Source organism: Streptomyces actinomycinicus (genome assembly GCF_016741775.1).
Lineage (GTDB): Bacteria > Actinomycetota > Actinomycetes > Streptomycetales > Streptomycetaceae > Streptomyces > Streptomyces actinomycinicus.
In genome coordinates, this window is record NZ_JAERRK010000004.1 from 55,189 (window position 1) to 170,531 (window position 115,343).

At 72.5% G+C, this 115,343-nt stretch carries 82 protein-coding genes, 2 tRNA genes and 2 pseudogenes (2 of these 86 only partly in view); 47 read left to right on the forward strand and 39 right to left on the reverse strand.

Annotation, left to right across the window (positions count from 1 at the left end; all coding sequences use genetic code 11):
• The 4 genes from JK359_RS09925 to JK359_RS09940 all read left to right on the forward strand — a co-directional run.
• A protein-coding gene (locus JK359_RS09925; protein ID WP_201834685.1) for a phosphatase PAP2 family protein crosses the window boundary here: on the forward strand, positions 1-723 show its 3' portion. 633 nt of this gene lie to the left of the window's left edge; 723 of the gene's 1,356 nt are visible here — the last part of the coding sequence; its start codon lies beyond the left edge, outside the window; the stop codon is at positions 721-723.
• Between the two features lie 116 nt (positions 724-839).
• Positions 840-914 (forward strand) — tRNA-Trp (locus tag JK359_RS09930).
• Positions 915-1,276: 362 nt separating this feature from the next.
• Entirely contained in the window at positions 1,277-2,110 is an 834-nt protein-coding gene (locus tag JK359_RS09935) for a PIG-L family deacetylase (RefSeq protein ID WP_201834095.1), read from the forward strand.
• Positions 2,111-2,253: 143 nt separating this feature from the next.
• Positions 2,254-2,931 carry a LysE family translocator gene (locus JK359_RS09940; protein ID WP_201834097.1) on the forward strand — a complete coding sequence of 226 codons (678 nt, stop codon included), beginning with the start codon at positions 2,254-2,256 and terminating at the stop codon, positions 2,929-2,931.
• Between the two features lie 140 nt (positions 2,932-3,071).
• On the opposite strand, the gene JK359_RS09945 is transcribed toward JK359_RS09940, so the two are convergent.
• Positions 3,072-3,449: an ACT domain-containing protein gene (locus JK359_RS09945; RefSeq protein ID WP_201834099.1), complete on the reverse strand. Its 378-nt coding sequence runs from the start codon at positions 3,447-3,449 to the stop codon at positions 3,072-3,074.
• Positions 3,450-3,548: 99 nt separating this feature from the next.
• Here JK359_RS09945 and JK359_RS09950 point away from each other — a divergent pair, with 99 nt between their 5' ends.
• The gene (locus JK359_RS09950; protein WP_201834101.1) at positions 3,549-4,088 is read left to right on the forward strand and encodes a 2'-5' RNA ligase family protein; all 540 of its coding nucleotides are present in this window, start codon (positions 3,549-3,551) and stop codon (positions 4,086-4,088) included.
• 97 nt (positions 4,089-4,185) lie between these two features.
• On the opposite strand, the gene JK359_RS09955 is transcribed toward JK359_RS09950, so the two are convergent.
• A complete protein-coding gene (locus JK359_RS09955; protein ID WP_201834103.1) occupies positions 4,186-4,722 on the reverse strand; it encodes a cupin domain-containing protein in 537 nt (178 codons plus the stop codon).
• A gap of 232 nt (positions 4,723-4,954) precedes the next feature.
• The gene (locus tag JK359_RS09960) at positions 4,955-6,355 is read right to left on the reverse strand and encodes an MFS transporter (protein WP_201834105.1); all 1,401 of its coding nucleotides are present in this window, start codon (positions 6,353-6,355) and stop codon (positions 4,955-4,957) included.
• Between the two features lie 91 nt (positions 6,356-6,446).
• On the opposite strand from JK359_RS09960, the gene JK359_RS09965 reads away from it, so the two are divergent.
• Together JK359_RS09965 and JK359_RS09970 are read left to right on the forward strand one after the other, a co-directional pair.
• Entirely contained in the window at positions 6,447-7,376 is a 930-nt protein-coding gene (locus JK359_RS09965) for a LysR family transcriptional regulator (RefSeq protein ID WP_201834107.1), read from the forward strand.
• Positions 7,377-7,484: 108 nt separating this feature from the next.
• Positions 7,485-8,732: a cytochrome P450 family protein gene (locus tag JK359_RS09970; protein ID WP_201834109.1), complete on the forward strand. Its 1,248-nt coding sequence runs from the start codon at positions 7,485-7,487 to the stop codon at positions 8,730-8,732.
• A 188-nt stretch (positions 8,733-8,920) separates the two neighbouring features.
• On the opposite strand, the gene JK359_RS09975 is transcribed toward JK359_RS09970, so the two are convergent.
• The 3 genes from JK359_RS09975 to JK359_RS09985 form a co-directional block, all read right to left on the reverse strand.
• Positions 8,921-9,283 (reverse strand): hypothetical protein, encoded by a 363-nt coding sequence (locus JK359_RS09975; RefSeq protein ID WP_201834688.1) that lies wholly within the window; start codon positions 9,281-9,283, stop codon positions 8,921-8,923.
• Between the two features lie 351 nt (positions 9,284-9,634).
• On the reverse strand, positions 9,635-10,306 hold the full coding sequence (locus tag JK359_RS09980) for a VOC family protein (RefSeq protein WP_201834110.1): 672 nt from the start codon (positions 10,304-10,306) through the stop codon (positions 9,635-9,637).
• A 101-nt stretch (positions 10,307-10,407) separates the two neighbouring features.
• Positions 10,408-11,313 (reverse strand): arginase family protein, encoded by a 906-nt coding sequence (locus JK359_RS09985; protein ID WP_201834112.1) that lies wholly within the window; start codon positions 11,311-11,313, stop codon positions 10,408-10,410.
• A gap of 337 nt (positions 11,314-11,650) precedes the next feature.
• On the opposite strand from JK359_RS09985, the gene JK359_RS09990 reads away from it, so the two are divergent.
• Together JK359_RS09990 and JK359_RS09995 are read left to right on the forward strand one after the other, a co-directional pair.
• A complete protein-coding gene (locus tag JK359_RS09990) occupies positions 11,651-12,448 on the forward strand; it encodes an AraC family transcriptional regulator (protein WP_201834114.1) in 798 nt (265 codons plus the stop codon).
• A gap of 194 nt (positions 12,449-12,642) precedes the next feature.
• Positions 12,643-13,455, forward strand: a complete 813-nt coding sequence (locus JK359_RS09995; RefSeq protein ID WP_201834116.1) for an SDR family NAD(P)-dependent oxidoreductase — start codon at positions 12,643-12,645, stop codon at positions 13,453-13,455.
• Positions 13,456-13,486: 31 nt separating this feature from the next.
• Here JK359_RS09995 and JK359_RS10000 read toward each other — a convergent pair whose 3' ends face one another.
• Together JK359_RS10000 and JK359_RS10005 are read right to left on the reverse strand one after the other, a co-directional pair.
• The gene (locus JK359_RS10000) at positions 13,487-14,164 is read right to left on the reverse strand and encodes a hypothetical protein (RefSeq protein WP_201834118.1); all 678 of its coding nucleotides are present in this window, start codon (positions 14,162-14,164) and stop codon (positions 13,487-13,489) included.
• Between the two features lie 234 nt (positions 14,165-14,398).
• Positions 14,399-14,890 (reverse strand): lamin tail domain-containing protein, encoded by a 492-nt coding sequence (locus JK359_RS10005; protein WP_201834120.1) that lies wholly within the window; start codon positions 14,888-14,890, stop codon positions 14,399-14,401.
• Between the two features lie 412 nt (positions 14,891-15,302).
• Between JK359_RS10005 and JK359_RS10010 the strand changes: the two genes are divergently transcribed.
• Positions 15,303-15,887 carry a DUF6434 domain-containing protein gene (locus tag JK359_RS10010; protein ID WP_201834122.1) on the forward strand — a complete coding sequence of 195 codons (585 nt, stop codon included), beginning with the start codon at positions 15,303-15,305 and terminating at the stop codon, positions 15,885-15,887.
• A gap of 263 nt (positions 15,888-16,150) precedes the next feature.
• Here the strand turns inward: JK359_RS10010 and JK359_RS10015 are convergent, their stop codons facing one another.
• The 4 genes from JK359_RS10015 to JK359_RS10030 all read right to left on the reverse strand — a co-directional run bounded on the left by JK359_RS10015 (position 16,151) and on the right by JK359_RS10030 (position 19,975).
• The gene (locus JK359_RS10015; RefSeq protein ID WP_201834124.1) at positions 16,151-16,804 is read right to left on the reverse strand and encodes an amino acid kinase family protein; all 654 of its coding nucleotides are present in this window, start codon (positions 16,802-16,804) and stop codon (positions 16,151-16,153) included.
• 92 nt (positions 16,805-16,896) lie between these two features.
• On the reverse strand, positions 16,897-18,603 hold the full coding sequence (locus tag JK359_RS10020) for a carbamoyltransferase N-terminal domain-containing protein (RefSeq protein ID WP_201834125.1): 1,707 nt from the start codon (positions 18,601-18,603) through the stop codon (positions 16,897-16,899).
• 42 nt (positions 18,604-18,645) lie between these two features.
• Positions 18,646-19,176 carry a GNAT family N-acetyltransferase gene (locus JK359_RS10025; RefSeq protein ID WP_201834127.1) on the reverse strand — a complete coding sequence of 177 codons (531 nt, stop codon included), beginning with the start codon at positions 19,174-19,176 and terminating at the stop codon, positions 18,646-18,648.
• Positions 19,166-19,975 (reverse strand): SDR family NAD(P)-dependent oxidoreductase, encoded by an 810-nt coding sequence (locus JK359_RS10030; RefSeq protein ID WP_201834129.1) that lies wholly within the window; start codon positions 19,973-19,975, stop codon positions 19,166-19,168. Before JK359_RS10030 ends, JK359_RS10025 begins: the two co-directional genes overlap by 11 nt.
• A gap of 522 nt (positions 19,976-20,497) precedes the next feature.
• On the opposite strand from JK359_RS10030, the gene JK359_RS10035 reads away from it, so the two are divergent.
• From JK359_RS10035 to JK359_RS10065, 7 genes are all read left to right on the forward strand, one after another.
• Complete coding sequence (locus JK359_RS10035; protein ID WP_307788036.1) at positions 20,498-22,111, forward strand: MBL fold metallo-hydrolase; 1,614 nt, start codon at positions 20,498-20,500, stop codon at positions 22,109-22,111.
• Between the two features lie 20 nt (positions 22,112-22,131).
• Positions 22,132-22,926: a thioesterase II family protein gene (locus JK359_RS10040; RefSeq protein WP_201834133.1), complete on the forward strand. Its 795-nt coding sequence runs from the start codon at positions 22,132-22,134 to the stop codon at positions 22,924-22,926.
• A complete protein-coding gene (locus JK359_RS10045; RefSeq protein ID WP_201834136.1) occupies positions 22,923-23,693 on the forward strand; it encodes a thioesterase II family protein in 771 nt (256 codons plus the stop codon). The genes JK359_RS10040 and JK359_RS10045 overlap by 4 nt, the downstream gene beginning before the upstream one ends.
• An 81-nt stretch (positions 23,694-23,774) precedes the next feature.
• Positions 23,775-25,469, forward strand: a complete 1,695-nt coding sequence (locus tag JK359_RS10050) for an ABC transporter transmembrane domain-containing protein (protein WP_201834137.1) — start codon at positions 23,775-23,777, stop codon at positions 25,467-25,469.
• 49 nt (positions 25,470-25,518) lie between these two features.
• Positions 25,519-27,288 carry an ABC transporter ATP-binding protein gene (locus JK359_RS10055; protein WP_307788037.1) on the forward strand — a complete coding sequence of 590 codons (1,770 nt, stop codon included), beginning with the start codon at positions 25,519-25,521 and terminating at the stop codon, positions 27,286-27,288.
• A gap of 51 nt (positions 27,289-27,339) precedes the next feature.
• The gene (locus JK359_RS10060; RefSeq protein WP_201834139.1) at positions 27,340-28,419 is read left to right on the forward strand and encodes an ornithine cyclodeaminase family protein; all 1,080 of its coding nucleotides are present in this window, start codon (positions 27,340-27,342) and stop codon (positions 28,417-28,419) included.
• A gap of 4 nt (positions 28,420-28,423) precedes the next feature.
• Positions 28,424-30,046 carry an amino acid adenylation domain-containing protein gene (locus JK359_RS10065; protein WP_201834141.1) on the forward strand — a complete coding sequence of 541 codons (1,623 nt, stop codon included), beginning with the start codon at positions 28,424-28,426 and terminating at the stop codon, positions 30,044-30,046.
• Here JK359_RS10065 and JK359_RS10070 read toward each other — a convergent pair.
• Entirely contained in the window at positions 30,022-30,858 is an 837-nt protein-coding gene (locus tag JK359_RS10070; protein WP_201834143.1) for a putative nonproteinogenic amino acid hydroxylase, read from the reverse strand. The genes JK359_RS10065 and JK359_RS10070 overlap by 25 nt on opposite strands.
• Positions 30,859-31,049: 191 nt before the next feature.
• On the opposite strand from JK359_RS10070, the gene JK359_RS10075 reads away from it, so the two are divergent.
• On the forward strand, positions 31,050-32,687 hold the full coding sequence (locus JK359_RS10075) for a condensation domain-containing protein (protein WP_201834145.1): 1,638 nt from the start codon (positions 31,050-31,052) through the stop codon (positions 32,685-32,687).
• Positions 32,688-32,724: 37 nt separating this feature from the next.
• On the forward strand, positions 32,725-33,762 hold the full coding sequence (gene gntD / locus JK359_RS10080; RefSeq protein ID WP_201834147.1) for a guanitoxin biosynthesis L-enduracididine beta-hydroxylase GntD: 1,038 nt from the start codon (positions 32,725-32,727) through the stop codon (positions 33,760-33,762).
• A 37-nt stretch (positions 33,763-33,799) separates the two neighbouring features.
• Here gntD (JK359_RS10080) and JK359_RS10085 read toward each other — a convergent pair whose 3' ends face one another.
• Positions 33,800-36,334 (reverse strand): non-ribosomal peptide synthetase, encoded by a 2,535-nt coding sequence (locus JK359_RS10085; protein ID WP_201834149.1) that lies wholly within the window; start codon positions 36,332-36,334, stop codon positions 33,800-33,802.
• A gap of 1,008 nt (positions 36,335-37,342) precedes the next feature.
• On the opposite strand from JK359_RS10085, the gene JK359_RS10090 reads away from it, so the two are divergent.
• Positions 37,343-40,981 (forward strand): non-ribosomal peptide synthetase, encoded by a 3,639-nt coding sequence (locus JK359_RS10090; RefSeq protein ID WP_201834151.1) that lies wholly within the window; start codon positions 37,343-37,345, stop codon positions 40,979-40,981.
• Positions 40,982-41,121: 140 nt separating this feature from the next.
• Here JK359_RS10090 and gntD (JK359_RS10095) read toward each other — a convergent pair whose 3' ends face one another.
• Positions 41,122-42,204 carry a guanitoxin biosynthesis L-enduracididine beta-hydroxylase GntD gene (gene gntD, locus JK359_RS10095; RefSeq protein ID WP_201834154.1) on the reverse strand — a complete coding sequence of 361 codons (1,083 nt, stop codon included), beginning with the start codon at positions 42,202-42,204 and terminating at the stop codon, positions 41,122-41,124.
• A gap of 529 nt (positions 42,205-42,733) precedes the next feature.
• Here gntD (JK359_RS10095) and JK359_RS10100 point away from each other — a divergent pair.
• Together JK359_RS10100 and JK359_RS10105 are read left to right on the forward strand one after the other, a co-directional pair.
• On the forward strand, positions 42,734-47,170 hold the full coding sequence (locus tag JK359_RS10100; RefSeq protein WP_201834156.1) for a non-ribosomal peptide synthetase: 4,437 nt from the start codon (positions 42,734-42,736) through the stop codon (positions 47,168-47,170).
• On the forward strand, positions 47,167-48,456 hold the full coding sequence (locus tag JK359_RS10105) for a cation:proton antiporter (protein WP_201834158.1): 1,290 nt from the start codon (positions 47,167-47,169) through the stop codon (positions 48,454-48,456). The genes JK359_RS10100 and JK359_RS10105 overlap by 4 nt, the downstream gene beginning before the upstream one ends.
• 131 nt (positions 48,457-48,587) lie before the next feature.
• Here JK359_RS10105 and JK359_RS10110 read toward each other — a convergent pair whose 3' ends face one another.
• The 3 genes from JK359_RS10110 to JK359_RS10120 all read right to left on the reverse strand — a co-directional run bounded on the left by JK359_RS10110 (position 48,588) and on the right by JK359_RS10120 (position 53,032).
• On the reverse strand, positions 48,588-50,345 hold the full coding sequence (locus tag JK359_RS10110) for an NAD(P)/FAD-dependent oxidoreductase (RefSeq protein WP_201834159.1): 1,758 nt from the start codon (positions 50,343-50,345) through the stop codon (positions 48,588-48,590).
• The gene (locus tag JK359_RS10115; protein WP_201834161.1) at positions 50,342-52,138 is read right to left on the reverse strand and encodes a non-ribosomal peptide synthetase; all 1,797 of its coding nucleotides are present in this window, start codon (positions 52,136-52,138) and stop codon (positions 50,342-50,344) included. The genes JK359_RS10110 and JK359_RS10115 overlap by 4 nt, the downstream gene beginning before the upstream one ends.
• A 138-nt stretch (positions 52,139-52,276) precedes the next feature.
• Entirely contained in the window at positions 52,277-53,032 is a 756-nt protein-coding gene (locus JK359_RS10120) for a thioesterase II family protein (RefSeq protein WP_201834163.1), read from the reverse strand.
• Between the two features lie 880 nt (positions 53,033-53,912).
• Here JK359_RS10120 and JK359_RS10125 point away from each other — a divergent pair.
• The 4 genes from JK359_RS10125 (at position 53,913) to JK359_RS10140 (ending at position 59,741) form a co-directional block, all read left to right on the forward strand.
• Entirely contained in the window at positions 53,913-56,444 is a 2,532-nt protein-coding gene (locus tag JK359_RS10125; protein ID WP_201834165.1) for a DEAD/DEAH box helicase, read from the forward strand.
• 560 nt (positions 56,445-57,004) lie between these two features.
• On the forward strand, positions 57,005-58,126 hold the full coding sequence (locus JK359_RS10130) for a PP2C family protein-serine/threonine phosphatase (RefSeq protein ID WP_307788039.1): 1,122 nt from the start codon (positions 57,005-57,007) through the stop codon (positions 58,124-58,126).
• Between the two features lie 66 nt (positions 58,127-58,192).
• The gene (locus tag JK359_RS10135; protein WP_201834167.1) at positions 58,193-58,906 is read left to right on the forward strand and encodes a FadR/GntR family transcriptional regulator; all 714 of its coding nucleotides are present in this window, start codon (positions 58,193-58,195) and stop codon (positions 58,904-58,906) included.
• Position 58,907: 1 nt separating this feature from the next.
• The gene (locus tag JK359_RS10140) at positions 58,908-59,741 is read left to right on the forward strand and encodes a sterol desaturase family protein (RefSeq protein WP_307788040.1); all 834 of its coding nucleotides are present in this window, start codon (positions 58,908-58,910) and stop codon (positions 59,739-59,741) included.
• 5 nt (positions 59,742-59,746) lie between these two features.
• On the opposite strand, the gene JK359_RS10145 is transcribed toward JK359_RS10140, so the two are convergent.
• Positions 59,747-60,544, reverse strand: coding sequence for a bestrophin-like domain (locus JK359_RS10145; protein ID WP_201834169.1), 798 nt, complete (start codon positions 60,542-60,544; stop codon positions 59,747-59,749).
• 254 nt (positions 60,545-60,798) lie between these two features.
• Complete coding sequence (locus tag JK359_RS10150; protein ID WP_201834171.1) at positions 60,799-61,149, reverse strand: hypothetical protein; 351 nt, start codon at positions 61,147-61,149, stop codon at positions 60,799-60,801.
• 659 nt (positions 61,150-61,808) lie between these two features.
• On the opposite strand from JK359_RS10150, the gene JK359_RS10155 reads away from it, so the two are divergent.
• The 4 genes from JK359_RS10155 to JK359_RS10170 all read left to right on the forward strand — a co-directional run bounded on the left by JK359_RS10155 (position 61,809) and on the right by JK359_RS10170 (position 70,210).
• A complete protein-coding gene (locus tag JK359_RS10155; protein WP_307788041.1) occupies positions 61,809-64,685 on the forward strand; it encodes a helix-turn-helix transcriptional regulator in 2,877 nt (958 codons plus the stop codon).
• A gap of 320 nt (positions 64,686-65,005) precedes the next feature.
• Positions 65,006-65,788 carry a hypothetical protein gene (locus tag JK359_RS10160; protein ID WP_236677601.1) on the forward strand — a complete coding sequence of 261 codons (783 nt, stop codon included), beginning with the start codon at positions 65,006-65,008 and terminating at the stop codon, positions 65,786-65,788.
• Positions 65,788-68,025, forward strand: coding sequence for a bifunctional serine/threonine-protein kinase/ABC transporter substrate-binding protein (locus JK359_RS10165; RefSeq protein WP_201834172.1), 2,238 nt, complete (start codon positions 65,788-65,790; stop codon positions 68,023-68,025). The genes JK359_RS10160 and JK359_RS10165 overlap by 1 nt, the downstream gene beginning before the upstream one ends.
• Positions 68,026-68,035: 10 nt before the next feature.
• Positions 68,036-70,210, forward strand: a complete 2,175-nt coding sequence (locus JK359_RS10170) for a bifunctional serine/threonine-protein kinase/ABC transporter substrate-binding protein (protein WP_201834174.1) — start codon at positions 68,036-68,038, stop codon at positions 70,208-70,210.
• Between the two features lie 21 nt (positions 70,211-70,231).
• On the opposite strand, the gene JK359_RS10175 is transcribed toward JK359_RS10170, so the two are convergent.
• From JK359_RS10175 to pdxR, 8 genes are all read right to left on the reverse strand, one after another.
• On the reverse strand, positions 70,232-71,437 hold the full coding sequence (locus JK359_RS10175; RefSeq protein ID WP_201834176.1) for a vWA domain-containing protein: 1,206 nt from the start codon (positions 71,435-71,437) through the stop codon (positions 70,232-70,234).
• A gap of 11 nt (positions 71,438-71,448) precedes the next feature.
• Positions 71,449-72,678 (reverse strand): AAA family ATPase, encoded by a 1,230-nt coding sequence (locus JK359_RS10180; RefSeq protein ID WP_201834178.1) that lies wholly within the window; start codon positions 72,676-72,678, stop codon positions 71,449-71,451.
• Positions 72,675-74,465 (reverse strand): ankyrin repeat domain-containing protein, encoded by a 1,791-nt coding sequence (locus JK359_RS10185; RefSeq protein WP_201834180.1) that lies wholly within the window; start codon positions 74,463-74,465, stop codon positions 72,675-72,677. The genes JK359_RS10180 and JK359_RS10185 overlap by 4 nt, the downstream gene beginning before the upstream one ends.
• Positions 74,462-75,595, reverse strand: coding sequence for a leucine-rich repeat domain-containing protein (locus JK359_RS10190; protein ID WP_201834181.1), 1,134 nt, complete (start codon positions 75,593-75,595; stop codon positions 74,462-74,464). Before JK359_RS10190 ends, JK359_RS10185 begins: the two co-directional genes overlap by 4 nt.
• Positions 75,596-75,701: 106 nt before the next feature.
• Positions 75,702-75,777: transfer RNA gene (locus JK359_RS10195), tRNA-Arg, on the reverse strand.
• Positions 75,778-75,961: 184 nt separating this feature from the next.
• A complete protein-coding gene (locus tag JK359_RS10200) occupies positions 75,962-77,686 on the reverse strand; it encodes an acyl-CoA dehydrogenase family protein (protein ID WP_201834183.1) in 1,725 nt (574 codons plus the stop codon).
• Between the two features lie 145 nt (positions 77,687-77,831).
• The gene (locus JK359_RS10205; RefSeq protein ID WP_201834185.1) at positions 77,832-78,413 is read right to left on the reverse strand and encodes a PadR family transcriptional regulator; all 582 of its coding nucleotides are present in this window, start codon (positions 78,411-78,413) and stop codon (positions 77,832-77,834) included.
• Positions 78,414-78,622: 209 nt separating this feature from the next.
• Complete coding sequence (gene pdxR / locus JK359_RS10210) at positions 78,623-80,044, reverse strand: MocR-like pyridoxine biosynthesis transcription factor PdxR (RefSeq protein WP_201834187.1); 1,422 nt, start codon at positions 80,042-80,044, stop codon at positions 78,623-78,625.
• 47 nt (positions 80,045-80,091) lie between these two features.
• Here pdxR and JK359_RS10215 point away from each other — a divergent pair, with 47 nt between their 5' ends.
• Positions 80,092-81,540, forward strand: coding sequence for an MFS transporter (locus JK359_RS10215; protein ID WP_201834189.1), 1,449 nt, complete (start codon positions 80,092-80,094; stop codon positions 81,538-81,540).
• 33 nt (positions 81,541-81,573) lie between these two features.
• On the opposite strand, the gene JK359_RS10220 is transcribed toward JK359_RS10215, so the two are convergent.
• Positions 81,574-81,849: a hypothetical protein gene (locus JK359_RS10220; protein WP_201834191.1), complete on the reverse strand. Its 276-nt coding sequence runs from the start codon at positions 81,847-81,849 to the stop codon at positions 81,574-81,576.
• 210 nt (positions 81,850-82,059) lie between these two features.
• On the opposite strand from JK359_RS10220, the gene JK359_RS10225 reads away from it, so the two are divergent.
• Entirely contained in the window at positions 82,060-82,407 is a 348-nt protein-coding gene (locus JK359_RS10225) for a hypothetical protein (protein ID WP_201834193.1), read from the forward strand.
• Between the two features lie 165 nt (positions 82,408-82,572).
• On the opposite strand, the gene JK359_RS10230 is transcribed toward JK359_RS10225, so the two are convergent.
• Positions 82,573-83,139, reverse strand: a complete 567-nt coding sequence (locus tag JK359_RS10230; RefSeq protein ID WP_201834195.1) for a DinB family protein — start codon at positions 83,137-83,139, stop codon at positions 82,573-82,575.
• 148 nt (positions 83,140-83,287) lie between these two features.
• Between JK359_RS10230 and JK359_RS10235 the strand changes: the two are divergent.
• The 4 genes and pseudogenes from JK359_RS10235 (at position 83,288) to JK359_RS40095 (ending at position 91,153) form a co-directional block, all read left to right on the forward strand.
• Positions 83,288-84,156, forward strand: a pseudogene (locus JK359_RS10235) (LLM class flavin-dependent oxidoreductase).
• 806 nt (positions 84,157-84,962) lie between these two features.
• Positions 84,963-85,772, forward strand: a complete 810-nt coding sequence (locus JK359_RS10240; RefSeq protein ID WP_201834197.1) for a hypothetical protein — start codon at positions 84,963-84,965, stop codon at positions 85,770-85,772.
• Positions 85,769-86,374: a hypothetical protein gene (locus JK359_RS10245; protein ID WP_201834199.1), complete on the forward strand. Its 606-nt coding sequence runs from the start codon at positions 85,769-85,771 to the stop codon at positions 86,372-86,374. The genes JK359_RS10240 and JK359_RS10245 overlap by 4 nt, the downstream gene beginning before the upstream one ends.
• A gap of 12 nt (positions 86,375-86,386) precedes the next feature.
• Positions 86,387-91,153: an nSTAND1 domain-containing NTPase gene (locus tag JK359_RS40095; RefSeq protein WP_201834201.1), complete on the forward strand. Its 4,767-nt coding sequence runs from the start codon at positions 86,387-86,389 to the stop codon at positions 91,151-91,153.
• A 22-nt stretch (positions 91,154-91,175) separates the two neighbouring features.
• Here JK359_RS40095 and JK359_RS10255 read toward each other — a convergent pair whose 3' ends face one another.
• Positions 91,176-91,718 carry an MOSC domain-containing protein gene (locus JK359_RS10255; protein WP_307788042.1) on the reverse strand — a complete coding sequence of 181 codons (543 nt, stop codon included), beginning with the start codon at positions 91,716-91,718 and terminating at the stop codon, positions 91,176-91,178.
• 169 nt (positions 91,719-91,887) lie between these two features.
• The gene (locus JK359_RS10260; RefSeq protein WP_201834205.1) at positions 91,888-92,307 is read right to left on the reverse strand and encodes a CBS domain-containing protein; all 420 of its coding nucleotides are present in this window, start codon (positions 92,305-92,307) and stop codon (positions 91,888-91,890) included.
• A 144-nt stretch (positions 92,308-92,451) separates the two neighbouring features.
• Here JK359_RS10260 and JK359_RS10265 point away from each other — a divergent pair, with 144 nt between their 5' ends.
• On the forward strand, positions 92,452-93,351 hold the full coding sequence (locus JK359_RS10265; protein ID WP_201834206.1) for an NAD-dependent protein deacetylase: 900 nt from the start codon (positions 92,452-92,454) through the stop codon (positions 93,349-93,351).
• Between the two features lie 99 nt (positions 93,352-93,450).
• Here JK359_RS10265 and JK359_RS10270 read toward each other — a convergent pair whose 3' ends face one another.
• The gene (locus JK359_RS10270; protein ID WP_307788043.1) at positions 93,451-94,497 is read right to left on the reverse strand and encodes a PP2C family protein-serine/threonine phosphatase; all 1,047 of its coding nucleotides are present in this window, start codon (positions 94,495-94,497) and stop codon (positions 93,451-93,453) included.
• A gap of 262 nt (positions 94,498-94,759) precedes the next feature.
• On the opposite strand from JK359_RS10270, the gene JK359_RS10275 reads away from it, so the two are divergent.
• A complete protein-coding gene (locus tag JK359_RS10275; RefSeq protein ID WP_201834208.1) occupies positions 94,760-95,635 on the forward strand; it encodes a PhzF family phenazine biosynthesis protein in 876 nt (291 codons plus the stop codon).
• Between the two features lie 116 nt (positions 95,636-95,751).
• Here JK359_RS10275 and JK359_RS10280 read toward each other — a convergent pair whose 3' ends face one another.
• On the reverse strand, positions 95,752-96,732 hold the full coding sequence (locus JK359_RS10280) for an ArsR/SmtB family transcription factor (RefSeq protein WP_201834209.1): 981 nt from the start codon (positions 96,730-96,732) through the stop codon (positions 95,752-95,754).
• A 96-nt stretch (positions 96,733-96,828) separates the two neighbouring features.
• On the opposite strand from JK359_RS10280, the gene JK359_RS10285 reads away from it, so the two are divergent.
• Together JK359_RS10285 and JK359_RS10290 are read left to right on the forward strand one after the other, a co-directional pair.
• The gene (locus JK359_RS10285) at positions 96,829-98,091 is read left to right on the forward strand and encodes an MFS transporter (protein WP_201834210.1); all 1,263 of its coding nucleotides are present in this window, start codon (positions 96,829-96,831) and stop codon (positions 98,089-98,091) included.
• Positions 98,092-98,232: 141 nt separating this feature from the next.
• Positions 98,233-99,471, forward strand: coding sequence for a GNAT family N-acetyltransferase (locus tag JK359_RS10290; protein ID WP_307788044.1), 1,239 nt, complete (start codon positions 98,233-98,235; stop codon positions 99,469-99,471).
• Positions 99,472-99,478: 7 nt separating this feature from the next.
• Here JK359_RS10290 and JK359_RS10295 read toward each other — a convergent pair whose 3' ends face one another.
• Positions 99,479-101,890, reverse strand: a complete 2,412-nt coding sequence (locus JK359_RS10295) for a CehA/McbA family metallohydrolase (protein WP_201834212.1) — start codon at positions 101,888-101,890, stop codon at positions 99,479-99,481.
• A gap of 391 nt (positions 101,891-102,281) precedes the next feature.
• Here JK359_RS10295 and JK359_RS10300 point away from each other — a divergent pair, with 391 nt between their 5' ends.
• From JK359_RS10300 to JK359_RS10325, 6 genes and pseudogenes are all read left to right on the forward strand, one after another.
• Positions 102,282-102,851, forward strand: a complete 570-nt coding sequence (locus tag JK359_RS10300) for a hypothetical protein (protein ID WP_201834213.1) — start codon at positions 102,282-102,284, stop codon at positions 102,849-102,851.
• Positions 102,852-102,996: 145 nt separating this feature from the next.
• Positions 102,997-103,098 (forward strand): annotated as a pseudogene (locus tag JK359_RS40100) (transposase); the annotation flags it as partial.
• Between the two features lie 1,413 nt (positions 103,099-104,511).
• A complete protein-coding gene (locus JK359_RS10310; RefSeq protein WP_201834214.1) occupies positions 104,512-104,979 on the forward strand; it encodes a hypothetical protein in 468 nt (155 codons plus the stop codon).
• A 300-nt stretch (positions 104,980-105,279) separates the two neighbouring features.
• The gene (locus JK359_RS10315; RefSeq protein WP_201834215.1) at positions 105,280-106,083 is read left to right on the forward strand and encodes an alpha/beta fold hydrolase; all 804 of its coding nucleotides are present in this window, start codon (positions 105,280-105,282) and stop codon (positions 106,081-106,083) included.
• Positions 106,083-107,378 carry a PP2C family protein-serine/threonine phosphatase gene (locus JK359_RS10320; RefSeq protein WP_201834698.1) on the forward strand — a complete coding sequence of 432 codons (1,296 nt, stop codon included), beginning with the start codon at positions 106,083-106,085 and terminating at the stop codon, positions 107,376-107,378. The genes JK359_RS10315 and JK359_RS10320 overlap by 1 nt, the downstream gene beginning before the upstream one ends.
• Before the next feature lie 2 nt (positions 107,379-107,380).
• Complete coding sequence (locus JK359_RS10325; RefSeq protein WP_201834700.1) at positions 107,381-107,719, forward strand: STAS domain-containing protein; 339 nt, start codon at positions 107,381-107,383, stop codon at positions 107,717-107,719.
• A gap of 159 nt (positions 107,720-107,878) precedes the next feature.
• Here JK359_RS10325 and JK359_RS10330 read toward each other — a convergent pair whose 3' ends face one another.
• The 3 genes from JK359_RS10330 to JK359_RS10340 all read right to left on the reverse strand — a co-directional run bounded on the left by JK359_RS10330 (position 107,879) and on the right by JK359_RS10340 (position 109,490).
• A complete protein-coding gene (locus JK359_RS10330; protein ID WP_201834216.1) occupies positions 107,879-108,376 on the reverse strand; it encodes a hypothetical protein in 498 nt (165 codons plus the stop codon).
• A 293-nt stretch (positions 108,377-108,669) separates the two neighbouring features.
• Positions 108,670-108,927 (reverse strand): hypothetical protein, encoded by a 258-nt coding sequence (locus tag JK359_RS10335; protein WP_201834217.1) that lies wholly within the window; start codon positions 108,925-108,927, stop codon positions 108,670-108,672.
• A gap of 95 nt (positions 108,928-109,022) precedes the next feature.
• On the reverse strand, positions 109,023-109,490 hold the full coding sequence (locus tag JK359_RS10340; protein WP_201834218.1) for an RICIN domain-containing protein: 468 nt from the start codon (positions 109,488-109,490) through the stop codon (positions 109,023-109,025).
• 146 nt (positions 109,491-109,636) lie between these two features.
• Here JK359_RS10340 and JK359_RS10345 point away from each other — a divergent pair, with 146 nt between their 5' ends.
• Positions 109,637-113,425, forward strand: a complete 3,789-nt coding sequence (locus tag JK359_RS10345; protein WP_201834219.1) for an nSTAND1 domain-containing NTPase — start codon at positions 109,637-109,639, stop codon at positions 113,423-113,425.
• A 60-nt stretch (positions 113,426-113,485) separates the two neighbouring features.
• On the opposite strand, the gene JK359_RS10350 is transcribed toward JK359_RS10345, so the two are convergent.
• A protein-coding gene (locus JK359_RS10350) for a S9 family peptidase (RefSeq protein ID WP_201834220.1) crosses the window boundary here: on the reverse strand, positions 113,486-115,343 show its 3' portion. The gene runs 383 nt beyond the window's last position; the window shows 1,858 of its 2,241 coding nt (coding positions 384-2,241); its start codon lies off the right edge, out of view; its stop codon occupies positions 113,486-113,488.

Sequence of the window (115,343 nt, forward strand, 5' to 3'; positions counted from 1 at the left end):
CTCGCGGTGGCCGCGGTCGTCGTCGCGCTGTACCAGCTGCGCAACGTCGGGGCCGAGCGTCGCTTCCCGCGCCATCATCTGATACGCCCCTTTCTGTTGATCGGCCTCCTCGGACCGGCCGTCTACATGCTCTTCCCCGTGGTCGGGCCGGTCTTCGCCTACGGCCCGGGCGCCTCCGGCACCGGCGGCGTGCAGTGGGCGGTGGCCAACCTGTGGCCGGACACGCCGCCGCCGATCAGTGCCCCGCACCCGATGACGTACGACGACATCACCCCGCGGAATTGCATGCCCAGCCTGCACACGGCGTGGGCCACCGCGATCTTCATCCACTCCCGCAAGGGGCCACGTGTTCTGCGATGCGCGGGTACTTTCTGGCTGGTTGCCACACTCGGTGCGACATTGGGCTTCGGCTACCACTACGGCACCGATCTCATTGCCGGCGTGGTGTTCGCGCTCACGATCGAGGCTGCCCTGCGCTCGTTCGACCGCGGCTGGGACCGGCAGGGGATCCATCTGCTCATCCAGGGCACGACGGTCTTCGTCGCGCTCCTGCTCTCCTACCGCTATCTGGCGATGGGGATGGCCACACATCCGTGGATCGCCGGCCCGCTTCTCCTCCTGGCGATGGCTTCCGTGATCCACAGCTACGTACGGGCCGTCAGAACCTGGGATCCGGAATCCGCCCCGGCACTGCAACCAGCACCGCAACCCGAGCCGGTGTGAGTGGCACCGCACCGGTTCGTGGGCTTGCACCTCGGAGAAGGCCGAGCCTTCCGCCCTCCTTCTCCGGTCGCCGGACCGAGTGGCGGCCGGCACGGCACCTATACTGCCGGGCGAGCGGAGCCGTAGCGCAGAGGTCGACGCGCGCGGTCTCCAAAGCCGCGAGGACGCCGGTTCGAATCCGGCCGGCTCCGCCCGCTGCGCGAGGCCGGCTCCGCCCACTGCGCAGGCGTGGTGCCTCGTGCCCCGGTGAGCCGGGCGGTGCCACTTGTGAGGCTCACGGGCAACTCCGGGAGGGAAGTGCGCGGAGGCGAGCGCCAAGACCGGGAGAGTTGCCGTGCGGGGCGGGAACAGGCGGCCCGGCCGGAACTGTTGCACCGGCAGGGACCGGCGCGGCGTGGGCGGGAAACAGGGAGATCCCGTGTTCGTCCGCCCCTGCGCGATCCGGCCCCGGTCTGCGGCAGGCGCGGTCACCGGACTTCTCGGGGCGACCGCATGTTCCGCCTGGCCTGTCGCGACCTCGTACCAAGGCTTTTTCACACTGGAGGACTGTTTCATGACCGACCGGCCCTTGACGCTGATGGCAGTGCACGCCCACCCCGACGACGAGGCCACCGGAACGGGAGGTGTCCTCGCGCGGTACGCGGCGGAAGGCATCCGCACGGTCCTCGTGACGTGTACCGACGGTGGTTGCGGTGACGGACCGGAGGGTGTCAAACCGGGTGATCCCGGGCACGATCCGGCGGCCGTCGCCTTGATGCGGCGTCGAGAACTCGAGGCGAGCTGCGAGATCCTGAAGGTCAGCCACCTGGAGATGCTGGGCTACGCCGACTCCGGGATGATGGGCTGGCCGGCCAACGACGCCCCGGGGTCCTTCTGGCAGACGCCCGTCGAGGAGGGCGCCGCCCGGCTCGCGGAACTCTTGCGCCGCTACCGACCCGATGTGGTCGTCACCTACGACGAGAACGGCTTCTACGGCCACCCGGACCACATTCAGGCAAACCGCATCACGATGGCGGCGCTGGCGATGACCGGGCTGACCCCGAAGGTGTACTGGACGACGGCGCCCCGCTCGATGATGCAGCGGTTCGGGGAGGCCATGCGCGAGTTCGGTGCGGACTGGCAGGAGCCGGATCCCGCCGAGGCCGCCGCGCTGGCCGAGATCGGGCTCCCCGACGAGGAGATCACCACCTGGGTGGACACCACGGCGTTCGGCGGTCAGAAGTTCGATGCGCTGGCCGCGCACGCCAGCCAGGGCGAGAACATCTTCTTCCTCAAGATGGGTCAGCAGAGGTTCACCGAGTTGATGGGCGTCGAGACCTTCGTACGCGTCCAGGACACCACCGGCGCGGCCGTGCCCGAGAACGACCTCTTCGCCGGACTGCGCTGATCCCCCATGCCCGTCCGGGAGGCCCTGCTCGGAGGCGCCGGCGGTCACGAGGACGCCGTTCCTCTGCTCGAGCAGGGCCTCCAGGTCCGATTCCGGGCAGAAAAGTAGACGTTCCACGACTGGCGAACCTAGGGTGAGCGCTCATGATCACCCTGGACGCACTGGGGACTTTCACCCTGATAGTCGGACTTCTCACGCTCACTCCCGGACTGGACACCGCACTGATCCTGCGCACCGCGGCACTCGGGCACCACCGTCGCGCCTGGGGCGTGGTCCTCGGCATCCAGAGCGGCACGCTGGTCTGGGGCGTGCTCACCTCGCTCGGGGTGACGGCGCTGCTGACCGCTTCTCATCTCGCCTACGAAGCTCTTCGCTGGGCCGGAGCGGCGTACCTGGTGTGGATGGGCGGCAGGCTGCTGTGGACCACCTGGCGCCCCTCGGCGAGCGGGGGTCCCCGGACCGCGGGGGCCGGACGCGCGACCGTGTCCGGGGCCGGGACCGAAGCCGGTACGGGTGCCGGCAATGCCCTGTTCGGCGGCTGGCGGCAGGGGGTCGTGACCAATCTGCTCAACCCGAAGATGGGCGCGTTCTACGTCGCGGTGCTCCCGCAGTTCATCCCCGACGGCGCCTCGCACCTCGGTGTGGGCGTCCTCCTGGCCGGTGTGCACATTCTGCTGGCCGTCGTCTGGGCGTGCACGCTGATCACCTTCGCGCGGGTGTTCCGGGACCGCCTGCAACGGCCCTCGGTTCGCCGCCGCTTCGACCGGGTGACCGGTGCGGTCATCGCCGCCTTCGGCGTCCGGCTCGCGCTCGGACCGTGAGGCACTGGTTCACGCGACGCAACCCCGAACACCACCGGCAGCCGCGGAATGGGCAGCTTGTGCGCCACCCGAAGCGGAAGCTCAGTCGAGACGGCACTCGTTTCGGCCGCGAACCCACCCCGCGGTTCGCCCCCTGAGCGTCACCGGGTCTCGACCAGTGTGTGCCCCGCTGTCCGCAGTACGGCGGCCGCGTCCGTGAACCGTTGCTGCGGAACGAGCACGAGATCCGAGTGGAAGGTCGAGGTGACGAACACGGGGACCCCTGCCGCTCCGAGCGGCCCCACGACGGCCGCCAGCATGCCGGGTAGATCCAGCTCGTGGGGGTCGTCGCCGTACAGCCCGATCCAGCGCTCCTGCCCGTCGACGACGGCCGGGGGCGCCTCGCGTATGACGGTCAGACCCTCGGGAGCCCGGACAGCCGCGAACCAGGAGTCGTCGACGGGCGCGGACCGGTCGGCAAGGTGCTCGATGACGAAGGGGGACGGCAGGACCGACAGCCGCCTGTTCGTTGTGATCATGGCGGGAGCCTACGGCGCGCCGGCGCCTTCCGGCACGCCGAGAGCGGAGCCTTGTTCCGAGTGCTCTCGTCGGCTGCCGAAGTGGCAGCATGTGGTGGCATGGCAGACCACGACACCAGCAGGTTCCTGGCAGGTCAGACGGGACTCATCGTGAGGATCCCGGAGGCGGAGCCGGCCGTCCGCGCTTGGCGTCAACGGTTCGACCCGTCAGCCCGAGCGGGAGTACCAGCGCATGTGACCGTGCTGTTCCCGTTCCTCGACGCGAGCCGGACAGACGCGCGTGTCTGCTCGGCTCTCGCTGCCGTAATCGGCAGTCATCGTGCCTTCGACCTACGGTTCGTCAGCTGTGGGCGGTTTCCGGGAGTGCTCTATCTCGCTCCCGAGCCGGACGGGCAGTTGCGACGGCTCACTGAGGTGATCGCAGAGCGGTGGCCCGAAGCCCCTCCCTATGGCGGTCAGTTCACCGAGATCGTGCCCCACCTGACCGTCGCTGACGGTCAGGACGATGCGGTGTTGGACGAGATCGAGGCCGGCCTGCTCGGCAGTCTCCCCTTCGCGTCCCGGGTGGCAGCGGTTGACCTCATGGTGCATGACGGGGTGGCCTGGCGGGAGCGGGCATCGTTCGCGCTCCGCGAATGACCGCGCCGTGAGCGTGGGGATCGTTGGCGCTCCGTGAAGGACCGCGCCGTGAGCGTGGCCGGCCCGCCGCAACGGACGGCGGGCCGGTGTGACGGCGTCAGTGGGCCGGCTGTGCGGCGGGGGGCTCGAACCGCATCGGCGTGATCTGCTTGACGTCGTAGCGGCGGCGCATCTCCTCCACCGCCTCGGGATCCACGGCCCTACCGGTCGACCAGATCTCCGCGATCTCCTCGAAGTACAGCTCGTGCTCGGGTGAGGGATAGCACTGGAACAGCATGCGCACCGGCTCGCTGGTGGCGTTGCGGAACGCATGCGGGGTGTGCGGCGGAACGAACATCGCGCTGCCGCGGCCGGCCCGGACCACGCGTTCGCCGTCCGCCGACTCCCAGCCCAGCCAGTCATCCCCCGTACGCTCGGTCGGCTCGAACGCCATCAGCTCCAACTCGCCCTCCAGGATGAAGAAGAACTCCTGCGAGTGCTCGTGAAAGTGCGCACCGGTGTCGAATCCCGGCGGCACCACCACTTCGAAGATGGACACGGCAGATCCCTGGGCGCCGGTGGCCTTGAACGTCACCTCCTGCGCCTTGGTGGTCAACTTGCGGCCCTCACCTGGCAGGACAACGAGATCACTCATGCGATCAACTCCCGAGCGAAACGGACAGGACAGCTAATGCGGCTGTTATGCAATTGCACATCACATGTATTAACCGTCCCGCCGGGTACTCGAGGGATACTCGAGTCCAGGCTCTCACCCGGTTCGCCACTGGCCTCGATCGCCTTGGCCGAAGCCTCGCGGGGGCAGATGCGTCACGTCCACGCGGTCGGCCGGCCGGGGCGCGCATTCCTCCCCCTCCCCCCGGGGCCTGTCAGGTGCTTGGTTTCGTCGTCGCACGTGCCACCACCAGCACGGCCACCAGGCCGATGCCGATGAGGACGTAACCCGAGGTGGTGAGCGCGCCGAGAGTGCCGAGCACGGCGACACCGAGGGCCGAGCCGGCCTGGCGGATGCCGTTGAGCGCGCCCTGGCCGGTGGCGGCGTACTCCGGCGGGGCGGACACGGCCATCACGGCCGCGGCGCCGGGAATGGAGAGGGTGCCGGTCGCGGCGAGGGTCAGCTCGGCGGCGAGGATCAGCGGCAGCGGCGGGTGCTGGCCCACCGCGAAGGCCAGCAGCACGCCGGAGACGACCGAGGCCGACATGCCCGTCAGCAGGATGGGGCGGGGGCCGTAACGGGCGACGAGCCGGCCGGTGAAGAACGGCATCACACAGACGGGGAAGACGATCGGCAGTGCGGCGAGACCGGCCTTGAACGGGGTCAGGTGGTAGGTGTGCTGCAGCCACAGCGCGAACATGTACATCCCGCCGAAGTAGGCGAAGCAGGACACCGCGGCGGCGACCATGGCGGCCCGTACCTTCGGCAGGCCCAGCAGCGCCGGCGGCAGGACCGGGGAGGCCACCCGGCGCTCCGCGACGGCGAGGGCGACGAAGCAGACCAGCGCGACTGCGACGGGGACCAGGGCCTGCGGCGAGTCCCAGCCCTCGATGCCGGCCTCGACCAGTCCGAAGGTGAGCAGACCGAGCCCGCCGGTGGACAGGGCGAGGCCCGGCCGGTCCAGGGCACGGCCGGCACGGACCGGCGGCGCGGGCAGCCGGCGAGCGAGAAGCAGCGCGGCCAGCGCGATCGGCGGGTTGACGAGGAACACCAGCCGCCAGCCGCCGAGTTCGACGAGGGCGCCGCCGAGTACGGGGCCGGCGGCGGCTCCCAGACCGCTCAGCGCGGTCCAGGCGCCGATGGCGCGGGTACGACGGGCGGGGTCGGGGTTCAGGTGGATCAGCAGCGCAAGTGAGGCAGGGACCAGGCCGGCGCCGGCGGCGCCGAGCAGGGCACGGCCGGCGATCAGGGCGCCGACACCGGGTGCGAGGGCGCACACCACCGACAGGACGGCGAACAGGCCGAGCGCGGTGGCGTACACGCGCCGGGCACCCCACCGGTCGGCGATGACGCCGCCGGCGAGCAGCAGCCCGGCGAAGACGACGGTGTAGGCGTCGACGGCCCAGGGCAGCGCGGCGGCGGCCGGGTGCAAGGACTTCTGCACATCGGGCACGGCCACGTTGAGGATCGAGGTGTCGAGCAGGACGAGCAGGTTGCCGGCGGCGATGCCGGCGAACCTCGGCTTGGAGAGGGAGGTGGACGCTGCGGGCGGCTCGGTGGGCACCTCCGGCACAGCGGCGTTGGCGGGACGGGCGAGCGGGTCGGCTGTAGTCATGACCTGGAGCGTGTCCCAATGACCCCGGCACCTGCGACGTCGTGAATCCGATACCCCCATCGGAAAGTCCGATGGACTTTATCCTGCTGACGTGGACCATCGCTATCTGCGTGCATTCGTCGCGGTCGCCGACCATGGCGGTATCTCCGCCGCCGCCCAGGCCCTGGGATACGCCCAGTCCAGCCTGAGCGCCCAGATCAAGCGGCTGGAGGCCGATCTCGGGGTGAGTCTGCTGGTGCGTGCGGGCACCGGGGCGGTGCTCGCCGAGGCCGGCACCCGGCTGCTGCCGCACGCCCGCGAGGCTCTGGAGTTGGAGGAGCGGATGCGCCGGGCGGTCCACGGCGACCGGCCGCGGTTGCGGATCGGGGCACAGGAGTCACTGGCGCACGTGTGGATGCCGGAGGTGCTGGCCGCGCTGGAGTACGGGGCGGGCGGCACGGGCCGCGGTGCGGACGTGGAGCTGACGGTCGCCAACCGGCGGGCGCTGGAACGGGCGTTCGAGAACGGCGAGTTGGACCTGGTGTTCCAGTACGACAACGGCGTCCGGGCGCTCGGACCGCACGCGGTCGTCGGGCACGACCGGACGGTGCTGGTGGCGGCGCCGAGCCATCCGCTGGCCCGCGAGGAGGCCGTGACGCCCGAGGAGTTGCTGCAGCACGACTTCCTGGTGGCGGAGCCCGGCTGCACCTCGGAGATGCTGGTGGACCGCTTGGGCCGGGATCTGCTGGCCGGGGCGGAACTGGCGCTGGTGCAGGGTTCTTTGTCGGCGCTGCTGCGACTGACCGGGCATGGGCACGGGGTGTCGCTGCTGCCGGAGCTGGCCGTGTCCCGGGAACTGCAGGAAGGGGAGCTGATCGAGCTGCGGCTGACCGAGCGGATCCGCCCGGTCAGCATCGTCGCCCAGTGGCGGCCGCGGCTGGGTCCGGCCGAGCGGTGCCTGCACGCCCTGCTGGAGGTGGCCCGCCGGGCCGACCCGCTGCCCGAGGTGACCCGCGCGCCACACGGGGCGCGGGCTTCCTGATGCGCAGCCTGGCGGCTCCCGGGCGCCGCGCCGGTGGGGCCGACTTGTACAACCGGTCCCCGACACCGCACTGTTGGCTCATATTCGCATACGGTCAGGAGTCCCGGCTTGTCCTCCCACACCCCCGCGCCCGCCCACGTCGTCGACCCCGCCGGCGGCTGCCCGCACGCTCTGAACGCCGCCCTGCGGGCTCGGGGGCCCGTCGCGGACATCGTCCTGCCCGGCGGGGTGCCCGCAGCGGTCGTCCTGGGGCACGACACGCTCAAGGAGTTCCTCTCCCACCCCGACGTGGCCAAGGACGCCCGCCACTGCCCGGCCCTGCACGACGGCACGATTCCCGCGGACTGGCCACTGCGGGTCTTCGCCAACGCCCAGGGCATGCACACCGCCGACGGAGCCGACCACCGCCGGCTGCGCTCCCTCGTCGGCAACGCCTTCACCGCCCGCCAGGTGGAGCGGCTGCGGCCGCGCATCGAGGAGCTGACCGCCGGCTTCCTCGACGACCTCGGCCGGGCCGCCGCCGACGACCCGGACGGCGTCGCCGACCTGCGCACCCACTTCGCACTCCCGCTCCCGATGAGCGTCATCTGTGAGCTGCTCGGCGTGGACCCCGAGCACCGCGGCCGTCTGCACGACCTCAGCTACACGATGGTCATCGCCACCGACGCCACCTCGGCGGAGGTGATGGCCGCCGTACGCGAGCTGGTCGAGCTGCTCGGCACGATCGCGGCCGCCCGCCGCAACTCCCCCGGCGACGATCTGACCAGCGCCCTGATAGCCGTCCGCGACGACGACGGCGACCGGCTCAGCGAGGCCGAACTCATCGGCACGATGCGCCTGATGCTGGTCGCCGGCCACGAGACCGCCCTCAACCTGATCAGCAATGCCGTACGGGCACTGTGCACCCACCGTGACCAACTGGCGCTGGTTCTGGAGGGCCGGGCCACCTGGTCGGACGTGGTGGACGAGACGCTGCGCTGGGACGGGCCGGTCAGCTGGTTCCCCTTCCGCTACCCCACCAGCGACCTGGCCCTGGGCGGCACCGTGATTCCGCAGGGCACCCCGGTCCTCGCCGGCTACACCGCCGCCGGACGCGACGAGGCCTTCCACGGCCCGGACGCCGACCGCTTCGACGTCACCCGGCCCGGCGCGGCCCGGCACCTCTCCTTCGGGCAGGGCGTGCACTACTGCGTGGGCGCCCCGCTCGCCCGCCTCGAGGCCACGGTCGCCCTGGAGCGGCTCTTCACCCGCTTCCCGGACCTCGACCTCGCCGCCCCCGAGGCCGAACTGCCGCGCCAGCGCAGCTTCATCGGCAACAGCGTCGAAGCGCTCCCGGTGCGCCCGGTCCGAACCTGAGGCGCGACGCCGCCCTCAGGCACAGTCCCGCCCGAGGGACGGCCCCCCGCCCAGCACCCGTGGCGGCGGGTCGGGCGGACTTCGGTCGGCACGCCCCCCGGCCAGGCCGCTGCGTTCGTCGTCGGTGAGGTCACGGCCGACGACGAACGCACCGCCATCTGCCGGAAGCGGGGGATCAGACCGACCCGTCAGCCGCCCTCAGTCAGGTGCCCTGCATCCTGCCCCTGCCCCACGTGGTGCCGGTGCGCCTGGGAGGCGGTCTCCCGGATCCGCGGCTCGAACTCCGCCCGGACGTAGGCGTCGAACGGCTCCGTCAGCGCGCCGTCGACCACCCGCCGCACCCGGTGCCGCGCCGCAAACTCCTTGATCGCCGCGCGGGAGTCCGGCTCCACACCCCCGCCGACGATCAGCACGCCGAACTCTTCGGTCTCCAACAGCTTCCGGGCCTCCTCGTCGGTGCTCACTCCCTCCGCGTCAAAGCCGTCCGCCCGCAGCGTTGCCAGTACCTCCGCCACCCTGGCGGGCGTCCTTCCCAGAACCAGCGTCCTCATGGCCGTTCCTCCCTGGTACGTCAGCATCGGTGCACTCGAACCTAGAACCTCAACCAGACTTGAGGTCAACCGAGAACGATGCCGAAGGGTACGGGTGGGTCCTGCCGCGTCCATGACGGTGACGGGTGCCGGCTCTCACGTACCGGGACGGCGGTGGAAGCGGAATGACGGTCAGCGCGGTGCCGGTGTCGGACAAGGGATGCAGGGCCGGCACCCAAGTAGTACGTGTGGTCCCCCCTGCGTCGCGCCCTGACCACGTGGCCGGAGCCGCGGAAGCCCGGCCTGACTGGCTGTCGCCCGTCGGTGATGCGCTCCGGCGCCTTTCCCCTGGACGCGAAGTCCTCGTTCCGCTCAGGCCGTTGCATTCACCGGCCGGACGCCGACACCCGCACCGGCGCCGGAACCGGCAGTCGCAGCGGCTTCCCAGGTGAAGCCGTCCGGGTCCGTGCAGGGTCCCGCGGTGCCGGACAGTACGAGTCGGTGTGATCCGGTGCCTTCGGCGGACACGCCCGCGTCCTTGGCCAGAGCGCGGCGCTTGTACAGAGCGAGCTTGACGTGGCCCGGGTCCGCGGCGAACTCGACGTACTTGCCACCGAAGCTCCTGCCCACGCCGAGGCCCCGATCGGCGTAGAACCGCTTGCTGGCCTTCACGTCCTCGACGCCCAGCAGGAGCACGAAGTCGTCGACGTCCAGGGCGGCCGGGCGGGTGTCCTTCTTCGCCGACGTCGCGATCTTCAGTATCGTGCCGTCCGGGGCCTGGACGACCCCGCCGTAGCCCCACAGCGACTTCGAGGCGGCCTTGAGGGAGCGGGCGCCCGCGTCGAGGGCAGCACCGGTGAGGGCGTCCACGTTGCCCGGCTGGGACACCACCAGCGACAGCGTGAACCCGCGGAACCCCGCCGCGGGGTCCCCGGATGAGCGCAGGCGCAGGTGCGGCGCGTCGGGCCCGAGGAGGGTGGAGTAGAAGCGGGTGGCGGCCGGGAGGTCGGCCACTTCCAGGATGACGGCGTCGATGGAGTTCATGCCTTCGACGGTAGGGGCCACCCTATGACGGGCGCTTCTTTGAAACTGACCGGTTCCCGCCGGCTGCGGAAGGCCACCCGCGAGCCTGGGCCGCCGGTGTGTCAGTCATCGGTGAAGGCTGCGACGACGAGGTCGGTGAGGAGCGCGCCGGCGGTGCCGTCGGGGTCGAGGTCGGGGTCGTAGATGGTGACGTTGAGTCCGACGCAGCGTGGGGATCGGACCAGTGGCCGTAGCAGAGCGATCGCTTCCTCCGGCAGGAGGCCGTCCGGGTCGGGACTGTCGACCGCCGGCATGACGGTGGGGTCGAGCACGTCGGCATCCAGATGGACCCAGTAGCCGTCGAGTGCCGGTTTCTCCAGGCTGTGTGCGGTCGCCTTGCCGACGTCCTCGGGGCTCCGCCGGCGCATGTCGGACACGGTGACGACGGGGACGGCGAGGTCGTGCAACTGGACGACTTCGGGGTCGTCGGCGTAGGCGTCTCGGGTGCCGAGGATCCGTACGTCCTCGTCACGCAGGTAGGGGCGGCGTCCCTCCAGGTCGGTGAGCAGGTCCTGGCCGCGGCCCGTGGCCAGGGCGAGTTCCTCACCGCCGGCCGCACCGATCCCGTCGGAGTTGTCCGGGCCGCGGAAGTCGGGAGAGGCGTCGACCGAGGCGAGCCCGTAGCGACCCAGCCTGCGCAGGGCGAGCGAGGCGCCCAGCTGGATGGAGCAGTCGCCGCCGAGCACGAGCGCGAAGTCCCCCTTGCGCACGTGGTGTTCGATGCGGTCGGCGAGCCGGACCGTGTACGCGGCGATGGCCGGGGCGTTGAAGACACCGTCGCCCTCCTGCCAGTCGCCCCGGTCGTAGCGGGGCGGCACCACGACGCCACCCTCGGCGGCTCCGAGGCGCTGCATGATCCTGTTCTCGCGCAGTGCGCCGGCGAGTTTGTAGCACCCGGGGACGGTGCCGGGCGCGGGAGGCCGGAGGCCGAGGTTGGAAGGGGCGTCGACGATGACGATGTTCCGCATGTGGATCATCCTCGCAGCGGTCGCCGTACCGGCACAACGGCCTCGTCCCGTCGCTGCCCTCCCGGCGGTTCCACGTTCGAGAGGGCCGCCCGCAGGACGGGGATCACTGTACGGCGGAGCGCCCGGAGGTCTGGGACTGTCTCCGTCAGGTATGGCCGGGCAACGCAGCTTTGAGTACGGCTTGTTGTGATCTGTCCGTCTCGCGCGTGAGGTTGGAGGATGTTGCCGCCCTGTTCGGTGTGGAGGTGAGAGGCGACCCGTGCACCACTTCTCGGATCCGGAGAACGGCTGTGAGCTGGCCTGGAAACGGCCCGACCGCCGATTACGCCCAGGGGTCATGGAGTACCGGGGATACCGGCTTTCCCTGGCGGAGCCGCGCAGACGACTCGAAATACCCGACGGTGCCGTGACCTTGGTGCTCGGTTTCGAGAACGAGCTGCGCACCACCGACCTGACCACCGGCACGAGTGAGGACCGCACCTCCCTCATCGCACCGTTGCGCACCGGACCGACGCTCGGTGAACACAGTGGTCACCTGCACGGCATGGAGGTGATCCTCGAGCCATGGGCGGCGTACACACTCTTCGGCGACACCATGCACGAGCGGCCCGAGCGCATCCTCTGTCCGTCCGAAGTCGCCGGGCGCCGCGTCGAGTTGCTGACCGAGGCCCTGGCCTGTCTGCCGCACTGGGAGCAGCGGTTCCGGCTGCTGGACACGATGCTGGGACAGTGGTGGGAGCAGGGCCGCCCCTGTTCCCCTCGGGTGCTGTGGGCATGGCGCGAACTTCGGCGGACCGGGGGGTCGGTGCCCATCGGGCGGTTGGCGGAGCGAACCGGATGGGGGTGGCGGCAGTTCGACGTCCGTTTCCGTCTGCAGATCGGCCTCGCCCCCAAGGCCGTCGCCCGCATCATGCGCCTGCAACGGGCCCTGCGCCTGCTCGGCGAGGGCGACACCGCCGCGCAGACCGCCCTGTCCTGCGGTTTCTCCGACCAGGCGCACATGAGCCGGGAGATACGGCGGATGACCGGTTTTCCACCGTCCCGCCTGCTGCGGGCCCGGATGCCGTCGCAGGCCGACGCGCTGTCCCAGGACCGCATCCACGGCCGGGTCACCAGTTTCCGTTGGCCGGAATGAACCGCGGCCGACCCGGCTGAGGCCCTCACCACCTCGCCGGCCTACGGCTGCCGCTGCGGCTGGGGCTGCCGCTGCGACTGCGGCTGCCACTGCGGATGCCACTGCGGTTGCCGCTGCGGCTGCGGCTGGTGGTGGCAACACCAGGCCCGGCACGTACTACCGTCTTCTCGTCCCGCACTGCCAGGGTGGCTGTCATGACCCGACGCACCACTTTGATCACCGGCGCCACCCAGGGCATGGGCCGGGCCCTCGCACTCGATCTGGCGCCGCGCGGTGGCACCCTCCTGCTGCACGGCCGGAACCCCGACCGGCTGGAGGCCGTGGCGGCTGCGGCACGCGACGCCGCCCCGGACACCACCGTCCGTACCTACCTCGCCGACCTGTCCGACCTGGAACAGGTACATGCGATGGCCGATCGGATTCGCGGGGCGGAACCGCATCTCGACGGCCTGATCAACAACGCGGTGGCGGGTGGCGGCGTCGAACCACTCAAACGCGAACTGAGCCGTCAGGGCCACGAACTCCGCTTCGCCGTCAACCACCTCGCGCCCTACGCCCTGACCCGGGACCTGCTGCCCCTGCTCATCTCCTCGGCACCGGCCCGAGTGATCAACGTCGCCTCGATCGGCCAGGACGCCATCGACTTCGACGACGTCATGCTGGAGCAGGGCTATGAGGGGCTGCGCGCGTACTGCCGGAGCAAGGTCGCCATGATCATGGCGACCTTCGAGCTGGCCGCCGAGCTGCGCGGCAGCGGTGTCACCGTGAACGCGCTCCACCCGGCGCACCTCATGGACACCGACGGCGTCCGTGAGTACGGCCTCACCCCCCTCACCAGCACGGAAGAGGGCGTCCGGCCGACCGTCCGTCTCCTGCTCGACCCGGAACTCGCCACCACCACAGGGCGCTACTTCGACCAGTTCAGGGATGCACGGGCTCATGAGCAGACGTACGACGCCGAGGCCCGTGAGCGCCTGATGAGACTCACCCGCAGCCTGACCGGATGACGCCGGCAGAGCGACGGGTTCCGCAGTCGCCCTACGTGGCGGTCCGGCCGTCCTTGTACACGGTGAAGTAGTTGCTGGAGGAGAAGGAGACCCTGAACACCATGCCGTACTTCCGGCGCAGGTCGGCGACGCTCGCGGAGGAGGGCTCGCGCAGGCACCGCTCGACGGGCGGATCGCCGGGGGTGCACACCGCCTGCTCCTCGATCAGCTCACGCTTCCCCTTCTGGCGGACCTGGTCCCACTCGAGCGTGAGCTCCCCCGCGCTGAACAGGTCGTGCGGTTCACCGGTCCCCGGGCCCTGCGGGTCTCCCGTCCTGCCCCGGTAGTAGTCGACGACCTTGGTCGCGTAGAAGAAGTCGTGGCCGAAGGGGATCGGGGAGCCGTCGGGGTCGCCCGCGGTGAGGACGCCGTCGATCGTGTCGGACACGCGGCGCGGGTCGGCGCCGAAGTAGGCGTCCACGGACATCGTGCAACGGATCTTGTACTGGTCGCCCCCGTCCTGGAAGAACAAGTCCTCGGCCTGCCCGCCCACGCACCTGTCATCCACACCGATCCGACCGAGCGTGAGCGGGGTGTGCGCGTCCCAGTGGGCGATCGCCTCCCGCATCCGCTGCTCCGTCTGCTTGCGGGCCCTGACCGCCTCGGCGCTGCCGGCGAGTTTGCGGACGGTCTCCGGGCTGGTGGCACCGTCCTGCGCGCATGCGGACACCGCCAGTAGCGCCACACTGCACGCCAGGCCCAGAACGGCTCTGGTATGCCGTCGGTCCCCCACCTGTTCCACCCCTTCCCGTGCTCAGGTCCACTGTGAGCGGTGGGATCGAGGTGCCGCATGAGTACGCGTACTCAGGTGTCGCGTTGCCCGGAGGGTGGGCCTCCCGAAGGCGGCCCACCCTTCTGACGACGGCCGATGACTCGGTGTCACCTGCCGATGGCACGCACGGGGTCAGTGGCGGTGTCCGCCGCGGTGGTCACCGCCGTGACGCCGGTCCTGGCCACGGTGGTCGCGGTGCCAGCCCCAGGAGGTCTCGTCGACGAGCCGGCCGCGGTCGGTGCGCAGGGTCGCGGTGTCGGAGTTGTCCCACACCCCCGCCCGCCGGTCCTGGTACAGGTCCTCCCGGGTGTCACGCCCGTAGCCGGTGTGAACGCGGACCGTGGCACGGCCGTCCAGCCGGTAGTGGCGGAAGGTGTAGGTGTGGCCGTCCTCGTCGGCGAGGGTCCAGCCGTCCAGATTCACCGCCCGCCACGAATCGTTGGTGATCTCCACCCACTCGCCGTTCAGCGAACGGAAGGAGCGGTCGTCCCGGACCGAGGGGCGGTACTGCACATCGCTGATGTACACCCTCGGACGGTGCGAGCGGCCGTCGTGGTCGGCGGCCGACGCCGGCAACGCCACCGCCCCCACCACAGCGGCAGCCACACCGGCGACGGCGGTCATACGGCGGACGGAAGAAGAAACGGACACAGAGGTCCCCCTTCAGGACGGGCACACCAAGCCGGACCCGGGCAGCAAAGTCCCGGTCCAGCGCGGTGCGTTGTGCTGGTGTGCGGCCGGCCGGCCGCACACCCACACCCTGCAGCCGACCACCAGACCTTCGGGGGAAATCCGGTCGGCATGACAGATTCTGGACATTTCTGTGACACTCACCTGTAAAGGCCATCAATCACACGAATGCGCTGCATGAGCTGGGGGCTTGGATGCGGAATCCTTGAAAGCACGGGTCAACCCCCACGACCGACCAAGCGGCACCGCATCCACCGCTGCCGGCCAAGTCACCCGAAAGTGAGTAACAGCGACCGGCCCGGATCCCCGGGCCAAGCAGGCCGTCGCACGCGCCAGAATGGTCGCCATGAACGAGAACCAGAACACCAGTACGACCGCAGCCGAGATCCGGCCGCCGCTGACACCCGGTCTCACCGGTGCCGAGCTGCTGCGCTGGTACTGGACGCTGGACGAGCTCACCGCTCTCGCCCGCGCGATGAACGTCGCACGGCACGGTGGCAAGGCGGCGCTCACCGCCCGGCTCGCGGCGGCCCTGGACGGCCTGCCGCTGCCGGCGGCCCCGGACCGCCGCCGGCCGGCCACGGCGCAGCTGGCCGAACCCGTCGACGGTGACACCGTGATTCCGGCCGGCCAGCGGTGCAGCCAGGTCCTGCGGAGGTACTTCGTCGAGGCGATCGGTCCCGGCTTCCACTTCGACGCCTTCATGCGCGACTTCATCGCACAGAATCCCGGCCGCACCCTCGCCGACGCCGTCGCCCACTGGCACGCCACCCGGCCCGACGCGGCCCGGCCCCGCGAGATCGGCGAGCAGTTCGAGTACAACCGCTTCACCAGCGCCTGGCACCGTCAGAACCCGGGCGGCACACGCGACCAGGCTCGCCGGGCGTGGCTCGCACACCGCGCACTGCCCAAATCCCCCGAGGGCGGCTGACGGCAGGACACCCGACAGGCGAGGACGGCTGCGAACCGGCGCAGCCGAAGCGGGCAAGCGTGCGGCCGAACCGCGACGGTGGTGCGGGGGTCGCCCGCGGGGGCGGGCCAGCGCGCGGTCGCCGCCGGCCGGCCGCCGGGCCACCGGACCATCCGTACGGTTCGAGGCCGCTGCGTCCGCGCGAGCGGACTGCGCCGTGCATCACCCCCGCACGACGGCGCCCCCACGGTGGACGTGCTCCCGTACAGGAGGCGACTGCTCGGTCACGTCGCCTCCAGCCCGTACAACGTCCGTAGCAGAGCATGCGGTACGGCCGTGTCGATCGGTCTCGTTCCGGTCGTTGCCGGTCTCCCCTCCTTCGATGCCGCCCCCGTCTCCGTCCGCGCCGCACTCTGCGTCTCCGTCTCGGCCACCGTCCCCGCGGGCAGCAGGAGGTGACGGGCGGAGAGACGGGCGGCAAGCAGCCGGGCCGTGGTGACCGTCTCGGCGGGGTGGACCCCGTCGGGTCCGTGGGCGACGGCGGCGACCACGGGGATGCGGCCGTCGGTGAGCAGCGTGAGCAGCACGCCCGGGTCGGCCACCAGGTTGCCGGAGGGCGAACGGGTGAGTGTGTGCCCGTCCTCGCCCGTGATGCCCACGGCCAGCGGACCGTGGGCGTTGACGAGGCCGACGAGGCGGCGCTGCACCAGGCCCGCGGCGACCCTGCGCAGCGCGGTGCCCTCGTCCTCGTCCGGGGCCCGGCGGACCTGCTCGGGGCCGGCATCGTGCACGACGACCGGCCGGGCCCCTCCGTACCGCAAGAACGCCAGGTCCTCGGCGAACGCCTCGCCGAGCGCACCGGGAGCGAGCACGGCACGGCCGGCGACGACGACCACGACGGTGCCGTGGAGACGCCTGATCGCCGGCAGGGCACCCACGAGTGCGCGCGCCGTGCCGAGCGCCTCGTCCTGCGCCGACCTGCCGAGTGCCTCGCCCTGCGCCGCCGGGCCGGCCGCGGACGGGTACCGGATCAGGCGCCCCTCCGGCGGTGCAGCACCCCGTCGCTCCAGATCCGGTCCACCTTGCCCCAGGCCATGGCCGAGGCGACGTCCGGGAAGAAGCCGTGCCCGTTGAGGTTGGCGCTGGTGTTGCACAGGACGGGGACACCGCTGAGACGGTGATAGGCCGTCAGCACCTCGGCGAGGAACGGGTCGTCGTCCCCGGATACGGTCTGCAGGCGGGCGGTGCCGTCGAGATGGACGACCGCCGGGATCCTGTCGAGCCATTCGGGGCGCACGTCGTGTTCGAACAGCATGTACGGGTCCGGGGTGCCGGGATCGAAGAGGGCCGGGGCCTCCTCGACGAGGCATATCGGGGCGACCGGGCGGTAGGACTCACGGCCCTTGATCCGGTTGAGTTCGTCCTTCATCGCCGCCTGGGTGGGAGCGGCCAGGATGCTGCGGCCTCCCAGGGCTCGCGGCCCCAGTTCGGCGCGCCCGTGGAGTACGACCACCGGTTCGCCCGACTCATGGAGTTCCTGGGCGAGTTGGGCGGGGGTGCAGGGCGTCGCGGTCCAGTCGTCCGGCGTCTGGGCGGTGGGCTGCAGGGCCGGGCCGAGGCGTACGTTCCAGTCGATGGGGCGCAGGCCTTCGTGCTGGGCCCTGCCGAGCACGGCGGCGCCGATCGCCGACCCGGAGTCGTTGGGGAACGGCGGTACCCAGACGTCGGCGAACTCCGGCAGGGCGCGCAGGGCGTTGTTCCACTTGATGTTCAGGGCGCAGCCGCCGGCGAAGCAGAGGTTCCACGGGCCGGAGCCGCGCGCCTCACGGACCTTGCGGGTGATGCGCTCCAGCAGCAGTTCCTGGAAGAAGACGTGGACGCTGGCCAGGACGGTCTCGTCGGAGATGCCCTGGGGCTCCACCCGGTCGCGCACGGACTGGAAGAAGGTGTGCACCGGGGGCACCGACGGTTCGAAGAGGCTGCCGAAGCCGCCGACCGCCGCGCGGTACTCGACCGACTCCGGCAGGTCGCTCTCGAAGACCCGGTGGAACTCCTCCCGCAGCGCGGTCAGTACGCGCTCGTCCGGCTGCCCGAGCGCGATGTACGCCATCAGCTTGCCGGCCACCGAGAGGTCGTCCACCGTCGGTGACTGGAGCGTGCGGCGGAACGGGCCGAAGTGGTGGCCGGCGATGGCGTAGGCGTGGCCGAGCAGCGGGAACAGTTCACCGAGGTTTTCCACGCCGGTCTCGGGGTCGACCCAGTAGAGCCGCGGGAAGAGGCCACCGTCCCAGATGAGGACGAAGGACGGCTCGCCGCGGCGGGCGAAGGGGCTGGAGCAGTAGGCGCTGGCCAGGTGTCCGGCAGCGTGCGCGTAGCTGGTGTAGGGGTAGGAGCGGCCGTCCATCGGGAACTCACCCGCTGCTCCCGGCCTGGCCAGATCGGGGCAGGCCGCGGATTCCCGGTAGGGTCCGACGACGAGTTCCACCGGGGCCGAGGAACTCAGCAGGGAAACCACTCCCGAGACGTCGCCGTCCCAGCCGTCGACGACCCATTCGTCGACGTCCTGGGCCTTGTACCCGAAGTCGGCGAGAATTCCCGGAATCTGGCTGAAGTCGGAGACGGTGCTGTACCGCAGGCCGTTGCCTATTTTTTCCATCTCGACACTGAAAACGAGGCGATCGTCGTCCAGCAGGGCCACGGCTCCGTCGTGCGTGAGCTTGAGTCCGCAGATAATCAAAACTTTTTCACTCCCTGATCACCTCGGGGCAATGGCCCGGGTTCATCGGTCTTCGAGTCGCAGACAATAGAGAGCGGAGTTGCGGCCGGGCGGTGACAGCCGCCGCCACTCTTCCGGAGCGGATTCTGTGTCGACTTCGTGAAAGCCCTGGCGTGCGAACCACGCACCACCGTGCTTGGAGGCCGCGAGAACGAAAACGTATCCGTTCTCGCCGGCCCTGCGGACGGCCTGGCGGACCAGGATCTGTCCGATTCCTCTGCCCTGGAACTCCTGCGAGACGCAGAGGTTGTATATGACCAGGCAATGCGGCACCGGCAGCAGTCCCATACAGCCGGCGAGGGTGTTCCCGTGCACCGCCACGAGGAAATCGTCGATGCGTTGTGCGAACGCGTCCGGCGAGCGGCTGAGCAACCGGTCGGCGGCGGCGAAGGGCGCGGAGATCCGGGCCAGCTCACCGGCGTCCTCGGGGCGCGCCGGCCGGACCGAGGCCGCCCGCCCGGCCGGCCGGGCACCGGTCCGGGCTCCGCCGGCCCTCGCCCGGCCGTGGGCGCCGACCTGCGGCTCACGAAGCATCGTGCTCGTCAGGGGCGCCTGCGCCGCTGTTCCGGCTCCCCGCGAAGCCGAGGCCGAAGGGCTGGTCCGCGGGCATCAGCTCGATCATGTTGACGTTGACGTGCGGTGGCCGGTCCAGGCACCAGGCGACGCCTTGCGCCACGTCATCGGCCGTGAGCGGGGTGACGTCGGCGTAGAGGGCCTCCGCGCGTTCGGCGTCCCCCTCGTAGCGGACCTGGGCGAACTCCGTCCGGGCCATGCCGGGCGCGACGCAGCTGACCCGGACACCGGTGCCCTGCAGGTCGACGCGCATGTTGAGGGAGAGCTGATGCACGAACGCCTTGGTGGCGGCGTAGACGTTCCCGCCCATGTAGGGGTACTCCGCGGCGATGGATCCGACGTTGACCACATGCCCTGAGCCGCGGGCGACGAGCCGGGGCAGCACGATCTCGGTCAGATTCAGCAGGCCCGTGACGTTCGTATCGATCATTTCACGCCAGTGCGGCGGACTGCCCTGCTGCAGGGGACCGAACCCCTTCGACAGGCCCGCGTTGTTCACGAGCACGGAAATGTCACGGTATTCGACCGGCAGCTCCGACAGGGCTCGTTCGAGGGAGTCGGGGTCCCGCACGTCGGCGACCACGGGGAGAATGGCTCGAAATGGATCCTCTTCGGCGAGTGTTTTGAGCCGTTCGGCGCGGCGGGCGAGGGCAATGACTGCGTACCCTCTGGAAGACAACACCTGCGCGATGCGCGCACCGAACCCGGACGAGGCGCCAGAAACTAACGCGGTGCCGCGAGGCTCCCGACCATCCGACATATCCCTCTCGTTCCCCCTGCATCAGGTCGCAGGTTCTCGCTTCAGGCCTGAACCCCGAGTCAAGGGTGCAGACCCAGGACCGGGTATAGCGGGTTCCCCGCGCGCCGGTCCCCGGAAGTGGATTCAAACTCCCCGGTAAAGGAAGTGAAGTGCTTCGTTGCATGCCGCCGGTAACTTCTTGCCAGTCAAGCACGGCCGTACACAAGGCCGCTATGTGACGCACGTCACATGTGAAATCTGTGGCAGGGCCTTGGAGATCATGACTAGAGTCGAAAGCTAAGTCCCAGCACTACAGCGCGAAATCCAGAGGCGAAAAGGGGCGGAAATACAGCCCCGAACGCCGGAATGAAAGCCTCGCGGGGAAACGGGGGAGCATGCCGGCCCACCTTTTAGGTGGCGCACTGGGAATCTCCCCCTCGGGCCTGTGCCGCCCCTTCACTGCGGGACCCGATCCGGATTTCGACCACCTCACCTGAGCCGACCTCCGTCGACCGCCGGCCTCCACTCGCAAGGGAACGCAGAGTGCCCGTCATCCAGAAACGCCACCTCCGCGCGTCCGTCGTCGCACAGCCGCTGCTGCACCGCTGGTACGCCTGGCCGTACCTCATCGCACCGCACACCGGGGCACTGAACCTGCGGGAGAGACTGCTTCCCATCGTCCGCAACTACGTCATGTCCCCGGCCCTGCACCGCAACGCCCTTGCGGACCCGTCCCGTTACGGCGGTCCGTTCCTCGACCCGGGCAGCGCGAGCACCGCCGAGGTGGAGGCATGGCTGGAGACGGTCCTGCGGGACGCGCGTGCGCGCCTCACCCTCGCGGACGACATCGACCGGTTGCGGGCGCTGCTGGCCGAGCGGGCCACGGGCGGCCCCTTGGAGTCCCTGTACCCCGAGGTCCCCGAATCCCTGCGCGGCTGCGTCGAGTTGGTCTACGACACGGCGAACCGGCCCTCCTTCCGCTTCTTCGAGCCCCTGCTGTACCGCTCCCCCGCGTTCGAGGAGCACAGCCAGGTCCTCTCACTGACCGCCGTCCCGCCGCGCGACCAGGCCTTCGTGTACGGCAGCCCGGTGCTGCCCTCCCCCGGCCGGCTCGACATCGGCGTACCCTTCTCGGCCGGGGTGTGGGACGACCTGTTCGCCGCGCGCCTCCAGCCCGTGGACACGCGCGAACTGGCCGAGCGGCTCGGACTGGACGCCGGCGCGACCGGCGATTTCGACGCGCTCTTCCACGACGAGGCCCCCCGACCCCACGACCTGGTCCCCGACGGCCAGGTGCGGATGCGCTACTTCGGCCACGCGACCGTCCTGGTGGAGACCGCGGCCGGCTGTGTCCTGCTGGACCCGCTGGTCGGCTACTCCGACGACGGTCACGAGCACTTCGGCATCGCGGACCTGCCGCACCACATCGACGCGGTGGTGATCAGCCACTTCCACTCGGACCACTTCTCGCTGGAGACGCTCCTCCAGCTGCGCACCCGCATCGGCACGATCGTGGTCCCCCGTGCCTCGGGCGGCACGCTCCAGGACCCCAGCCTCAAGGTGATGCTGGAGGCCCTCGGCTTCCGCCGGGTGGTGGAAATGGGCGAGCTGGACACCCATCAGGTCGCCGAGGGGCTCGACGTCGTGGGGCTCCCGTTCATCGGGGAGCACGCCGACCTCGACATCCGCACCAAGATGGTCCCGCTGGTGCGCGCCCTCGGCCGCTCCTTCATGTTCGCCACCGACATCACACCCGTCGAGCCGGCCCTCTACGACCGGGTACGGGACGTGGTCGGTGAGGTGGACGCGCTCTTCGTCGGACTCGAGTGCGTCGGCGCGTCCCTGGGCTGGCTCTACGGTCCGCTCATGGAAGCCAAGCTGACGCGCGAGCAGAACCAGACGCGGCGCCTGAAGGGGTCGGACGCGGCCATGGCGGACCGGCTGGCCCGGCAGGTGGGCGCCCGGCACGTGTACGCGTACGCCATGGGCCTCGAACCGTGGCTGAAGCACCTCACCGGCTCCGACTTCGACGCCGAGTCCGAACCGGTGCGGCAGAGCCACCTGCTGGAGGAACTGTGCCGGCAGCGCTCGGTCGGCTCGGAGTTGCTGTACCGGCAGGCCGAACGCGTGTGGCCGGCCGCCGGGACCCGCTCCTGAGCGACCGGAACCCCGCTACGATGAAGCCCACTTCAGCCGCCGTACGCCCGCTCGCCGCGCGCGAACTGGTGCGCCCCCTGCCCAGGCCCGAGGCCACCGCCGTCGTGTACTGCCTGCCGCACGCCGGAGGCGCGGCCTCGGCCTACCGGGAGTGGCCCTCGGCGCTGCCCGACTGGGTGGAGTTCGTGGCCGTACAGCTCCCGGGGCGCGAGCACCGCATCACCGAGCCCCCCGGCGTGGACCCGGCCCGGATCGCGGACTGCGTCCGGGCCGACGTCAGGGCGCACTCCCGGCCCTACGCCGTGCTCGGACACAGCATGGGCGCCCTGCTCGCCCTGGAAGTGGCTCGGACGCTGTCGGCCGACGACCAGGTGCGCAACCCCGCTCTGCTGGCCGTCTCGGCGATGGAACACCCCAGCTCCGGACGGCCCCGGCCGGCCCTGTCCCGGCTGCCCGAGGCCGAGTTGCTCGCCTGGGTCGCCGGACTGGGCGGATCACCCGCCCAGGCGCTCGCCACCCCGGAGCTTCTGGAACTGCTGCTCCCCGTGCTGCGCAGCGATCTCGCCTGGCTGGAGGGCTACACCGCCCGCCCGGCGCCCCGACTGGGCTGCCCAATCTCGGCGTTCGCCGGCGAGCGGGACGACCACGTCGCGCTGCCGGGTCTGCAGGCCTGGGCCCGCGAGACGGACGACACGGCCACCGTGCGCCGCTACCCCAGCGGCCACTTCTACGCGGACGGGCAACTGCCGCTGGTGTGCCGGGACCTGGCGGACGATCTCGCCGACGCACTGGGCGCGCCCGGGGTGGCCCGATGAGCGGGGAAGCGCAGCGCTGGCTCACCGACTGGCGGCCGCCGGGCACGGCGCGGCTCGTCCTGGTGTGCCTGCCCCACGCGGGCGCGGGGGCCTTTCAGTTCCGGCCGTGGCAGGAGCTGGCCGGCCCCCGGATCGCCGTGGTCGCCGTACAGTTGCCGGGGCGGGAGAACCGGTGGCGCGAGGAGCCGCTGACCCGCTCCGAGGAAGTGGTCGAGGAACTGGCCCCGGCACTGGCGGCCCGGCTCGACCTGCCCTACGTGGTGTTCGGGCACAGCATGGGCGCCCTGCTCGGCTACGAGGTGGCGCGCGCCCTCGGCCTCCGGTACGGCCTGTGGCCCGAGGAGTTCGTCGCGTCCGCCTGCCGGGCACCGGACGCGCAGGGCGAGCCGACCGGCGCCGATGCGCTGACCGACCGGGAACTGGTGGCCGACCTGGCCGCGCAGGGTGCCGTACCGGACTACGTGGCCGCGAACGAGAAGCTGGTGTCTGTCGTCGCCCGCCCGCTGCGCGCCGACCTCGCACTGTGCGACCGCTATGTCCCGCCGGCCACGGACACCGTGCTGCCCTGCCCGGTGCACGTCTGGCGGGGCAGGGACGACCTCGGGGTCACGGACGAGCACGCACGGCAGTGGGCCGCCTGGTCCGCCGCGCCGGCCGGGGTGCGCCGGTTCGACGGCGGGCACCTCTATCACCTCGACCGCCCGCACGAGGTGGTGGACGCGCTCCGCCGGCTCGGCGAGGACGCCCGTGCCGGCGTGAAGGAGTAGCCCGCCGCCCGTCAGCCACCGGCCCCGGCCGGCCCGCGTCCCGGTCCCCGAGACCCCCGAGACACTCGAGAAGGAAACGCGTTGCCCAGGAACGACCCGCTGCCCGACATCGGTGAACCCGATCTGCGGTCGCCCAGGAGTTACCTGCTCTGGCTGTTGCGCCGGCAGGCCGGCACCGCTTCGCTCGGGGTGTTCTGGGGCTGCCTGTGGATGGCCGGCCTCGGACTCACCCCGCTGGCGGTCGGGCGGGCCGTCGACGCGATCGCGGGGAAGGACACCGGACGGCTCGCCGTCTGGGCCGGTGCCATCCTGGGGCTCGCCCTGGTGACCACGGCGGGCAGCGTGCTGCGGCACCGGTGCGACACCGTCGGGCGGCTCAAGGCGACCTACCTGACGATCCGTCTCGTCGCCCGGCAGGCGGTCAGGCTGGGGGCCAGGCTGCGCGAGCGGGTCACCGACGGCGACATGGTGACCGTCGGGACCGCCGACATCTCACGGATCGGGGCACTGCCCGGCGCGGTCGCCCGGGGCGCGGGCAGCGCGGTCACCATCGTGGTCGTGGCCGTCGTCCTGCTGTCCACCTCGCTCGCCCTGGGGCTGCTGGTGCTGCTCGGCGTGCCGGTCCTGCTCGCCGTGACGGGTCCGCTGCTGCGTCCCCTGCACCGGCGCGTCGGTCACTACCGCCACCTGGAGGGCGAACTGACCGTGCGGGCCGCGGACATCGTGGCCGGGCTGCGGGTGCTGCGCGGCATCGGCGGTGAGCAGGCCTTCGGGGAGCGGTACCGCACGGACTCCCAGCGGCTGCGGCGGGCCGGCGTGGAGGTCGCCAGGGTCGAGTCGGTCCTGCCCGCCGCCGAGGTCCTGCTGCCCGGGGTGCTCGTGGTGGCCGTCGTCTGGGTCGGCGCCCGGCTCGCCGTCTCCGGTGACATCTCCGCGGGCGACCTCGTGGCCGCCTACGGCTACGCGGCGTTCCTGATGCTTCCCATGCGCACCGTGACCTCGGCCGTGCAGGTGCTCGTCGCCGCCAACGTGGCCGCCGCGCGCGTGGTGCGGGTGCTCGCCGTCGCACCCGACCCCACGACCGGCGGGGCACCGGTCGAACTGCCGGACGCGCCCGACCTCGTCGACGCCGCCACCGGGCTGACCGCCCGGCACGGCAGGCTCACCGCCGTCGTGTCCGCCTCCCCGGAGGAGAGCACGGCGATCGCCGAGCGGCTCGGCCGCTACCGCGCGGGCGCGGTGACCCTGGGCGCGGTTCCGCTGGAGACCCTCCCGGTGGAACAGGTCCGCCGGGACATCCTGCTCGTGCAGAACAGCGACACCCTCTTCTCGGGAGTGCTCCGCGACGAACTGGCCGCCGACAGCACCGACGAGGAACTGGCCGCCGCGCTGCACGCCGCCGGCGCCGAGGACGTCGTGGCAGCGCTGCCCAACGGGGTGTACACCGTCCTCGCGGAGCAGGGCGCCACCCTTTCGGGCGGGCAGCGGCAGCGGCTTCGGCTGGCCCGGGCCCTGGCCTCCCGGCCGCCCGTACTCGTCCTGGTCGACCCGACCAGCGCGGTGGACGCCCACACCGAGGCGTCCGTCGCCGAGCGCCTGCAGCGGGCACGCGCGGGGCGGACCACGGTGGTGATGAGCGCGAGTCCGCTGATCCTGGACCGTGCCGACGACGTCGCCTTCGTCGCCGGCGGCAAGGTGGTCCGCACCGGCACGCACCGCGAACTCCTGACCCGCGAGCCCCGGTACGCCGCCACCGTCCTGCGGGACGGAACATGACCGGCCGCCCGCCCCTGCCATCGATCTCCGTCCCGCGAAGGAGCGCCCCGTGAGTCTCCCGGTCGCCGACGCGCCGACGGTGCGCCGCCATGTCCGCGGACTGGTCAAGGGCCATGCTGGCCTGCTCGGCCGGACGATGCTCTGGTTCGTCCTCGCCACCGCGTGCGGGCTCACCGTCCCCGCACTGCTCGGCCACCTCGTGGAACAGGTGCAGAAGGGCGTCTCCACCACCCAGGTGGACATCGTCGTCGCGCTGATCGCCGGACTTCTGCTGCTGCAGAGCGTGTTCACCAGGACGGCGCGGCTGCTCGGTGCCCGGCTCGGCGAGCAGGTGCTGGCGGACATCCGCGAGGGATTCGTCCGACGGGTACTGGCGCTGCCGCTGTCCGCCGTGGAGAAGGCGGGTACCGGGGATCTGCTCACCCGCAGCACCCGGGACGTGGACTCGCTGTCCAAGGCCGTGCGCATGGGTGCCCCGTCCATCCTGGTGGCGGGCCTGTCCGTGCTGCTCACCTTCGTCGCGCTGCTGGTGACGAGTCCGCTGCTGGCGCTGCCGTGCCTGGTGGCGCTGCCGGTGATCGTCGGTTCGACGCGCTGGTACCTCAAGCGTGCGCGGTCCGCCTATCTGACGGAGGCGGCCGGGTACTCGGACCTGACGCAGGGGCTGTCCGAGACCGTGACGGGCGCCCGCACCGCCGAGGCCCTGGGCCTCGGCCGGCGGCGGATCCGCCGTACCGACCAGGACGTGCTGCGCTCCGCCGCGGCCGAGCGTCGCACGCTCTTCCTGCGCAGCGTGTGGTTCCCGCTGATGGACTTCGGCTACATCCTGCCGGTGGCCTCCACCCTGCTGGTCGGCGGACTCTTCTTCATCCACGGGTGGGTGAGTCTGGGGGAGGTCACGGCGGCGACGCTCTACACCCGCACCGTCATCGATCCGCTGGACGAACTGCTCGGCTGGCTGGACGAGTTGCAGGTGGGTGACGCCTCGCTGGCCCGCCTCATCGGGGTGGGCGCCGCCGTGCCCGCGACCGCCGGCTGCGAGCGCCGCCCGCAGGACCACCGGCTGGCCGCCGAGAAGGTCAGCTACGCCTACCGGGAGGGCCACGACGTCGTGAGCGAGGTGACCCTGACGGTACGGCCCGGCGAACGAGTGGCCGTGGTCGGTCCCTCGGGGGCGGGCAAGTCGACGTTCGGCCGCATCCTCGCGGGCGTCCACCCGCCCCGCACCGGAACGGTCACCATCGGGGACGTGCCGGTGGACGAACTGCCTCTGGAAGAGCTGCGCCGGCACGTCGCGCTGGTCACGCAGGAGCACCACGTGTTCCTCGGGACGGTGCGGGACAACGTGACGCTGGCGGTTCCCGAGGCGACGGACGCGCAGGTGACGGCCGCGCTCGACGCGGTCGACGCCGGCACCTGGGTGCGGGCGCTGCCCGAGGGGCTCGACACCGCGGTCGGTCCCGGGGGCCACGAGGTCTCCCCCGCCCAGGCCCAGCAACTGGCGCTCGCCCGGCTCGTCCTCGCCGATCCGCACACCCTGGTGCTCGACGAGGCCACCTCCCTGCTGGATCCCCGCGCGGCCAGGCACCTGGAGCGTTCCCTGGCCGCCGTGCTGGACGGCCGTACCGTCATCGCCATCGCCCACCGGCTGCACACCGCGCACGACGCCGACACGGTCGTCGTCATGGAGGGCGGCCGGATCACGGAGCAGGGCGGCCACGAGGAACTGGTCGCCGCCGGCGGCGTGTACGCCGCTCTGTGGGACTCCTGGCACGGCCGCGCCCCCGACACCCCCGCACATGAGCACCCTCACGAATGACCACATCGAACCCCTCCGGAAGCGGGACCCCAACCGGATCAGGAGCGTGACGTGAAACCGGACTCCACCCACATCGTCGATGCCGAGGCGGTCGCCGCGGTCGTCAGCAAGGTCGGTCTCGGCCGGCTGTACGACCTGGCGATCGAGCGGCTGACCGAGGTACTCACTGCGACCGGCGCCACCACCGAGATGAAGGCGCGCGACGGGTTCCTGCTCACCACTCCCAGGCTCGGCCTGCTGGAATGGATGCCGGCCGTCCGGCACGGATCGACCGTGTCGATGAAGCTGGTGGGCTACAACCCGCACAACCCCGTCAAGAACCAGCTCCCCACCATCCTCTCGACCCTGCTCGCCTTCGACGTCGAGTCCGGTCACCTGCGCGCGATCGTGGACGGCACGTTCGCGACGGCGATCCGGACGGGCGCCGCGTCCGCGCTGGCCTCCCGCGTGCTGGCCCGGTCCGACAGCAGCGTGCTCGGGCTCGTCGGCTGCGGCGCCCAGGCGGTGACACAACTGCACGCCCTCGCCCGGGCCTTCCCGCTCACCGAGGTCCTGGTGTGCGACACCGACATACGGGCGGAGAACTCCTTCGCGGCCCGGGCGCGCATGCCCGAGGGGCTGGTCCGGGTGGCCGAACCGGCGGAGGTCGAGGAACGCGCGGACATCCTGTGCACGGCGACCTCCGTCGCCCCCGACCAGGGGCCGGTGCTGCGGGGCACGGCCCTGCGGCCGTGGGTGCACGTCAACGCGGTCGGCTCGGACATGCCCGGCAAGACGGAGCTGCCCCTGGAGCTGCTCCACGAGGCCGTGGTGGTCCCGGACCACCGGGAGCAGGCCATGGCGGAGGGCGAGTGCCAGCGGTTGGGCCCGGAGCAGATCGGGCCCTCCCTCACGGAGTTGCTGGCCGGTCCCGCGCCGCGCGACGACTTGCGGACGGTGCGCACGGTCTACGACTCGACCGGGCTGGCGCTCCAGGACCTCGTGATGGTCGAGCTGCTGGAGGAACTGGCCCTCGAGGTGGGGGCGGGACACCGGCTCGTGATCGAGGCGACCGCGCACGACCCGCAGGACCCCTACTCGTTCCTGCCCGAATCCGTCTCGCGGGCGCCGTGGCCCGCGTGGGAGGTGTGAGCGCATGTCAGGGCCCATCGACCACCGGGACCCGCCCGACGAGGACCCCGCGGCGCACCGGGGGCCGGTCGTGGACATCGGCGCCGCCACGGTCCTGGACCTGGTCGACCGCGAGACGGCGGCCCGGCCGGACGCCTGGGCAGTCCGCGAGCAGGGCCGGCCGCCGGTGTCGTACGCGGAGCTGGACCGGCTCGCGGACACCGTGGCCGCCCACCTGGCCGGAGAGTTCGGGATCGGTCACGGGGACACCGTGCTGATCGCCGCGCGGGCCGGGGTGGACTTCACCGCGGTGGTGCTCGGCACCCTGCGGGCCGGCGCGGCCTATCTGCCCGTCGACATGACCTATCCGCGCGAGCGCATCGAGCAGATCCTCGGCTCCAGCAGCGCCCGGCTGACGGTGCTGGACGAGGGCGTGCCCGGCCCGGCCGCCGAACGGCCGGACACGGCGACGACCACGCTCACCCGGCTGCTCGCGGAGTATCCGGACCCACCGCCGCCGCGCCCCCGCCTCGGTCCCGGGGACGCCGCCTACGTGATCTTCAGCTCCGGTTCGACGGGCGCGCCCAAGGGCATCGTGCAGACGCACCGGTGTCTGGCCAACCTGGCCGCCTGGCAGGCGGACGGATCGGGTCTGGGACGCGGGCGCAGGGTGCTGCAGTGCGCGCCGCTCACCTTCGACGTCTCCGTGCAGGAGATCTTCTACACCCTGGCCTCGGGCGGCTGCCTGTACGTCCCGGACCCCGAGGTACGGCGGGACCCGCGCGACCTGATCGCGTTCATCATCGACGAGCAGGTCGAGGTCGTGGACTTCCCGCAGTCCCTCATCGACATCCTCATGTCGCTGCCCACGACGCTCGCGCATGCTCCGGCGCTGCGCCACGTCATCAGCGCCGGCGAGACGGTCCGGGTCACCCCGGCGCTGGAGGAACTGCTCACCTCGCGCCCCGAGATCACACTGCACAACCACTACGGGCCCGCCGAGAACCACATGGTGACGAGTCACTCGATGAGCGTGGAGCGGGGGAACCTGGAGCCCCGCCCGCCGGTCGGGTCACTGGTGTGGAACACCTACATCCGGATCCTGGACGAGGACCAGGTGCCGGTGCCCGACGGGGAGGTCGGCGAGGTCTACATCGGCGGGGTGGGGGTGGCGCGCGGTTACACGGATCCGGAACTCACCCGGACCGTCTTCGTCGCGGACCCGTTCCGGCCGGGTGCCCGCCTGTACCGCACCCGGGACCGGGGTGTCTGGCGGGCCGACGGGACGCTCCAGCTCCTGGGACGGATCGACGACCTGATCAAGATCCGGGGCAACGCGGTGGAGCCCCGGGAGCCCGAGTCCCGGCTGACCGGGCTGCCCGGGGTGAAGGACGCCGCGGTGTTCGGTGTGGCACGGGCCGACGGCGGCACGGATCTGCACGCGGCGCTGACCGGTGATCCGCCGCCGCCCCAGGAGCTGCGCCGCGCCCTGCTCGCGGCGCTGCCGGACTACATGGTGCCGGTGCGCTGGTGGGTGACGGACGAGCTGCCGTACTCGGCCAACGGCAAGCTGGACCGCAGGGCCCTGCCGGGGCCGGGGGCGAGACAGCTCGCCGTCGTCCCTCACCAGTCGAACGTCTCCCGGTAGCCGCGCTTCTCGATGCAGTACGTGCGGAACGCCCTGGCCTTGGCGACCATGACGTCGTCCCCGGTACGCCGTGCGGCCTCGACATACCAGTCGAAGGCCGCGGTCACCTGCGCCCGCCGCTCGAAGTGGAGCGCGGCGAAGCGGCGGAAGGAGTCACGCATGGTCGCCCGGGTCAGCCGGGGGCCGGAGCCGATGAGCTGCTCGAGGTCGGCCTCGGTCACCTCGGGGAGGTCGAGGATGCGCACGGGTTCCCCGGCGGGGACGTCGTTGCGGATCTCGACCGGCTCCTCGGCGTCCGCGAAGTCGAGGCAGAGGGAAAGCCGGGCGGGTCCGGCGGCGCTGCGTGCCGAATGTGGATGGGTGGTGTGGATTTTCCAGACCTCACCGCGGCGGAGGTGGTAGACGAGGTCGTTCTCGGAATGCAGGGATTCCTCGTCGGTGCGCAGCGGAATCTGCACCCTGGTCCCGGGTTCGGTGAATTCGAGAAAGTCCACGTGCGGGGCGAGAATTCCGTCGGCGAGGCTGAAGATACGCACCCACTGCAGTCTGTCCAGCGGGAAGTGCTCGGTCACCAGGGACATGATGCCGGGCAGTTTCCTGCCCAGCTCGGTGAGGGTCAGGTTGTCGCCGTGGGGGCGGAAGGCGGTGTCGGACTCGGCGCCGCTGCCGTTGGCCAGCACGTGGGCCGACCACGATCCGAAGGTGAAGGCGTCGTACTCGCCTCCGGCGTCGTGCTCGTCCACGAGGGCGAGTTCGGGTTCCAGGTCGTAGGAGTCGATGGGCAATACCGCAAGTCGCTGCGACTTGAGCAAGGCAATCCCCCTGCACCGATCGGTGATTTGACGCGCTGAACACATGCCGGCGCCTTACGCTCGCCACCATAACCCGCCGGGGATACGAGGGCAATGACGCCAATCTCCGCCCCACAGAGAGTTATTGACAAGATCTGGAGTACTTGTGCAGGGTTTTTTCCTCGGAGAATGTGCCGTCACGGAGGGGACCGATGACTGACCTCATCCAGGAGCTGTGCCGGTTGTTCGCGCGGGCACTGGAACTCGAGTACGTGACGGACGACACGGACTTCTACCTCGCGGGCGGGCACAGTCTGTCGGCGCTGGCCCTCGCCGTGTCCGTGGAGGGGGCGACCGGGGTCCCGGTCCGGGTGCGCGACATCCTCGAGTGCGCCACCCCGAAGCTGCTGGCCGCACGTCTGGCCGAGGCGCGGGCCGGCGCTCCGGACCCGGCTCCGCAGGCCGCCGGGGAGCCTCGGCGGGCCGAGGACGGGACGGTACCGGAGTCCGTGCGCTGGCTGTGGCTGGCGCGCCAGGGCAGCCACGGCGGCGGGGCGTACACCGTGCCGTGTCTGCTGCGGGGTGAGGGGGAGCTGGACGTCGACCGCCTCGCCGCGGCCGTCGCCACGCTGCCCGCCCGCCATCCGGCGCTGCGGACCGTCTTCGTGGAACGGCAGGGCAGTCCCCGGGCCGTGGTCACGGACCGGGTCGCCCCGCTGGACGTGGTGGACCTGCGCGACACGCCCCTGACCGAGGACGGCTTCGAGGCGCTCGTCCAGGACCGCGTCGAGGTCCCCTTCGACCTGACGGAGGGTCCGCTCTTCCGGTCGACGCTCTTCCTGCGGGCGGGCGGCGCCTGGTCGCTGCTGTCCACCGCCGATCACCTGGTGTGCGACGGACGTTCGCTCGCGATCCTGGCGGACGAACTGGTGGACGCCTACGGCAGGGACGGCACCCCGTCGGCGGGGCCGGCCCAGGGCGCCCGACCGGCGGTCGGCCGCCCGGACGGCGCTCCGTCGGCGGAGCCGGCCCAGGGCACTCGACCGGCCGCGGACTCGCGGGAGAAGTCGCTGGCGTACTGGCGGGGCCTGCTCACTCCCCCGCCGGCCCCGCTGCTCCTTCCCGTGGACCAGCGTCGCAGCGGTCCGGCGGGCGCCGTGACGGACACGGTGGCCCTCGGCATCGACCCCCGGGTCACCGACCGCGTCCGGACCCTGGCGGCGACCGCGCACGCCGGCCTCTTCGCGCCGCTCGCCGCGGCCGTCGCGAGCGGGCTGGGCGGTCTCACCCGCACCGACGACGTCTGCCTCGGCACACCCGTGGACCGCCGCTCACTTCTCGGCCTGGACGATGCCGTGGGCTTCCACGTCGCGACGGTCCCCTTGCGGCTGGACCTGTCCGGCCACGGCGATCCGGCCGGACTGGTGCGCCATGTGGCGGCGCGGACGGCGGACGCCCTCGACCACGGCGAGGTCGCCTTCGACGAACTGGTGGCGACCTTGGACCCGCCGCGGAGCGAGGGCCGCGGCCCGTTCTTCGACGTGTGGGTGGCCCTGTTCCCGCGCATCGACACCGGCCCCGCGGAACCGGGGGCCATCGGACTGCGGGGCGGCCCGTTCCTGCAGCGTCGGGGCATGTTCGAGCTGTCGTTCCAGTTCGTCGAGGAGGAGCGGGGCCTGCGCCTGTGCCTGCAGTACGACATCTCGCGCTACGCACGGGACACGGCCGAGCAGATCGCCGCCCGGGTCCTCGCCGAACTCGACCGGCTCGCCGGGGAACCCGAGGCGCCCGGGCAGCCGCCGAACGACTCGCCCGCCCCCGCCTTCCAGGGTTTCCGCTTCGACGCGTGACTTGTCCCGACCTTCGCTGAGTGAATCAGGAGACGCCATGACCACGACCCCGTCCACGCTTCCGTTGACCGAACTGCGCCTGTCGCCAGACGAGGCGGCCGAGACCGCCCGGTTGGCACTGGAACTCGCCCGGGAGTACCCCTCCGCGGACAGCGGGAGCCTGCTCCAGGACCTCCCCCTGCTGGCCGCCCGGCTGCCGGAGCGGGTCCGCAGGTTCCTGCGTGCCTTCCAGCTGGACCAGGCGGGCGGGTACTGCACGATCAGCGGGCACCTGGTGGACGACGGCAGGATCGGCCCCACTCCGGCGCACTGGCGGGACGAGCAGCGCGTCCATCGCGAACTGCCCGAGGAGATCCTGGTGTTGCTGTACGCATCGCTGCTCGGCGAGCCGTTCGGCTGGGCGACGCAGCAGGACGGCCACCTGGTCAACGACGTGTTCCCCGTCAAGGAGTACGAGACCCTGCTGCTCGGCACGGGCAGCAGGACGGCCCTGACCCTGCACACGGAGGACGCCTTCCACCCCTACCGCGCGGACTACATCATCCTGGCCTCGCTGCGCAATCCGGACCGGGTACCGGTGGTGGTGGCGGAGGCGGACTTCACCTCGCTGCCGGAGGACGTGCTGGACGTCCTCTTCGAGCACCGCTTCCGGATCATCTCCGACGACTCGCACCTGCCGCACAACAACACGGTCAGCACGGCGGAGGACCGGCGGATCTTCGACAACATCTCCCGGTTGATCAGCGGCCTCGGTCTGGTGCCGGTGCTCTTCGGCTCCCGGACGGACCCGCTGCTGTGCTTCGACGCCACGCACATGTCGCCGCCCGATGACGACCCCGAGGCGGTCCGCGCCTTCGCCGCGGCCCACGAGCTGCTCACCCACAACACCCGGCCGTGCGCGCTGGACGCCGGTACGTTCGTCTTCCTGAACAACCACCGTGTCGTGCACGGACGCAGTTCCTTCACGGCCCGCTACGACGGCACGGACCGCTGGCTCAAGCGGGTCAACGTCACCCACGACCTGCGCAAGTCGCGTAGCCTGCGGCGCTCGGTCGGTGCGCGCCTCATCGGCTGACGCGGGGGGCCGGGCGCCGCGCGCCCGGCCCCTGGTGTCAGGACCGGGCCGCCGCGGCGGCCCGGCACACGGCGGCCACCGTGGGCTCGTCGAAGAAGTCGTCCAGCTCTACCTGCAGCCCGAACCGGTTCTCCAGCTCGACGATGAGGAGCGCGGCGGCGAGGCTGTGTCCGCCCAGGTCGAAGAAGTCGTCCTGGGGACCCACCGCGCTCACTCCGAGCACCTCGGCGAAGAGCCCCGCGACGCGGGTGGCCAGGCCGCCGGCCGCGGCGTCGGGGGCAGGGTCGCCGGCGCCGGCCGGGGCGGCAGGACCGTCAGCAGATGCCTGGGGGGCGAGACCGTCGGCAGACGCCTGGGCGTCCGGAGCGTCGGTGGCTTCCTGGGCTCCGGGAAGGGAGGATTCATGCGCGTCCTGCGGAGCGGGTCCCCGCAGCAGTTCCTCGGAGCGGCGCGCGAGAGCGGCCCGGTCGACCTTGCCGTTGCGGGTGAGCGGCATGCCGTCGAGCCGCTCGACGCGGGCCGGCACCATGTGGCCGGGCAGGATACGCCGGGCCTGCGCGCGTACCTCGTCCGGGTCGGCGTCGCCGTCGAGGAAGCCGACGAGCACCAGCGAGCCGTCCGCGCCCGGGGCGGCGACGGCGACCGCGGAGGCGACGCCGGGCAGCGAGCAGAGTCCCGCTTCCACGTCGCCGAGTTCGACGCGGTGGCCGCGGATCTTGACCTGGCTGTCGCCGCGGCCCAGGAACTCCACTCCGGCGGGCGTCCACCAGCCGCGGTCGCCCGTGCGGTAGCGGCGTCCGCCGGGCAGCCGGGGCGCCTTGACGAAGAGCCGTTCCGTGAGGTCGGGGTCGTTCACGTAGCCCTCGGCCAGGGCCGGGCCCGCCAGGTTGATCTCCCCGGGGAAGCCGGGCGGGAGCGGGCGGCCCCGCTCGTCGAGCACTTCCAGGACGGTGGTGTCGATGGGCCGGCCCACGGGGAACCCGTGCCGGGGCTCGTCGGTGCAGTCGTAGGCGGTGGCGCCGACCGAGTTCTCCGTCGGCCCGTACTCGTTGACGAGCCGGACGCCGGGCAGTTGCCGGAAGTGGTGTGCGACCAGCTCGGCGGGGCAGGCCTCGCCGGCGACGGTGACCAGGCGCAGACAGCCCGGCGCGGCCAGCGCTTCGAGCAGGACCCGGTACAGGGACGGGACCAGGGTGATGTGTGTGGCGCGGTGCCTGCGCACCAGGTTCCCGACGCGCTGCGGCACCAGCCGGTCGGACTCCGGCAGCAGCAGGAGGGTGCCGCCCGCGCCCAGGACGGAGAACAGGTCGGAGACGGAGCTGTCGAAGGAGAACGAGGGCACCTGGACGAGCCGGGTCTCGGCGTCCAGGGCGTGGTAGCGCCGTTTCCAGGCCAGGTATCCCGCGATGGCGGAGTGCCGGACGGCGACGCCCTTCGGGGTTCCCGTGGAGCCGGAGGTGTAGATGACGTAGGCGAGGTCGTCGGGGCCGGGCGGCGCCGGCAGGTCGGCCGGTGCGCCGGTCGCGGTCGCCCCGGTGAGCGCGTCGGCCGTCAGTACCGGGACCGGGCTTCCGGCGAGCGGCCCGGGGTCGCCGGTGACCACGGCCGCGCAGGCCGCGTCGTCGAGGATGAACCGGAGGCGCTCGGGCGGCAGCCCGGGGTCCAGGGGTACGTAGGCGGCCGCGGCACGCAGGATGCCGAGGATCACGGTCACGGCGGCTGTGCTCTTGGGCAGGGCGGTCGCCACCCGGTCGCCGGGCCGCACCCCGGCCTCGACGAGCCGGCGGGCCACCGTCTCGGCGCCGGCCGCCAGCTCGGCGTAGCTGACGGGCTCGTCGCGGTCGATCACGGCGACGGCGTCCGGGGTCGTGCGCATCCGCTCCAGGACCGGCTCCAGCAGGGTGCCCGCGGAAGGCTCCGGCACGAATCCTGCGCGTTCCCAACGGGCCACCTGGGCACGGTCGTCGGGCGCCGACAGTTCCACGTCCGCGCAGGCGGTGCCGGGTTCGCCGAACGCGGCCAGGACGGTCACCAGGGAGCGCAGCACCACGGCGGCCCACCAGGCGTCCAGCCGTCGGGTGTCGAACGCGGCGTGCAGGGCGCGGCCGCCGTCGGACGTCTGACGCAGGCTCACCACGAGGGCCGTCTCGGCGTACGGGACGGGCGGCAGCCGGTCGGACCGGAGCAGCAGGGCGAACGGCAGGGCGGGGTCGTCGGCGGCCGGAGCGTCCGCCCGCCGCAGTGCGGTGTCGACGGCGAGCACCAGGTCGCGCAGGGCCGCGTCCTCGGGGGTGGGCACGGGACACACGGTCGTTCCGCGCGGCCCGGCGACGGCGAGCACCGGCTCGGTTGCGTCCTCGGCCGCACGCAGGACCAGGGCGGCCGCCGCCGTGAGGACGACGAGTTCCTCCAGGGGGCGGTCTCCGGCCACCCGGTGCAGGCCCTGTCGTGCGGCGGGCGTCAACTCCTCGAGGAGTTCGGCGCGTCCACTGCGCCCGGCTTCGGTCAGCCTGGCCCGCAAGGGAGTCGGCGTCGGTGCCGGGGTGGTCCTGGGTGCGTTTTCAGAGCTCATGGCGGGTCCTCAAGGGGATCGGAGCCGGGCCCCGCACGGGGCGGGTTCGCCTCGCAGGCCCACGGGGGCGCGGCTGTCTCCGAGGCTCAGAACGGTCTTGTGCCTGGCATACGGAATCGGACAGGGTACTGGGGGCCGGAGATCCCGGCGGGAGGAACGGGGGCTTGGTTGCGAGGTGCACCGCACGGGGTCACGCCGTTTTGCCGGCCGCGCCGTTTCTCGTTTCGGGTGCGGTTTACCCTCTGCGAGCAATAACGACGGGCAGCCTGGATTCGGATTCCATGTGACCGGAAACCGAAGTGACCGATTCCCGGTCCGACGCCCGAGAGCGGCGTTTTCCTTTTCGCCGCCCACCGCTCCGCACACTCGGAACGGACTATCGTCTTCGCAGGTCAGCGAGGTGTGAGGCGAGTACCGGCCGACATGGCATACTGCCCCCCGCATGTCGCATTTTCCTCGTTCACCCCTCTTATATCCCCAAGCGTTCGGGGACCGAGCATAGCAGCGGAACGGATCTTCAGAAAGTGCTGGCCGGGCCCGGCGACCCTCGTCAAATTTTCCCAGAAAAAGCTTGGCTGACACTCGCCACTATGGCACGCTCGACAGGGCAGGTCACGAAGGAATGACGAAAGGACCGCACGTCGATGACCCCCGCGATCGAGGCGTTGTCTCCATTCGGCCGGGACGGACGGTGGCGGGGCCCGCACCACTGAGCTGCAGCGGACCAGCCGGTCCCGCACCGGGGCCCGCCCGCGCAGCCGCGCCCGTCGTGGCACCCTGAACCACCGTCCCCATAGCTGATTTCACGCCATTCCAGCCGAGCTGCCGCCGGCACCGGGCCCGCCGGTCCGCCTGGCCAGGCCGCGCCCGTCCCCGGAGACCGTCCCGGCGGCGGCCCGCCGGCGCCGGCCGCCCTGCCGGCCGTGAACCCGCCGCCGACACCGGTGCCGCGGTCGGCGTACCCCCTCCGGCGTTCTCGGCCGAGGCGCCCCTGGCAGAGGAGACCTGATGACCGTTGCGGAAGGCCGAGCACGGGTGACCGTCGCGCTCGACGACGAGACGAGTGCCGCGCTGCGCGCGCTGTGCGCCTCGGCGGGCGCACAGACACCGACGGCGGTCCTCGCGTTGCTGCGTGTCCTGCTGCACCGGCTGACCCAGGGCAAGGACGTCCCCGTGCGGGCCGGACTCCCGGGCCGTGACGTGCAGTTGACCGCGTCCCTCGATCCGGACGCCGGCTTCCGTGCGTGCCTGCGTGCCGAACAGCACGCCGTCGAGGCGGCCGTCGGCCGCGAGCCGCTCGCCGGCGTCGCGCTCACCGCGGACGGACTCGGTCCGCACGCCGTCACCGCCGACCGGGTGCCGGACGCCGGACCGCTCTCGGTGACCGTGCGGAGCGACACCGCCGACGCCCGCGACGCCCGGCGCACCGCGGGTCAACTCGCCCGGCTGGCACGGGAGGTGTGCGCCGCTCCGGACGCGCCGACGGGCCGCCTCCCCGTCCTGCCGCCCCGGCAGTGGGACGGCCTGCTCGCGCTCGGCACCGGCCCGCACCAGGACCTCCCGGCGGAGCGCACCGTCCTCGACCTGTTCACCGAGCAGGTGGCCGCACACCCCGGTGCCCCCGCCGCCGTGTGCGGCGACCGCACCTACAGCTACGCCGAACTGGACGGCATGGCGGACCGGTTGGCCGCGCGGCTGGCCGCTGCGGCGCCGACCGGGCCCGAACGGGTCGTCGCCCTGCTGTGCGCGCGCACGGAGTGGATGCTGGTGTCCCTCCTCGCCATCCTCAAGACGGGGTCCGCCTTCCTGCCGCTGGACCCCGAGCAGCCCGCTCTGAGGCTGCGTGAACTCCTGGCCGACAGCGGGGCGGTGGCGGTGCTCGCCGACGCCTCCCGGTCCGGGTCGCTGTCCGGCGCGCCTCAGCCGGTCGTGACCCTCGGCCGGGACACCGCCGCCGAACCGCCCGAGCCGCCGCTGCGCCGGGCGGGCCCCGCGGATCTGGCGTACGTCGTCTACACCTCCGGCTCCACCGGCGCCCCCAAGGGCGTCATGGTCGAACACCTGGGCATCCTGAACACCGTCCGCTACCGCATCGCGTACTACGGCCTGGGGCCGGGCTCGCGCGTCCTGCAGGTCGACCCGGTGCACGCCGACGCCGGCATCTCCGACGTGCTCTCCGCCCTGTGCTCCGGGGCGCCCCTGGTGGTGCTGGAGCGCGAGCAGCTCATCGACCCCGACGAGGTCGCGGCCGTCATCCGCCGGGAGGACGTGACCCATGTGCAGACCGTCCCGAGCCTGTACCAGCTGATCCTGGACTACGCCGGGGACCGGCTGCCCTCCCTGCGCCAGGTGGTGCTGGGCGGCGAGCGGCTGACCGCGGCACTGGCCGCACGCCACCACCAACTGCTGCCGGACGCCGACCTGTTCAACGAGTACGGCCCCTCGGAGGACAGCGTCGCCACCACGCTCGTCAAAGTCGAGCCCGGCAGCGAAGAGCCGCCCGTGGGCAAGCTGTTCCCCAACAAGACGGTCGACCTGCTGGACGAGCACGGCGCCCTGGTGCCCCTCGGCGCCCTGGGGGAGATCTGCATCGGCGGCGTCGGGCTCGCCCGCGGCTACCTCGGCAACCGGCAGCAGACCGAGGCACGGTTCGTCGCGAACCCGGTGCGCCCGGGGCAGCGGATGTACCGTACCGGCGACCTGGGGCGGTGGCTGCCCGACGGCAGTCTGGTCTGCCTGGGCCGCATCGACGACCAGGTGCAGATCCGCGGTCACCGGGTGGAGCCCGGGGAGGTCACCGAGGTCCTGGCCAAGGCACCGGGAGTACGCAGTGCGGCAGTGGTGGCATGGCCGGGCGCGGACGGCTCGCACCGTCTCGTCGCCTATGTCGTGGGCGAGCACGAGCCCGCGCTGCTGCGGGCTCACCTCGCCGACCGGCTGCCTGCCCACATGGTTCCCGACGCCTACGTTCCGGTGACGGCACTCCCGGTGACGTCCATCGGCAAGCTGGACCGCTCGGCGCTGCCGGCTCCGCCCGAGCCCGGGGAAGTGTCCGAGGAGAGTGCGGAGGTGGAGCTGACCGCCGCCCAGCTCCGGGTCGCCGAGGTGTGGTCGGCGGTGCTCGGCCATCGCGTGCGGCAACCGGACGCCGACCTGTTCGCGCTGGGCGGCCACAGCCTGACCGCGGCCCGCATCGCCAAGGAGCTGGGCGTGGCGGTCAGTACGGTGTTCGCCAACCCGACGGTACGGCTGCTCGCCGGCGCCGTCCCGGACGGCGGGCCCGAGCCCGCGGCGCCCGCTGCCCCGGCTCCGGCGGACCCGGGAGCCTTCCCGCTGTCCCGGGCACAGCGCCGCGTCTGGCTGACCTCGCGCCGCACCCACGCGGACCGGTTCATCATCTCGGACCTGGTCCGCACGGGCCGCTCGCTGCGCCCCGACACGCTGCGCACGGCGCTCACGGCCGTCGTGGAGCGTCAGGAACTGCTGCGGGCCCAGGTGTTGCCCGAGGGAGCGTCCGCCTCCCTGACCGTGCTGGACGGGCTCCCCGGCGGCGTACCGCTGCGCGTGACCGAGCTGCCGGGTGCCGACCCGGACGGACCGGATGTCCGCGAGGCGCTGCGCGGGGCCCGTTCGGTGACCTTCGACCTGGAACGGGCGCCGTTGTTCGAGGTGTGCCTGATCCGGGGCCCGGTCGGCGGCGACCTGCTCACGGTCAGCGCCCACCATCTGATCTACGACGGCGCGAGCGTGAACGTGCTGCTCGACGACCTGTTCGCCGCGTACGAGGCTGTCGAGCGGCAGGGCGCCGCCGCCCTTCCCCCACTCGAGCACCAGTACCGCGACTGGGCAGCGGAGGAGCGGGCCTGGCTGGTCTCGGAGGAGGCCACGCGGCAGGAGGCGTTCTGGAAGGAGCGGCTGCAGGGGGTGCGGCCCGTCCCGGACCTGGTGGACTCCACGCGCCGGGGCCGGCGCCGTGGACTGTCCGGCCTGGTGCGGCGCACGCTCCCGGCCGGGTCGCTGCACGGCACCCCGGCGACGCCCTACGCCGTCGTCGTCACCGCCTTCACCGCTCTGGTCCACCGGGTGACCGGGGTGACCGATGTGGTACTGGGCTTCCCGGCGAGCCTGCGGCACAGCCGGGCCGACGACGCACTGATCGGATACTTCGCCAACGCGGTGCCGCTGCGCCTGGAGTTCGCCCAGCGGGACGGCCTGGGCGACCTGCTGGGGCATGTGGGCGCGCGGGTGGTGGAGGCGTACGAGCACGGCAGGCTCCCCTTCGACGCCCTGGTCGAGCGTCTCGGCATCGGTGCGCAGCCGGGCCGTAGCGTCCTGCTCGACCTGGGCGTGAGCTGGGAGAACGCGACCGTCGCCACGGCCGGTTGGCAGGTCGAGGACGTGCTGGCCGAGGAGTTGCCCGCCGACAGCGACATGTGGCTGTACGCGAGTGTCCGCGGTGACCTGCTGCACCTCGATCTCACCTACGACCGGCAGCTGGTGACGGAGCACGAGGCGGCCGGTTTCGCGGACGACCTCGTACGGCTGGTGTCCGCCGTGGTGACCGAGCCGCACACGCCGGTGGGCGCGCCCGGGGACGTCCGGGAAGAGGAGGAGGACGTGTGGAGCGCGACGAGTTACGACTTCTGACCCCGCGGCCTGCTCCGGTGGTGCTACGCCCGGTCACACGGGCCGCCCCGGCTGCCCAGCGCCCGGCCACGGAGCCCGCGCAGGCGGCACGGCCGGTCACCCGGCGGCCCGTGGGCACGGGCCGCCGGCGTGACGGTCGTTCAGACCAGGGCCCGGCGGTGCGGCGCGTACCGCCGTCCGCTGGCCAGGCGCAGGTCGGCGAGCACGTTGATCCGGCGCAGCCACCGGTCGGTGCCGTCGTAGCGGGCGCCGAACGGCCTGCGCCCGTGGACGGCACGCTTGTTGTCCACGATGAGCAGTTCGCCGGGCCCGACCACGACATCGCGCAGACCCTTGTCGATGGCCGCGATCACCGCGTCGAGCGCCTCCAGCGCTTCACCGTCCAGGGACCGCGGCATGAAGGCCGGGTCGATCCGGATGTAGGGAGCTTCGCGGTCGCCGGACAGGATCGCCGTCCGCCGGGGCGCCGACTGCTGGTCGGCGATGTCGCGGAACGCCTGGGCGACCCAGCTCTCGTCGTCGAGGCCGGTGGTCTTGCTGTTGAAGGAGGCGGTGTGCGACTCGTCCGGCATGATGACGAAGCGCTCCTCGAAGAGCACCTCCCGCACCCGGTCCTCCAGTTGGATGTCCTGGACGGTGGCGAAGGTGGTCGGTACCCGGTCGTGGTTGCGGATCCCCGCCAGCATGATCCAGTCGGCGCGCAGCGGGTGGAAGGCGTCCTCGTTGTGCCACTCCAGGGTCGTGGTGGAGCTGGAGCCGAGCTGTTCGGCCTCGTGACCCTTGATCGGGAACAGGTCCAGCACCAGACGGCCCCGCTGCTGGGTCACGAAGGAGACCGGGTCGCCGAGCAGCGAGCCGAACAGGAGCAGCAGGGCGGTGGCCCGCTCGGCCTCTTCGCTGACCGGCTCGTGGACGTAGTCGGTGGGGGTCGGTCCGGCCAGGGCTTCGGAGACGGGCAGGTTGGCCAGGACCAGTCCGCCGTACGGGCGTCCGGTGAGCCGGAAGCGCACGAGATGGGACCGGATGCGCAGGGGTATCTCGTGTGCGAGCAGAGCCAGTTGGTCGAGCCGCTGGTCGAGCGGCTGTTCGTGGCTGCCGTCCAGGACCGCCTCCGCCAGGTCGTGCAGGTCGGCCCGCTCGGCGTCGGTCAGTTCCAGGCAGGGCATGTCGTCGTCGGCTCGCAGCGGGAGTTCCGCGACGGGAAGAGCTCCTCTGAGGTTCATGAGGTGTGCTTTCCTTTTCTGTACTCAGGCGATATTCGGGACAGACGGACCCTCACGAGAGATTTCGGACACATAACGGTCCAGGCGGGGGCAAACCTTTTCCGGCCTAAAATCCGGGGAAATTCCGGGTGGTCTCGATTTTCTCGACCGGCATCCCGGGAACACCGTCGAGAGCCCCCTTCCCCCGATTCCGTCCACCGACTCTCATCCCCGTGCCGCCGGAAAAGACTGGATAGAGCCTAGTCTCACCAGACACATTCCCCCAACGGCTGACAATGTGAGCCGCATCACTCTACGCCGGACGCATTCACCGCCAACTCCCCTGGATATGCAATGCAGTGACGGACAGTCAGGCATTGCACGTCCACTCGGGACTGCCGGTTGCATTTCCTGCCACACTCCTTTCCCCTGCCCTTTTCAAGTCGAGGTGTCACTGTTGTCGAAAGTCCACGACCCCGCCCCCGGGCCAACGTACTCCTCGCCCGGAACCGCTCTTTCCGGCCATGGCGCGAAAAGGGACTCCGCGGCCGTGCGCGCTCATTGGCTCGCGGTGCTCCAGGGCATCCGGCGGGAGCCCCTGCTGGAGCCGGGCGGGCCGACCGCGCCGGTACCGGAGGCCGCGTTCGTGCCGGCCGGGCCGGCCGCGGCGCTGCGGCGCATCGCGGGAGACGATCAGGTGGGCCTCCACCTGCTGCTCCTGGCCGCCACGCGCCTGTGCCTGAGCGCGTTCGGAGCGGCCCGGGACATGCCCGTGCTGTGCCCCTCCCCCGGCGACCCCGACGCCGAACTCGCCCTGCGGACACGGCTCGATCAGGACACGCCGATGACCGGATTCCTCACCTCGGCCCACGCCGACCTGCTCGCCGCCACCCCGTTCGCCTGGCGCCACCGTGCCTCGCTGGCGGCACAGCTGGAAACCGCGGGCGCGGCCGAGAGTGACGCCCTGGCCCAACTGGCCGTCCGGTGGGAGGCGTCCGGCTCCCCCGGCCGGCTCCCGTGCGCCGCGGTCGAGGTGCGCGGTCGGCTGGAGGAGGACGGCACCCTGCGGGTGCGGGTCCTGTCCCCGCACGGGCGGGTTCCGGTGGCCGTACAGAACCTGCCCCGGTGCATCGCGGCCGCCCTGTCCGACCTCGGACGGGATCCCCGGCGCCCCGCCCGGGAGCTGGACGTGCTCGGGCCACAGCAGCGCGCAGAGGTGGAGCGCTGGAGCGGACTGCCGCTGCCCGACGCCTGTCCCGCCCTGTCGCTCCTGGACCTGGTCGATGCGACGGCCGCACGCGGCGGGGACCGGATCGCCGTCGTCGACGGCACCACCCGCCTGACGTACGACGACCTCATGCGGCACACGGCGGCCCTGGCCGACGAGCTGCGCACCCGGCACGGCGTCGGCCGCGGCGACCGGGTCGCCGTCCTGCTGCCGCGCGGCGCGAGCCTCGTCGTGGCCGTACTGGCCGTACTGCGGGCGGGCGCCGCCTACGTCCCCGTGGACCCCGCGCACCCCGAGCAACGCATCAGCCACCTCCTCCGGCTGAGCGGGGCCACGCTCCTCATCGGCGACCGGCCCCCCGCCGGCACGACCTTGCCGGCGGTGCCCTCCGACCGGGTCCTCGCCTCCCGGACGGGGGCCGAGGCCGCCCGGGGCCCCGCACCGCACGTGCGCCCCGAGGACGAGGCCGTGCTGTTCTTCACCTCCGGGTCGACCGGACTGCCGCGGCCGGTGAGCATCCGGCACGACCAGATGTGTCACAAGGCGGTCAGCTCCGCGGCACAGCTCGGGATCGACGCCGACGTCCGCTGCGCCCTGCTCTCCGCGCTCACCTCGGACGCGACGGCGTACCAGATCTTCGTGACGCTCGGCGTCGGCGGCACCCTGGTCGCGATGGGAGCCCCCGACGAACTGGATCCGGTCACCTTCTGGGAACGCATCCGCACGGAACGGGTCAGCCTGCTCAACTGTGTCCCGGGCCTGCTGTCGGCCATGCTCGAAGCGCTCCCGCCGACGGCGGGGCTGCCCCTGCCCCATCTGATCCTCGGCGGCGACGCGGTGCCACGGGGCCTGATGGCCCGCACCAGGGGCCGGCTGCGCATCGGCAGACTGGTCAACCTCTACGGCCCGTGCGAGGCGACCGTCGAGTGCGTCTCGTACGTGTGCCCCGGCGACCGGGCCGCCGAGCTGATGTCGGTGCCCATCGGCTCCCCCTCCCCGGGCTTCGGGGTACTGCTCGTGACGGAATGGGGCACCCTCGCGCCCGTCGGGGTGCCCGGGGAGATCTACGTCGCCGGTCCCGGCGTGGCGGCCGGCTACCTGAACGCGCCCGAGGCCACGGCGGAACGGTTCGTGCCCTGCCCGGCCGCAGACGCCGGGCACAGCTTCCGCACAGGTGACCTGGCGCGCTGGAACGCGGACGGCACCCTGGAGTTCCTGGGCCGCATCGACGGACAGGTCCAGCTGCACGGCCAGCGGGTGGAACCGGGCGAGGTGGAGCAGGCGCTGGTACGGCTGGCCGGTGTCCGCGAGGCGGTGGTACTGCCCCGGCCGGCCGGCCGCGACTCGGTGACACTGGCCGCCTGGTACACGGCCGACGCTCCCCTCGAGCCGGGCGTCGTCCGCTCCCTGCTGGCCTCAGAGCTGCCCGCGCACATGGTGCCCCGCCTCCTCACCCAGCTGCCCGCCCTCCCCCGTACCCCGCACGGGAAGATCGACCGGACCGCCCTCGCGGCCTCCCCCGACCGCCGTGCCGAGGACGTCTGGACGCCGTACGACGCCGCCTCGCGCACGGTCGCCGACGCCTGGGAGGCCGTGTTCGGGCAGCCTCCGCGCTCCGGCGACGACGACTTCTTCGAGGCCGGCGGCCACAGCCTCACCGCCGCCCAGCTCGTCAGCGCCCTGTGCGCCGCGGAACCGGAGTGCGGGGTCGCCGTACGGCAGATCTTCATCGCACGGACCCCCGAGGCACTGGCCGAGGCGGTACGGCAGGGGCTGCGCGCCCCGCGGCCGTCCACGGGCGCGCCCGCTGCCGCCGCCGCGCCCCAGGCACCCTCCGGACCGGCCGCCGCCGGCCCGGCCGAGGCGAGCAACGCGCAGCGCCGCATGTGGCTCCTCGAGGCCCTGGACGAGGGCGCCTTGCGTGCCTACAACATGGTGGAGGCGTACGAGCTGGACCGTCCGCTGTCCGAGGAGGCGCTGCGCGCCGGGGTGCACGCGGTGGCGGTGCGGCACGAGTCGCTGCGCACCACCTTCGAGCTGCCCCGCGACGGTGCCGGGGCGGTACTGCGGCAGGTCGTGCACGACATCGGCGACATGGACCTCGCCCCGCAGGTCCAGCGGGTGGCACCCGAGCGCCTGGAAGCCGCGCTCGCCGCGGCCCGGGACGAGGAGACCCGGTGGCGCTTCGACCTGGCCGCCGGCCCGCTGTTCCGGCTGCGGTACCTGAGCGCCGAGGGCCGACGGCCCGTTCTGCTGTTCAACGTCCACCACTCCGTCAACGACGGCTGGTCGTACTCCGTGCTGCTGCGCGATCTGCTCACGGCGGCCGGCGCGTTCGAGGCGGGGCGGGCGCCCGCGCTGGGCGCGCTCCCGGGCTACCGTGCGCACACGCGGGCGCTGGCGGACCGGCTGGCAGCGGGGAGCGGCGCAGTCCACTCGGCGTACTGGCGGCGGACACTCGGCGATCTGCCCCCGCTGCCCCCGCTGCCCGGCGACCACGTTCCGGGCGCCGTGCGCGGGAGCGCGGGCGGGCAGGCCCGGGTGACCCTGGACGGGGAACTGACCGATGCGCTGCGGGCGTTGGCCGTACGGGCCACCGCCACCCCGTTCATGGTGTGCGTCGCCGCAAGCCGTGTACTGCTGCACCGGCTCACGGGTCTCGTGGACCTGCCGCTCGGCACGGTGGTCGCCGGCCGCTCGGCACCCGGACTGGCCGAGGAGGTCGGGCTGTTCGCCAACACGGTGGTCCTGCGTACCGCCATGGATCCGGCGGGCACCTTCGCCGACCTGCTGGAGCGGGTCCGTCGCACCGCCCTCGACGTGCAGGAACACGAGGAGTACCCGTTCGACCGGATCGTGGAGGACCTCGCGGTGGAGCGGACGGCGGGCCGCAATCCGCTGTTCGACGTGCTGGTGGAGACGGTGATGTCGCCGACCGTCACGGCCGGCGGGGGCGACGGCAGCCGCACGGCCCGTCACCTGGACGAGCCGCCGCAGGTCGGCGACTTCGACCTGTCGTTCGGCTTCCTGCTGCCCGAGGCAGGCGCCGCCCGGCACGCGGAGATCAGGGTCGGCCACCGCCTCGACCGGTACACCGCGCACAGTGCCGTACGCATCGGCGAGCAGCTGCGGGATGTCCTGGAGGCCGTGCTGCGCGAGCCCGACGCACCGCTCGGCGCACTCCTCGCCACCACGCCCGACGACCGCACCGGACCGGCGCGCACCACGACCGACCTGGTCCTGTCCGAGAACGCCGTGCACGCCCTCGCCCGCATCAGCGGCGGGCGGGCGGCCGAGGAACTCGTGGTGCTGACGGCCGCGGTGGCGCTGGCGACGGCGGACATCGACGGCACACCCGAGCTGCGGGTGCAGCGTGCGTCGGCGCAGGTGCGCTGCCCGGTGGACGTCACGACCGCGGCCACCCCGGCCGACCTGGTCATGGCGGTGGACCGGGCGGTCCGGACCGCTGCACCGGCCCAGGACCCGCCCCGGGTGCTGGTGGCCTCGGAGACCATCGCCCCGCCCGCCGGCCGGGCGACGTTGAGCGCGACCCTCCTCCGGGCGACCGACGCCGGCCGGCGCGTGCTGCGCCTGGAGTGGGACACGGAGGAAACCGGGCAGCGGACGGCCGAGGCACTGCGCCACCGGCTCGACCAGGCGCTCGGCTGCTTCGCCAAACCCCGGGGCCCGCTCCCGGACCGCATCGCCCCGCCCGCCGCACCGGCGGTACGAGGCACCGACAACGGAGGAAACCTGTGAGCCCTGATCTGGCCGTCACCCATCTCGTGGGAGCGTCGGCGGTGATCCTGGTGGCCGCCCAGGTGGGCGGATGGCTGTCCCGGAGACTCGGACAGCCCTCCATCGTAGGCCAGTTGATCGCCGGCATCGCCCTCGGCCCCAGCCTCCTGGACCAGCTCCCGGCAGGCGTGGGCGACACCCTGTTCCCCCAGGCCATCGCGCCGATGCTCACCGCGCTGAGCCAGGTCTCGCTCGTGATCTTCCTGTTCGTCGTCGGCTACGAACTGGACCTGAGCCTGCTGCGCGGCAGGTCCAGGACCACGCTGGCCGTGGCCGCCGCGGCGTTCGGCGTACCGATGCTGACGGGTGCGGGCGCCGCTCTGCTGTTCCGCGGCACCCTGGAGGACCTGGGGGCGCTGCCCGGCATGCCGGTGCGCTCGGTACTCTTCCTGGCCGTCGCCCTGTCGATCACGGCCGTGCCGGTGCTCATCGTCGTGGTCCGGGAGAACTCGCTCGCCGGAACCGTTCCGGGCGTCATAGCCGTGTCGGCCGCCGGGCTGATCGACGTGGTCGGCTGGGCGGTTCTGCTCGGCACCCTCATGGACGGCGGCGACGGGTCCGGGATGTCCCTGCCGGTACGCCTGATCCTGCTCGGCGTCTTCGTCGCCGTGATGGTCTGGCCGGCCCGGCTCCTGCTGCGGCGGCTCATGCGCATTCCCGGCGTCTCCACCCAGTCCCGGCTGGCCCTGCTCATCGGGTTCGCGTTCACGGCCGCCTGGGTCACCAGCGCGCTCGGCCTGCACGTGATCTTCGGTGCGCTGCTCGCCGGGGTGGTCACGCCGAGGGAGCCGGACGGGACCCTCGACCCGGACCTGGTGCGTTCCCTGGACGGGTTGAGCTCGCTGCTGCTGCCGTTCTTCTTCGTGGTGTCGGGACGCAGTGTCGCCGTCGGCGCCCTGGGCGCCTCGGCCGTGGCCGTGCTGGTGGGCATCACGCTGCTCGCCGTCGTCACCAAGGTGGGCTCCGGGGCACTCGCGGCGCGTGCCTGCCGGCTGGACACCCGTACGTCGCTCACGGTCGGGGTGCTCCTGAGCACCCGCGGGCTCACCGAGCTGATCGCCCTGAACGCAGGCCTCGAGGCGGGGTTGTTGAGCGGGACGCTCTACACCGTGTTCGTGCTGATGGCGATCGCCACCACCCTGCTCACGCAGCCCCTGCTGGTGCTGTGCCGCCGTGTGCGGGCGGCTGACCCCGACCCGCAGACCTCCGCCGACCCGGTGTCCGCGGCGTCCCCGGGCGGCCGTTGAGGGCGACGGAGGGTGCGCAGGCCGTGCCCGGGTCTCCTGCCGGGAGCGGCCTGCGCGTCGGGTGATCCGGCAGCGCACGGAGGCAGCGGGCCCACCTCCGGGAGGTGGACCCGCTGGGCGTGGCCGGGCGCCTACTGCGCGACGGGGGACGAGACGCGGTAGAGCCTGCGCAGCTCTTCTTCGAGCTTCTTGACCTCGTCCAGGCGCGGTCGGCTCTTGGGCGCGAACAGGCCGTCCCTCTCCCAGCGTTCCGGGTCGAGGCTGAGCGCCGACACGTTCAGCCAGCCCCGGGCGCGAACGGAGTCGAGGTGCTCGGGCAGCGCGTCCTCCAGGGCCAGGTAGAAGACGACGTGGGCGAGTTCCTCTATGCGGTCGATGCCGTCGCGGATGCTCGCCAGGACCTGTCCGAACGCCGGTGTGGCGTCGTCGTCGCCGGGCAGGTTCTGGACGAACAGGCGGGCGAGGGTGGGCAGGTCGTCGTAGTAGTCGATGTAGTCGAACTCGAAGACGCCCCGGTAGCTGCGCGACCAGTCCTTCAGCAGGTTCATCATGGAGCCCTGGGTCGCCACGACGGGCGCGCCGAGCGCGCTGAGCGTCGTGCTCGCGGACTCGTCCAGGTACGTCCGGCCGTAGAACTGCGGGTCGGAGAAGGCCCACCCGACGTAGTAGTCCCAGATCGTCTTCAGGGACATGATCACGGGGTTGTGGTGGAAGGCGTACGAGCCCTGGATGTTCTGCGTGAGTCCCTCGGCCAGGGAGAGGAACCAGCGGTTGGCGTAGCGGACGAAGTCCGGCTCGAAGGATTCCGCCCGGTCCCGGCCGATCATCTCGGTCACGAAGCTGTTGGCGTAGCCGATGAGGTTCGAGCCCACCGAGTAGTAGGGGTCCGCGAACACCGCGGCGTCGCCGACGCACGCCCAGCGGTCGTGGGAGAACACCTGCTGGGAGGAGTGGCTGTAGTTCTTCAGGACCCGGAAGTCGAGCACCGGGAGTTCGCGGATGGCGGGGTCGAAGCCGGGGACGCGCTCGACCACGAAGTCGATGGCCTTCTCGATGCGGTTGAACTTCGTGACCGGGTGGAGGTCGTCGCTCACCACGATGCCGACGCTGGTGTGGTCCGGTGCCAGCGGGATGGCCCACACCCAGCCCCCTTCGAACATGAAGTGGTTGGTGGAGTTCCACCGCGGCTCGTGCACACGGTCGTGCCAGGTCGTCTCGCCGGGAGCGACCAGCTCGTCGGTGTCCAGGCGCCCTTCGAGCCGGAACCAGACCGAGTTGTGCGGCTTGGGGTACCGCTTGGTGAGCCCGAGCTTGCGCTGCAGGAGGCGGTGCCGCCCGGTGGCGTCGACGACCCAGCGGCAGCTGACGGCCGTCTCCCCGCTGCCCTCGTCGTCGCCCTGGTAGGTGACCCGGTGCGGTGCGTCACGCTCGCCCAGCTCGATGTCGGTGACCCGTACGCCCTGGACGAGTTCGGCGCCGGCCCCGGCCGCGACCACCCGCAGGTGCTCCTCCAGGGAGCCCCGGTTGAGCTGGTAGGACTTCGCGGGCAGGAACCGGTTGACGCCGAACTCGGACTCCCGGTGGAAGTCGGGGCGGTCGCCGTAGAAGTAGCGGAGTCCCAGCTTCTCCAGCTGCTGTTCCTCCAGGTAGTCCCGCAGACCGATGACGGAGGCGAAGTAGTGTGCACCCACCTCGACCGTGGACTCGCCCACCTTGAACGCCGAGAGGGGGACGGGGGACCGCTCGCGTTCGCACACGAGCACGCTCAGCGTGGGATGGGCGTCCTTGAGCTGCTTGGCGAGGCAGAGCCCGGCCAGGCCGCCGCCGGCGATGACGACGTCGTAGTCGACGCCTGTGAACGTGGTGTGAGTGCCGCCCTGTCCGCTCACGCTGTACCCGCCTCCGTGCTCTGCCGGTCCTCGATGATGAGGGCCAGGCTCCGTATGGTCCTGCCCGTGTAGGGGTCTGAGTTGTCCAGCTGGACGCCCAGGTGCTCCTCCACGTCGGCGACGAGATCCATCACGCCGAGGGAGTCGCCGCCGAGTTCGAAGAAGTCGTCGTCCAGGCCGACGGCGAGGGGCGCGAAGAGCTTCCGCCAGATCGCGAGGAGCGCGGATTCGACGGGTGTCGCCGGCTCGGGTGCCGGCCCCTCGGGCGTGGTGGCGTCGGAGTACAGGGCGTCCAGGGCCGCTTCGTCGACCTTGCCGTGCGGCGTGACGGGCACGGTGTCGACCGGGATGATCGCCGACGGGACCATGTAGTCCGGCAGGCTCTCCTTCGCCGTTGCGCGCAGCCGTTCGACGTCCGTGGCCGTCGGGCCCACGACGAAGGCGATCAGGCGGGGCGCCGCCGAGGCGGTGTCGCGACGCAGCAGGAAGACGTGGTCGACCGAGTCGTCCCTGGTGAGGACCTCGGCCACGTCGCCCAGGTCGACGCGCCGGCCCCGGATCTTGATCTGCTGGTCGCGGCGTTCCACGAACTGCAGGTTGCCGTCCGCGTGCACCCGGACGATGTCCCCGGTGCGGTAGACCCGCTGCCCGCCGAACAGCGGGGCCGGGGGCCGGAAGAACTTCTCCGCGGTCAGTTCGGGATTGCCCAGGTAGCCCCGGGCGAGCCGGCCGCCCCCCAGGTACAGCTCGCCCGTGCCGCCCGGTCCGACGGGTTCGCCGTCGTCGTCCAGGACGAACACCTCGGTGTCGTCGACCGGCCGTCCGATGAGCACGTGCGGGTCCGACGCGCCCAGCGGATGGACGGTGGAGCACACCGAATTCTCGGAGGGTCCGTACTCGTTGAAGAGTTTTACATCCGGAAGGCGGGAAAAATGCTCCCGGACGAGGCTGGAAGTGAACCATTCCCCCGCGATGGTGATACTTCGCAACGCCTTGGTCGACTGGGTGCTCATGCCTCTGAGGAGGCGGCTGTACAGCGCCGGGGTGATGAGGAAGTGGGAGACTTCCCGATGTTCCATGAGGCCGGTGAGATACCGCCGGTCGGTGATGCGGTCCCGGGCGGGAAGAAGGAGTCGCGCGCCCGAGGTGAGGGCGCAGAAGGTGTCCGCCACGGAACTGTCGAACGACGGTCGTGGCATTGCCAGCGTCGTGTCGTCCGGGCCGAAGCCGTAATAGGCGTTGCGCCAGCGGAGCGTCTTGACGATGGAGTGGTGCTCGACTGCCGTCGCCTTGGGCGCCCCGGTCGTCCCTGAGGTGTGGATCACATAGGCGAGGTCCGTGGGCGCCGACGCGGGGGCCGGGTCGGTGTCCGGGGTGTCGAGGGTGGCGCTCATGACGTCCGTCACGAAGAGTTCACCGGTGAAGAACGCCGCGCCCGCCGCGGCCGAGGACTCCACGAGCAGCGCCTTGGGTGACACGTTCTCGATGCTGCGGTGCGTCACGGCCGGTGGGTTGTCGGGATCCAGTGCGACATAGGCGCCACCGGCCTTGAGCACGGCGAGCATGCCGGCGATCACGGTCGGTGGGTGCCGTACGAGGATCGCCACGCGGTCGTCCGGGACGACGCCGACGCTGTCCCGCAGGTAATGCGCCAGCTGATTGGCTCTGCGGTTCAGTTCGCCGTAGCTGATGCATTCGCCCTCGTACTCGAGGGCTATATTATCGGGTGCTTTCCGGACGCATTCCTCGAAAAACTGGTGCAGGGTCCCCGGTTTATCGGGTGCGATCGACACACGTTCCCCCTGTGCGATTACCGTGAATCCTCGACCCCGGCAGCCTATCCGTCGTCAATCGAACACTCAAGGGTCAACTTTCCCGCATTCCGGACTGCGCCGGCGGATGGGTCCGGCCTTTCCCCGGCGTGCGCCGGATTACACCTCGAGGGCGCGGACGAGTGCGCCCGTCGCCGCGGTCGCCGAATTCTGCGGAAAGAAGTGCCCTCCCGGTATCGCGGCGAGGCCGAAGGGGCCTCGGCACAGCGCGGCCCACGTGACCGCCACGTCGGCCGTCACCTCGGGGTCCTCGTCCCCGTACATCGCGGTGACCGGCACGGTCAGGGGCGGCCGGCCGGGCGGGGGACGGAACGCGGCGTGGGCGGCGAGGTCCGCGCGCAGCACCGGGAAGAACCGTTCCCTGAAGCCGGGGCGGTCGAGCCCCGCGGTGTTCGCGCCGAGCCGCTTCCACAGCAGTTCGATCTCGTGGTCGTCCCTGGGGGCCTGGGGTGTCGCCGGTCCGGGTGCTCCTGCCGCGAGGACGAAGAGGTGGGCGGGCGGGCGCCCCCGCTGCGTCAGCTGGTGCGTCAACTCGTAGGCCAGGCAGGCTCCGAAGCTGTGCCCGGCCAGTACCAGCGGCGCCGGCAGCGCCAGGAGGGCCGGCAGGACGTCGGCGGCCAGATCGGCCACCGAGTCCAGCGGGGCCTCGCGTCCGCGCGCCTCCCGCCCGGGCGGGACGTGGGCGTGCAGTTCGATCCGCTCGGGGAGTGCCCGTCGCCAGGAGGCGTAGGCCGTCGCCCCTCCTCCGGCGTGCGGAAAGCAGACGAGCGTGGCCCGACGGGCCGCGGCTGCCGCGTCGCCCGGCGGGCCGAAGCGGTGCAGAGACACGCTGCTGCGACCGGAGTTGTTCTGCATGTGCACACCACCCAAGGGGATCCTCGACGAGTTGCTGCGTGAGGCGTGTCCGGTTCGTGACGGAGGCCGGTGCCGGCCGCTGCCATGGGCGGCGTGTGCGGCACGGACAGCGCGGTACGGCTCGCGGGTCACGGTCTCCGGGGTGGCACCTGCCGGTGTCTGGTGCCAGCAGCCGCGACCTCACGTACCCGTGGTGCGGCAGCGGGCGTCTGATGTGCTGGCACGGTGCTCCCTCGAGAGGTGGACAGGCGCGTGTGCTGCCCGGTGCGCGGCTCGGCCTGGACGGGTGAGGTGGAGAAGGCGGTGAGTGGCGGGCGGTCGGACGGGTGGCCTGGTCCCGGGGATACGTCCGCGCACTGGTGTGCGCTGATGGCGTGCCGCCTGTGATGAGGTGTGTCTGTGACCGGGCCCCGCCTCGCGGACTTCCATGTCTATCACAGTCCACCGATCATGGACCTGACTATTTTGCGCCACGGGCGGCGCGGGCCGCAGGCGATCCGAGTGCGCCGGAGGCGTTCCGAAAATCCTGGTATGGAAGGCGCGTTGGGGGACCACCGCGGTCCGACAGGGCGGGACGGGTGGGCGGGGGCCGGAGTTTCCGCCGCGGCACGGCGGACGCCCGTTTCAGGTCAGCGTGACGCGTATGCGGCCCTCGGCCAGGGCTTCGAGCACCCGGGTGGGCGCCGCAGGTCCCGTGGTACGTTCTCGTCTTTCTTCGTGGTGCCCCCGCCTCGATATGCTCTCCTCAAGGCGGCGTACGCAGGCCCGCGCCCTCGCCCCACGCTCTGGCCCCGGGCTCCTGTGCTCGCACCGGAGCCGCGGCCCCCGCCCGGAGCACGAGCCGACGGCGAGTGGATCGTCCGGGACCCCCGGCCGCCCCATGACTCCGGAGGAACGCAGCGTGACGAAGACTCTCCGCGCCCACCAGCGCGAAGCCGTTGACGCGGTGCTGCGCGCCCTCGAGCTGCCGGCGGACCACACCGTCCCCGGACCGGGACTCCGGACTCAGGTGATCATGGCGACCGGGACCGGCAAGACCCTCGTGGCCGCACGGAGCGCGGACGAGCTTCGCGCGGGCCGTGTCCTGGTCCTCGTCCCCTCGTTGGATCTGCTCGCCCAGACCGAGGCCGCGTGGCGTGAGGCCGGCCGGGGCGGCCCGGTGATCGGTGTCTCGTCCCTGCGCGGCGGCGAGGCCGCCTTCCCCAACACCACGGACGTGGGCGAGCTGGTCGCCTGGGTGCGCCCTTTCGACAAGGTGACGGTGTTCGCCACGTACGCGTCGCTCGGACTGGGCACCCTGGAACGCGCGCACCGGGCCGGCCTCCCCGGCTGGGACCTGATCGTGGTCGACGAGGCGCACCGGACGTCGGGCAGGATCGGCAAGCCGTGGGCGGTCGTCCACGACAACACCCGCATCCCGGCCCTGCGCCGCCTGTACATGACCGCCACACCGCGGCTGTGGCAGCTGGACGACGACCAGGAGCCGGGCGTGCCGGGTGAGCTGGTGGCGTCGATGGAGGACGACCCGCACGGTCCCTTCGGGGCTCGCTGCTACACCCTGACGCTGTCCGAGGCGATCGACCGGGGCATCTGCGCGCCCTACCAGGTCGTGTGCCTCGACATCACCGACACCCGGCTCCAGACCGCGCAGCTCCTGGGGGCGGAGGCCCGTTCGGACCAGGTCCGCGGGGCCCGGCTCGCCGCTCTGCAAACGGCGCTGGTGAAGGCGTCGGCCGAGCAGGACTTCCGGCGCACGCTGGTCTTCCACCACCTGGTCAAGGAGGCGGAGGCCTTCGCGGCCGGTCTTCCGGAGGTCGCCGCGCGGCTGCACTCGGACGCCCCGGAGCGGTACCCGCGCACGGTCTGGGCCGACTGGCTGTGCGGCGACCACCAACCGGTCCACCGCCGGCGTGTGCTCAGCGGGTTCGCCGACGGCACCGCCACCGACGGAACGGTCGTGGACAAGTGCTTTCTGGGGTCGGTGAAGGTCCTCGGTGAGGGCGTGGACATCCGGGAGTGCGACTCCGTGTACTTCGCGGACGTACGCGGTTCCATGCCCGACCTCGTCCAGGCCGTCGGCCGCGCACTGCGCATGCGGCCCGGTGAAGGCAAGACGGCCTCACTCGTGGTGCCGGTCCTGCTCGGCCCCGGGGAGACCGCGGACAACATGCTCACGTCCCGGGCGTACGGGGGCCTCGCGAGGCTCTTGGAGGCGCTCAGGGCACATGACGCCCGCGTCGTGGAAGCACTGGCGCAGCCACAGGCCCCGAGCCGGGTCAGGGGCGTTCAGAGCCGCAGCGGGACGGGGAGTGAGGGGGCCGGGCGCGACCGGACCGACCGGCTGTCGGTGCCGGCACAGGCGCTGCTGAAGTTCTCCGCTCCCCGCGACCCCGCACAACTGGCCGCGTTCATCAGCCTGCGGGTTCTCAACCCCGAGCATCGGCACTGGCGGCGCGGCATCGAGGCCGCGGCCGTCTACCGACGCCTCCACGGCGATCTGAGGGTTCCGTTCACGTTCCGCGTCCCCGCGACCGGCGACATCGAGGGTGCGCAGGACGAGGGGTGGCCCGCGTCCCTCGCCGCGTTTCCGCTGGGGCAATGGGTGGCCGACGCCCGGAGGTTCCGTGGCCGCGGTGACATGGACCCGGACCGGGTCACGCAACTGGATCGGCTCGGCATGGTCTGGTCGCACCACGACGTCGCCTGGGAAGAGGGCCTCGCCGCGGCACGGGGCTGGGCGGCCGGGGCCGGGCACCTTTCGGCGCCGGCGGACGCCACCCACGGGGGGTACCGGGTGGGGATCTTCCTGAAGAACGCCCGCGCCGCCGCCCGGCGCGCGCAGGAGAACGAGCACAGGCGTGCACAGGGGCTGCCCGTCCGGTGGGCGGCCGGAGCCCTGTCCGACGATCGGCGTGAACAGCTGGAGGACATCGACCCCGCCTGGTGCCCGGCCTGGTCGGTGGAATGGCAACGGTGCTTCCACCTCGTCCGGCAGCGTCTCGAGGCCGGCGGCACGCTGCCCGCGGCGCCGGGTGACGTCGTGCACCAGGGTGAGGACCTGGGACGGTGGGTGCGGTCGGTGCGGCTCGGCTGGGACGGGCTCACCACCGCCCAGCAGTGGATGTGCGAACACGTCCTCGGCATCGAACCCGCCGGCGAGGACGAGAAGCCGAAGCCGCGGCGTTCCCAGGCCGACAAGTGGGCCCTCAACTACACCGCGGCCCGACAGTTCTACGAGCGCGAAGGGCACCTCTGGGTGCCCCGCACGCATGTGGAGCGGCTCATCGGCGAGGACCAGGACGAACGGGAACTCCGGCTCGGGGCATGGGTGAGCAACCAGCGGAGCAGGGCCGCGAGGCTGTCGCCGGAACGGGTGGAGCGCCTGTCCGCGATCGGGATGCGCTGGACGTGACGGGACACCACGCACCGACGCGCGACGACCGCGCCCTCTCCCGCCGCCACGGGGGCCGGCCGAAACCGGCCGGCCGAGGAGCGAGCAGACTCATGCGCAGCAGGTGATGGTCATGCATCCCTTGATCGTGGTGCGGCACTCGGCGTACCGCACTCGGCGTGAGCGCTTGCCCCACCCGGATGGCCGCAGCGGAGTCCGGCGCCGGTTCCGCCGTCCGGGCTGCTCGAACCACTCAACCGGCCGAGTGTCGCGCAGCTCTCGCTCGTATCGCGTGCCGGGAGCGTAGGCGCTCGCCGAGGGCAGCCCGCGGGCCCGAGCGCCTGCGCCGTCGCCCGGCCCGCCCGCGAACAGACACTTGTTCGAATTCAGGGCGAGCTGTGACACGGCAGGCGGCCGGCGTGGGGCGGGCGAGCGTGGAGTTGACCGGGGCAGGGCGCTTGACCTCGGCACTCGTGCGTACGCCGCCGGCGCAGGGCGGTCGGCGGGCCGGTCCCGCGGGCGGCGGCCGGCTCCGGCTCGCCAGAGCGCTATGTCCTCATTGCGTAGATACTCTGTGAGGTGTGATCGAGTCTGGACGGCCGCGGCTCCGACGCCACCACGGCCTGGGGAGGCTCGTGCGGTTGTCGCCGGTCATCCTGACCGCCGTCATCGCCAGCCTGGCGTACGCCACTCCCCCGGAGGTGGCGTTCAGCCGCCTCCTGCCCGCGGCACCGGCTCTCGCGGCCGCCATGTGGCCGGTACTCCCCACCGTCCTGCTGGGGACGGTCTGCCTCTTCCTGATGATCGGCCTCAGCATCGTGTTCCCGGGCCTGGGGACGTGGTGGACGGCCGCGGGGATCATCGCCGTCACCGTGGCGGCCGCATACGGCAGTCATGTACGGCTCCAGCAGGAGCGGACCCTCTTTCAGGTGCGGCTCGTCGCCGACGCGGCGCAACAGGTGGTGATGAGCCCTGTGCCGCGCCGCTTCAAGAGTGTCGAGATCGAGTCGCTGTACCTCGCGGCCGCTGCCGAGGCCCGCATCGGCGGGGACTTCTACGAGGTGGTGGAGACGCGTTTCGGGATCAGGCTGCTCATCGGTGACGTGCGGGGCAAGGGCCTGCCGGCGGTGGGGGCGGCCGCGGCGATCGTCAACGCATTCCGGGAGGCCGCCTACGCCGAGGCGGACATGATCAGCGTCGCGCGCCGGCTGGACGCAGCCAGCACCCGTTACAACGTCGCGTTTCCCCCGGAGGGGCCGACGGAGCGCTTCGCCACGGCCCTTCTCGTCAACATCCCGGACGGGGGCAAGCGTATCGAGATCCTCAACTGCGGACACCCCCCGCCACTGCTCCTGAACCACGCGGGACTCCGCTCCCTCGAACCCACCGCCCCCTCACCCCTGCTCAACCTCGCGGAGCTGATAGGCGATCAGTACAGCGTCGACGCCTACGACTTCACACCCGGTGACCTACTGCTCCTCTACACCGACGGGGTCACCGAAGCCCGTGCCCGCGACGGTGAGTTCTTCCCCCTGGCGGCCTGGATGCGCCAGCAGACCCCGGCGCCGCCCCATGAGCTGCTCGCCGCTCTCCACCGCGACCTCCTGCGCTACAGCAAGGGACGCCTCGATGACGACATCGCCGCGCTGGCCGTGCGCCTGCGTGAACCCGCGGAGCAGTCCCTCCCGGCAGAGGGTGTGTGATGCCCATGGCAGAAAGGCTGGTCCAACCAGTTGACCAGTCGATGGGGTGCGTCCACTCTGATCGCCATGACTCAGGGACCCATCCGGCGTGAGGCTGTCTCCGACCAGCTCTTCGCCGTGCTCCGCGACAGGATCCTCGGCGGGGAACTGCCGCCCGGCTCGCCCCTCACCGCCGAACGGGACCTCGCGGCCGAGTTCGGTGTGAACCGGCATGCGGTCCGTGAGGCCGTCAAACGGCTTCAGCAGGCGCGGTTGGTCGAGGTCAGCCACGGCGGCCGCACACTCGTCCTGAACTGGCGGCGCAGTGCCGGCCTCGACCTCGCCCTGGGCATCGCCGCGTCCGACGGCGGCCCCTCGGTGGAGGACCTCACCCGGGACGCCATGGAGATGCGGGCGTGCGTCGGTGCCGACGCGGCCCGGCTGTGCGCGATCCGGTGCTCCGAGGCAGCAGCCGCGCAGATCGTGGAGGCGGCGGACCGCTACGCGCGCACCGGCCCCGACCTCACCGAGCTGGCGGAGGCGGACATCGCCTGGTGGCGGCTCATCGTGGAGGGCTCCGGCAACCTCGCTTACCTGCTGTCCTTCAACAGCCTGCTGGACGGCACGCTCCCGGTCGCCGAGGTGCCGGACGACCTGCGGACCGCGGAACTCCTCGACGTCGAGGCCCATCAGCGGCTCGCGTCGCACATCGCGGCACGCGAGGCCGGCGCCGTCGAGCAGCTGGCGCGCGCCCTGCTGTCCCTCAGTGTGCCCTCGGCGCCACGGAAGGCGGTGCGCTGACGTGATCCCGGCCGTGGTCTACGCGATACCGGCGTTCGTGCTCCTGGTCGCCGTCGAGGCTCTCTCGTACCGCTTCCTCCCGGACGACGACGAACGTGGCTACGCACTGCGTGACACCGTGACCAGCATGTCCATGGGCGCCGGCAGCCAGGTCATCGCGGCGCCGTGGAAGGTGGTGACGGTCCTCGTCTACGCGGCTGCCTTCACCGTCGCCCCCTGGCACCTGTCTCCGTCGTCGGGATGGACCTGGGTGCTGCTGTTCTTCGCCGAGGACCTGGCGTACTACGCCTTCCACCGTGCCCACCACCGGGTGCGGGTGCTGTGGGCGAGCCATGTGGTCCACCACTCCAGCGTCCGGTTCAACCTCTCGACCGCCCTGCGGCAGAGCTGGACACCGATGACGGGCCTGCCGTTCTGGCTGCCGCTGGCGCTCCTCGGCATTCCGCCGTGGATGATCCTGCTCGAACAGGCCGTCAGCCTCGCCTACCAGTTCTTCCTGCACACCGAGCGCGTGGACAAGCTCTGGCGGCCGGTGGAAGCGTTCTTCAACACCCCCTCCCACCACCGCGTCCACCACGGCTCGAACAACGTCTACCTGGACCGCAACTACGGCGGCATCCTCATCGTGTGGGACCGGCTGTTCCGGACGTTCGAACCCGAGGGCGAGCGGGTGGTGTACGGCCTCACCAAGAACATCGGGACCCACAACCCGCTGCGCGTGGCCTTCCACGAGTTCGCCGCCGCCTGGCGTGACGTCCGTACGGCACGGCGCTGGCGTGACCGCGCCGGCTACCTGTTCGGTCCGCCCGGCTGGGCGCCCCGGGCGGAGGGATGACAGGTCTACGGCCGGCCGGCGAAGAAGCCTGACTTGAGGTCGCCGACGATGGTGTCGAGTGGATGCCCGCTGACGATGAACGGGCCGCTCCAGGACGCACTCAGCGCGAACAGCAGCGCCAGGCTGAGTCCGACCACGCTGGCCACACCCACGATGAGCAAGGACGTGCGCAGGCTGCTGCGGAAGACCAGGGCGCCGGAGTTCACGATCAGGGCCAGTCCGCTGACCGCCAGCGTGACGACGTAGAGCGCGGGCACGTCGCGCGAGGCGGCCGCGACGCGGGCGCGACGGCTACTGGTGACACCGTCCAGGGCGGCCAGCAGCTCCGTCCCGGTCGGGTTCCCCACCTCGGGGCGGGCCGCCTCGGCGCGGACGTTGCGCTCCAGCCGGGCGATCGAGAGAGCGGTGGCCGGGTCGTCGCCGGACGCCGCAGCCGCACCCTTCCATTCCTTGGCACGGGTGGTCTGCAGGTAGTCCAGGAGCGCCGTGTGGATCGGCTCCGGCTGGACTCGCGGACTCGTCGCGGCCCACGCCAGGCGGGAGGCGGCGGCCGCCTCGTCGCTGACCAGCCCCTCTGCCGCGCGCAGGTAGCCGGCCTCGCTGGCCAGGGAGAGCGCCGCGAAGATCGCGAAGGCCGCGCCGAGCGTCGGCATCAGGGGGGTGGCGATCTGCGGCACCCGATCGTGTTCCCCGACCGGTACGAGCGCGCGGACGGCGACCCGGGCGACACCCGCGACCAGCAGGGCGAGGAAAAGCCCGCCCACCACCAGCGCCGCCGCCGGCAGCGAGGTCAACCAGTTCACCGTATCACCTACAGCGCGTTCCCGTGGGCGCCCCACGCCGGCGGCACGTCGGCCCCTGGCGGCATGGGACTCCCCGTCGATCACTTGCAGTCAAAGCCCATGATCACAGGGCGGAGGACCTTTGACGGCCGCGACACCCGCACGACGTCGCCCTTCGTGGCCCTATCGCAGATCCACACGGGGCATACGGGCGACGCGCGTGGGACGGCCGTGGGCCGCAGCGCCGCCCGGCGGCTCCTCGGCACGGGAGAGGGTCAGGACGACAGCATGACCAGGCGGGTGTCGTCCTGCGTGTCCACGCACCGCTGGTAGGGGTTGGGATCACCCTGTTCCTCGTGGCACTTCCAGACGCTGCCGGCTGCGCGTACGGGGACGGGAGCGTCGGCAGTGCCGGGCCGGCCCCCGGTGTAGGCGGCGGCGACCTGCAATGCGGTGGCGCAGGGCACGTTCTTGCCGGCCGACACCCCCAGGCCCGACGCCTGGTCCGTGCCGCAGTGGCCGTTCACCGGCGGACCGGTGTCGGCGGACACCTGGGCCGGCAGAGCGAGGCAGAGGGCGGCGGCACCCGCGATCCCCACTGACGCCGTCATCCTGGTCAGGTGCATGTCGGACCTCCTCGAGCGGGAGAGGGAGACCGAGTACCCCGGGCTCGCCGTTCACAGTGACCTGGCCGGCGCCTGCAGTGGGGCCGGGAAACCATCAGAACCTCGGTTCCGCTTCCTTGCCGGCTCCACTCCGGAAAACGGAGGCAGGGTACCGAATCGGCCTGATGGACGAAGGGGCATCGGCCGGACAGTGAAACGGCGTACGCCTCCGCTCGGCCGGTGATCGTGAGCGCGTGGAAGCTGGACGCCACGGCGACGGCCGGCTCGCCGACACGGCCACCGATCCGTATCGCCGCTGCCCAGCAGACGCTGCGGAAGAGCGCTGCTTCCGTCTCCGGAAGCGGTTCGTCCCCGTGACCCCGGAACCCGGTCGCTCCACGCTCCAGCCGCGTCAACGGTTCTCCTTCCCGACGAGGGAGCTGGCCACAGCGAGATCCGTCTCGGCCGGGCGGGTGCTGCGGCCGGGCGGGTTCTGCGGCCGGCCGCTCCGACCGGTTTCGCGCCCCGCCGAGGGGCTGACGCAGGTGGCGGTCGCGCCGAGCCGCAGGTGCTGCCATGCGTCCAGCCCTGGAGGTGCCGGCTGTGCGGCCCCTTAGGGTGAGCTGTGGGGGACGAAGATCTACGCCGGTGAGCGGGTCACCGGCTGGGGGGATGCGAGCGTGGCAGGACTGGTGGGCAGGTCGTCGGAACTCGCGCGGCTGGACGCCCTGCTGGCGGGAGCCGGCCTGGCCGGTGCGCCGGACGTGGTCGACATCGTCGGTGAACCCGGCATCGGGAAGAGCAGGTTGCTCGACGAAGTGTGCACGCGGGCCCGCGGTGCCGGGTTCACCGTACTGCGGGGCCGGGCCACGGAGTACGAACAGCACGTCCCCTACCAGCTGTTCACCGACGCCCTCGCCGACGCCGGCCCACAGGATGCCGGCCCCGCACTCGCCGAAGCGCGTGCGGTGATGCAGGGGATCCGGAAGGTACCGGGTGACGGTTCCCCTGACGGCCCTTCCGCCCGGTTCGGGCTGCACCGGGAGATCGCCGCCTTCCTGCCGCACCTGGGCGGGCAGGGTCTGGTGCTGGCGCTGGACGATCTGCACTGGGCGGATCCCGCCTCCCGCGAGCTGGTGGACCACTTGATCCGGCACCCTGCGCGCGGGCGCGTCCTGCTGGTGACGGCCCGGCGCATCCGGCAGACGCCGACGTCCCTGACCGCCGCGCTGACGCGGGGCGCGGTCGGCGGAACCGTGCTCCAGCTCGCCCTGGAGCCGCTCTCCGAGCAGGAATCCGTCCTGGCGCTGGCTCCCGACGTCCCCGAGGACCGGGCCAGGCAGCTGCACGCCGCCAGCGAGGGCAACCCCCTGTACCTGTTCGCCCTGGTGCACGCGTACCGGGCAGGAGGGCCGGCGCAGGGCCTCGTACCCGGCCCGCACGGCGACGCCGTGGACCCGGCGGGTCTGCCCGCCGGGCTCGCGGCGCTGCTGCTCGACGAGCTGGCCACGCTGACCGGGTCTCAGCGCCGGCTCGTGGAGGCGGTGGCGGCGCTCGGCGATCACGCGACGTCCGCCATGCTGACCGTGGCGACCGGGCTGTCCCCCGAGGACGTCGACGACGGGACCGGTGGCCTGGTGGTGCGGGACCTGCTGCGCGCCGGGCCCGGCGGCCGGTGGGCGTTGCGTCATCCTCTGCTCCGGGCCCTGGTCTACGAGGGCATGGCGCCAAGGTGGCGGGCCGAGGTCCACCGCCGTGCCGCGCGCGAACTGGCCCGTGGCGGCGCCGCGGCCACCGAGCGGGCCCGCCACGTCGAACGGTCGCTGACGGGCTGGGACCCCGAGGCCGCAGAGGTCCTCACCGAGGCCGCCGCACGGTTCGCGTCGACCGCGCCGGCTACGGCCGCCCATCTGCTGGGCGTCGTCCTCGGCCACATGCCCGACACTCCTGACCGTTTCCGGCAGCGCGGGGAACTGGTCCTGGCACGTGCCCGCGCGCTCGGCGTCAGCGGAAACCTCCGGGAGAGCCGGGACCTGCTGCACACCCTGATCGAGACGTCCGGCAAGGACCATCCCGAACTGCGCACCCGGGCCGTCGCCCAGTGTGCCGTGACCGAGCGGCACCTCGGCCACTCCCCCGAGGCCACCGCCCTGCTGCGCCGGGAGCTGTCCCACGATCCGGGCCCGTCCCCCGCCCAGGCCGTCTCCCTGCAACTCGCCCTCGGGATGTCCGCCCTGCTGACCGCGTCCTACCCGGAGGCACGCGAGGACGTCGTACGGGCCGTGGCCGTCGCGCGGGCCGACGGCCACGCCACCGGTGAGGCGGCGGCGCTGGCCCTGGCGTCCCTGGGCGAGGCGTACGAGGGTGAGACGGAGACGGCGGCCCGTTTCGCCGATGCCGCCGGTTCGCTCACGGACGCGCTGACCGATCCCGGTCTGGCGGACCTGTGCGAGGCACTGGTCTGGCTGGCCTGGGCCGAAACCCTGCTGGAGCGCTACGGCGACGCCGAGCGGCACCTCACCCGGGGGCTCCACATCGCCCGCCGCACCGGACAACTCCACGTCCTGCCGCACCTGTTGACGAGCCGGGCCTTCATCCACCTCACCACCTGCCGGCTGCCGTCCGCGCTGGAGGCCGCCGAGGAAGCGGAATCCATCGCACGGGCCGCGGGCAGCGACGAGCTCCTGGGCTTCACCCTGGCCATCAAGACGCTGGTGCTGCTGCTGATACGTCCGCTGGGGGACGGCAGCGCCCTGTCCACGGGCGAGGAGGCCGTCGCCGCGGCAGGCCGGAGCAGGGGCTGGTGGTCGTCCCTGGCCTGGTGCATGCTCGGGCACGCGGCCTTCGTGAGCGGCGATCCCCATCGTGCGCAGGAGGCCATCACGACCGCAGGCGGTGGCCCCGGACTGCCCTTGCTGCAACCCTCGATCCGGCCGGGCCAGCTCGACACCCTCGCCGCCGCGGCCCTCGCCGCCGGTGACGTCGACGCGGCCGGCCGCTGGGTCGCCCAGGCGGTCCGCGAGGCCGGCCGGCTCGGCCTCGACGGTCAGCGCGCGGCTGCCCTGCGTGGCCAGGCCACCCTGGCCGAGCACCGGGGCGAGACCGCCCGGGCAGTACAGCTCCTCGACGCCGCGGCACAGCAGTACGTCCGCTGCGGCCAGTCCCTGTGGGAGGCGTACTCCCTGCTGCGTGCTGCGCCCCTGGTGCAGCGCACCGGGCAAGGAGCGCGCGCCGCCGCGATGTGGCACCGGGCCCACCGGATCGCCGCCGGCGGCGGCGCACGCCTGCTGGTGGACCTCGCCGAGCTGATCCGCCCCCAGGTGATGCAGGAGGCGCCGGCGGTGCCGGCGCAGCTGGCGGAGCTGACGGCCCGTGAGCTGGAGGTGGCGGGGCTGGTGGCGCGGGGACTGAGCAACCAGGACATCGCCGCCCGGCTCCACCTCAGCCGGCGCACCGTCGAAACACACCTGTCCGCGATCTACCGGAAGGCGTCGGTGCCGTCCCGCGCGGCCCTGGCCGGACTCATGACCCGCGTCGGGCTGGGAGCCGGAACCTGAGCGGTGCCCGTACGGCACCCCGCGCGCACGCTGCAGAGCCACGGCCTGCGCCCTGCTCCTCGGCAGGACCGGCTTTGGCTTCCCTCTCCCCCGTGGCACCCGTGGCAGTGTGCCGGGCGGCGTGCGCGGCCGCATCCGTGAAAGCACTCAGCACCGCACCGCCGGTCCCGGCACCGGGTACGCGTCGAAGCACGTGGAGGGTTACGTGTTTTCACCGAGGTGTCCTCCGCCGCGGCCGTCTACGGTCGGCAGTCGGACGGCTGGAGCGGTGCAGAGGGGACTGTGTGAGAGGCAACGCCCACGGTGTACGGGGAAGTTGGGTGACGCTGGTGCTGGCGGGGAGCCTGCTGGCCGGGTGTTCGGCGAAGGGGGCGGACGACGGCTCCTCCCGGCGGACCGCGTCACCCGCGCACACCGACTCGCCGAAGGCTGCGGCGCCCCCGTCGGGCGGCTCTTCCGCCGCCCCGGCCTTCACCCCCGACGCCGACCTCGTCCCGAGGACCGCGAAGGACGGGCGGGAGCTGGCCGACTCCGTGGTGTTCGCTCCGCGCGACTGGGGCCGGGGCTACGTCGCGCAGGACCCGGCCGCAAGCGCCCAGGGCACCTGGCCGGCCCTGGACCGCGACTGCCGCTGGGAGCGGCAGAAGCTCCCCCGGGGCGTGCTGGCCAGCCTGTCCCGCTACAGCAGGCAGCCCGCCGGCGGAGGCAAGGGTGAAGTGAAGGTGACGGCCGCGGCCACCGTCCACTCCGCCGCCCTCGGCGCCGACGAGCAGCTCAGCACCACCCTGGAAGAAGCCCTGCGCTGCCCCGAGCAACAGCCACGGTCCGGCGAGCGGATCACGGGCCTGAACTCGCTCGGCACCCCCTTCGGCGCTCGCGAGCAGGAGTACGCCGACGACTCGGTGCTGGAGGCCGGCCAGTACGTCGGGAAGGGCGGCACCGCCCAGCCGTACCTGTGGATGGTCGCCCGGTCGGGCACGGTCGTCGTGGCCGTCTCGGTGACCGGCGGCAAGGGGCACACCCAGGAGGAACTCCTGCCGCTGGGCAGCAACGCCCTGGCGAAGATGCTCGTACGCGTCCAGCAGCAGCTCAAGGAGAAGTGATGGAGCCGTTGCGTACCTCGGACCCGTCGAGACTGGCGGGCCATCGGCTGCTCGGGCGGCTCGGCGCGGGTGGCATGGGTGTGGTGTACCTGGCCCGCTCGGCCGGCGGTGCACTGGTCGCGCTGAAGGTGATCCAGGCGGAGTACGCCGAGGACGCCGGATTCCGGGAGCGGTTCCGGCGGGAGGCGGAGACGGCCCGCCGGATGACCAGCCCGTGGGTGGCGGCCCTGGTGGACGCGGACCCCGAGGCGGTACAGCCGTGGCTGGCCACCGCGTTCGTGCCCGGGCCCTCCCTGGGCGAGGCCGTCGCCGCTCACGGACCGCTGCCCCTGCGGAGCCTGCGGGTGCTGGGCGCCCGGCTCGCCGAGGCGCTGCGGGACCTCCACGCGGTCGGGCTCGTGCACCGGGACGTCAAGCCGGGCAATGTGCTGCTGGCCCTGGACGGTCCCCGCCTGATCGACTTCGGTGTGGCGCGCGACCCGCAGGACACCTCGCTCACGTCGACGGGGGTCGTCGTCGGCACCCCCGGCTTCCTGGCACCGGAGCAGGCCCGGGGCGAGCGGGAGGCGGGCCCGGCCGGCGACGTCTTCTCACTGGGCTGCGTGCTGGCCCACGCGGCCGCCGGCCGCCCTCCGTTCGGTACCGGCTCCCTCGACGCGCTGCTGTACCGCACGGTGCACGACGCCCCGGACCTGGACGGTGTTCCGCAACAGCTGGCCGAGGTGGTGCGCCGCTGTCTGGAGAAGGATCCGCGGCTGCGGCCCACCGCCGAGGCGTTGTCGCAGACCCTGGCGGCCGAGCCCGCCGACCCGCGGGAGATCCTCCGGGCGGTACGCCCTCCGGCCCCGGGGGACGCGGAACCCGGCGACGAGGCCTGGCTGCCCGAGCCGTTGATCCGGCTCATCGCCGAACGGTCGGCCGCCGGGCTCACTCTGCCCGCCGTCGACGACACCGAGGTGGACTCCGAGCCGTCCGGCGCCACCACGCCGGACGAACCTGCCGGACAGCCCTCGGACCGTGCCGTCGCGCGACGCCGTTTCCTCGTCGTCACCGGTGGCGCGGTGACCGTCACGGCCGCGGGCGGCCTGGCCGCCTGGGCGGCGCTCGGCGGTGACGGCGGGGGGAACGGCTCCGCCGCCCCGACGGCGACCGGGCCCGTGCACACGATCGGCCTGCACGCCGACCTCAGCGGTGACCACCGGACGGCGGGCCGGGCTCAGGAGCGGGGGCTGCGTCTCGCGGTGGACGAGTTCAACTCCCGTGCGGCCAGGCCGTTCACGCTCGCCGTGCGGACCGTGGACGACGGCGGGGACCCGGCGAGGGCCGACGCCGCGGCCGAACGGCTGGTCGCCGACCCTTCCGTGCTGGCAGTGATCGGCCCCACCACGGACGACACCGCCCGGGCCGCGCTGGCGACGTACGACGCCGCGTCGCTGCCCCTCGTCGCGGTGTCGCCCGGCGCCACCGTGCTGAGTGTGATGGGCAGCCGGTCCTTCCTCCACGCCCGCGTGACGGACACGGTCCTGCCGTTCTATCTCAAGGCCTATCTGCTCGGTGCCGCGAAGTCCCGCACGATCGGGATCGTCGACGACCGGGCGGCGGACGCGTACGCCTGGGAGATCAGCAGCTCGCTGTCCCGCACGCTGCACCAGGACCGGCAGCCGGTGGTGCCCAAGGTGGTCAGCGCGTTGCGGAAGGACTTCGGACCGACGCTCGACGCCCTGCTCGACGGCGGAGCCGACTCCGTGGTCTTCGCCGGATACCACGACCGCGCGGCGCTGCTCGCCCGGGAACTGAAGCATCGTGGCTTCCCGGGCGCCCGGGCCGCCGCCCAAGGGGTGCTCGACGACCGGTTCCTGTCCGCCGCCGGGGACGCGGCCGACGGCTGGGTGATCGTCGCTCCCGTCATGGACGCATCAGTGGCCCCCGAGGCCAAGGCGTTCGCCTCCGCGTACCGCAGGCGTTTCCATGCCGCGCCCGAGCGGTACGCCGTGGAGGCCTACGACGTGGCCCGGCTGATCGTGCGGACGCTGAGCGGACCGGCCGCCGGGCGCGTGACCCGGCAGAGCCTGACGGCTGCGCTGCGCGCGGCCTCGTACCAGGGGATCACGAAGAACTTCGCCTTCGACAAGAAGACCGGGTCCCTGGTCATCGACGCCCGCGGCGTCTACCTGTGGAAGGTCGACGGCGGACGGTTCCGGTACGAGGGTGCGGCCCCGCTCCGGGTGTCCGGCTGATGAGGCACTGATGGAACCGTTGCGCGGCGCCGACCCGGCCGGGATCGCGGGCTACCGGGTGCTGCGCCGGCTGGGCGCCGGCGGCATGGGTGTGGTCTACCTGGCCCGCTCCCGGCCGGGCTCCCTGGTCGCGTTGAAGGTGATCCGCGCCGCGCACGCGGACGACCCGGGCTTCCGGGCCCGTTTCCGCCGTGAGGTGGAGACGGCGGGCCGGGTCGCCAGCCCCTGGGTCGTACCGCTGCTCGAAGCGGATCCGGACGCGGAGTCGCCGTGGCTCGCCACGGCGTTCGTGCCGGGTCCCTCGCTCGGGGAGGCGGTCGAGGAGTGCGGGCCACTGCCGTACCGCTCGGTGCGGTTCCTGGGGGCCCGCCTCGCGGAGGCGCTGGAGGCCGTGCACGGGGCGGGTCTGGTGCACCGGGACGTGAAGCCGGGCAACGTGCTGCTCGCGGTCGACGGGCCGCGGGTGATCGACTTCGGCATCGCCCGGATGCCGGAGGACACCGCTCTCACGGCCAGCGGGATGGTGGTCGGCTCCCCCGGGTTCCTCTCCCCCGAACAGGCCCAGGGGCGGGGCAGGGAGATCGGCCCGGCCAGTGACGTCTTCTCGCTCGGCTGCCTGCTGGCCTTCGCCGCCTCGGGCGGACGCCCCTTCGGCCGTGGCTCCGCTGCCGAGGTGCTGGTGCGTACGGTCCGTGACGAACCGGACCTGGCCGGTGTACCGGCGCCCTTGCTGCCGTTGCTGCGGGACTGCCTGGCGAAGGAGCCCGGCGACCGGCCCACGGTGGCCGAGATCCGCGGCACCCTGGACGGGGCGGAGCCCCACGACCGGGGCAACGGGGGCTGGTTGCCCGAGCCGGCCACCCGGCTGCTCGCGCGCCGTTCGACGGCCGCCCTCGCCCTGCCCGCCGTCGAGGCGACCGTGGTGTCCGGCGCCGCGCCCGGCGTCGCCACCGCCCCCGGATCGCAGGAGCCGTCCAGGAGCGGGACACGACGACGCCTCCTGGTGCTGGGCTCGGCCGCCGGGATCCTGGCGGCGGGCGTGACGGCGGCCAGGTGGACGGCGGACCGACCGGGCCGGGCGTCGACGCGGGGCGGCGGCACCCGGCTCCCGCGGCTGGTCGTGGCCCTCCAGGCGGATCTGACGGGAGGACACAAGACGGCGGGACTCGCCCAGGAACACGGGGTCCGGCTCGCCGTCGACCGTCTCAACGCCCGTACGGACCGCGGCTTCGACCTCGCGCTCCAGGTGCACGACGACGCGGGGAGCCCGCCCCGGGCGCAACGGATCGCGCGGCAGCTCGCGGCCGACGGCCAAGTCCGCGCGGTGATCGGTCCGACCACCGACGCCTGTGCCGAAGCCGTCCTCGCCGAGTACCAGAAGGCGCTGCTGCCCGTGGTCTCCGTATCGGTCGGGCTCGACGGAGCCGCCAAGTACCGGACGTACGCAGCCACCCGGCCCCCGGACGGCAGCCTGGCGGCGCCGCTGGTCGCCTACCTCGTCCGCACCGCCCGGGCGCGGAAGACACTGCTGGTCGACGACGCGGCCGAGGGAGACTTCAGCTGGAACATCTGCGCATCGGTGAGTGAGGCCATGCCCGCCGGGCGGCACCCGACGAGCCGGCGTACCCTCGCCGCCGATGACGACACGGCCGGCGACTACCGTGCCCTGGCCGGGTCGGTGACCGACGCGGGGGCGGACGCGGTGGTGTTCGCCGGTGGACAGGCGCGCGCCGCGAAACTGGCGCTCGCGCTGCGGGACGCCGGCTACTCGGGAGCGAGACTGGCCACTCAGCGGGCTCTCGGCCCGCTCTTCCTCACCACGGCGGGCGACGCCGCCGAGGGCTGGGTCTTCGCCACCGCCTTCCTCGATCCGGCGCGGGTGAGGGCCGCGAAGCCCTTCGTCACCGCCTACCGCGAACGCTTCGGCACCACCCCGCCCTGGTACTCCGCCGAGGCCTACGACGCGGCGCTGTTCGTCGGCAGCGCGATGACGACGCTGGGCGCCTCGCGCGCGGAACGCGGCGCGATCGCGGGACGGCTGCGCGACACCGAGTACCGCGGGATCACCAAACGGTTGCACTACACGTCCTCCAGCACCGGCTACACCGAGAAGGCGCTGTACCTCTTCCAGGTGTCCGGCGGCCGGTTCCGCTTCCTCGGCCAGTTCGAGGACGCCACGGCCTGAGAGCCAGGGCTGTCGGGTCCGTCAGGTGTGTCGGATCTGGTCGGCGGGAACGCGTACCGTCTCCACCCAGCCCGGGGGCTGTGGTGCGGCGGACCCGATCAGCGCCGCGATGATCCGGCAGGGTGGGTTCTCGTCCGGCCAGGGGGTGAACCCGTCGGTGAGGACGACGACGATGCTCGGGCGGTCCGGCGCCGCGAGCGCCGCTTCGATGCCCACGCGCATGTCCGTGCCGCCACCGCCGCCCAGCGTGACCTGCTCGGTGGCCGTCACCCTGGACACGGCGTGCACGTCGGCGTCGCACGCGAGCACGGTCACACGGTTGCCCCGTACGCCCACCTCGCGCAGCACACCCGTCACCTCCGCCAGAGCTGCCGCCAGTTCGGCGTCCCCCATGGAGCCGGAGGTGTCGATGACGACGGCCACCCGCGGCAGCGGGCGGCGCAGGCTCGGCAGGACGACGCCGCGCAGCGCAGGGGTACGGCGCGAGGGCCGGCGGTAGGTGTAGTCGACCGCTCCCCCCGCCCACGCGACGGCTTCCCGAACGGCGCCGGACAGCGCCCGCCGCCAGTCCACCGTGGGCTCCAGGACCTCCTCCGCCCAGCGCTGCCAGCCCGCGGGCAGGGACCCCCGGCTGCGCTGATGGGCGCGCATCGCATCGGCGGTCTGCCGCCGCAGGGCCTGCGCCTCGACCTCGCCGAGTCGTGCGGGGCCGGCGGACTCGGGGAGTTCCCAGGGCGCGGGCCGGCCGTGGGCACCCGATCCGCAGTCCGGAGTCCGCACGTGCGGCGGCAGCTGATCGACGTACACCTCGAACAACTGGCCCTCGGGGAGGCCGAAGAGGCGGGGTTCCATCCGCCCCTCGGGCAGACGCAGGCCGTCGGCGAGCAGGTCGTCGTTGATCTCGCAGTCCTGCGCGACGTTGACACGGTGCCAGTCGCGCTGGGCGGCGGCGGGGAGCCGGTCCGCCCGCCCGTGGTGGTCGCGCAGCAGGTGCGCCGCCTCGTGCACCCAGACGCCCGCCAGCTCGGCCACCGGCGTCGCGTCGACGAAGCCGGGGGACACATAGCAGCGCCAGTGCCGGTCCACGCCCATCGTCCGCACCTCCGCGCTCGCGACGACGGTCAGGGCGTACAGGGCCGACGCCAGGTACGGCCGGTCGCTCGCCGCCCGGTAGCGTGCGGCGAGCAGCTTGGTCATGTCCAGGGCGCGGCGGGCGTCCTCCGTCATCCCCGCACACCTCACCGGCCGGAGCCGGGCAGCGCCCCGGACATCTGCAGCAGGTCCAGGAACCGGTCGATGCCCGGCGGCACGGGCCAGTCGAGGTGCCGCATCGCCGCCAGGTCGGTGGCTGCCCGGGCGGCCACGTCCGGGACTCCCGCGTCCACGGCCTTGGCCAGCACCGCCCAGCCGGCCTCCCAGCGCGGCCGGGTGAGGTCGCTCTGGATGGCGGCGACCACCGCGATCAGGAACGCCAGTTGCCGGTCGCCGCGTTCGGGCAGGGCGAAGGCGTCCGGATCGGCGAGGACCCGGTCGGGGTCGGGCAGATCGAGGTGTTCGAGGTAGGACAGCAGTTCGATGCCCGCGCCGTCCCCGACGGCACCGGTCAGCGCGGCGGCGAGCGCCTCTCGGCCGACGCCGGCCGCGTACCCGGTGGCGAGCAGCTTGAGCGCCATCTCCCAGGTCCGGGGGGACGGCCAGGACCGGCCCCGGCTCTCGGCGTCGGCCGGGATGTGGTGGACCAGGCCGGGCCTGGCCGTGAGGAAACCGGAGATCGCGCCCCGGGCCCGGGCGACCGCGCCGGGCACCTTGGCGGCGCCGACGACGGGCACGGTCACCTCCGGCCAGGTGCCGGCCATGCCGCGGGCGACGGTCCGGGGGTCGTGGGTCCATTCGAGGTGGACGAACCGGTTGGCGAGCGGCGGGCTGAGATGCCAGCCGTCCGCCGCGCTGGACGGCGGGTTGGCGGCGGCGACGATCCGCACCGCCTCCGGCAGGACCAGGCTGCCGACCCGTCGTTCGAGGACCACCCGCAGCAGCGCCGCCTGCACGGCCGGCGGTGCGGAGGACAGTTCGTCGAAGAAGAGCAGGCCCTGGCCGGCCCGGGCGAGGCGGACCGCCCAGTCCGGCGGGGCCATCGGCACACCGGTCACGGCGGGGTCGTCCCCGACGATGGGCAGTCCGGCGAAGTCGGACGGTTCGTGCACGCTGGCGATGACCGTCTCCAGCGGCAGGCCGAGTCCGGCGGCGAGCTGCTCCAGGCCGGCCGACTTGCCGATGCCGGGCTCTCCCCACAGCAGCACGGGCTGATTGGCCGTCACGGCGAGGGCGAGCGCCTCCAGCTGCGGGTTCGCGGAGGGCTCGGTGCGTCGCGTACGCAGTCTGCGGTTGAGGTCGTCCGCGGCCGCCAGCGGGCCGCCCGGCGCGCCGGGCGCGGTGCTGTCGGTACGGTCGGGGCGGTCGGTGCTCAAGAGGGCAGCTCTTCCTCGTCGTCGGGGTCCTCGTCGTACTGCTCCTGCTCGGCGATCCGTTCGTCCCACCACTCGGCGCCGATGCCGGGATGCTCCTCCTCCACGCGTTGCCGGAGGAATGCCAGGTCGGGTCGCTTGTAGCGGCGGACGAGCTGGGCGAGCGACATCTCGAACTGGTCGACCGTGTCGAGCCGCGCCCCGGCGGCGACGAGCGCCTCGACGAGCGCCTTCGAACCGAGGTCGTTGACCGCCACGAACAGCGGCGTGCGCTCCCGCCGGTCGCGGGCCTCGAGGTCCAGTCCTTCCGCCAGGAGCCGCGGCAGCAGCGTCTCGTGGTCGAGGAGGTTCAGTACGTGCAGCAGGGTGCGCCCGTTGCCGTCACGGACGCGGGGATCGACACCCGCGTCCAGGAGTTCCAGCACCCCGGGGGTGTCCCCGTGCTGGGCGCGCTGGAAGAGTTCGTTGCGCTGCGCCCGCAGCGCCTTGGGCAGGCGTCCTTCCCCGGAGGTCCAGGTCTGCTCCACGGCGAAGCATCCGGCGACGGCTCCGCCGAAGGCGCGCATCGCGCGCTCGCGCTGCTGCTCCTCGTCGCTGTGGGGCATGCGCAGCAGGCCGCCGGGCCGGAAGGAGACCTCGTGCCAGTCCCCGCGGCACCTGACCCGCACGGGTGCGGGAGCCGTCGGCCCGGGCGGCCCGGCCGGGCCCTCCGCCGTCTGGAGGGCGGGGAACAGCGACTGCCGGACGAGCGGGTGCAGGTGCTGCGCCGCGACGCCCCCGATCCGCATCAGGTCGAGGTCGGGGAGCCTGCGCCACAGGGCCTCGGCCAGGAAGGGCACGTCCTTGGCGTCGTCCCGGTCGACGACGCGCACCCGCAGCCCGCCGGAGTGCGCGGGCTCCAGCAGGAAGTAGGTGCGCCAGTGCACGGCGACGAGGAAGCGGTCGCCTGCGCCCTCGGCCGCCAGCCGGCGGATCTCCGGCTCCAGGCGGGTGTGGTTGAGTGCGATCCCCCCCAGCAGCGCCTCGGGGTCCGTGCGGTAGTAACCCGACGTCTGCGGGGCTGCCAGGTCCAGTTCGAGGCCGGCGGCGGCGAAGGCGGCGGCCGTGTCGCCGTCCTGGTGCAGCAGCGTGGCCCATTCGGCCCGGGCCGCCGGGTCGCCGTGGCCGGGATCGGCCGTCGGCAGTGCGTCCGTACCGCGCGGGGTGGCGTCGGCGTGGAAGAACGGCGGCCTGTCCGTGCCGCCCCCGCACCGTTCGCGCAGTTCGGTGGCGTGCCGTACGTCCCAGAGGTGCCGTGCGGACCGCCAGTCGTGCGTGGACCGTCCGAAGACTCCCGCGGCCCGCTCCTCCTCGACCGTCCTGAACCGCAGGGTGAGCCGCTGTGGTCCGTCGCTCATCGCGGGCGTGGTGACGTGCAGGTAGGGCGTGGTCCGGGGGCGTTCGTCCGTGGACTTGGGCCGGTAGCGGGCGAGGACGACCGTCGTGTCCGTGGCGAGTGTCGTCCGTCCGCCGAGCATGCGCGGCAGGTGCCAGCGCAGCAGGTCGGGGGCGAAGTGGCGGAGGTCGTTCTCCAGGGCGGTGGCGACGTCGTCGCCGCAGTGGCCGGCGACTTCGGCCAGGTCGAAGGCGACGTCGACGTTCGCCGCCGCGCACGCGCCCCTCCAGTCACCGGCCAGACGGCGTTCGGTCGCGCGCTCGATCATCCAGCCGGGCACCGCGTAGCGGCGGACACGGCGCCGGCTCGCCGCCTCGTCCGGAGGGAAGCAGCGGAGTTCGCCTCGAGCGCTCAACGGTAGACACTCCCTATCGCACGCAGGTCGGGATGCGGCCTGCCGACGGGCCGCAGGCGCGAGGTGAAGGACCGCTTCACCTTGCGGGGCAGCCCGGGACCCAGACCGACGTACTCCAGCGGCGAGTCGTCGGGCACCGCCGCCAGCAGTGTCTTCGCGCCCCGGCCGGTCAGGCCGGTGTGGCACAGCTCCAGCCGGCGCAGCGGGCTGCCCGGCAGGGCGGCGGCCAGGGCGTGGGCGCCTGCGTCGCCGGGGGTGTTGGCGGGGGCGCCGAGGCTGCGTTCCGACATCGGCCGGCCCAGGTCGAGCGCCTCGATCCCGCCGAGGGAGCCGGCGAGGGCCCGGGCACCGGCGGGACCGATTCCGTTGCCGCCCAGGCCGAGGCGGACCGGGCGTGCGGGGTCGGCCGCGGCGGCGAGGATCGCGGCGCCTTCGTCTCCGAGATGGTTGGCGGGGAGGTACAACTCGCGCACGCCGGCATCCCGGATCAGGGCGGCCAGCAGGGGGGCGGCGTCGGCGGTCAGGCCGTTGCCGCCCAGGAAGAGGCGTTCGACCGGGCCGGCCCGGCCGGTGAGGGCGTCGAGCAGGGCCCGCAGACCGCCGGTGGTCAGACCGGTGTTGACCAGGTCGAGGGTGCGCAGGGCGGTGTTGCGGCGCAGCATGGTGGCGAGCGCCCGGACGCCGGCGTCGCCCACCGGGTTGCGCTTGAGCCACAGGGCGCGGACGGTGCGGTCCGTCGTCAGCGCGCCCGCGAGCGCGGTGACGCCTTCGGGGCCGATGCGGTTGCAGCCGAGGTAGAGGGTGTGCAGGCCGTGGCCGCCGGCGAGCGCGCCGGCCACCGTACGGGCTCCCTCGTCGCCGACGGCGTTGGTGCCGAGCAGGACGTGCGTGGCGTGCAAAGAGGCGGCGGCGACGGGCATGAGCCGGGCGGCGCCGACCGCTCCGAGGCCCTGCTTGCACAGGTCGACGCGGCCGTCCGCGCGCAGGGTACCGAGCGGGAAGGTCTCGTCGGCGTCGACCGGCTGTGCGGACCGCAGCCGTGCGAGCAACGGCGCCAGAGCGGCGGGGTCGCCGATCGGGATGTCCGGGTGCTCGATCGCGGGGCAGCGCACGGGTGTCGGCTGCGTCATCACCACTCCACCGGTCCATCGCCGGTGCCCGGCGCGCCGAGGGCGGCATCGCCCTCCGCCCGCCCGGGACGGACCGACGCCAATCGACTTTCCTCCACGACAAGGGTGGCAAGGCCGGTCGGATTCGAACCGACGTCCTCCAGCTCGGTGCTTGGGCGCGACGACCTCTGCGCTACAGCCTCGCCGCGAAGATCATAGCGGCCGTCGCCCCTGCGTTCGAACCCGGTTGCGTCACGGTCGGAGCACGGACGGCACGGGCCCCCGGCGTACGGCGCACCGGGCTGCACGGGCATCCGGGAGCTGCCCGGACCGGCCGGTGGGCGGGCTCGCGCGGGCGCGCCCACCGGTGGCGTACGGACGGGGCGGTTACGAGGCCATCTCGTACGCGCCGGACAAGGCCTCGACCCGCTGCCAGACGCGCCCCGTGCGCGCCTCGTCGACGACCGGCCGCCGTACCGCGGCCAGCGCCCAGTCCTGCTGCTGTACGGTCGCCGAGTCCTTGCCGTGCAGTTCGACGGCGTGGGCGGAGAAGTCCCGGACGAGGACGGCGAAGAGTTCGTCGAGGACGTCCTCGTCGAGCCCGGTCAGGGCGGCCTGTTCCAGGACGAGCTGGCCGTGCACGACGAGGGCGAAGAGCTGGCCGACCGCGAGGAGGAGGTCGAGGTCGCGGCTCTGCTCGGCGTCGGGGGCGGCCGTGGCGACGAACTCGCAGAGCGCGTCGGCCTGTTCGCGGAAGCGGGCCACATTGGGCAGGTGCCCGTAGGCGTCGAAGGCGGGCCGCCAGTCGTGGAAGCGCACCGAGCCGAGACCGCGGGCCGGCCCCTGCCGGAAGAGGAAGTCGTCGTCGGCCGCGTCGAGGCGCGTCGGCACGGCGGGGTAGGCGACCGGGTCGAGGAGGTGGCTGCGCATGAACTTCAGGATCAGCGCCAGGTTGACGTGGACCGTGCCCTCGAGCTTCGGCAGACCGCGGATCTCCACGGCCGCCTGACCGAAGTAGTTGTCCTTCTCGAAGCCCTTGGCCGCGATGACGTCCCACATCAGGTCGATGACCTTCTCGCCCTCGGTCGTCACCTTCATCTTCGTCATCGGGTTGAAGAGCAGGTAGCGGCGGTCGTCCGGGCCGGCGGAGCGGAAGTAGTCGACAGCACGGTCACTGAAGGACTTCATGCCGACGAGCCTGACGTACGCATCCGTCAGCTCGCGACGCACGTGCGGGAAGGCGGTGACGGGGCGGCCGTAGAGGATGCGGTTGTGGGCGTGGGTGACGGCCTCGTACATCGCGTGCTCGCAGATGCCGATCGAGGCGGTGCACAGGTTGAACTTGCCGACGTTGACGGTGTTGAGGGCGGCGTCGAAGGCGGCGCGGCCGGTGTGCAGGACGTCCTCGGCCGCCACGGGGTAGTCCTCGAGGCGGAACTCGCTGACGAACTTCGAGGAGTCGACGACGTTCTTGACCAGGCGGTAGGCCGGGTGACGGCTGTCGGCGGCGAAGAACACGTAGCCGTCGGGGCCCTCTACGTCGGTACGACGGCCGAAGACGGAGACCAGTCCGGCGGCGTTGCCGTTGCCGATGTAGTACTTGGAGCCGGTGGCGCGGAAGCCGCCGTCGCCGTCGGGCTCGAGCAGCATGTCGGTGGAGTAGATATCGGCGCCGTGGGTCTTCTCGGACAGGCCGAACGCGAACACCTCTCCCTGGGCGAGGAGTTCCGCGGCGCGGGCACGGGCGGCGGCGTTGTCGCTCTGCCAGACCGGGCCGAGGCCGAGGATCGTGACCTGCCAGGCGTACCAGTAGTCGAGGCCGTAGAAGCCGAGTATCTCGTTGAGCGCGGCGATCCGGGCGGTGTCCCACCGCTTGTCCGGCTCTGTCTCCCCCGCGGCGGAGGACGGCGTCAGGAAGGTGGCGAACAGGTTCTCCTTCGCCGCGAAGGCGAGGAAGTCGCCGAGCCACGCACGGTTGCGGTAGTCCTCGGTCAGCCGCGTCCTCCCGCGCTCCTCGAACCACTCGACGGTGGCACGCAGCAGGCGGCGCGTCTCGGGGTCGAAGTGCGCGGGGTCGTACGTGCGCGGGTTGAACAGCAGCTGGTCAGTCATGGAGATGACGCCTTTCGGCTGGTGGACGGGTGGGAAGGGGGAGGTCTGACGGTTGCGTGGCGGCAGGTCAGTGGCTGGGCCCGAACCCGGCCGGCGTGGCGGCAGGTCAGTGGCTGGGACCGAACCCGGCCGGCGTGGCGGCAGGTCAGTGGCTGGGCCCGAACCCGGCCAGCGTGGCGAGCACGTCGTCCAGCCAGTCGATCATCATCCGCTCGTACGCGATGCCACCCCGCAGGACGACGTGCTGGAGCTCTCGTTCGGCGTCGAGCGGCGCCTGCGGAGCGGCCGGGCTCGCCCCGGGACTCCCGGGGCCCGTGAAGTCCCGTACCTCTCCCGCCAGGTAGTGCGCCAGCCGGTCCTGGTGCGCCTGCCGGTGCCGCTCCACCTCACGGATCAGAGCGGTCGGGTCGTCGAAGGCGGCGCCCCGGATCTTCACGGCCAGGTCGTGGCGGACGCTCTCCGGCTCGATCGGGTCGTGCAGCCAGGAGGACAGCGCGGCCCGGCCGAGGTCGGCGACGGAGTACTCCTTCTTGTCCGGCCGGCCCTGCTGAGGGATGTCCCGGACGTCGACCCAACCGTCGACCTCCATGCGCTTGAGCACGCGGTAGATCTGCTGGTGGGTCGCGGTCCAGAAGTAGCCGATGGACCGCTCGAAACGCCGGGCGAGTTCATAGCCGGACCCCGGCTTCTCCAGAAGCGACACGAGGATCGCGTGTTCGAGCGCCATGCCCCCCGATCCTGCTATGCAACTCGTTGCATAGCAAGTCCGCGCGGCGCCGGTGGCGCGGGCCGGCCTCCACGGCACCGTGGCGTCGATCACGGCGGGGTGGGCTGCTCCGCCACGACCGTCCGCCGCGTCGTCGGGTCCGCGAGCTGGGGTGCGGCCGCTGCCTCGTCCCACCGGCCGGGCTCGGCTTCGCTCGGGCTCGCGTCTCGTCAGGGCGCCGCTCGTCCGTCCAGCAGGTCCCCCACCTCCGCGATGCCCTCGGCGATGGACCGCTCGGGCAGGTCTCCGAAGCCCAGGACGAGCTGGGGCGGGTCGGCCGCCCCGGAGGTGCGGTGGGCACTCATGCCGTAGAGACCGACACTGCGGGCCCGGGCCGCGGAGACCACCGCCTGTTCGTCCGTCCCGGCCGGCAGGTGAGCCACGGCGTGGAAGCCCGCCGCGAGGCCGGTCAGGCGGACGGCGGGGGCGTGGACGGCGAGGGCGGTGCGCAGGGTCGTGCAGCGGGCCGCGTACAGGGTGCGCATACGGCGCAGATGACGGTCGTGGCGGCCGGACTCGATGAGCCGGGCGAGGGCGAGCTGGTCGAGCGTGGGGGTGCCACGGTCGGCGATCCTCTTCAGCTCGGTGAGGGGTGCGGTGAGCGCGGGCGGGGACAGCAGCCAGCCGGTGCGCAGGGCAGGGGCGAGGGACTTGCTGACGGTGCCGATCGACACCACACGGTCGGGCGCCAGGCCCTGCAGCGCGCCGACCGGCTGCCTGTCGTAACGGAACTCGGCGTCGTAGTCGTCCTCGATGATGTACCCGTCGCGGCGCCGGGCCCAGGCGAGCAGCGCGTGCCGGCGTTCCGGGGCGAGGACGACTCCGGTGGGCCACTGGTGGGCGGGGGTGACGATGACGGCTCGAGCGCCGGACGCGTCCAGGGCGGTGACGTCGATGCCGTGCGCGTCGACCGGGACGGGGACCGGGGTGAGGCCGGCCGTGCCGATGGACGCGGTGCTGGAGGCCGGGCCGCCCGGGTCCTCATGGGCGACGGCCTCGACGCCTTCGCCGGCCAGGGCCTGGAGGGTGAGGGCGAGCCCCTGGGCGTAACCGGAGCAGACGAGGGTGTGCGCGGGATCGGCCACGGCCGCACGGACCCGGCGCAGATAGGCGGCGAGCACCTCGCGCAGGACCCGGCTGCCGCGCGGGTCGCCGTAGTCGAGGTCGGCGGTCGGCATGGTCCGGGCCGCTTCCCGGACCGCCGCGAGCCAGTCGGTCAGGGGGAAGGAGGCGAGGTCCGGAACACCGTGCCGGAAGTCGGCGATCAGGCGCGGGAGCCGGCCGTCCGGTTCCTCCGCGCGTGGTGGCTCGGTGGCCCGTGTGCAGGGGGCCACGCGGGTGGCCGAGCCGATGCGGCCGACCAGGTAGCCCTCGGCCTGGAGTTGGGCGTAGCAGTCCTGGACCAGTCCCCGGGAAAGGCCGAGCGTGCGGGCGAGTTCGCGCGAGGAGGGCAGTCGCTCGTCCTCGCGCAGCCGTCCGGTGCGGATGGCGTCCCGCAGCTGTCGCTCCAGCTGGGCACGGAGTTGTTCGCCGCTGCTCCGGTCGACGGTCAGCAGCAGTTCGGGCGAGAGACCGGCCCACTGTACAGCCATGGAATTGGAGCTTACCGGTGTGCCGGTCGGGACCTAGCGTCGTCGGCATGACGAATCCCCTGACACGGCCCCGGATTTCGACCGCCCGGCCGCCCTTGCTGACCCGTGCCCTGTTGCTGCGCTTCGTGAGCGTCGTGGGGTCGACGGTGAGCTTCTTCCTGCTGCTGTCAGCAGTGCCCGCGCACGTCGGCCGGGCCGGGGCAGGCCTCGCGACCGGCTCGCTGATGCTGGCCACGGTGCTCGGCGAGCTGGCCGGACCGCGGATCCTCGGCCGGTACGACACCTTGGGCCCGTTGGCGGCCGGTCTCTTCCTGCTGGGCGCCCCGGCGCTCGCCCTGCCCCTGGCCGACGGTCCGGCCTGGACAGCGGCGGTGTGCGCAGTGCGCGGCCTGGGCTTCGGCCTGACGATGGTCGCGGGCGGCGCCCTGACGGCGGCCCTGATACCAGCGGAGCGCAGGGGCGAGGGCCTCGCGCTGGTCGGGGTGGTCGGAGGCGTACCGGCCCTGGCCGCACTGCCCTTGGGCGTCTGGATGTCCGGCCACATCGGCTACACCCCGGTCACCACGGTCGCTGCCCTGGCGTCCCTCGCGGCGATCCCGACGGTGCCGGGACTGCGGGAGCAGGAGGTTCCCGCGCGCGTGCAGGGGGGTGAGCGGCGGCACCGCGGACCCGTTCCGAGAAGCACCGCGAACCGTGCGGCGCCGGTCCAGACGCCGGGCCAGGTCCAGACGCCGGTGCCGGTCCAGACACCGGGCCCAGTCCAGATGGCGGGCCCGGTGCAGACACCGGTGCCGGTCCAGACGCCGGTGCCGGTCCAGGCACCGGTGCCGGTCCAGGCACCGGTGCCGGTCCAGACGCCGGGCCCGGTGCAGACGCCGGTGCCGGCTCGGGAGCCGGATTCGTGCGGCGATCGGGGAAGGGATGTCGGGGTCCTGGGCGGTCTGCGGGCCGGCGGCCTGCGTCGGCCGGCCTTGGTGTTCGCGGCCACCGCAGTCGCCGCCGGCATCCTGGTGACCTTTCTGCCACTGGCGGTCCGGCAGGGTTCCGGCACTGCGACGGTGGCTCTGCTGGTGCAGAGCACCACCTCGACCGCGGCCCGCTGGGCGGCGGGGCGCTACGGCGACCGCCGGGGACCGGCGCGGCTGGTCGTGCCCGGGCTGCTGGTGTCGGCCGCCGGTCTGTCGGCCCTGTCCGTGACGTCCGGCTCGGTCGCCGTGCTGGCCGGCGCGGCAGTCTTCGGCGCCGGCTTCGGCATCGCCCAGAATGCCACGCTCAGCCTCATGTACAGCCGCGTCTCACGCCCGTCGTACGGTACGGTCACCGCCCTGTGGAACATCGCCTACGACGGCGGCATGGGCGTGGGCGCCGTGGGTTTCGGCCTCCTCGCGGCACACACAGGGTACGGCTGGGGGTTCGCGCTGACGGGTGTGCTGATGCTGAGCGCCCTGGCGCCGGCGGCACGTGACCGGCAGGCCGAGGCGCGGCCGCAGCCCTGAATGCGCCGACGCCCGCCCCGTCACGCTCTCTGGTCACCCGAGGGCCTCGTACTCAGGGGACGGATGGACCAGTTCGGGGTGTTCCACCACGTAACGGTCGCCGTGGATCGTGAGCATCGCCCAATGCCAGGCCTCGTCGTGAAAGACGAGGCAGCGGTACGGGGCATCCTCCGGCTCGTACGGGTAGTGCTCCAGGGCGGCTTGCCAGGCTTCCGCCGGCGTCAACCCGCCATGGTGCTCCATCACCCATGCGTAGCCACGCCGCTCGGAATGCAGATAGTCGAGGTACTCCGCCTCACTCCATGTCACGGCTCAACCCTAGGAGGGCCGTCGCCGGTACCGAAGGGAGGGCCGGGGGGGGCAACACGCTCCGAGCGGAAGGATCCGTGGCAGGGAGCTGACTCGTTCGGGTGAGGGTGGATCGATTCGGCGGGCGACGGACGCCTGGTGGGCATGGCCGTGGAAAGGGTGACTCCCGCACGTAGCCGCTCCTCTCCTCACGAAGGGACCACCTTCTCCATGTGTCTGCGCAACGCTGCGGTCGCCGCCTTCGGCGCGCTCGCCCTGGTCCTGACCGTTCCCGCCTCCGCTTCCGCCGCGGAGGGACAGTTCCAGTACACCTACACCGGTCCGGACGGACGCCCTCAGATCGCCGTTCTGGATGACCCGGAAAGCCTGGAGTGCATCACGCTCCCAGAGGTCGCGGACCCCGGATCCAGCTCTCCGGCCCATTCTCCGCGCAACCGGACCGACGAGCGGGCCACGGTGTTCACCGAGCCGGACTGCACGGGAGACGCATTCACACTGCGCCCGCAGACCGGGTACGGAAGCGAGCGCCTGAAGCTTCGATCGGTCTACTTCTCCTGAGGGGTCGGCCGACTTCTCCTGAGAAGTCGGTCCGCTTGTCCTGAAGCGGAAGGGTCAGGCGCCACCCGTCCGCACGGAGTCGCGGACCGGCTCTCCACTGGCTCTTCACCGGCCGGCTCTCCACTGGCCGGCTCTTCACCGGCCGGCTCTTCACCGGCCGGCTCTTCACTGGCCCACTCTTCCGTCGACGCATTCGCGCAGCAGGTCGGCGTGCCCGCAGTGACGGGCGTACTCCTCGACCCGGTGCACCATCAGCTCCCTGATGGCGATCCGCTCCCTTCCCACCCGCTCCCCCAGGTCCGGGTACCCGGCCAGTGCGGCGTCGGTCGCGGCCTGCTCGCGTTCGAGATCGGCGTACGCGGCGTCGACCACGGCCTGTTCGGCGACAGCTCCGTCGAAATCCGCGTCCTTGCGGCCGTACAGCTTCGGCAGCGCGTCGCCGTCGGTGATCCAGTTGCGCCAGTCGCGCTCCACCTCGGCAAGGTGCCGGAGCAGGCCGAGCAGCGACATCGTCGACGGTGGAACCGACCTTCGGGCCAGCTGCTCCGGGTCGAGACCCTCGCACTTCATCCGCAGGGTCATGCGGTAGTTCGTCAGGAAGTCCAGCAGTGTCGCGAACTCGCCCTCGGGACTGTCCCCGTTGTCGCGGGGGTCGTCGGCCGGATCGGCCCACATGTCGGGGTAGACGGTCGCCTGGGTCCATCGCTCGGGTTGGCCGGTCATGCGCTGCATGGTGATCCGGGACGGCCCGGGTTCGCCACCGAGTTTCTCGTCCTGCGGTTGGTCAGCAGCCGTGATCCCGCAGTCGACGGACCTCCCGTGAAACCGCCTGCCCGGCAATCTCACTGCACGTTCGCGGCCGCCGGCGCATCCTGCTCGGATGGGCTTCTCCGTCAACGTCCCCGACTTCGGTGACTTCGCCGCCCCCCGTAACGTCGCCACCGCGGCGGCTGCCGCGGAACAGGCGGTCTGGGACGGGCTCTTCGTCTGGGACCACGTACTCCATCGTCAATTCCAGGGCCGCCCCTTCGGCGATCCCTGGATGCTGCTGACCGCGGCCGCGTTGGCGACCTCCCGCATACGACTGGGCACCATGTTGACGCCGGTTCCCCGTTACCGGCCGCAGCAACTCGCCCGCCAGGTGGCCACCCTGGACCACCTCAGCGGGGGCCGGGTGATCTTCGCGGCAGGTCTGGGCGGTCCGGTCGAGGACGAGTACCGCAGCTTCGGTGACGAGGCCGAGCCGCGCCTCCTCGCCGAGCGTCTGGACGAGGGGCTGGAGCTGTTGAGGCACCTCTGGTCCGGCGAGCAGGTGAACCACCGGGGCCGGCACTACGAGGACCGGGACGTGACGCTGTTGCCCGCCCCGGTGCAACGCCCGTGCCCACCGGTGTGGATCGGTGGATTCTGGCCGCGCCGTCCGCCCATGCGTCGGGCGGCGCGGTGGGACGGCGCGGTGCCGCTGTTCGAGACGGCCCGGCACGGGCATGTACCCGACCTGGCCGAAGTACGGGACCTCGTCGGCTACGTGCGCAAACATCGTACGGCCGGGGCCGGCTGCCCTTCGAGTTCGTGCTCGGCGGTGCCACGCCCGCGGACGCGGCCAAGGCCAAGGCCAAGGACGTGATCGGTCCGCTGCACGACGCCGGCGCCACCTGGTGGGACGGGCGGCAGGTGCAGACCGGCCCCGACCTGGACCGCCTGTCTCCGCTGCTCCGCCGCATCGAGGCGGGACCACCGGTGATCTGATCGGCCGGTGCAGGTGTGCGGGGCTTACCGCTGCCGCTCCTGGATTCCTGCCGCACCGGAGGACGCCGTCGCCATTCTCATTCCGCCCTACCGGCGGCAGCACTCTCAGCCTCGAAGCAGGTGCCGCACGTCAGCCGCCTGGCCTCCGGTCCTGGGCTGGAGGAACCGGACGGGTTCGACACCGAAGTACTGGTGACATGTGCATGCCTGCCGCAGATTCCGGCTCCGCACCGCGCGCAGACACCGGCAGCAACAGCCGGGCTCGGCACGGTCAGCCCGGCCCGGCTCTCGAGAACGCAGTCAAAGCAGTGCATGATGACCTGCCCTTCTCGGGCTGAAAGCCTTGCCCTACCTCATAATAGACTCGACCCCTTCGAGGCGCGCGGCTCCGCCGACTCCGCTCCGGCCCGCCAGTCCCCACGCCGGTCGGCGCGCATGCGGACCGCCCCGACCAGGGCGCGCTCGGCGCCGCCCTCGCCGAGTCCCGGCACGTACGTCGCCTGCAGGCACCCCACCACCCGTGCCGCCGCCGTCGACCAGCGACGATGAGCGCCGTGTCCGGAACCGACGCCGATACCTCTACCCGTTGCCGGGGTACGTCCCGTGGGCCACGCGCGTCGGGTGGGAATTGCGGGGCGTGAATGGGTCCGGGGCCGTTTATTCGCGGTGTGCATATATGCATCTCGGTGAACTCACTTACAGGCCACCCGGTGCTTCGCTAATCTGCTGATGATCCTGGCTGTCCGGTCGAAATGGCAGGGGAGCCCAAGCGGCCGTGCGCCGGTTCGGATCGGGGGGAGTACGTGATGCAGCGCCTTGGTGTCAGGGCGGCGGTCGTCGCTGTCGTGTTGCTGATCGTCGCCGCGGGCTCGGCCTATTTACTGTTGCGGCCCGACGAGTCGGCGGATTCGGTCCGGTTCGCGCTCGTCGCGGACAGCCGACTGTCCGCGCTGGCACTGCCGGGGGATCCGGACGGGACGTGCGAAGCGGATGCGAGCGTGTGCCGGTCGGTCCTTCGGGTGGAGAAGAACGGCGAGGTCAGAAAGGTCCTGGTGACCGCTCGGGACGCGCTGCCGGAAGGGGTTCGACTGGCCTACTGGGGTTGCCGGGAGGGCCCCGGCTCGTCCGCTTGCACGGTTCGCCAGGACCGCGACGCCACCATCTGCGTGACCACGACCGGACCCGTCGACGTGGCCCGCAAGGCGTGCGGGAACAAGGCCGCGCGGCCGGCGGCCGGCGGACCGGGAAAGCTGACCGTGATCTTCCAGACCAAATGGAAGATCGATCTGTTCGGCAATTTCAAGGAGTCCTGCGGCAGCGACGGCACCCTCGGAAAGAAGTGCGAAATACCTGTCAAGCAAGGAAAGATCTATTACCTGCGCGCCCAGCCCGCCTCGGCGGACGATCCGTACGCGCACCCCGCCCGGAAGCCGGGATTCTCCTACATGTACGTCCAGTACGAGGGCTGCAACAGCGGCTTGGGACACGGCGACTCGATCACCTGCGCGGTCTTCGGGTCGGCTGGGAAATCAACCGTCTGCGTGTCCACCGGGGACGAGTTCGAGCAGAAGTCCGCGCGGGCATGCCTCGCCTACCGCAGGACGGAGACGCCATGACCGGCCGCCTTGCGCGATGCCTCCTCCCGGTGGTCCTGCTCCTCGCGGCCGGATGCACGTCGTCCGGCCCGCAGCACGACGACGGCGCAGGCCCCGGCCACGAGGGCGCGGCCCCGGGCACTTCGGCGTCCGCGTCCTCCCGGTCCGGTGCGGGTGGAGTACCCGTTGCGGTACTGATGTCCTCCGCGTGGAGTTCCGGGATCGGCTCCGACATCCCCGGTCAGAAGTTCTGCCCGGACATCCGGGAGAGGGGCAAGCCCCAGCCCCGTACAGCCGTTTCCTGCCGGTTCGTCGTACCCCGCGGCACCGTGGTCAAGCTCACCGCGAAGGTGCGGGCCGAGCATCCCAGCCTGGTGATCTCCGACGAAGGGGTGCGGCTCACCCTCTGCCCCCACGGCGTCTGGTCCGAGACGTCCCGCACCGTGACCTGCACGGTGACCGTTGCGGAGGGGACGGCGCTGTGCCTGGACGACAACCAGCCGCATGACTCCGTCGAATGCGAGTGGGTGGCCCAGGGATACGCCCGCCTGCCCGCCACCGCCCCGTCCGGTTTCCGTCCCGGCCCGCACCAGGCGGCGCGTCCCGACGAACCGTTCAGCTGACGGGGCCGGGCGGTGAACGACGACCAGGCAGGCGCCGGACAGGACGAACCACGCCGGCTGATGCTGGCCGGCATGCGCGGCAGGCTCCGCCGGTACACGGAGGCGTCCACGCCGGGGGTGCGGCGCTGGACCCCGCGCCTGCTGCTGGCCGCCCTGGCGGCCGGGGCGTTCGGCGCGCTGCTGGGGCCCGACGCGGCACTCCTGCCGACCAGCATCGGCGTCCTCAGCTCGGTCGGCGGGAACGTCCTCACCGACCTCGTCACCTCGGCCGTGGACCACCTGCGGCCCGATGCCTCGCGCGAGGAGGCCGAGGACGAACTCCAGCGGCGGATCGAGGAGGTGCTCGCCGAGGGCGGCGACCGCGCGGCGGTGCTCCGCGCGGCCGTCGCCCGGGTGCTGCGGGACAGCGGAGCCATCGGTGAACTCCTCCGGGAGGAATCGGGAAGCGGGCCGGGAACAGGCGGCGGAGCGGGCCCGGAACTGATCGTCGGCCTCACCGAACTCACCACCCAGTTCGCAGAGTTCCGCTTCCTGCTCGGTGAACTCGGCCCCGCCCTGGACGGCTTGCGGAGCAGCGTCGACCGGAACAGCGCGCAGTACGAACGGGTCATGGACGCGGTGCGCCGGCAGGAGGCCACCACCGAGAGAGTCACCGGGTACATAGCCGCCGCCCTGAGCGGCGGCCCCCCGCAGACCCGGGCCCCGGCGCCCCGGCCCCGCTGGGTGGGCGACTGCCCGTACCGCGGCCTTGCGGCGTTCCGTGAGGAGGACGCCGAGCTGTTCCACGGCCGGGCGCGGGCGATCGAGGAACTGGCCGGGATCACCTCCCTGGTGCTCGCCGACGAACACCCCGGCCCCGCCATGGTGATGCTCACCGGCGACTCCGGCGTCGGCAAGTCCTCGCTGCTGCGGGCCGGGCTGCTGCCCGCCCTGGCAGCGGGGGCCGAGGGGCTGCCACCGGAGACGGCACGGTGGCCGCAGATCGTCATGACCCCCAGGGAGTTCGGCGATCCGCTGGGCACCCTCGCCCTCCACCTCGCGCCCGTCCTCCGCGGGGGCGACCAGCGCACCCTGCGCGACCGGTTGACGGCTGATCCCGAGAGCATGGGGAGGTACGTACGGCAGGCGCTGCTCACCGAGCGGCTCGACCGCCGGCAGGCCGGCGCGCCCGCCGACGGGTTGCGACTCGTCCTCGTCGTCGACCAGTTCGAGGAACTGTTCGGGGTGGGCACCCCCGACACCCGCCAGGCCGCGGCGTTCGTCACCGCCCTGCGCTCCGCCACGACCCCGGCCGCGGGACACGGCAAGCCGCCGGCGCTGGTGGTGATCGGCATGCGAGGGGACCAGCAGGGCAACTGCTCGCGCTACGAGGTGCTGCGCCAGGCCCTCCAGCGGAACCAGTTCATCCTGGGTCCCATGGAGGAGCCGGACCTGCGCCGGGTCATCGTCGACCAGGCGGAAGCCGCCGGGCTCGAGGTGGAACCGCGGCTCGTGGAGAGGATCCTGACCGAACTGCGGACCCTCGAACACTCCGTGCCGGACGGCGGCTTCGGCGCCGGTGCGCTGCCGCTGCTGTCCCAGGCGATGCTGCTCACCTGGGGGCGCCTCGACGGGAACCGGCTCACCGACCACGGGTACGAACTGTCGGGTGGGGTGCGCGGCGCCGTCGAGACGAGCGCGGAGCGCGTGTACGCGGCCCTGAGCCCGCACGAGCAGGCCGTCGCCGCGGACGCCCTGCGCAGGCTCGCCCTCATCGGCCCGGACACGCCCGCCGTCAGCCGCCGGGTCCCGTTGCAGGACCTGCCCGAGGAAGCACCGCCGGTGCTGCTGAAGTTCGCCGAGCGGCGACTCGTCGTGGTCGGCGACGACTTCGCGCAGCCCGCTCATCAGACGCTGCTCCAGGCATGGCCCAGGCTGCGCGAGTGGCTCGGCACCGACATCCGGGAATGGCGTCTGCACAGCCGCCTCGCCCAGGACGCCGAACGCTGGTCGGAGGACGGACGGAACCCGGCCCACCTCTATCAGGGGCCGCTGCTCGCGACGATGCGCGAGGCGGAGCGGCGATGGCGTGCCGACCCCGGCCGGTTCCCCACGCCGGAGGGGCGGCAGCGGGAATTCCTGGAGGCCTGCTCCAGCGCCGAGACCGTACGGGTGCGCCGCCGCCGCAGGCTGACCGCCGCGGCGGCCGTGGCGGTGGTCCTGGCGGTGGTCTTCGGTGTCCTCGCCGCCGTGGCGGGCGGCAGGCTCGGCAGCGAACGCGACGCGGAGCTGTCCCGGCAGCTCGCGAGGAGCAGCGCGCAGGACGCCGACCCGGTGGAGGCTGCGCTGCTCGCGGCCGCGGCCTGGCGGGTGGCTCCGACCGACGAGGCCCGCCACGGCCTGCGCGCCGTTCTCGCGGGCCCGCTGCGCGGTACCCTCACCGGCCGCGGTGCGGTGACCGCGATCGCCCACAGCCCCGACGGCCGGACGATCGCCACCGGCGGCACGGACTCCTTGATCAGGCTCTGGGACGCGGCCTCGCACCGCCCGGTCGGCAAACCGCTCGCCGGGCCCGCCGGCACCGTGACCTCACTCGCGTTCAGCCCGGACGGCCGCACCCTGACCGGCGCGGGCGACGACCACACCGTACGGCGCTGGGACCTCCGGGGTGGCCGGTCTCGGGCCCGGGCCGGCTCGGCCATCGCTGTCGGGGACACCGGCCCGATCGTGCTCGGGCCGGGCGGCAGCAGCTTCTTCAGCGGCACGCGGCTGTGGGACACCGCCTCTGGCAAGCCCCGGGGCGACCCGCTGGACACACCGGTGAGCGGTGCCGCCTTCAGCAGCGACGGCCGGCTGCTCGCCACGGCCGACGGCGCACGGCACGTACGGGTGTGGGACACCGCCGTGCAGCGCCGGGCCGGACCCGTCCTCACGGGCGCCTCCGGCCCGCTCGCCTTCACGCCCGACGGCAAGTACCTCGTCGTCGCGGCGGCGTCAGGGGGCCTCCGGCTCCGTGACCTGGCCGGCCGGCAGTGGATCGGCGACCGGCCGGGATGCCGCGAGGGCACCGCGCCGAGCGCACTCGCCGTCGCCCCGGCCGGTACGACGATCGCAGTCGGCTGCGGGGACGGCTCGGTCACCCTGTGGAGCCTGTCCGGCCGCCGGCTGCTCGGCGGTCCGCTGCGCGGTCACGCCGGCCGGGTCGACGCCCTCTCCTTCAGCCCCGACGGCTCGGCGCTGGCCTCCGCCGGGGACGGCGGCCCGGAGGTACGGCTGTGGAGAGTCGGCGATCCACTCGTGACCTCGCTCGAAGACCGGGACGGGCCCGTCGCGGCCTCACCCGACGGACGGTACGTCGCCGCGGGCGCGCCCGGCAACGGCGACTGGCGCGTCCGGCTGTGGGACGTCGCCACCGGCCGGAACACCGCACTCGGCGGGCTGAGCGACTGGACCGGCGCGCTCGCCTTCAGCCCTGACGGTCACACCGTGGCGGGCGCGGCCGACGACCGCATCCGCATCTGGTACACCGGAAGCGGCCGGCAGTTGACCACCCTCGCCGGGGCCGGGCCGGTCCAGGCACTCGCCTGGTCCGCCGACGGACGGTCGCTGTCCGCGGCGGCGAGCGAGGCCGGCTTCACCGTGCGGCGCTGGGACGCGCGCACCGGCCGCCTGCTGCGCAGGCTCACGGCCGACGTGGCTCCGGGCGACTCGCTGGAATCCCTGGGCCACCTCACGTTCAGCCCCGATCTGCGCACCCTCGCCACGGTCGGCGAGGGGCAGTCCGTGCGGCTCTGGGAGCTGGGCCACGGCCGTCCCGCCGGTGAGGCGATGCGAGGGGAGAACGGCCGGGTCGACGCCGTCGCGTTCAGTCCCGACGGCCGCCTCCTCGCCGCGACCGGCGCCGACGGCACCGTGCGCTTGTGGGACACCACCCGCCGGCGGCCCCTCGGCCGCCCGCTGGACGGCCACTCCGACGAGGTGTCCGCCGTCGCGTTCAGCGGCGACGGCCGCACCCTCGCCTCGGCCGGCCGCGACGGTACCGTCCGGCTCTGGGACACCTCGACCCGGACCCCGCTCGGCGTGCCGTTCACCGGCCCGTTCAAAGCGGTGCGCGCCCTGGCCTTCCTGCCCGGCCGGGGAGCCCTTGCCGCGATCACCGACGTCCCCACCCTCGACGTGTGGCGGGTGGCCGAGCCCGACGACCTCCTCGGCGCGGTCTGCGCCGCGGCCGGACGGCCCATGACCCGGGCGGAGTGGGAACGGTACGCCCCCGGCGCCGAGTTCCGTCAGGTCTGCGGCGATCCGCCGTCCGGGGCGCGAGTCCTCCCCTCCGCCGCGAGCTTCCCACCGCCCGGCCCCTTGGAGTCCCCCGGCCCCTCGCGCTCACCGGTCGGCCCGGCGAGCGCCGCCCGGTACGCCGGGCGCTACACCCTCGTACTGGACGGCGATGCGACCCGGGCGGCCTTCCGGCCGGAGGCGCCGGCGCAGACCCACCCCTTGCAGCAGGACCTCGACTTCCTGGCCGGCTTCTACCGCGGCGACCACGAGCTGACCTTGCGCTCCGCGTGCACCGCCACGGACTGCACGCTCCGCATGACCGGCTTCGCCGACCTCCCCGCCGTCACCCTCCGCCGCACCACGAAGGGCACGTTCCGCGGCACGGCCGGGGCCCGCACCTGGACCCTCCGCGCCGACACAGTCGCGGACGGACGAGTCACCAGCCTCACCCTCGTCTACGAGATCCGGGACGCCTCTCGCCGGTACAGCGGCGCGCAGGGTTTCCGTGGCGCCAGGCCATGAACAGGGCCACGGTCGCGGGCGGTCAGACTCGCTCCAGGGGACGGTGCGGACCGGCGGGGAGTTCCACTTCGATCGGGTCGCCGGGGCGCACCACGCCCCCGTCCCTCACGACGCTCATGATCCCGGCTTTGCGCACGATGTTGCCCGTCTCGTCGCGGCCGACGACTTGCTTCAGCAGCCCGTCCCGGAAGTTGTCGATCTGCAGGCAGGGATTGCGGAGGCCGGTCACCTCCAGGACCGCGGAGCCGCCGATGCGCAGTACCGCGCCGACCGGCAGACCGAGCAGATCGATGCCGAGCGTGGTGATGTTCTCACCGAGGTCGCCGGGCGTCACCTCGAACCCTGCTGCGCCGACCTCGGCGAACAGCTCTTCATGGATGAGGTGGACTTGGCGCAGATTGGGCTGGGTGGGATCCTGCGCGACGCGCGAGCGGTGCCTGACCGTCACGCCCGCGTGCACGTCCCCCTCCACACCGAGTCCGGCGAGCAGTGTGATGCTGTCCCGGTTCGGCTTGGTGAACGCATACTCCCCGTTGCTGCTGACCGCCGTAACCCTTCCGCGCACCGCGGGCCCCCTCGTCATCGACCTTGATCACCTATGAGCCTGGCGGCGGACCTTCAGGGCGAGGGCCGCGCGCCACCATCGCTCGGCGCCATACTCCCCGAACCGCTCCGCCTCGGTGCCCCCGGGGTCCCCCTGGCGGTCAGGACCCCGAGGTCCCCAGGAGTCCTCCCTACCGGTTCGACTTCGATGCGCTGATGTCGCCCAGCGCCGATCCCGGGTCCCGCTCGATCGCCAGGTCGCCGAGCGACAGGATCCCGACGGGATGTCCCTCTTCGACCACCGGCAGACGTCGGACGGAGTGCTCGCGCATGAGCTCGACCGCATGGTCGAGATCCTCGTCGGGGGTCACCGTGATGAGATCGCCGCTGCAGGCGGCGGCAACGGTCCTGTGTTCCAGGTCTCCGCCCTCTGCAAGCGCACGCACCACGAGGTCCCGGTCGCTGACCAGGCCGCGCAGATCATCCCCCTCGGTGACCAGAACGGCCCCGATGTCCTCGTCGCGCATCCTCTGGGCCACCGCCGTCACCGACGTCTGCGGTTCCACCGTCACCAGCCGGCTGGTCATGATGTCACGCACATGCTGCGTCATGGCGTCTCCCTTCGGTTCGTTCTTCGTTCCTCCGCATGCCGGGTACCCGAGGGACGGCCTGTCCCACCAGCGGTGACCCACGGATCCTGCCGGCACCGGACCACGGAGCGGCGGCCCGCGGAGCCCGTTCCGTACCCTTGCGGCATGCGCATGCGCCCCACGTTGAGCTGGACCCCCACCGAGGACCTGCCACCAGGCACGACGGATCTCGCGCCGGTCACGGACGCACTGCGGGCCGGCGGTGTGGTGGTACTCAGCGGGGCGGGCATCTCCACGGAGTCCGGTATCCCCGACTACCGGGGCGAGGGCGGGAGCCTGAGCCGGCACACCCCCATGACGTATCAGGACTTCACCTCCAGCGCCCAGGCCCGGCGCCGCTACTGGGCGCGCAGCCACCTCGGCTGGCGCACGTTCGGCCGTGCCCGCCCCAACGCCGGACACAGGGCGGTGGCGGCGTTCGGGCTGCACGGCCTGCTCTCGGCTGTGATCACCCAGAACGTGGACGGCCTGCACCAGGCCGCCGGCAGTGAGGGCGTGGTGGAACTCCACGGCAGCCTGGACCGGGTCGTCTGCCTGTCCTGTGGCGCGTTCAGCCCGCGCCGCGAACTCGCCGGGCGGCTGGAGGAGGCCAATCCCGGTTTCGAGCCGGTGGCGGCGGGAATCAACCCGGACGGCGACGCCGATCTCACCGATGCACAGGTCGGGGACTTCCGCGTGGCCCCCTGCACGCTCTGCGGCGGCATCCTGAAACCGGACGTGGTGTTCTTCGGCGAAGCCGTTCCGCCCCAGCGGGTCGAGCACTGCCGCGAGCTGGTCCGTGAGGCGGCCTCGTTGCTGGTCCTGGGATCCTCGCTGACCGTGATGTCAGGCCTCCGGTTCGTCCGCCAGGCGGCCCGGGCCGGGACGCCCGTGCTGATCGTCAACCGCGACCCCACCCGGGGCGACCGGCACGCCCTGACCCGGGTCGCGCTCCCGCTGGGAACGGCTCTCACCACCGTGGCCGGGCGACTGGGCATCCCCTTCGACGGCCACACGGCCGCCTGAGGCACGGCCGGACAGCCGCCTCAGGTACGGCCAGGGAGCCGGACAGCGGCCTCAGGTACGGCGAGGGAGTCACGGGGTGCCTCGCGCCGCCGGACCGGTTCAGTGCCGTCCGCGCCCGTCGTCGTCCGGGTCGCCGAGCCGTACCGCGAGGGCTGCGATGTCGTCGTCGAGTTCCCCGCCGCTGTGCTGGAGGAGTTCCCGGTGGAGACCGTCGAGCAGGGCCCTGGGCCCGGCCGGGGTCCGCCCGCTCATCCAGTCGTGCAGGGGGAAGAACTCGCCACGGTGGTTCCGGCTCTCAATGATCCCGTCGGTGTAGAAAAGCACCAGGTCACCCGGTGCACAGGCGACGATGTCGGTGATGTACGGGGTGTCGATGAGCGTCGCGAGGCTGAGAATCGGCGAGGCTGCCGTGGGGTCCAGGACCTGGAGCTTGCCCTGATGCAGGAGCAGTGGGGGAGGATGCCCGCAGTTGAGGATCTTGATGTGGCCGCCGTGATCCGGGAACTCGGCGAGCACCACCGTGGTGAACTGCTCCAGCAGGTCCCCGGTGGGGAACGTGCAGCTGTGCCGGGTGCTGCTGATGTCCAGGCGGCGGACGATGCCTTCCAGATCGGGCTCGTCGTACGCGGCCTCCCTGAAGCAGTTGACCACCGCCGCGGCGGAACCCACGGCGGGCAGGCCCTTGCCCCGCACGTCCCCGATGATCAGTCGCACCCCGTGCGGCGTGGTGACCGCCTCGTAGAAATCACCGCCGATGCGAGCCTGCGCGGCGGCCGCGAGGTACATCGAGGCGACCTCCAGCAACCCCACGTTGCGGGGCAGAGGACGCAGGAGCACCTTCTGTGCCGCGTCGGCGACGAGGCGTAGCTGGACGAAATCCTGTTCCCGCTTGATCCGGACGCTGCAGGCGTACGCCGCAGCCACCGTGACCGCGGCGATGGCTCCCACGGTGAACCAGGTGCCCAGATCGGGATACACCAGGCTCAGCGCGATCATGATCACGACACAGGCCACTCCCAGCAGGACGGTGGGCAGTACGGGCCAGATGGAGGCTGCGAGGGCCGGAGCGGCGGTCAGAAGGCGGCTGAATGCGATCTTCCGCGGAGTGGAGAACGCCAGGGCCGTGACGATCACGGTCAAGATCACCGGTGAGAGCAGGGCGGGACTCCACCGTTGGCGGAGGGGATGACGGATGCGCATCCACCCAGTCCAGAGCATAAAACACAGCATATCGGCACATATCGGATGTTCTCTGGTTACGAGTGGGGCCGGTCGTCGTTCACGGGGCCGTGGAACGGTCCGTCCCGCCGGGCGGTCCGATCCGGTCCCCGCCCCTCATGCGGCCCCAGGAATTCCGGCCCCATGCGCCCCAGGAATAGCGAGGGACCATCCCCCGGTTGCTGCAAGCATGACAACCAGTGCTCCGCGGCCCGAGGTGCTGCGATACACCGCCTTCTCCACCGACCCCGCCGGCGGAAACCCCGCCGGCGTCGTCCTGGACGCCACCGCCCTCCGTGACAGCGACATGCTGGCCATCGCCGCCGACCTCGGGTACTCGGAGTCCGCGTTCCTGACCGGGCCCCCGGAGGACTCGGGCAGCCGGCCGGGCAGGGCGTACGGCATCCGCTACTTCAGCCCCAAGGCCGAGGTGCCCTTCTGCGGACACGCCACCGTCGCGACCGCCATCGCACTCGCCGAGCGGATCGGCCCCGGCGAGCTGGTCTTCGCGACGCGTGCCGGCACCGTGCCGGTGGAGGTGGTCGAGGAGGGCGGGACGTTCCGGGCCACGCTCACCAGCGTCGAGCCGCACATCGAGGAGGTCGCCGACGCCGATCTCGCGGAGGCGCTCGCCGCGCTCGACTGGCCGGCCGCCGATCTCGACCCGGACTTCCCGCCCCGCGTCGCGTTCGCCGGTGCCCGGCATCTCGTACTCGCCGCGGCGACGCGTGAGCGCCTCGCGGATCTCGCCTACGACTTCGCGCGGCTCGAAGCCCTGATGCACCGATTGGACCTGACCACGATCCAGTTGGTCTGGCGGGAGTCGGCCACCGTCTTCCACGTCCGTGACCCGTTCCCCGTCGGCGGCGTCGTCGAGGACCCGGCGACCGGAGCCGCGGCGGCCGCTTTCGGTGCGTACGCCCGTGAGCTGGGTCTTGTCCCCGAGGACACCGTCCTCACGCTGCACCAGGGCGCGGATCTGGGCCGCCCCGGAGAACTCACGGTGACGTTGCGCGCGGGCGACCGGCGCATCCGTGTCAGCGGCACGGGAGCCCGTATCGGCTGAGGCCATGGGGGTTCTTGCGGGCCAAGGGGCGCCAGGCGCAGCTCTGTGTCAGGCGCAGCTCTGCGCCAGGCGCGGCTCGGCGTCAGGCGCGGCTCGGCGTCAGGCGCGGCTCCGCGTCAGGTGCGGTGTGGTGCGGCCAGCAGGGTCTCCGCGGCCTCGGTGCGGCCGTACAGCACGTAGCGGCCGGTGCGGTGGCCGACGACCAGACCCGCCGCGCGGAGCACGCTCAGGTGCTGGGAGACGCCGCCGGGTGTGAGGCCCGTACGACCGGCCAGTTCGGTCGTCGAGGCGGGGGTGTCCAGCTCGGCCAGCAACCGGGCTCTGGCGCGGCCGATGACGGACGCGAGCGGCTCGGCGACCTCGGTCCGCCGCTCCCACAGCGTGGCCACACCGCGCGGCGGGTAGCGGAGGGTCGGCTGCCGGCCGGGCGCGGTGATCGAGAAGACCCGCGGCCAGGCGAACACGGAGGGTACGAGCAGCAGGCCGCGCCCTTCGAGCCGTCGGGTGCCTCGTGCGAACAGGTGCCGGACGCGGAGGGTTTCGGAGTCCCAGCCGACGGCGGGGTCCAGGTCGCCGAGGAGGCGGTCGGCACCGCCTTCGGCCAGCAGCCGCGCCCGGTGGAGCACGTCGCCTTCCAGCAGCGAGCGCATCCGTGGCCAGTACGGCGCAAGTGCCAGCTCCCAGTACGCCGCCACGAGGTCGGCAAGCTCCGCGAGGCCGCGTCGCGGATCCGCGAGCAGCGCGTCCACTCGCCCTGACCGCGGCGACAGCTTCCCACCGAGTCCGGCGCGGACCTCCTCCACGGGGGTGGCCCGCAGCACGGCCAGTTCGATTCCGAGATCGGCAAGCGGAGTCGTGGGCGGTGGGGCGACGAAGAGGGGTATCGCCCGGGGCGGGGCGGGTACGAGATCGGCGAGCAGCCCCCAGTCCAGGCCGTCGGCCTCCAGCCGGTGCCCCGCCTGTTCGATCCAGGGCCGGAAGAGGCCGTACTCCCGTGGGTTCTTCAGGATGCGGACGCTGGCCACGGCCTCCCACAGGGGGGACAGGGCGAGCCTGGTCCGTGCCAGGTCTCGGGTCGTGAACTCCAGTTCCAGCACGGCTGTCCTCCGCTTGCCCCGTCCTCGGCCCTCCCGGGGATTCAGTACAGACTAAATTCATGGCCGCGGCTCCGGGGCGGCGGCCAGGCTCCCGGCATGACCACGACCAACATCGGCGCACGCCCGGCCCCGACCGGCCCTCCACTGATCCGCGACCACGGCTACCGCCTGCTCATCACCGCGACGGCGGTGAGCAAATTCGGCAGTTCGGTCAGCTATCTGGCGCTTCCCCTGGTCGCCGTGGTGGCCCTGGACAGCTCCGCGGCCCAGGTGGGCCTGCTGACGACGCTGAGCACCCTGGCTTTCCTGGTGATCGGACTGCCGTCCGGGGCCTGGGTCGACCGGATGCGCCGGCGCCCCGTCATGATCACCGCCGACCTGATGCGGGCGGCTCTCCTGCTCTCCGTGCCGATCGCCTGGCCGCTGGGCATTCTGACGATCGGTCAACTGTACGTCGTCGTACTGCTGTCGGGAGCGGCGACGGTCTTCTACGACGTCGCCGCGCAGAGTCACCTGCCCCAGCTGGTCGGCCGGGAGCACCTCGCCCGGGCCAACTCCCTGCTGGTCACCGTCGATGCCGCCGCCCAGATCGGCGGCCGTAGCGCCGGCGGAATCCTCGTCACGGTGTTGTCCGCTCCCGTGGCCGTCGTCATCGACGCCACCAGCTACGTCTGGTCCGCGCTGTGCCTGCTGCGGATCCGCCGCCCGGAGCCGATGCCCCGGACCACCGAACGCGGCAAACTGCTCGATGAGATCCGCGAGGGCGTGCGCTTCGTCTCGGGTCACCCGGGGCTGCGGGCCGTGGCGGTCGCGGGCGCCTGCACCAACCTGTCGATCCAGCTCTGCCAGACGATGCTGCCTCTGCTGCTCGCCCGCGATCTCGCCCTTCCCGGCTTCGCCATCGGTCTGTTCTTCGCGACCGGCGGCGTCGGTGTCCTGCTCGGCTCGCTCTCGGCCCGTCGGCTGGCCCGTCTCCTCGGTGCCGGACGGACCCTGGTGCTGCTGGGCGTGGCGATCGCGCCCTTCGGCATCACCGTGGCCCTGGTCGACCGTGGCCCTGCCCTCTGGGTGGCTTGCGCGGGGTGGCTGGTCACCACGTTCAAGGTGGGCGTGGACAACGTCCTGAAGGTCAGTTTCCGGCAGAGCGTCACCCCCGACCGGCTGCTCGGCCGCATGAACGCCACCATGCGCCTGGTCCTGACCGGCTCGCTCGCCGCCGGTGCCGCGCTGGCCGGTTTCCTGGGTGAGGTCTTCTCGGTGCGGGCCGCGCTCTGGACGGGCGCCCTCGGCCTGGCCCTCACCTGGCTGCCGATCGCCTGCTCCCCGCTGCGCCGGCTGCGCGACATCCCCGGCCTGTGACCCGAGGCCGCCCAGGACCGGAGCGGGTGCGCCGTGGCCGCCCCTGGGTCCGGCCGTAATTCGCTTGACCCGGCCGTGGGTCGACGCCGCATGGTGGCGTGGCATCACGAGCCGTGGTGCCGGTATCCCGGGGAGGCAGCAGTGGCATGGGAGATTCGTTCCACGACGGACGAGGAACTCGACGTCTTCGTCGGCACACTCCATGCCGCGTTCGGACGCTTCCCGGAAACTCCGGAGGAAGGCGGCGGCGGAGTCTGGTGGTCGGCGCTCGAGACGGACCGCAACGTGTTCGCCGTGGCGGCGGACGGGCGGCCCGTCGGTACCGCCGGTGCGTACAGCTTCGAGCTGACCCTGCCCGGCGAGGTACTCGCCCCGGCCGCCGGGGTGACCGCCGTCGGCGTCGTGCCCTCGCACCGGCGCCGGGGCGTGCTCAGTGCGATGATGCGCCATCAGCTCGGCGAGCTGCGCAGGCGCGGGGAGTTCCTCTCCGTCCTGCTGGCCTCGGAGGCCCTGATCTACCGCAGGTTCGGCTACGGGCCGGCGACCTACACGCAACGGCTGACCGTGCCACGGCACCGGGCCGCCCTCGGCCTCCCCCGGGCCCGGGGAACGGCCGACGCCCCGTCGGCCGGCCCGGACACCGGCACGGTCGAGGTGCTGCGCCGTGCCGAGTGCGGCGAGATCCTGGAGGAGGTCTACGACCGGTACCGCCGCGCACAGCCCGGCGCGCTGTCCCGGCCCCACCGCTGGTGGGCCCTGGGCGCGGGGCAGCCCCCGGTGTCTCCCAAGCCGCGGTACGTCGCCGTCCACCGGGACGCCGACGGCGTCCCGGACGGATACGCCAGCTATGCGGTCGGCGACGACACCCTGACGGTGGACGAGACCATCGCCACCGACGACGCGGTCTTCACCGCCCTGGCCCGGTTCGTGCTCGGCCACGACCTGGTCAAGCAGGTCGAGTTCCGGCACTTCCCGCCTGAGCACCCGCTGCGCTGGCAGCTCGCGGACTTCCGCGCCGGGCAGGTGAGCGGCGACACCGACTGGCTCTGGGTACGGCTGCTGGACGTGCCGCGTGCGCTGACCGCACGCGGCTGGTTCACGGACGGTGAGCTGGTCCTCGACGTCGACGACCCGTTCCTCGGCGAACACGGCCGCTATCTGCTGACCGTCCGGGACGGCAAGGCCACGTGCGCCCCGACGGACCGGGATCCTGGCCTGTCCCTGGACGTGAGCGACCTGGGCTCGGTCTACCTGGGCGGCACCGCCCCGAGCACTCTCGTGCGTGCCGGACACATCCGGGCCCACCGCCCGGGCGCCGCCGCCCTCGCCGACGCCCTCTTCCGCGCCGAGCGTCCCCCGCACTGCCTGCACTGGTTCTGACCGGCACCTACGCGGCGCTGATGCCCAGGACTCGTGCGGTGCCGTCGGCCAGGGCCGTGATGCGGACCTGGCCGGCGGGGAACGGGTCGATTCCGCTCGGGCCGGCGATCCGGGCGAAGCCCGTCCAGGAGAAGTCGTCCTTCCTGATGTTGTGCCAGACGTTGCCGTCGCGGCCGACGACGACCACCTGCGCCGACCCGTCGGGCATGCCCGCGATGTCGGTGCTGCTGGCGCCCATCCTGCTCGAGTCGACTCCCGCGAGCGGTGCGAAGCCGTCCCACCGTCCGTCGGGGCGGCGCACCTGGTGGTAGACGCATCCGTCGAGGCCGACGGCGACGACTTGCGAGGAACCGTCGGGCAGACCCGCGACGGCGAGCGCCGGACCGGCGAAGGTGGGAGCGCCGCCGAAGCCGGCCGGCCTCGTCCAGGCGGTCCAGGATCCGTCCTTGCGGCGCATGCACGCGTACATGGCACCGTCGGTGTGGTAGGCGAGGACGTGGGCCGAGCCGTCGGGCATACCCGCGAGGGAGATCTTCGTGGCACCCCAGGTGCTGTTCGGCGTGAAGCCGGGCACCGAGCGGAAGCCGGTCAGTGTGCCGTCGGTGCGACGCTGCTGGTGGTACAGCGTGCCGTCCATGCCCGTGGCCAGGAGCTGGCTGGTTCCGTCGGGCAGAGCCGTGACGGCCGCCTCGCGCGCGGTGAAGTCCTGCTGCCGGCCGGGGCCGTCCAGACGCTGCCACGGCCGGGAGAGGGCGGAACCGTTCAGAGTCGCGGTCCAGAGGCTGTTGTCGGGTTTCAGGCCCAGGATCTGCACGGTCCCGTCGGGCATGCCGGCGGCGGAGACCTGTACGCCGGCGAACGTGGGGTCGACGTCCGTGCCGGGCAGCGGCCTCATGCTGGTCCAGGTGCCGTCCGCCCTGCGGGTGCTCTGGAAGAGGACGCGTCTTTCGACGGCGTACGGCGGGCGGTCGGCGCCGTAGAACCAGACGGGGTTGGTGAGGGCCACCATCTGGTCGAGCGTGCTGGAGCCGGGCCGCAGGCGTCGTACTTCGGCTCGTGCGAACAGGGAGGCCTTGCCCCAGCCGCGCCAGTGCAGTCGGCCGGATCCGCCGGCGCCGACGGCCGTCGACGCCATGGTTCCCCACTCCGTGTACAGGGTGACGACGGTGTCGGGGGCGCCGGACACGGAGGCTGTGACGTCGACCGGATCGAAGAGGCCCAGCGGGAGTTCCTCACCCGGTCCGGCGGTGCGGCCGGCGCCACTGGCGGTGAGGTCCACGGTGACGGCGGCGGATTCCGCGGCGTAGGACCTGCCCTGCCGCAGGGCGGCCAGAATCGCTGTGGCGGACAGTGCGGAGGCGTGGACGACGTTGTGCGGCAGGCCGATGGTGTCCGTCGTCGCGTGCGCGTCGCTGTTGCCCAGGCCCGGGATGCGTTTTCCCAGGCTCAGCGCGGCGTGCCAGACGGCGACGTTGGCCGCGTCGTCGAGCGTCCAGGGGCCGTTCCAGACCTCCATGGCGTCGACGTGGTCGAGGCCGAATTCCCAGAAGGACCCGGGACCCGGGGTCATGGGGTGTGCGGCGACCACGAGTCCGCCCAGGCTGTGGACCCGCTGGACGTGCCCGTCCAGTGCGCCCGGGTCGCCGGGGGCGTAGCGCCAGTCCACCCACTCCCCCTGGGGTAATCCGACGGCCAGCCAGTGGCCGTGGCGGGTGGTGACCTCTTCCGCGTTGATCACGAGGAGGTCCGTGGGGACGTTGCCGTGCCAGGAGACGCCGGTGGAACTGGTGTTGTGGTCCGAGGTGGCGATGAAGTCCAGCTGACTCTCGCGGGCGTCGGCGACCATCCGGTCCACGGTCCGCGCGCCGTCGGAGTGGACGCTGTGCAGGTGCAGGTCACCGCGGTACCAGTCGTCGGCCCGGCCGCGGATCGAGTCGGGCAGGGTGTCGTACGGGACCGGCTGGAGCGGGGGTCCGTAGTCCAGGGTGACGCCGACCTGCCAGTCCATCCCGGACGCCTTGTAGACGATGGGGCCGAGGGCGACGGACCACTTGCCCGCCCCGATCGGTCCGGGGACGTAGCCGGGAGTCGCGTCCGCCGCGGAGAGCGTGAAGTCGCGCCGGGCCCCGCCCGACCACCCGCGGAAACCGGACGGGCCGAAGATTCCTATGTCGAGCACGTTGGACATGACGCCCGGGACGAGCACGAAGGGCTCGAAGCTCGAGGTGACGGAGATCCGGTTCACGCCGGGAGGGACGTCGAAGTCGATGTAGGCCCACTGGTCGAAGCCGGGGGACGAATGCCCCCGGTACGTCTTGGTCACCTGGTTGCCGTCGCTGCGCGTGGCCGCCCCGGCGATGCCGGCGGGCACCATGGCCGCGAGACCGCCCGTCGCGAGCAGTGTGCCCAGTCGGAGCACGTCACGGCGGTGCACCGGGGTGGCCGCGTGCTGTTCTCCGTGTCTGTCGGATCCGAGTTCACTCGGCACAGCAAACCTCCGAAAGTCATGCACCTGTCAGTCTGGACACCGGCCGGCTGCGGTATCCGCTCGCCGGCGATCAGGAACACGGAAGCGCCTCGTTCGTTCGAACGACCAGCAGGGTACCGGCACTCGGCCGAACAAGCGCCCCTGGGGGACGGCTGCGCAGCTACGGGCCGGCACACCGACGCCAGGAGTTCACACCACTGCCGTCGCCTTCAGCCGGAACCTCAACTTCCGTCCGAGGACGGCGCTTTGGGTGGCTTGCCGGGCATGCACAGGGGTACGCGCACAGCCCAGGCACCGCACGGACGCCAGAAGGAGGAGGCTGATGATGCTGCGGATCCGCGTCTTTCTCGCCCGGCATGTGGGGGTGCAGCTGGTCCTCTCGATCCTGGCTGCCAGCGCTCTGATCATGCTGCTGTTTCCCGGGCGTTCGGTCCTGTCGGTTCTGGTGCGCACCACCATCACGTCCGTAGGAGCGGTCGCCGTGGTACTCGCTCAGCGGCGCAGGGAGAGGCGTGCCGCCGGCGGCTCGGTGGACGACGTCGTGGCACTAGGCCTCAAACTGCGCCGAGGAGAGGTCCCTTCCGCTCCGGACGAGCGCAGGGCCATGCGGGCCCTCGTGGCACAACGTCTGCACCGCATGCGCCACCGCGTTCCGGCTCTCGTCCTGCTGGCGTTCCTCTTCACCGCCGGCACGCTGCTGACGGTGCTCACCGGCAGCCCGCTGCAGGCCGTCGCCTTCGGGGTGTTCGCCGTGCTCTGCGTCGGGTGGAGCATCCATAACAGCAACGTGCAGCACCGGCGGCTGCGTTCCATGGAGGCCGCGTTGAACAGGGAGACGCCGCCCGTTCCCGCGGAGGGCAATCGAACTGCCGCGGCCGGGGATGCCGCATAGCGTGGACGCTGTGGACTTCTTCATCGGGGAGGTCACGCGTGACCATGTGGACATCGACTGGTTCGTCTGGGCGGAGGACGCCTCCGCTCTGACCGACGGCCTGTTGCGTTCCGGCCATGAACCACGCGGGGCCGGCCGTGCCGGTCACACGGCGCAGGGCAGCATGTTCCGCCGCTACGTCATCTGGCGGAACAAGCACGCCGCTGACGGACGGCTGGGCGGAGTGGTCAACAGGGCGAACGTTTCCGCCGGACCGGAGGAGTGCGCGCGTCGGCCGTCGGGCGGGACGGGGATCACGGTGACTGGGCCTGTGCTGCGTGAGGCTCCTGGGTTCTCCGTTTCGCCTGCCGGTGGTTGCCCGGTGCCGCGAGCCTTGCCGCCCTGGGCGCTGGACTGCGTGGTCGCCCTTCCGGACGCCGTGCCCTTCGCCGCGGATCGCACGCTGATCACACTGGCGGCGATCAGATGAACGGCTCCGGCGTGGAAGGGGGCACGAAGCCCGAAGGAGTCGGCGGTGAAGCCCGCCGTGGCGGCGCCGAGCGTCGTGCCACCACCGATGACCATCTGGTAGGCCATGCCGACACGCCCCAGCAGTTCGGCCGGCACGAGGGCCTGGCGCAGGCACACCGCTGTGACGTTCCATGCCAGGTTCCCCGCTCCGTTTCCGCTCCACCAGGCCGGCGGCAGCTGCGCATCGCGGGCAGGGGCCGTTCGCGGGGGTGATCCTCGTCAGCAGATGCCGCCTGACACGCTGAGGCGTGCGGTCAGTCGGCCGGTGGGGTCGGCGCGTCCGGGCGGGACAACACCTCGGACAGCGGCGTCCCGTCCCGCGCGGCAACGATCCGACGCACCCTCAGTTCCGCACGTGTCCGCGGGCGGTACTTGGGCTCCTTGCCGCATCCGCAGGCCGATCGCCCTTCGTAGCGCAGCCCCTCGCCCAGCACCACGGCCACCACGGACCATCCGCGGACGTCCCGTCTGGGGGGCGGGGCGAAGTCGTGGCCGGCGCACCTGAGGGGACGCGCGCAGTTCGGGCACAGGTGCCGACGCTGCGGACCAGCAGGGTGCCGCTTGAAGCTGACACGGCACGAGACGCACGCGTAGTGGAGCTTGTAGTGGGTCATGGCGTAGTAGCACACCGGGTGACCGTACCGAGCAGTCCTCCAGGCGGACCACCGGTTTCCGCCGCCCGGCGGCCCGCGGTCGGGAACGGCGGCGGACCACCGGTTTCCGCCGCCCGGCGGCCCGCGGTCGGGAACGGCACCTGAGGAAAGTGCTGTGCCAGCGTTACCGCCGGCCGGCGGTGCTCGGTCGGGAACGGCGCACATCGCGCTGGGCAGCGCTCCGATCACCCGGGTCCTCCACGAGGCGGCAGGAGCCCCCACCATTGCCGGTCCTACTCGACCGCAGCGTTCGACGTCGGTGCCGCCGTCGGACCGCTCATCGCCGCGACCGCCCTCCGCTTCGGGGCCGGGGACCTGGGGCCCTGTGGACGAGCGGAGTCCTCGTCGCGCTCGCACGGCTCGTCGCCCTCCCCCTGCGTACGGAGGTCGCGCCTGGTCGGAGCGGCGCAGCGCGCCGGTGACCCAGGCGAGGGCACCCCTGAGATCGAGGGTGCGCGGCCGATTCGTGTCGGAGCGGTGGGGGAACTCGGCCGGGCATGATGCAGAGCATGGTGCGCGGCGGCGCGGCAGGCGCCGCGGGGACGACCGTACTGAACGCCGTGACCTACGCCGACATGGCGTGGCGGGGCAGGCCCTCGAGCCAGGCGCCGGCCCGGACCGTGGACAAACTGGCCGAAGACACCGGACATCCGGTTCCCGGGTCGGGAGAGATCCGGGACAACCGGCTCTCCGGCCTGGGAGCACTGTCGGGCATCGCCGTCGGCTGCGGCACCGGTGTGGCTGTCGCCCTGCTGCGCGGGGCCGGCATCCGTATGCCCTGGTGGCTCGGCGGTGTGTTCACGGGTGCCCTCGCCATGGCGGCCACCGATCTGCCGATGGCCCGGCTGGGTGTGAGCGATCCGACCGGCTGGTCGGCGAAGGACTGGGTGTCGGACGTGGTGCCGCACCTGATGTACGGGCTGACGACCTACGGGATCGTGGCGGCTTCCGAGCGGCGGCCGTGAGCCGCGTCGTCGGCCGCTTCGCCCGTGCCGGGCCGGTGGCCGGTCCGCGCCGATGCGGGCCCGATCGGCCCCGGCGGTCCCTGCTCCGTCTGAGCCCGTCGTCGGCCGCTTCGCCCGTGCCGGGCCGGTCCGCGGCGATGCGGGCCCGATCGGCCCCCGCGGTCCCTGCTCGGTCTGAGCCGGGCGCCTCGCGCCTTCGGCCGCTCCGGGCCGGCACCTCGGCCGTGTGACCGGGAGGATCGGCGCCGGCATCCCAGCCTGGCGACGGGACGATCGGCGCGGCCTGAGAGACTGTTCAGCATGGACGTTGTGCGCAGGAACAATGTGACCGTCGTCGGCAACCCCGAGGGTCCTGCCGTCGTGCTCGCACATGGCTTCGGCTGTGACCAGAACATGTGGCGGTTGACGGTTCCCGCGCTCGTCGAGGACTACCGCGTGGTCCTCTTCGACTACGTCGGTTCCGGCCGTGCGGAACCGTCCGCCTTCTCGGAGAAGCGGTACTCCTCCCTGAGCGGCTACGCCCGGGACGTGGTCGAGGTGTGCGAGGCACTCGATCTGCGCGACGCGGCGTTCGTGGGGCACTCGGTCAGCGCGATGATCGGGGTCGTGGCCCTCGGCATGGCTCCGGAGCGGATCGGCGCGCTGGTGATGGTCGCCCCGTCCCCACGGTACGTCGACGACGACGGCTACCGGGGCGGCTTCAGCGCCGACGACATCGACGAGCTGCTGGCGTCCCTGGAGTCCAATTATCTCGGCTGGTCGGCGGCGATGGCTCCGATGATCATGGGCAACCCCGACCGGCCGGAGCTGGACCAGGAGCTGAAGAACAGCTTCTGCGCCACCGATCCGGACATGGCGCGTGTCTTCGCCCGGACCACCTTCCTGTCGGATTCGCGGGACGATCTCAAGAGCGTGGCGGTGCCGACGCTCGTACTGGAATGCACCCAGGACGTCATCGCCCCGCGCGAGGTCGGCGCCTTCGTCCATCGGACGGTCCCGGGCTCGACGCTGGTCACCCTCGACGCCACCGGCCACTGCCCGCACCTGTCCGCTCCCGAAGCCACCAACGCGGCGATCACGGACTTCCTGGCAGGCCTGCGATGATGTGCCGCTCCGCCGAGCAGCCCGACCCCCAGGACACCGGCGGCGACGCGACGGACGTGTTGTTCGCCGCCCTGCTGGAGGACAGCGCCGATGAACTCTACGAGAGCGCTCCGTGCGGATACCTGTCCGCACTGATGGACGGCACCATCGCGAAGATCAACTCCACGCTGCTCGGCTGGCTCAGCCTGGACCGGGAGGCGGTGGTGGGCCGGATGCGGTTCACCGACCTGCTCACCGTGGGCGGAAAGCTGTACCACGAGACGCACTTCGCGCCGTTGCTGCGGATGCAGGGCGAGATCAGCGGTATCGCCCTGGACATCAAGCAGAGCGCCGGCGGCCGGATGCCGGTGCTGGTCTCGGCCGCCGTCAAGTACGGCAGTACCGGGCAGCCACTGCTGACGCGCACCACGGTGTTCGACGCCCGGGACCGCCGCGCCTACGAGGAGGAACTCCTGCGCCGCCGTGATGCGGCCGAAGAGGCGCGCAAACAGGCGGAGGCCGACCGTGCGCGGCTGCAGGAGGCCCTCGCGGTACTCCAGCAGTCCCTGCTGCCCGACACCTTGCCGCCGATACCGGGCGTCGAGACGGCGGCCCACTACCACACCGCCTCGCCCGACCGGCTCGGCGGCGATTTCTACGACGTCTTCCCGCTCGACGGCAAGCGGTTCGCCTTCTTCCTCGGTGACGTGTGCGGCAAGGGACCGCAGGCCGCGGCAGTCACCTCACTGACCCGCTACACCTTGCGCGCCGCCGCCCTGCACGACCCCGATCCCGTCTCGGCTCTGTCGACCCTGAACACGGTGCTCCACGAGCGCTATGCCGACAGCGGCGACCCGCGCTACTGCACCGCCGTCTTCGGCACACTCGGCCCCGATCCCACGACCGGGCACGTCGCCGTCCAGCTCGCCTCGGGCGGCCACCCTCCCGTCCTGGTGCTGCGGGCCGACGGCACGGCCGACTTCCTGCCCACCCCCGGTGGCCTGCTCGTGGGAGTCGTGCCCGGGGCGCGATTCACCACTGCCACGACCGTCCTCACCCCGGGCGACACGCTCCTGCTCTACACCGACGGTCTCACCGAAGCCCGCACCGGCGACGACCAGAGCGACCGGTACGGTGACGAGGCCCTGCGTGGCTTCGCCGTGCGCCACGCCGGCCGGCCCCCGGACGCCGTCGTCCAGGCCCTCACCGGTCTGCTGCACGGTTTCGGCGACGGCCTCGACGACGACACCGCCCTCCTCGCCATCGGCGTCCCCGCCACCGGCCCCGCGCCCTGCGACCCTGCGACCCCCGACTGATGATGAGCCCGCTGAAGACCACCGTCCGAGAGACTGCCGCCGGTCCCGTCCTGGAAGTGACCGGCGAACTCGACTACACCAGCGCCCCCGAGCTGCGCGAGCTGACAGCCACGATCACCCTGCGACCAGGCCTGCGCCTCGTCCTGGATCTGGGCGGGATGGAGTTCTGCGACTCGAGCGGCATCACCGCCCTGCTTGCCGCGCGTAGCCACGCCCACGCCGCCGGCGCGGACATCGCACTCGCCGCCGTACCCGCCCATACGCTGCGCGTCCTGCGCATGGTCGGCCTCGACGAGGTCTTCACCATCCACCCTGACCGCGAGAGCGTCATCGGTTCCTGATCCCGGCGGCTCGCCCGCCCGGATGACCGAAGCCGCCGGGGCAGCCGCGGGCCCGGTGTGGCCGCCGATGCCCTGTTGCAGCGCGGGGGAGGCTTCCGTCGCGTCGTACGGCTTGTGTCCGCTGGAGCCGGGCGTGGGCCGAGGGGACGTCAGGGTCCCTCAGGGGGCTTCGGGTTCCGGCGGGAACGCCCAGCTGTGCCGGACGTTCCCCCGTTCCCGGCGGTCGACCCGAGTGACCGCGGGTGCTCCGTTGCTGCGCGAGATCATGCCGCTGACCAGCGTCCGGTACCCGAAGAAGAGCGTGCCGCACACGGTCACCACGAAGGCGATCTCGGGCCCGTACCCGGTATCCCTGGAGGTGCGGGCCACGTGGACGAAGCCGTAGCCGCTGAGGACCGTCGCCACGGCCCACACCTTCCACAGCGTCCTGTGCAGACGCCGCTCACGGCGTACGTCGGCGAACGACGGCAGCTCGACGCGGAGTTGCGCTTCGCAGTGGTCGCAGGCCTCATGGGCCGTGTTCCCCTGCTCGGCGTAGCGCGGCAGACGCCTGACGGCGTCATTGGTGAGGGCGACCGACCGCCTCATCCTCTCGTCGCCCTGCGCTGTGACGATGTGCACGATCCTGTACTCGAAGCTCTCGCTCACGTCAGGCACGGCTTCCGTCCCCTCTCCCCCGGCACCGAACAGTTCGATTGTCCTGGGGTCGCGGCGACATGCCGCCGGGACCGCACCACTTGGGACCGCCCCGTGACGAAACGGACACCGGACGCCACTCCCCCGCGACCCCGCATATGTCCTCCTGCGATGCGCCAGCGGATGCGGCGGCCGCGGTACGGGGGATGCGGCCGGCTGTCATCGCCGCTCTGCGGCCAGGTGGCGGGCCCGCCTTTGCGGCAGGCAGTCACGGAGGTACAGCGCGAAGGGGACCCACCAGATCAGGTCGTTGGTCACGAGGATGACACCGGAGGCCAGGGCCACTCGCCGCTGAGTGCGAGCCACAGCCAGCCGAGCGGCCCGAGGACCTTTCCGGCCAGACCGACCGCGGCGACCGGCAGGCCTTCGGCAGGGCGCAGGGCCACGTCCAGGTAGAGCAGGCCGTACAGGCCGAGCACCATGCCCAGGGCGCTGCGCGACCGCGGTATCGGCCTGTGGCGGCGGGACGACGAGAACGACTGGCAGCCGTGGACGGACTGACGGGCCGTCACCTTGCGGCCGGTGCCCGGTGCCGGGCCCGGCTGCCTTCTTCCGCTTCTGTACGGTGGCCCGGCCCGGCACACCGGGTGCCGGGCCGGGCCGTCGGTCAGAAGTCCCAGCTCTGGCTCCGCGCTCCGTTGCAGCTCCAGCTCACCAGGAGCTGGCCGTTCTCCGGCCGGCCGGCCAGGATGTCGAGACACTTGCCGTTCATCCGGCTACGGATCTCGCTGCCGTTGCGGTACCACCGCTGGTTGCTGCCGCCGGTGCAGTCCCACATGCTCACCGACCCCTGGTCGCCCTGGTTGTACGCGTAGATCTCCAGGCACTTCCCGTTGAGGCCGGAACGGATCTGCTCACCGTCCCAGCGCCACTGCTGATTGGTGTTGCCGGTGCAGTCCCACGTCACGGTGGAAGCTCCGTTCTCCTGGTGGAACATGAAGATGTCGGCACACCTTCCGTTCAGGTTGGACCTGAGCAGCGGCGCCGCGGCGTACGCCGGCTGCCCCGCCGAGGCAGCGCCGATGGTGAGCCCGACGGCCGCCAGCAGCGGCACCAGTCGCTTCGTCGTCTTCATGGATTCTCTCCCTGTGGCCGGTGCGCGATTGCGCTGGCCCATGACTAGCCGCCGCGGGTTGTCCGGCGCCGGGACTTGGACGCCGGACATCAACAGCCGGACAATGGCCGCGCATCGGGGCTGCGGAAAGCCCGGAAGGGAAGGCCATGCCACGCGGCGAACGCCCGCTCGACCTGGACACCGGTCCGCTGACACGGTTCGCGGCGGACCTGCGGAAGCTGCGCGAGGCGGCGGGGCGGCCGCCGTACCGGGCGCTGGCCCAGAAGGCGCACTACTCGTCCACGACGCTGTCGGACGCCGCTGCCGGGCGCACGCTGCCGAGCCTGAGCGTCACCCTCGCGTACGTGGAGGCCTGCGGGGGTGACCGGCGCGCCTGGGAGTCCCGGTGGCACGCGGTCGCCGCCGAGATCGCGGCGGGCGCACAGGGCGAGGAGCAGGAGGAACCGGGGGAGGCCGGCGGGCAGGGCACACCGTACGCCGGGCTGTCGGCGTTCCAGCCGGACGACGCCGACCGCTTCTTCGGGCGCGAGCGGCTGACCGGCGAGATGCTGACGAAGGTGCGTGAACGCCGGTTCCTGGCGGTCTTCGGGCCGTCCGGATCGGGCAAGTCCTCGCTGTTACGGGCAGGACTCGTCGCCCGCGTACGGGCGTCGGGCCGGCCGGTGATGCTCTTCACGCCGGGGCCCCACCCGGTGGAGGAGTGCGCGGTCCACCTGGCCGCGACGACGTCGGAGTCACCCGGCGCACTGATGACCGAGCTGCGCGAGGATCCTGCGGCGCTGCACCTGAGGATCCGGCAGGCCATGACGGACCGCTCGCCGGACATCGACATGCTGATCGTGGCCGACCAGTTCGAAGAGGTCTTCACCCTCTGCCGCGACCGGGACGAACGGGACGCGTTCATCGCGATGCTGGTCGCCGCCGCCACCGCGCCGGCCGGCCGGACCCGGGTGGTACTGGGCGTGCGCGCCGATTTCTACGGCCATTGCGTCCGGGATCCCCTGCTGGCCGAGGCGATGCGGGACGCGCAGTTCGCGGTCGGTCCGATGAGCAGCCAGGAGCTGCGCGAGGCCGTCACCCGGCCGGCCAGGCTCGCCGGCTGCACGGTGACCGGACCGCTGCTGGCGGCCGTGGTCGCGGACGCGACCGGTCAGCCGGGTGCGCTGCCGCTGGTCTCGCACGCGATGGTCGAGACGTGGCGCCGCCGCAGCGGCAGCCGCCTGACCCTGGAGGGGTACCTGGCGGCCGGTGGCATCCAGCACGCTCTCGCGCAGACCGCCGAGGCCGCTCACCGGGCTTTGTCGCCGGTGCAGCAGGGCATCGCCAGGTCGCTGTTCCTCCGGCTGACCGCGCTGGGTGACGGCACCGAGGACACCCGGCGCCGGATCACCCGGGACGAGCTGGACCCGGGCCCCGACACCGCCTTCGTGCTCGAGGCCCTCGCCCGGCAACGTCTGGTGACGCTGGACGAGCAGAGCATCGAGATCACCCACGAGGCGATCATCCGGTGCTGGCCGAGGCTGCGTGGCTGGCTCACCGAGGACCGGGAACGGCTGCTCCTGCACCGGCAGCTCACCGACGCGACCGCGAGCTGGGAGGCGCACGACCGTGACCCGCACGCCCTGTACCGGGGTGCCCGGCTCGCCGCGGCACTCGACCTGGCCGCCGCGGACGGTACCCGGCTGACGACCAGGGAACGCAGTTTCCTGGACGCGAGCAGGGACGGACAGGCCGGTGAGCTGGCGGCGGTCAGACGGCGGACGGTCCGCCTGCGGCAGCTGGTCACGCTGCTCACCGTGTTGGTGGTCGTCGCGGCCACCGCGGGTGCGCTGGCGATCGGCTCGCGCAACTCGGCCGTACGGCAGCGGAACGTGGCCGTCGCCCGGAAGGCCGCCGCGGACGCCGCCGAGGTGCGGAAGCAGAACCCGGCGCTCGCCGCGCAGCTCGATCTGGCCGCGTACCGGCTGGCGCCCACCGACGACGTCCGCGATCAGCTGATGAGCACGTTCGCGACGCCGTACACGAGCCGGCTCACCGGTCACACCTCCGACGTGGTCTCGCTCTCCTTCGCCCCGGAGAGCACGGTGGTGGCCACCGCCAGCTGGGACCGCACGGTCCGGCTGTGGAACGTCGGGGACGCCCACCGCCCCGTCCAGCTCGCGGTCCTGCACCAGCCCTGGCGGTTGCTGGCGGTCGCCTTCGGGCGGGGCGGCCGGGTCCTGGCGGCGGCGAGCGAACGGTCGGTGCGGCTGTGGGACGTGACGGACCGCCGGGCGCCCACCGAACTGACCACCCTGCCGGATCAGCGGGCGGCGCCGACATGGGTGGCCTTCCCGGCCGGCGGCGGTGTGCTCGCCACCGGCCACGCCGACGGCGCGGCGCGGCTGTGGGACGTGACGGATCCCGGGCGTCCGAGGCTGCTGGCCACGCTCCCGGGTCACCGCAGCGCGGTCACCTCGATGGCGTTCAGCCCGGACGGCCACATGCTGGCGACCACCGGCGGCACCACCGCCAGGCTGTGGGACGTCACCGACCCCGCGCATCCGCGCCACCGCGAGGTGCTGCGCGGCCACACCGACACGGTGACCTCGGTGGCGTTCGGCCCCGACGGCCGGACCGTGGCGACCGGTGGCTGGGACCACACCGCGCGGGTCTGGCGCATCGGCGGCGGCTCGCGGACGCGGCCGCCGGCCGTCCTGGCCGGCCACACCACGATCGTCTGGTCGGTGGCGTTCAGCCCGGACGGCCGGACACTCGCCTCGGTCGGCGGGCCCACGCTGTTCTGGGACGTCGCCGATCCGGCGCACCCGAAGCGCGTCAGCACGATCCCGAGTGGCGCCTACCAGGCCGCGTTCAGCCCGGACGGCCGCCTGTTCGCCGCCTCCGACCGTCTGCTGGACCTGCGGGACCTGTCGCTCGGTAACCACGAGGACGTGGTCACGTCCCTGGCGTTCGCCCCTGGCGGCCATGTGCTGGCCAGCGCCAGCTGGGACGGCACCGCCCGGCTGTGGCAGGTCACCGATGGCCGCGCCCTGTGGCCGCTGTCGGTGCTGCGCGGGCACACCAGGTTCGTCCGGTCGGTGGCGTTCGGCCCGGACGGGCGCACCCTGGTGACCGCGAGCGAGGACACCACCGTCCGCGTCTGGGACGTGTCGGATCCGCGCAGACCGCGGCTCAGGTCGGTCCTCACCCCCGACGCCGGGGAGGTCGGCGGAGCCGGTTTCGGGCCGGGCGGCCGGCTGCTGGTGGTGTGGGCGCAACACGGAGCCGGCCTGTGGGACCTGACGGACCCGGGCCGTCCCCGGCCGCTGAGCCGGATCGCCCGGGGCGGGCCGGACGTGACGATGGCGTCGTTCCGGCCGGACGGCCGCACGCTGGTGACGAGCACGGGCGAGTCCGGGTCGCTACGGTTCTGGAACGTCAGCGAGCCGCGCCGCCCTCGGGAACTCCCGTTCCGGTTCCGGTCCGACCCGCTGGCCCAGGGCGTGTTCAGCCCCGACGGCCGGAGCCTGGCCGCCGTCCACCGGACGGACGCGACGATCTGGCTCATCGACGTCGGCGACATCCGTCGCCCGGTGAGGGTGACGCAGCTGCAGACGTCCGGGGCCTGGCTGTACGCGCTGGCCTACTCCGCGGACGGCCGCCGGCTGGCCGCCGGCACCGGGGACGGCAGGGTCCTGCTGTGGGACGTGCACGGTGCGGCTGGTCCCGCCGTCCTCGCCGGCCATCCGAATCCGGTGCCGGCCGTGGCGTTCGGCCCGCACGGCGACACCTTGGCCACCGGCGGCAACGACTTCACGGTGCGGTTGTGGGACACCGGCCTGGACCGGGTCACCGCCCGCATCTGCGACACCGCATACCCGCGGATCACCAGGGCCGAGTGGGAACGCCACTTCCCCTCGGTCGGCTTCGACCCGCCCTGCCCCGCACCATGACGGCCCTCCCGCCGGCGAGGACCGCGCGGACCGCGGTCGGCCGGCTCGTCAGGCGCCCGGTCAGCCGCTCAGGTGCCGTTGCAGCCAGTCGGCGGCGGCCCGGCGGAAGAGCCGGCGGTTGTCGGCGCGGAGGAACTCGTGGCCCTCCTCGCGCAGCGTGAGCACTTCGGCGCTCAGGCCCCGTTCCCGGGCGGCGCGTACGAACTGCTCCGACTCCCCCGGCGGCACGTTCGTGTCGTGCTCACCGTGCACGGCGAGCACGGGCGCGCGCAGCGCGTCGATCCGGCTCATCGGTGAGAGGGCGTGCAGCAGTTCACGGTCGTGCTCGGGGTGGCCGTACTTGTGCGCCGCCGACTGGGCGATCCACGGCTCGGTCCCTTCGAAGAACGTCGCGAAGTCCGACATGCCGCAGACCGCCACCCCGGTGCGGAAGAGATCCGGGTGCCAGACCAGGGAGGCGAACGTGAGGTAACCGCCGTAGGAGCGGCCCATGACGGCCAGCCGGGCGGGGTCGGCGGGGCCGGCCAGCACCGCGTGCCCGGCGCAGTCGGCCACGTCGTCCAGCGCCGCGAACCGGCCCCGGCCCAGGTCCGCGTCGACGAACGACTTGCCGTATCCGGACGATCCACGGACGTCGGGGGCGAAGATGTCCAGGCCTCGTCCCAGGATCTCGTGGTACAGCGGGTTGAGGACGGGCCGTTCCTGTTCCTCCGGACCACCGTGGAGGTGGATGACGCAGGGCGCCGGTTCGCCGGGACCGCGGCCCGGGGCCCGGTAGTACCAGCCGTGCAACGGCAGTCCGTCCCGTGCGGTCAGGCTCAGCTGAACCGGCCGCACCGGCGGGCGGCCCGGGGGGACGGAGTCCTCGTCGCGGGACGACCAGGGCGTGCGCACCGGCGCGACGCTCTCGGGGAGCCACCACAGGCCGGGCCGGCGCTGGGATCCGGACAGGGCCAGGAACAGCCGTCGCGCACCGGCGTCGACGATGCGGGTGACCACCTCGTGAGGCAGGGCCACTTTCCGGGGCGGGCCGGTGGCGGCTCCGGCCGTGTCGGACGGGTCCGTGTCGCGGATCTCCACCTCGCTCATGCCCCGCGCGTTCCAGGCCAGGACGGCGGCGCCGCCGTCGTGGGTCATGTGCAGCAGCTCGAGGTCGCTGTCCGCCCGCTCGGCGGTGACCGACCAGCTGCGCGGCCGGCCTTCCGGGTCGAGTCCGGCGGCGAGCAGCACCGCGAACTCGCGGTGGGCGTCGCTGCGCAGCCACAGGGTGTCCGCGCGGGGCGAGAACCGGCCGATCCACGGGTCGCCGTCGGCGACGGGCACCACACAGGTCGTCGAGCGGTCGGTGGTGCGCACCACCACCGCCTCGCGCCGTCCGCGGGGCCCCCGGCGCAGCACCGCCAGTTCTCCGTCGCGGCTGAGATCGCACACGCGCAGGGTCGCCGTGTCCTTCTCGGCGGCGAGCAGCACCGGCGCGGTCACACCGTCGGGGTCGATCAGGTAGGCCGACAGTCCGTCGCCGAAGCCGGCCGCAGGGGCGGTGTGCCGGTCCTGTGGGCCGGCGGAAGCCGTCAGGGCGCCGGTCCCGGTGGGTGACGCCGGGCCGTGGGCGCTGTCCGTGCGGGGGGCCGCGCCGAGGAGTACGGCGTCGCCGGTCAGGTGCGGCCAGCCGGCCGCAGCGGGCTCCGCCTCGGCGTGCGGGGGCGAGAGTACGGCGGTGGGTGCGGCGGTGGGCACCGCGACGGTGACGGCGACGGCCGAGCCGTCGTGCGCCCAGCAGCCCAGGTAGGCCGAGCTGCCGGGTTCGGCTCCGGCGAGGATGTGGCGGTCGGTGCCGTCGGGGCGTACGCACAGCACCCGCGTGAGTTCACCGCCGCCGGGGGCCGTGGTGTAGGCGATCCAGCGGCCGTCGGGCGAC

Excerpts from the sequence above, each read along its gene's own strand:
- gntD (WP_201834154.1), bottom strand. The coding sequence starts at position 42,204 with ATGAACCTCAGAGGAGCTCTTCCCGTCGCGGAACTCCCGCTGCGAGCC.
- JK359_RS10340 (WP_201834218.1), bottom strand. The coding sequence starts at position 109,490 with ATGAAGACGACGAAGCGACTGGTGCCGCTGCTGGCGGCCGTCGGGCTC.
- JK359_RS09960 (WP_201834105.1), bottom strand. The coding sequence starts at position 6,355 with ATGACTACAGCCGACCCGCTCGCCCGTCCCGCCAACGCCGCTGTGCCG.
- JK359_RS10010 (WP_201834122.1), top strand. The coding sequence starts at position 15,303 with ATGAACGAGAACCAGAACACCAGTACGACCGCAGCCGAGATCCGGCCG.
- JK359_RS10175 (WP_201834176.1), bottom strand. The coding sequence starts at position 71,437 with ATGACGGAGGACGCCCGCCGCGCCCTGGACATGACCAAGCTGCTCGCC.
- JK359_RS09995 (WP_201834116.1), top strand. The coding sequence starts at position 12,643 with ATGACCCGACGCACCACTTTGATCACCGGCGCCACCCAGGGCATGGGC.
- JK359_RS09945 (WP_201834099.1), bottom strand. The coding sequence starts at position 3,449 with ATGATCACAACGAACAGGCGGCTGTCGGTCCTGCCGTCCCCCTTCGTC.
- JK359_RS10310 (WP_201834214.1), top strand. The coding sequence starts at position 104,512 with ATGATGCAGAGCATGGTGCGCGGCGGCGCGGCAGGCGCCGCGGGGACG.
- JK359_RS10240 (WP_201834197.1), top strand. The coding sequence starts at position 84,963 with ATGCAGCGCCTTGGTGTCAGGGCGGCGGTCGTCGCTGTCGTGTTGCTG.
- JK359_RS10005 (WP_201834120.1), bottom strand. The coding sequence starts at position 14,890 with ATGACCGCCGTCGCCGGTGTGGCTGCCGCTGTGGTGGGGGCGGTGGCG.
- JK359_RS10075 (WP_201834145.1), top strand. The coding sequence starts at position 31,050 with ATGACTGACCTCATCCAGGAGCTGTGCCGGTTGTTCGCGCGGGCACTG.
- JK359_RS10275 (WP_201834208.1), top strand. The coding sequence starts at position 94,760 with ATGACAACCAGTGCTCCGCGGCCCGAGGTGCTGCGATACACCGCCTTC.
- JK359_RS10065 (WP_201834141.1), top strand. The coding sequence starts at position 28,424 with ATGTCAGGGCCCATCGACCACCGGGACCCGCCCGACGAGGACCCCGCG.
- JK359_RS10085 (WP_201834149.1), bottom strand. The coding sequence starts at position 36,334 with ATGAGCTCTGAAAACGCACCCAGGACCACCCCGGCACCGACGCCGACT.
- JK359_RS10260 (WP_201834205.1), bottom strand. The coding sequence starts at position 92,307 with ATGACGCAGCATGTGCGTGACATCATGACCAGCCGGCTGGTGACGGTG.
- JK359_RS10300 (WP_201834213.1), top strand. The coding sequence starts at position 102,282 with ATGATGCTGCGGATCCGCGTCTTTCTCGCCCGGCATGTGGGGGTGCAG.
- JK359_RS10315 (WP_201834215.1), top strand. The coding sequence starts at position 105,280 with ATGGACGTTGTGCGCAGGAACAATGTGACCGTCGTCGGCAACCCCGAG.
- JK359_RS10205 (WP_201834185.1), bottom strand. The coding sequence starts at position 78,413 with ATGGCGCTCGAACACGCGATCCTCGTGTCGCTTCTGGAGAAGCCGGGG.
- JK359_RS10090 (WP_201834151.1), top strand. The coding sequence starts at position 37,343 with ATGACCGTTGCGGAAGGCCGAGCACGGGTGACCGTCGCGCTCGACGAC.
- JK359_RS09950 (WP_201834101.1), top strand. The coding sequence starts at position 3,549 with ATGGCAGACCACGACACCAGCAGGTTCCTGGCAGGTCAGACGGGACTC.
- JK359_RS10215 (WP_201834189.1), top strand. The coding sequence starts at position 80,092 with ATGACGAATCCCCTGACACGGCCCCGGATTTCGACCGCCCGGCCGCCC.
- JK359_RS10150 (WP_201834171.1), bottom strand. The coding sequence starts at position 61,149 with ATGCACCTGACCAGGATGACGGCGTCAGTGGGGATCGCGGGTGCCGCC.
- JK359_RS10165 (WP_201834172.1), top strand. The coding sequence starts at position 65,788 with ATGGAGCCGTTGCGTACCTCGGACCCGTCGAGACTGGCGGGCCATCGG.
- JK359_RS10170 (WP_201834174.1), top strand. The coding sequence starts at position 68,036 with ATGGAACCGTTGCGCGGCGCCGACCCGGCCGGGATCGCGGGCTACCGG.
- JK359_RS10030 (WP_201834129.1), bottom strand. The coding sequence starts at position 19,975 with ATGTCGGATGGTCGGGAGCCTCGCGGCACCGCGTTAGTTTCTGGCGCC.
- JK359_RS10245 (WP_201834199.1), top strand. The coding sequence starts at position 85,769 with ATGACCGGCCGCCTTGCGCGATGCCTCCTCCCGGTGGTCCTGCTCCTC.
- JK359_RS10200 (WP_201834183.1), bottom strand. The coding sequence starts at position 77,686 with ATGACTGACCAGCTGCTGTTCAACCCGCGCACGTACGACCCCGCGCAC.
- JK359_RS09940 (WP_201834097.1), top strand. The coding sequence starts at position 2,254 with ATGATCACCCTGGACGCACTGGGGACTTTCACCCTGATAGTCGGACTT.
- JK359_RS10135 (WP_201834167.1), top strand. The coding sequence starts at position 58,193 with ATGACTCAGGGACCCATCCGGCGTGAGGCTGTCTCCGACCAGCTCTTC.
- JK359_RS10025 (WP_201834127.1), bottom strand. The coding sequence starts at position 19,176 with ATGCTTCGTGAGCCGCAGGTCGGCGCCCACGGCCGGGCGAGGGCCGGC.
- JK359_RS10040 (WP_201834133.1), top strand. The coding sequence starts at position 22,132 with ATGAAGCCCACTTCAGCCGCCGTACGCCCGCTCGCCGCGCGCGAACTG.
- JK359_RS10265 (WP_201834206.1), top strand. The coding sequence starts at position 92,452 with ATGCGCATGCGCCCCACGTTGAGCTGGACCCCCACCGAGGACCTGCCA.
- JK359_RS10320 (WP_201834698.1), top strand. The coding sequence starts at position 106,083 with ATGTGCCGCTCCGCCGAGCAGCCCGACCCCCAGGACACCGGCGGCGAC.
- JK359_RS10120 (WP_201834163.1), bottom strand. The coding sequence starts at position 53,032 with ATGCAGAACAACTCCGGTCGCAGCAGCGTGTCTCTGCACCGCTTCGGC.
- JK359_RS09975 (WP_201834688.1), bottom strand. The coding sequence starts at position 9,283 with ATGAGGACGCTGGTTCTGGGAAGGACGCCCGCCAGGGTGGCGGAGGTA.
- JK359_RS10125 (WP_201834165.1), top strand. The coding sequence starts at position 53,913 with ATGACTCCGGAGGAACGCAGCGTGACGAAGACTCTCCGCGCCCACCAG.
- JK359_RS09955 (WP_201834103.1), bottom strand. The coding sequence starts at position 4,722 with ATGAGTGATCTCGTTGTCCTGCCAGGTGAGGGCCGCAAGTTGACCACC.
- JK359_RS10225 (WP_201834193.1), top strand. The coding sequence starts at position 82,060 with ATGTGTCTGCGCAACGCTGCGGTCGCCGCCTTCGGCGCGCTCGCCCTG.
- JK359_RS09935 (WP_201834095.1), top strand. The coding sequence starts at position 1,277 with ATGACCGACCGGCCCTTGACGCTGATGGCAGTGCACGCCCACCCCGAC.
- JK359_RS10230 (WP_201834195.1), bottom strand. The coding sequence starts at position 83,139 with ATGCAGCGCATGACCGGCCAACCCGAGCGATGGACCCAGGCGACCGTC.
- JK359_RS10345 (WP_201834219.1), top strand. The coding sequence starts at position 109,637 with ATGCCACGCGGCGAACGCCCGCTCGACCTGGACACCGGTCCGCTGACA.
- JK359_RS10285 (WP_201834210.1), top strand. The coding sequence starts at position 96,829 with ATGACCACGACCAACATCGGCGCACGCCCGGCCCCGACCGGCCCTCCA.
- pdxR (WP_201834187.1), bottom strand. The coding sequence starts at position 80,044 with ATGGCTGTACAGTGGGCCGGTCTCTCGCCCGAACTGCTGCTGACCGTC.
- JK359_RS09990 (WP_201834114.1), top strand. The coding sequence starts at position 11,651 with ATGGAGTACCGGGGATACCGGCTTTCCCTGGCGGAGCCGCGCAGACGA.
- JK359_RS10325 (WP_201834700.1), top strand. The coding sequence starts at position 107,381 with ATGAGCCCGCTGAAGACCACCGTCCGAGAGACTGCCGCCGGTCCCGTC.
- JK359_RS10190 (WP_201834181.1), bottom strand. The coding sequence starts at position 75,595 with ATGACGCAGCCGACACCCGTGCGCTGCCCCGCGATCGAGCACCCGGAC.
- JK359_RS10045 (WP_201834136.1), top strand. The coding sequence starts at position 22,923 with ATGAGCGGGGAAGCGCAGCGCTGGCTCACCGACTGGCGGCCGCCGGGC.
- gntD (WP_201834147.1), top strand. The coding sequence starts at position 32,725 with ATGACCACGACCCCGTCCACGCTTCCGTTGACCGAACTGCGCCTGTCG.
- JK359_RS09985 (WP_201834112.1), bottom strand. The coding sequence starts at position 11,313 with ATGCGGAACATCGTCATCGTCGACGCCCCTTCCAACCTCGGCCTCCGG.
- JK359_RS09980 (WP_201834110.1), bottom strand. The coding sequence starts at position 10,306 with ATGAACTCCATCGACGCCGTCATCCTGGAAGTGGCCGACCTCCCGGCC.